Here is a 113,354-nt window from a genome sequence, read left to right as displayed (position 1 = left end):
GCGCACGTGGTCGAGGCCGCCGAGAGGAGCTGCCGATGAGGCTGGTTGGGTCTGTCAACGGGCGCGTGGGCGCCGAGGGGGAGTTACATGTCTGACGATCACGCACGCGCGACGAACGCCCAGGGGTTCCGCCCGATCGACCGGCCGCGCGTCGAGGCGGCGGTGCGCGAGCTGCTGCTCGCGGTGGGGGAGGACCCCGACCGCGAGGGGCTTCTCGGCACGCCCGACCGGGTGGCGCGCGCCTGCGAGGAGATTCTCGGGGGCATGCAGGAGGACCCCGGCGCCCATCTGCGCAAGCAGTTCCACGAACCGGGCAACCAGGAGATGGTGATCGTCAAGGACATCCCGTTCTCGTCGCTGTGCGAGCACCACATCCTGCCCTTCACCGGCCGCGCGCATGTCTGCTACATCCCGCGCGATGGCCGCATCACGGGGCTCTCCAAGATCGCGCGCTGCGTCTCCGGCTACGCGCGGCGCCTGCAGGTCCAGGAGCGTCTCACCGGGCAGATCGCCGACGCCCTGGTCCGCGAGCTCGACCCGCTCGGCGTGCTCGTGGTCCTGGAGGCCGAGCACACGTGCATGACCATGCGCGGCATCCGCGCGGCCGGCGCGCTGACCACCACCTCGGCGGTGCGCGGCTGCCTGCGTGACCTCAAGACCCGCGAGGAGGCCCTGCGCCTGCTCGGGCTGTAGCGTCTGTCTGCGAGCGCCCGGACGGGGAACGTCCAGCGCTCGGACAGCTTGCCGAGAAGAACGCTCGGCAAGAACTCGCGGCGGACGTTCCCCGTCCGGGCGCTCGCCGCGCGTCATACGTTCCCGGTTTTCCTCGCAGCGGGTTCGCGGGCATATCCCGCCGCGAGTTCTTGCCGCGCCCTCTGCGGCAAGCTGTCCGAGCGCCGGGGTATGCCCGCGAACCCCACCATACGAGAAGAAATGGAGATGGCTGTGTACAAGGTGCCGTTTGAGGTTCCGGAGACGACGTATGCGGAGGCGCTCGCGCATGTGCGCGGGGCGCTGCGCTTTGGCATCGAGCCGCTGCTGGAGACCGTGGAGGACATGCTCGCCGAGCTGGGCGACCCGGACCTGGCCTTCGAGTGCGTGCAGATAGCAGGCACCAACGGCAAGACGTCGACCGCGCGCTACACGGCCGCGATCCTGGCGGGCGAGGGCCGGCGCGTCGCCCTCTACACGTCACCCGAGCTCGTGAGCTACACGGAGCGCATGGAGGTCGGCGGCGCTCCGGTCTCCGAGGAGGCCTTCGCGCACGGGGTCGCGGCGGCGCGGCTCGCCGGCGAGCGCGTGAACGCGCGGCGCGCGGCGGCCGGCGAGCGCCCCTACGACGTCACCGAGTTCGACCTGCTCACGGTCGCCGCGATGGTCGTCTTCGCCGAGGCGGACGTGGACGTGACGGTGCTGGAGTGCGGCCTCGGCGGCCGCTGGGACGCCACCTCGGCGGCCAAGTCCATCCGCGCCGTCGCCGTGACGGGCATCGGGCTCGACCACATGAGGATCCTCGGGAACACGCTCGAGGAGATCGCGGGCGAGAAGGCCGCGATCATCAAGCCCGGCCGCGCGTGCGTCCTGGGGGCCGGCACCGCCGAGCCGGCGAGCGTGAACGAGGTGTTTCTCGCCCGGTCGCGCGAGGCCGGCGTCACGCCCGTCCGCCCCGGCTTCGAGATCACCAAGCGCCCGCACCGCCTCGGCGCGCCGCTCGAGCTCACCGTCACGACGCCGCGTGCGACCTATGCCGAGCTCGCGGCGCTCAAGCCCGCCTACCAGGCCGCCAACATCGCCTGCGCCGTCGCGCTCGCCGAGGCCTACCTGGGCCGCGCGCTCGACGCGGAGGCGCTCTTCACCTCGGTCGTCCGCTGCCCGACGCCGGGGCGCTTCCAGCTGCTGCGCCCCGAGCCGCCCGTGCTCATCGACGCCTGCCACAACCCGCAGTCGGTCGAGGCGTTCCTCACGGCGGTGGCCGACGTCGCGCCGGAGCGCGACGAGCGCCCCGTCCTTCTCGCCGCCGTGCTCGCGGACAAGGACGTGGCGGGCATCGTGCGCCTCCTGGCCGAGGCGTTCCCGCGTGTGGCCGTCACGCAGACCGCGAGCCCGCGCGCGCTGCCGGCCGCCGAGCTCGCCGAGCGCTTCGCCGCCGCCGCCGCGGAGGTCGTGGGGACGTATCCGACGGTTGAGGCCGCCGCGTCGGCATTGTGTGAAGAATCGTACGTCGCATGCGGGTCGATCACCCTCGCGGGGGAGCTTGCGGGCCTCTTCCGGTAGCTTTTGCTACAATCCCGTTTGAATGTGGCGGCGCGACGCCGCGCCCAAAGTCCGAAGGAGTCCCCGACATGCAAGAACTTCTCGACCAGCTCATCACGCCCGAGGTCCGCATGGTCCTCTACCTGATGGTCGTGTGCGTCGTCATGCTCTACATCCTCTCCATCGTCTACGTCATCCGCGACGCCCAGCGCCGCGGCGCGGAGCCCTGGTGGATGTGGGCCATCATCTCCGTGATCCCCATCGTGGGCCTGCTCGCCTACGTCATCCTGCGCCCGAGCTCCTACCTCATCGACCGCGAGGAGCAGGACCTGGACATCGCCCTGCGCGAGCACCAGCTCTCCCACTACGGCATCTGCCCCAAGTGCGGCGCCCCCATCGACCGCGACTTCGTGGTCTGCCCGATTTGCAACACGCAGGTCCGCAACGTCTGCCCCACCTGTCACCGGCCGCTGAACGCCGACTGGAAGGTCTGCCCCTACTGCCGCACCCGCATTCAGCAGTAGCGGCGCACGTCCTGCACCCTGCCTGAGAGGGCCCGTTCGCGCGGGCCCTCTTCTTGTGCTCGGCGACCCGCCCGGACAATCGTGCCTCCTCGCGCATATCGCGCGCCCACTTGTGGTAAACCTAGGGGTGCAACCAAGACGAAGGGTCCAGATGCAGCGCATCGCCGCACATATCGCTCGAACGCAGACTATCTAGGCGTCTGTCCATCCCGGCCGGCAGGCCCCGGGCAGGCGCCGCATATCGCTCGACGTCGCACAGGCGGCGTGCGGGCGTTTTTCATGTTCACGCCCCCTGCAGAAAGGTGCATCCCATGAAGGTCCTGTACAACGACGGCCACATCGACGAGTGCCCGGCCGACGAGGTCACCCACGTCGTCCGCCACAGCGCTGCCCACATCATGGCCCAGGCCATCAAGCGCCTCTACCCCGAGGCCGACTTCGCCTACGGCCCGGCCACCGACAACGGCTTCTACTACGACGTCGACCTGCCCGAGGGCACCAAGGTCTCCGAGGAGGACTTCCCCGCGATCGAGGCCGAGATGAAGAAGATCGTGAAGGAGAACCTCAAGTTCACCGTCTTCGAGCTCCCGCGCGAGGAGGCCGTGGCGCTCATGGAGGAGCGCGGCGAGAAGTACAAGGTCGAGCACATCGGCGACCTGCCCGAGGACGCGCGCATCACCTTCTACCAGCAGGGCGAGTACGTCGACATGTGCGTGGGCCCGCACCTCACCTACACCAAGGCGCTCAAGGCCTTCAAGCTCACGGGCGTCTCCGGCGCCTACTGGAAGGGCGACAAGAACAACAAGATGCTCACCCGCATCAACGGCACCGCCTTCGCCACCAAGGAGGAGCTCGACGAGCACCTGCGCCTGCTCGAGGAGGCCAAGAAGCGCGACCACCGCAAGATCGGCCGCGAGATGGACATTTTCATGATGCGCGACGAGGCCCCGGGCTTCCCGTTCTTCCTGCCCAACGGCATGACCCTCAAGAACGAGCTGCTCCAGTACTGGCGCGAGATCCATCGCGCCGCCGGCTATGTGGAGATCTCCACGCCGATGATCATGAGCAAGGAGCTCTGGAAGACCTCCGGCCACTGGGACCACTACAAGGACAACATGTACTCCACGATCATCGACGACGAGGAGTACTGCATCAAGCCGATGAACTGCCCGGGCGGCGTGCTCGTGTACAAGAGCCACCCGCACAGCTACCGTGAGCTGCCCATCCGCGCCGGCGAGATCGGCCTGGTGCACCGTCACGAGATGCGCGGCGCGCTGCACGGCCTCTTCCGCGTGCGCTGCTTCAACCAGGACGACGCTCACCTCTTCGTGCGCCCGGACCAGCTCACCGACGAGATCGTGGGCGTGGTGAACCTCATCGACTCGGTCTACGAGAAGTTCGGCTTCACCTACCACCTGGAGCTCTCCACGCGCCCGGAGGACTCGATGGGCTCCGACGAGGACTGGGAGCGCGCCGAGGCCGCCCTGCGCCTGGCGCTGGAGAAGCTCGGCAAGGACTACGTGGTCAACGAGGGCGACGGCGCCTTCTACGGTCCCAAGATCGACTTCCACCTGGAGGACTCGCTCGGGCGCACCTGGCAGTGCGGCACCGTGCAGCTGGACTTCCAGATGCCGCTCAACTTTGACCTGGAGTACACGGACGCCGACGGCTCCAAGAAGCGCCCGATCATGCTGCACCGCGTGTGCTTCGGCTCCATCGAGCGCTTCATCGGCATCCTGATCGAGCACTTCGCCGGCAAGTTCCCCACGTGGCTCGCGCCCTGCCAGGTGAAGGTCCTTCCCGTCTCCGAGAAGAGCCGCGACTACGCGCGCGCCGTCACCGAGCGCCTGGAGGCGGCCGGCATCCGCGCGGTGCTCGACGAGCGCGACGAGAAGATCGGCTACAAGATCCGCGAGGCGCGCTCCATCGACCGCCCGCCCTACATGCTCATCCTCGGCGAGAAGGAGGTCGAGGCCGGCACCATCTCCGTGCGCGACCGCTCCAACGAGACCGTCACCCGCGACCTCGACGAGTTCATCGCCGACGTCACGGCCGAGATCGCCGAGCGCCGCTAGGCCCGGCCGAACGCGGTGGGCGAGAAGAACCTCGATCTTGCGGCCCTCCAGACGCTCTCGTCCCAGCTGGGGCGGGAGCGCTGGAGGGCCCTCTCTGACGCGGCGCAGGTGGTAGCCAACTACCTCGCGTGCCATCCGCGCGTGGAGGCCGTGCGCTACCCCGGCCTCAAGTCCGACCCCGACTTCCCGCGCGCCGCGAACACCCTCGTGGGCGGCTTCGGCCCGCGCGTGGCCTATCGGGCGACGGGGGAGTGGCACCTCTGGGAGGCCGACGGGCGCGACGCCCGCGACCAGGTCATGGACCTCGAGGCCGCGCTCGGGCGGAGGTGAGCCCGTTCCCCGCCCGGCGGTGGCGCTCGCTTGGCAAAAACGCCGCGCTCGCCGTCGGTGGGCGAGCGGCCGCGGGGTCATGCTATACTCAACCATGTATGCGCCCCGTGTGCATGCTGGTCCGAACCACCACGCTTTACCTTGTCCTTTGTACGACCGTGCTGCGATGCGTCGTCACACGGTCCGAGAAATAGGAGGAACGCATGGCAGAGATCGTCAGGACCCCGATCGACAGCGTCGAGGCGCTGCAGGAGCGCATCAAGGAGATGCGCGTCGCGCAGGCCGAGTTCGCCAAGTTCACCCAGGAGCAGGTGGACAAGATCTTCTATGAGGCCGCCATGGCCGCCAACAAGGCCCGCATCCCGCTGGCCAAGATGGCCGTCGAGGAGACCGGCTACGGTGTCATGGAGGACAAGGTCATCAAGAACCACTATGCCTCCGAGTACATCTACAACAAGTACAAGGACATGAAGACGTGCGACGTCATCTCCGACGACCCCGCCTTCGGCTACAAGCAGATCGCCGAGCCGCTCGGCCTCGTGGCCGCCGTCATCCCGACGACCAACCCCACGTCCACGGCCATCTTCAAGACGCTCATCTGCCTGAAGACCCGCAACGCCATCCTCATCTCGCCGCACCCGCGCGCCGGCAAGTGCACCGCCGAGGCCGCCCGCATCGTGCGCGAGGCCGCCGAGGCCGCCGGCGCCCCCAAGGGCATCATCGACTGGGTCGACGTGCCCTCCCTCGACATGACCTCCGAGCTCATGCGCTCGGCCGACATCATCCTGGCCACCGGCGGCCCGGGCATGGTCAACGCCGCCTACTCCTCCGGCAAGCCGGCCCTCGGCGTCGGCCCGGGCAACAACCCCGCCATCATCGACGACACCGCCGACATCGAGCTCTCCGTCAACTCGATCATCCACTCCAAGACCTTCGACTACGGCATGATCTGCGCCACCGAGCAGAACGTCATCGTCCTCGACAAGGTCTACAACAAGGTCAAGGCCGAGTTCCAGAAGCGTGGCTGCTACTTCCTCCAGGGCGACGAGATCGCCAAGGTCGGCAACACCGTCATTGTCAACGGCGGCGTGAACGCCAAGATGGTCGGCCAGCCCGCCCCCAAGATCGCCGAGGCCGCGGGCGTCTCCGTCCCCGCCAGCACCAAGGTGCTGATCGGCGAGGTCGAGTCCGTCGAGCCCTCCGAGCCGTGGGCGCACGAGAAGCTCACCACCATCCTCGGCATGTATCGCGCCAAGAACTGGGAGGACGCCCTCTCCAAGGCCGAGCGCCTCATCGCCGACGGCGGCTACGGCCACACGAGCTCTCTGTTCATCGACACGCGCGAGACCGAGAAGATGGCCGAGCACGCCAAGCGCATGAAGACCTGCCGCATCCTCATCAACACCCCGGCTGCCCAGGGAGGCATCGGTGACATCTACAACTTCAAGATGCCGCCGTCGCTGACCCTCGGCTGCGGCTCCTGGGGCGGCAACTCCGTCTCGGGCAACGTCGGCCCGCAGCACCTGCTCAACATCAAGTCCGTCGCAGAGAGGCGTGAGAACATGCTGTGGTTCCGTGTCCCCGAGAAGGTCTTCTTCAAGAAGGGCTGCATGCCCGTGGCCCTGCGCGAGCTCTCCGAGGTCTACGGCAAGAAGCGCGCCTTCATCGTCACCGACTCCTTCCTCTACAAGAGCGGCTTCACCAAGAAGATCGAGGCCTCCCTTGACGAGCAGGGCATCGTCTACTCCAGCTTCTGGTCCATCTCGCCCGACCCCAAGCTCCAGGACTGCCTGCGCGGCCTCGAGCAGGTCAAGGCGTTCGAGCCCGACTGCATCATCGCCATCGGCGGCGGCTCCGCGATGGACGCCGGCAAGATCATGTGGATGATGTACGAGCACCCCGAGGCCAAGTTCGAGGACATGGCCATGGACTTCATGGACATCCGCAAGCGCGTCTACACCTTCCCCAAGATGGGCGAGAAGGCCTTCTTCGTGGCCATCCCCACCTCCTCGGGCACCGGCTCCGAGGTCACGCCCTTCTCGATCATCACCGACGCCGAGACCGGCACCAAGTGGCCCATCGCCGACTACCAGCTCCTGCCCAACATGGCCATCGTCGACACCGACAACATGATGACCCAGCCCAAGGGCCTGACCGCCGCCTCCGGCGTCGACGTGCTCACCCACGCCCTCGAGGCCTACGTCTCCGTCATGGCGTCCGACTACACCGACGGCCTGGCGCTGCGCGCGATGAAGCTCGTCCTCACCTACCTCGAGCGCGCCTATGACGACGGCACCGACGTCGAGGCCCGCGACCACATGGCCAACGCCTCCTGCCTCGCCGGCATGGCCTTCGCCAACGCCTTCCTGGGCGTCAACCACTCGATGGCCCACAAGCTCGGCGCCTACCACCACATCGCCCACGGCATGGCCAACGCCGTCATCCTGACGCGCGTCATGCGCTACAACGCCGCCGAGCGCCCGGTGAAGATGGGCACCTTCCCGCAGTACGACCACCCCAAGACCCTCGCGCGCTACGCCGAGGCCGGTCGCTTCTGCGGTATCAAGGGCCGCACCGACCAGGAGGTCTTCGAGAACTTTATCGCCCGCATCGAGGAGCTCAAGGCTCACGTGGGCGTGCCCGAGACGATCGCCGGCTTCGGCGTCACCGAGGAGGACTTCCTCGCCACGCTCGACGAGATGTCCGAGAACGCGTTCAACGACCAGTGCACCGGAGCCAACCCGCGCTACCCGCTGATCTCCGAGATCAAGGAGCTCTACCTCGACGCCTTCTACGGCCGCGAGCCCAGCTCCTACGAGGACTAGTCCGCACACGTTCTTCTCGTTGCCCAGAAGGAGGCAGCAATGGAACTTTCCGACAGCAAGCAGGTCATCGTCGAGCGCCACAACAAGGTCGTCTACGCTGACGGCGATCGCATCGTCAAGGTGTTCAAGGCCACCAAGCCCGCGTCCGACGTCTTCAACGAGGCGCTGAACATCGCCCGCGTCGCCGAGGCCGGCGTCCGCGTGCCCAAGGTCCTCGAGGTCTCTCAGGTCGCCGACGGCTCCTGGGCCCTCTCCACGGAGTACGTCAAGGGCGTCACCATGCGCTCGCTGATGGACGCCGCCGAGGGCACGCCCGAGTACGACAAGCTGCTCGAGCAGTTCGTGGACTTCCAGATCGAGATTCAGGGCATCCGTGCCACCGACCTCATGAAGGACCAGAAGACCAAGATCGCCGGCATGGTCGGCAAGACGCCGAACCTCGACCCGTCCGTGCGCTACGACCTGCAGATGAGGACTGACCGCATGGCGCCGGGCCACAGCATCTGCCACTGCGACTTCAACCCGTCTAACGTGATCGTGGCCGAGGATGGCACGCTCTACGCCTGCGACTGGACCCACGTCACCCGTGGCCTTCCCGAAGCCGACGCCGCGATGACCTACATCCTCTTCAAGATGTATCACCCCGGCCACGCCGAGGCCTACCTCGACCTCTTCTCCAAGAAGGCCGACGTTGCCAAGCAGAAGGTGCACTACTGGGTGCCCGTCATGGCCGCCGCCGAGCTCTCCCGCGGCCGCAAGGACGCCGAGGAGTTCCTCCGCAGCCAGGTCGACGCCGCGGTCGACACCGACTAGCGCTTGTCGCATCGAGTGGCTTCGGGCCCGTCAGCCTTGCGGCTGGCGGGCCCTTCTCGTGAGGATGGGTCTTCGAGCCGCGCGTTCTTCTCGCCTTGCCGCCCCTCCGTTATTTGTCCTCGGCTTATCTGGGCAAACTATTCGAACCAGATTGACCCACATAGCGACGCCGAGAGACAAAAGCCAAGCTCAGACGTGCCCAGATAGGAACGAGGGTAGCTGTTGGTTGAGAAACTTTGCCCAGACAAGCAGGGGGCGAGAGGGGAGGGGGAAATGTAGCGAGAAGGACGGGCGAGAAGGACGTCGGCTAGCGGCGCTCGTAGGTCACGAAGTCAAAGGCCACGCCCTCGTCGGTGACGCCGCCGGCGCGCGTCTCGCCGACGTGCCAGGAGGGGTCGGCGTCGAGGTCGGGGAAGTACGCGTCGCAGGGGCGCACGCAGTGGTTGCGCGTCACTACGGCGCGCTCGCAGCGGGGGAGGAGCTGCTTGTAGACCTGGCCGCCGCCGATGACCCACGCCTCGTCCTCGTCGGCCACGGCCGCGAGCGCCTCGTCGACCGAGCGGACCACCTCGACGCCCTCGGGAGAGAAGGACGCGTCGCGCGTAAGGACCACGTTGCGGCGGTTCCTGAGCGGCCGGCCACCGGGGAAGCTCTCCAGCGTGCGGCGCCCCATGATGACGGGATGTCCCGTCGTGCACGCCACGAAGTGCCGCATGTCCTCGCGGTTCTCGACGACCATCCCGCCGTCGAGCCCGATGCCCCAGTCGTCACACACCGCCACGATCGCACTCAGCTTGCAGCTCATATCTCATACCTTTCTGCACGGGTAGGCTCGGCGCATTGCCCCGGCGCTCGAACAGCTTGCCGCAAAGAACGCGGCAAGAACTCGCGGCGGGACAAAGCGCCGAGCCCGTCGAGCCGAAACGAGTAGGCGAGAAGGACGTGTCGTCCCGCGCGGAGTTCCGCATGAGCCGGAGGCGACTTAATGTCGCCTCCGTGCGAAGAGGACCTGTTTGAGCACGGGGCGACACGTCCTTCTCGCCGGGCGCTCAGACCGCGATCGGGATGTTCTTTACCTGCGGGCCGTGCTCGTAGTTCTCGACGATCAGGTCGTCGGTCGTGAAGTCGTAGAAGTTCGTGACCTCGGGGTTGAGGCGCACGGTGGGGGCGGGAAACGTCGGCCGGGAGATGAGCTCGCGGACCACCTCAACGTGGCGGTCGTAGATGTGCGCGTCGGCGATCATGTGGACGAGCTCGCCGGCTACCATGCCCGAGACCTGCGCCACCATCATGAGCAGGATCGCGTACTGGCAGACGTTCCAGTTGTTGGCCGCGAGCACGTCCTGGCTGCGCTGGACGAGCACCATGTTGAGCGTGGGCCGGTCCTCGCCAGGCTCCTGCGTCACGTTGTAGATCGCGTTGTAGGCGCAGGGGTAGAGGTGCATCTCGGAGAGGTCGGCAAAGGTGTAGAGGTTGGTCATGATGCGGCGCGAGTAGGGGTTCTCGCGCAGGTCCTTGAGGACGCGGTCCATCTGGTCGTAGTCGCCGTCGGGGTAGTGCGAGACCTGGCCCACCTGGTAGCCGTAGGCCTTGCCGATCGAGCCCGTCTCGTCGGCCCATTCGTCCCAGATGTGGGGCTTCAGGTCGTGGACGTTGTTGGACTTGCGTTGGTAGATCCACAGGACCTCGTCCATCGCGGACTTGAGGGCCGTGCGGCGCAGCGTGAGCGCCGGGAACTCCTCGCGCAGGTCGTAGCGGTTGCACACGCCAAAGCGCTTGATCGTGTAGGCGGGCGTGCCGTCCTCCCAGTGGGGGCGGACCTTCTGGCCCTCGGTGGTGGTGCCGTGCTCGATGATGTCCGAGCACATGGAGATGAAGATGTCGTCGGCTTTGCTCACGCTGGTCTCCTCACGTGTGGGAGAGGGGCTCGCCGCCGGGGAAGCCGTCCTCGTGGAAGTCGCGGTCGGTGAGCTCGTCAAGCGTCTCGAGGTCGTCGGAGTCGAGGGTCGTCTCGTCCTTCTCGGCTATGTCGTTCGCCACGAAGGTCCCGACGGCGCTCACGCAGCTCGACAGGCTCAGGAGCGTCACGGCGAGAAGGGCGATCGCGATCGCAAAGATCACGTACGCGCTGACCCCGGAGTTGCTGTTGTCGGGGTCGGTCGTCCCGCTCGGGCTCTCTATGATCGGCGTCTGCGGGCGCGACGCGGGGATGTTCTCCTCGGGCATGGCCGCTCCTTTCGTCCTGCCCATCATAGCAAGTCGGGGAGGCTAGAGCAGCTGGTCGGCGAAGGCCTCGTCCCAGTAGAAGGCGAGCGTCCGCATGAGGGAGACGTCAGCCGGCAGCCACTCGACGTCGAGGAGCTCGTCGCGCGCGAGCCAGCGGAGCTCGGAGTGGACGCCCGCGCGCGGGGCGGGATCTGCGCCCTCCGGGAGGGTGCAGACGAAGCAGTCCATCGTGAGGTGGAAGTCGGGGTAGTCGTGCTCGACGGTGTCGTAGGGCCACAGCGTGCGCAGCTCGCAGCCGAGCTCCTCGCGTATCTCGCGCCGGAGCGCCTCGGCGGGGCTCTCCCCGTCCTCCACCTTGCCCCCGGGCAGCTCCCAGAGCCCGGCCTGGTCGCCGGAGGCCCTCCTCGCCGCGAGCAGGCGCCCCTCGCGGCCGATGAGCGCGGCCGAAACGTGCACGGTCATCGCGTCTCCTCCCGTCGCATCTCAAAGCGGACGAGCGCATAGGTCGAGCCGGCGTCGTCCGCGAGGTCGACGTCCCACCCGCGCTCCCAGGCGCTGACGCGCGGGACGACCACGTCCCCGAGCAGCGCCATCCTGCGGTACTGCACCGACACGCAGCTCACCGCGCCCGCGTGCCCCAGCTCCGCGAGCGCGTCGCTCGCGAACAGCACGTACTGGGCGTTGTTCACGTGCCGGTTGGTGTCGAGGTGGTGGGGGCGGATCGCGGTCCGCGTGGCGGCGCGCGCCTCGCCAGCGGGGCGCAGGGAGCGCTCGAGCGGCGCCATGCGGGCGCGCGGCTCGTCCGAGAGATAGATCCGCTGGTCGTCCGGGACGTGCGCGACGTGCCCGGCGGCGACGTCGTAGACGAACCACTTGGAGTCGGCCCGCACCAGGTCGCGCCCCGCCGCGTCGGTCATCGAGAAGCACCTCAGCGCGCGCGACCGGCTCATGTCGTAGCACCAGGTCGAGACGCGGACGCGCTCGCCCAGGCGCGGGAGCTCGTCGACCTCGATCCTCCAGGCGGCGAGGATCCAGGCGATGGCGCGCTCCCCGAGGCTCGCGAAGCCCCGGTCGAGCTCCTCCGACTGGAAGGTCGACGCGTCCTGGAGGTAGTTGACCATGGAGGCCAGGGAGAGGCGCCCCGTCTCGTCGCACTCGCTGTAGCGCACGCGGCTCTCGAACGCGTACATGCCCACCCGCCTTTCTCGACACACCCCTAGAACCTTACCAGTCCGCGAGCGCCCGCGCGAGAAAAGCACGATGGTAGAATCGACTGACCGACGAAAGGGGAGGACATGGGCACGGTCAGGTTTGCGACCATCGGTTCGAGCGGCATCTGCGAGCGGTTCCTCGAGGCGCTCGCCGAGGCGGAGGGCGTCGAGTACGTCGCCGCGTACTCGCGCGACGCCGGGCGCGCCCGGGCGTTCGGCGAGAAGTACGGCGCGCGGCTGTTCTTCGACGACCTCGACGCGCTCGCCGCGTGCGACGAGGTGGACGCCGTCTACGTCTCCAGCCCCAACGGGCCCCACGCCGCGCAGGCTCTCGCGATGATCGCCGGCGGCAAGCACGTGCTGGTCGAGAAGTCCCTCGCCTCCAACGAGCGCGAGGCGCGCGAGGTCTTCGACGCGGCCCGCGAGCGCGGGGTCGTCGCGATGGAGGCCATGCGCAACCTGCACGTGCCCACCTTCGCCGCCATCGAGCGCGTCGTCTCCTCCGAGCTCGGCACGGTTCGCCTCGCCACGCTGCGCTTCTCCAAGGTCACCTCGCGCATGGCGCGCCTGCGCGCTGGCGAGCGGCTCAACGTCTTCGACCCCGCGCTCGCGGGCGGCGCGCTCATGGACATCGGCGTCTACTGCGTGGAGCCGGCCGTGGCGCTCTTCGGGCGGCCGGACACGGTGCGCGCGCTCGCCGTCACGGCGCCCGTCCCGGGCTGCGCCGAGGGCGACCCGTGCGACACCGTGGACCTCGCTGGAGAGGCGATCCTCGGCTACGGCGACAAGCTCGTGAGCCTCTCCTACGGCAAGATGACCGACGACCTCCTGCCCTCCCAGGTCGAGGGTGAGGAGGGGACGCTGCTGTGGGACCAGACCTCCTGCCCGGTGAACCCGCGCGTGCACGTCCACGAGGACAAGGGCCTCATCTTCCGCATGGAGGGGATGACCACTCTCCCGGTGCCCGTCGAGGTGCCGGACAACGACATGGTCTGCGAGATTGACGACTTCGTCGCGGCCGTCGCCGGCGACGAGGCGGCGCTTCTCGCCCGCGACCGCTTCGAGCGCGTCACGGTCGACTCCTTGGCCGTCATGGACGAGATACGCCGTCAGGTCGGCGTGCGCTTCCCGGCGGATGCGGTCGCCTAGCGTGATCGCGCGCGCCGACGTCGCGCCCGCCCTGCGGGCGGCGCTGCCCGTCATGCTCGGCTACGTCACGATCGGCGTCCCCTGCGGCGTCATGGCCTCCGAGGTGGGGCTCGGTCCCGCCGTGGCGTTTCTCCTCTCGGCGACGTTCTACTCGGGGGCTGGCCAGTTCATGATGGCGTCGCTCGCGCTCGCCGGCGTGCCGCTCGCCTCCATGATCGCGAGCGTGGCGCTCGTGAGCACGCGCCAGCTCCTCTACTCGGCGGCGCTCTCGCCCTACCTGGCCCGCGCTCCGCGCCCGCTCGCGACGCTCTTCGCCGCGACGGTCACCGACGAGAGCTTCGGCGTCAACCTCGACCGCTTCGTGGCCGACGACGCCTGGACCCCGACGCGCGCGACCATCGTCAACCTCGCGAGCATGCTCTCGTGGGCGCTCGCCAACGCGCTCGGTGCCGCCGTGGGCCCGGCGCTCGCCATCCCGACGGCGATCATGTCGTTCGCGATGACCTCGATCTTCGTGTGCCTGCTCGTCGCGCGGGAGTGGACGGTCGTGACGGTCGTCGTGGTCGCGGTCGCGGCGGCGGTCGTCGCCCTCCTCAAGCTGCTCGGGCTCGGCTCGCTCTCCGTGCTGCTCGGCGCGCTCGCCGGCGTGGCGAGCGGGATGGCGGTCGGGGCCGGGAGGAGGGGATCCCGTGAGCGGGCGTGACTTCCTCGTCTTCTACGTCTGCGTGCTTGCCGTGATCGTGGCGTGCCGCTGCGTGCCCCTGCTCGCCCTCAAGGGCCGGGAGCTCTCCCCGCGCGTCAGCGAGGCGCTGGGCCTCATCCCGCCCGCCGCCTTCGCCGCGCTGGTGGCGAACGACCTCATCGACCCGGTGGCCGGCCTTCCCTGGAGGGCGCTTCTCGCCGCTGGGCTCGTCGTCGTGGTGGCGAGAAGGACCGGCTCGCTGATCTGGTGCGCCCTCACGGGCATGGCGGCGTACGCGCTGCTCTCGCTCGTGCCCTGAGGCGTCCGTTCTTCTCGGCTGGGCTGCGCCGGTCGCGCGGCTACTTGGGGTAGGCGATGACCTCGGAGCCGCCGAAGCGCGACGACCCGTCGTCGGCGGAGCCATAGGGGCTCATCGGGTCGACGACGAGGTTGGCGGCGCGGGGGAGGGCCCGGGCGACGTAGGAGGTCACGAGCCCCGGCGCCACCTCGCCGTCCACCTCGAGCGGGACGGGGACGGACGACTCGATGCGGATCTCGCGGCCCTTGAACGACTCGATGTGGGGCCGGCCGATCGCGTGGCCGGTGCGGTCCACGAGCCCGAAGGCGAGCGGCTTGAGGAGCTGCGCCGCGTCGGCGGTCTCCACGACGATCACGTCGAGCAGGCCGTCGTCCATACGGCAGTCGGGGACGATCTCGATGTCCCCCTGGATCGTGGCGGTGTTGGCCACGAGGCACGTGATGCCGTCGCGCTCGTGGGTGCGCCCGTCCACGGTGATCGTGAAGTGGGATACCGTCGGGCGGGGGTTGGCGAGCGCCGCCGCGAAGTAGGCGGCCTGCCCCATGATCGCCTTGTTGGGGAGCGCCGCCTGCATGAGCTGCGCGTCGAAGCCCGTGCCGGACATGATCGCAAAGCCCCGCGTGCGGGCCTCGCCGCCCTCCGCCTGCCACGAGATCTCGCCCAGGTCGAGACGGGCGGTCTTGCCGACGCGGCAGGCGCGGGCGAGCGCGGAGGGCTCGGGGGCGTTGCCGACGTTGGCGCAGAGGAGGTTGGCGGTCCCCGAGGGGAAGACGCAGACGGGGACCGGGGACTCGCGCAGCTCGTAGAGGAACGAGGAGACGGTGCCGTCCCCGCCCGAGAGCACGACCAGGTCGAAGTCAGCCGCGTCCGCGCACGCCTCGCGCGCGACGAAGTCGTCGTCGAGGACCCTCATGAGGCACTCGTCGCCGGCGTGCACGAGCGAGCGCTGGAACTGGAAGACGGCGTCGGACCCAAAGCCCGACAGGGGGTTGTGGACGATGAGGGTGCGCACGCGAATCTCCTCCCGGGACGCGGCGGGCGTTGGCTATCATAGGGTGGCGGCCCGCAGCGGGCCGCGCCTCCTAGTGTAGCCAAACCCCCGTCGGGGGAGAATCGAGCGACTTGTACCTCTCCACCAAGAACGAGCTCGAGCAGTTCTGCGAGCTCGCCTCCGCGGCGAAGGTGATCGCCGTCGACACCGAGTTCCTCCGCGAGCGGACCTACTTCCCCAAGCTCTGCCTCGTCCAGGTCGCCGCCGGCGAGCACATCGCGGCGATCGACCCCATCCTGATTGAGGACCTCTCGCCGCTCGCGGCGCTTCTCGAGGACCCCTCCGTCACCAAGGTGTTCCACGCCTGCGGCCAGGACCTCGAGGTCCTGCTCGACGGCATGGGGGTCGTCTGCGCGCCCGTCTTTGACACCCAGCTCGCCGCCGCCTTCCTCGGGCTGCGCCAGCAGGTGAGCTACGCCTCGCTCGTCGAGGCGTACTGCGGGGTGCGGCTCCCCAAGGCCGAGTCGCTCACCGACTGGTCGCGCCGCCCGCTCGACCCCGAGCAGCTCACCTACGCCGAGGACGACGTGCGCTACCTCCCCGGCATCTACGAGCGCATGATGGGGGAGCTCGTCGAGCGGGACCGCCTGTCGTGGGTCGCGCCCGAGATGGAGGCGCTCTGCGACCCCGCGCGCATCCGCCGCGACCCGCGCGAGGCCTACCAGCGCCTCCGGCGCGCCGGCTCGCTCACGAGGCGGCAGCTCGCCGTCGCTCGCGAGGCATGTGCGTGGCGGGAGGAGACGGCCGCCCGCCGCGACCTCCCGAGGAAGTGGGTCGCCTCCGACGAGGTGATCGTCGAGGTCTGCAAGCGCACGCCCACCACGCTCGACCGCCTGCGCCGCATCCGCGGGACCGACCAGATCTCCGAGCGCGACGCCCGGTCGCTTCTGGAGGCGGTGGCCCGCGGGACGGCGTGCCCCGCCGAGGACTGCCCCAAGATGGCGCGGCGCGCGCGTCCCTCGGCCGACGTCGAGGGCGTGATCGACCTCATGTACGCCGTCCTGCGCCTCGCCTCGGAGCGCAGCGGGGTCGCGACGCAGCTCATCGCCACCCGCGACGACCTGCTCGACTTCGTCCAGAGCCGCGAGGCGTCGCCGCTCGCGTCGGGCTGGCGCTACGAGCTCGCCGGCTCCACGCTCGAGCGGCTGCTCGCCGGCGAGGTCGGGCTCACCGTCCGCGACGGGAGGATCGAGCTGCTCTGACGGGCGTCGGACTTCTTGTCCGGTCGCATGGGTAGAATGAGCCTCGTACCGGACGATTGGAGATCGACATGCCCCTCTACTACGGGTTCTACGGCGTCGACGTGGGCTACTACCTCGTGGCCCTCGTCGCGCTCGTCATCGGCGGCCTCGCGCAGGCCTACATCCGCAGCACCTACAACAAGTGGTCCAAGGTCCCCGCCAACGTCCCCGGGACCGGGGCGGACGTCGCTCGCCGCATGCTCGAGGAGGGCGGGGCGGCCGGCGTCGGCATCACGCGGGTCGGGGGCACGCTAACCGACCACTACGACCCGCGCGACAACCGCCTCCACCTCTCGGACGACAACTATCGCGGCGCGTCGGTGGCGTCGGTCGCCGTGGCGTGCCACGAGGCGGGCCACGCCATCCAGGCGGCGCGGGGCTTCGGCTTCTACCGGCTGCGCACGGCCCTCGTTCCCGTCGTGAACGTCGCGCAGCAGGGGTGGGTCATCGTGCTACTCGTCGGCGTCCTGATGAACGCGTTCGGGCTCGTGCGGCTCGCGATCGCGCTCTTTGCCGTCTCGGTCGTGTTCCAGCTCGTGACGCTTCCCGTCGAGATCGACGCCTCGCGCCGCGCCGTGGCCTACCTCGGCGAGAACGGCTTCGGCCTCGACGAGCAGGGCGCCCGCAAGGTGCTCACCGCGGCCGCCCTCACGTATGTGGCCGCCGCCCTCACGTCCATCATCCAGCTCGTGTACCTGCTGGGTCGCTACGGCGGCAGGGACGGCGAGTGATGGGCGAGCGTCCCCAGCCCCTGTCGGTGACCGACGCGGTCGCGCTCGCCAAGGGCGCGGTCTCCGCCTGGCCCACGCTCGTGGTGAACGGCGAGGTCTCCGGGTTCAGGGGCCCCAACGCGCGCTCCGGCCACTGCTACTTCGAGGTCAAGGACGACGGCGCGTCGATGAGCGTCATCGTGTGGCGCGGCACGGCGGCGAAGATGGGCTTTGCGCTGCGCGACGGCCTCGCCGTCCAGCTCACGGGCAAGTTCGACGTCTACAAGGCCTCCGGCAAGCTCTCCTTCGTGGCGAGCCGGGTCGAGGCCGCCGGCGAGGGGCTGCTGCGCCAGCAGGTCGCCGAGCTCGCGCGCGCCCTCGAGCGCGAGGGGCTCATGGACCCCGCGCGCAAGCGCCACGTCCCGGCGTTCTGCTCGCGCGTCTGCGTCGTGACGTCGCTCTCGGGCAGCGTCATCGAGGACGTCAAGCGCACGCTCGCGCGGCGCAACCCGCTCGTGGAGATCGACGTGGTCGGCTGCTCGGTGCAGGGCGCGGACGCCCCCGTCACCATCGTGCGCGCGCTCGCCATGGCGGCGGCCTCCCGTCCCGACGCGATCCTGCTGGTCCGCGGCGGCGGCTCGTTCGAGGACCTCATGTGCTTCAACGACGAGGGGCTCGCGCGCGCGATCGCGGCGTGTCCGGTCCCGGTGGTGACCGGCATCGGCCACGAGCCCGACACCACGATCGCCGACATGGTCGCCGACCGGCGCGCCTCCACCCCGACGGCCGCCGCTGAGTCCGTGGCGCCGGCGATCGACGAGGTGGAGCGGCAGATGCTGCAGCGCCAGGTGCGCCTCGGCCGCGCGATGTCTGCCGCGCTCGAGTTCCGGCGCCAGCGCCTCGACGCGGCGGGCCGGCTCATGGCGGGCAGCGTCGAGGCCGAGCTCTCGCGCCGCCGCGTCGCGCTCGAGGCCATCGGCGCGCGCCGCTGCCTCGTCGACCCCGCGGCCCCGCTGCGCGACCGGCTTTCCGACCTCATGCAGACCGAGCAGCGCCTCCACGACGCGATCCCGCGCTCGCTCGCGCGCGACGAGGAGCGCTGCGAGCGGGCAGCGGCTCGGCTGCGGGACGCCGCTCCCCGGGTGCTGCGCCCCGCCGAGTCGACCCTCGCGCGTCTCGCCGCCTCGCTGGAGGCGCTCTCGCCGCTCTCCGTGCTCGCCCGCGGCTACGCCATCGCGCGCGACGCCTCGGGACGGGTCGTCAAGAGCGCCTCCGAGCTCGGGTGCGGCGACGAGGTCCGCGTCCTTCTCGGCAGCGGGTCCTTCGACGCCCGCGTGACCACCGTATACAACGAGCGGGCATAGCGCCCGGAAAGGGGAGACCATGGCAGAGGAACCGAGGAAGGTCGAGGACATGACGTTCAAGGAGGCGTCCGTCGAGCTCGAGCAGATCGTGCGCGCGCTCGAGTCGGGCGAGCTCGAGCTCGAGGAGTCGCTCGAGCGCTATGGGCGCGGCGTCGAGCTCCTGAAGAGCCTGCGCGAGCGCCTCGCGAACGCCGAGCAGAAGGTCCGCGTCCTTCTCGACGCCACCGACGAGGGCGCCGCGACGACGGACACCTCCTCGGCGCCGAGCACCGCCTTCATCAACGAATAGCTGCAGCGAGAGGAGAGACCCATGTCAGACTGCATCTTCTGCAAGATTGCCAACGGAGAGATTCCGAGCGAGTTCCTCTACGAGGACGACAACGTGGTCGCCTTCAACGACCTCAACCCCCAGGCGCCGGTGCACGTGCTCGTGGTGCCCAAGGCCCACCACGACAACTTCGTCGACGACGTGCCGGCCGAGACGCTCGCCTCGATGGAGCGCGCCGTGCGCGCGGTGGCCGAGAAGACCGGCGTCGCGGAGACGGGCTTCCGTTGCATCATGAACACGGGTGCGGCGGCCGGCCAGACCGTCATGCACCTCCACATGCACGTCCTCGGCGGCAAGCCCCTCGGCGAGGGCCTCATCCCCGCCTGAGATTCCGCAGCCCGCTCGGCGACGCGAGGGCGCTAGAGCCGCGCGGCGGGCGTATCATGTGAGTGCTGTGTTTCAACGCCGAGTGGGGGAGACCCCGCGGGAGGAGAGTCATGAACGTCCTTGTCATCAACGCCGGCAGCTCGTCGCTCAAGTACCAGCTCCTGGACGTGGACACGCGCGAGGTCTACGCCAAGGGCAACTGTGAGCGCATCGGCATCGACGGCTCGTTCGTCGGTCACGAGGAGATGGGCGGGGAGAAGCAGAAGCTCGAGGTGGCGCTTCCCGACCACAAGACCGCCATCAAGTACGTCTTCGACATCCTCAAGACCGTGGACAAGCCCATCGGCGGCATCGGCCACCGCGTGGTCCAGGGCGGCTGGTACTTCCCCGAGTCCGCCGTCGTGACCGACGAGACGCTCGGCTGGGTCCGCGAGGTCGCGCCGCTCGCGCCGCTGCACAACTACGCCGAGGCCGACGTCATCGAGATCTGCCGCGACATGTTCCCCGAGATCGGCAACGTCATCGTGCCGGACACCGCGTTCCACTACCACATGCCCGAGCGCGCCTGGCGCTACGCCCTCCCGCGCGACGTCGTTGACGCCTACCACGTGCGCAAGTACGGCGCCCACGGCACGAGCCACCGCTTCATCTGGCGCACCGTCCACGAGATGATGGGCGACAAGACCCACAAGCTCGTGAGCTGCCACCTGGGCTCGGGCGCGTCCCTGTGCGCCATCGAGGACGGCCGCTGCATGGACACCACGATGGGCCTCACCCCGCTCGACGGTCTCATCATGGGCACGCGCTGCGGCACGCTCGACCCGGCCACGGTCTTCTACCTCAACCGCGTCGCCGACATGAGCATCGACGACATCGACACGATGATGAACAAGAAGTCCGGTCTTCTCGCCGTCTCGGAGGTCTCCTCCGACTCCCGCGACATCGAGGCCGGCGCGGCGGACGGCGACGAGAAGTGCCAGATGGCGCTCGACATGTTCAACTACCGCGTCTCCCAGCTCTTCGCCGAGATGGCCGCCTCGATGCAGGGCGTCGACACGATGGCCTTCACCGCCGGCATCGGCGAGAACGCGCCCGAGATCCGCGCCGCGATCTGCGAGCTGCTCGGCTGGATGGGCGTCAAGATCGACGCCGAGAAGAACGCGCCGCGCTCCGACGAGCCGCGCGTGATCTCCACGCCGGACTCCGCGATCACCGTCATGGTGGTCCCGACCAACGAGGAGTACATGATCGCGCTCGACGTCGAGGAGCTGCTGGGGTAGGCTCCGGCGGCAGCTTCCTCCGCGCGTGCCTTTGAGAGGCCCGGCTCCCGGCGAGTCGGGCCTTTCTCTGTCAGGGAGCGCCAATACGCGACTTCCAACGTTTTTGGCCTTCAAAACGTAGGAAGTCGCGTATTCGTCGGGCCCAGTACGCGACTTCCAACGTTCTGGGGCCCAGAAACGTAGGAAGTCGCGTATTGGGCCGAGGTTACGGGGAAATGACGGAGGCGCCGCCGCCGGGGTTAATTCCTAGTGAGTTGGGTATAATTTGCGGGCGTGTACGGAGACTCTATCGAAAGGATGTCCCCATGTCGCTCAACGACCTCATGCTCAGCCGTCGCGCCGCCCTCGGGCTCGGCGCCGCCGCCCTCGCCACCTTCGGACTCGCCGCTTGTGACGACGCGGAGGCCCCCGCGCCCTCGACCGACGAGGAGGCGTCCGAGGAGACCAAGCTCGATACCGCCGCCTACGACGAGCTCATCGCTGCCGGCGCCGTCGCCACCGACGACGTCATCTCCGCGAGCGCGTGGGCGAGCGCCGTCAAGGAGGCGGGCACGCTGCGTGTCGGCGGCGTCCAGACGTCGCTGCTCTTCTCGTCCCTGAACGAGCAGGACGGCAAGACCCGCGGCTTTGACGCTGGTCTCTCCCAGCTGCTCACGCGCTACATCCTCGGCGACGAGTCCAAGCAGGAGATCACGCAGGTGACCTCGGATACGCGCGAGTCGGTCCTCCAGAACGACCAGGTGGACACCGTCTTTGCGACCTACTCGATCAACGACGACCGCAAGAAGGTCATCTCCTTTGCCGGCCCGTACTACACCACCCAGCAGTCCATCCTCGTGATGGCGGACAACACCGACATCAACTCGGTCGACGACCTGGCCGGCAAGAACGTGGCCGCCCAGTCCGGCTCCACCGGCCCGAGCATCCTCGAGGAGTACGCGCCCGACGCCAGCGTCCAGGAGTTCAAGACCGACGAGGAGGCCCGCCAGGCGCTCTCGCAGGGCCGCGTGGACGCCTACGTCATCGATACCGCGATGCAGATGGGCTCGATGACGCGCAACCCTGGTCGCTACCGCCTCGCCGGCGACGAGTTCGGCCCCGTCGACGCCTACGGCATCGGCCTGCCGCTCGACTCCGACGGCGTCGCCTTCGTCAACGCGTGGCTGCAGCAGATCGAGGACGAGGGCGTCTGGGAGGACCTGTGGCGCCTGTGCATCGGTGACCGCGCCGGCATCGACACGGTCCCTGAGCCGCCCGCGATCGGCGCGTAGGCGCCGGGTGAGGACGTCGCATGGGCCTCGCTGAGCTTCTCGGCACCTACGGGCAGAACTACCTGGACGGGCTTCTCGCCACCTGGTCGATGACCGCGGTCTCGTTCGTCTTCGTGATGGCGCTCGCCGTGCTCGTGACCGTGGCGCGCGTCTGCCCGGTCGCGCCGCTGCGCGGCCTCGGCGAGCTCTATGTCCAGGTGTTCCGCAACATCCCCGGCGTGGCGCTGCTGATTCTCGTCGCCTACGCCCTGCCGCAGCTGCGCGTCGTGCTCGACTGGCGCACCTGCGTCATCGTGACCGTGGTGCTGCTCGGCTCGGCCTTCGGCTCCGAGAACTTCATGAGCGGTATCAACACGATTGGCGTCGGGCAGATCGAGGCGGCGCGTTCGGTGGGCCTCACGTTCGCGCAGATTCTGCGGCACATCGTGATCCCGCAGGCCCTGCGCACGACGGTGCTGCCCATGACCAACCTCCTCATCGCCGTCATGCTCACGACGGCGCTCGGCTCCCAGGTGCCGCTCTCCCCGCAGGAGCTCACGGGCGTGGTCTCCTATGTCAACACGCGCGCCACGGGCGGCGTCCTCGCGTTTCTGGTCTCGGCGCTCGGCTACGTGCTCACCGCCTTCGTCATATCCTTCGCGGGCAACCGCCTTGACCGGAAGGTGAGGATCCTGCGATGAGCGCGCGCACCCAGACTACCCCGAGCGTCCGCGCCGCGCTCTACGAGGCGCCCGGCCCGCGCACGCGCCGCCGGATCGCGGTGGGCACGGCGATCTCCGCTGTCCTTCTCGCCCTGCTCGCGGCGCTCGTGGTCCGGCAGTTCTACGTGACGGGCCAGCTGGCGCCGCGCTACTGGTCGTTCCTCCTGGAGTGGCCTACGTGGCGGTTCCTGCTGCAGGGCTTCGTGGGCACGGTCGAGGTGGCGCTCACGGCCGGCGTCATCGCGCTCGTGCTGGGCCTTCTGCTCATGCTCGGCCGCACGAGCGGGGTCCGCCCGCTCGCCGCGCTCTGCCGCATGGTCACGGACTTCTTCCGGGGCGTCCCGAGCCTGCTTCTGATCTACTTCTTCTTCCTCGTGGTCCCGCAGTACGGCATCCAGATGCCCGCCTTCTGGATGCTCACCCTGCCGGTGGCGCTCGCCGCCTCGGGCGTGCTCGCCGAGGTCTTCCGCGCGGGCGTGAACGCCGTGCCCAAGGGCCAGGTGGAGGCCGCGCTCTCGATCGGGCTCAGCCCGGCCAAGACCATGCGCAAGATCGTGCTGCCGCAGGCCGTGCGCTACGTCATCCCCTCGCTCATCGCGCAGCTCGTCGTCGTGGTCAAGGACACGACGGTCGCCTACGTGGTGAGCTACCCCGATCTCATGCAGAACGCGCGCGTGCTCATCACCAACTACGACGCGCTGCTCTCCATGTACCTGGTCGTGGCCGTCATCTACGTCCTGATCAACTTTGCCATCAACAAGGCGTCCGTGTACGTCGCGCGCCGCACGGGCGTCAAGATCATTCGCTAGGAGCGGAGCAATGGCCCAGGAAAGCACAGACGAGAAGAACGTGCCGGTGATCGAGCTCCGCCACGTGGACAAGCACTACGGGGACCTCCACGTCTTGCGCGACGTGAGCCTGACCGTGAACAAGGGCGAGGTGCTCGTGGTGATCGGCCCGTCGGGCTCCGGCAAGTCCACGATGTGCCGCACGATCAACCGGCTCGAGACCATCGACTCCGGCGAGATCCTCATCGAGGGCGAGCCGCTGCCGCAGGAGGGGCGCGAGCTCGCCCGGATGCGCGCGGAACTGGGCATGGTGTTCCAGCAGTTCAACCTCTTCGCGCACATGACGATCCTCGACAACGTGACGCTCGGGCCGCGCGAGGTGCTCGGCCAGGGCAAGGAGGAGGCCGAGAAGTACGCGATGGAGCTCCTCGAGCGCGTGGGCGTGGCCTCGCAGGCCCACAAGGTGCCCGCGCAGCTCTCCGGCGGCCAGCAGCAGCGCGCCGCGATTGCGCGCTCGCTCGCGATGCGCCCCAAGGCCATGATGTTCGACGAGCCCACGAGCGCGCTCGACCCCGAGATGATCAACGAGGTCCTGGACGTCATGGTGGAGCTCGCGCGCGGCGGCATGACGATGGTCGTGGTGACGCACGAGATGGGCTTCGCGCGGCGCGTGGCCGACCGCGTGGTCTTCATGGCCGACGGCCAGATCGTGGAGGAGGGCGCGCCGGACGCGTTCTTCGACCACCCCCAGACGCAGCGCGCCCGTGACTTCCTCGACTCGATCAAGGGGCACTAGGCATGGCGAGAAGACCGGTCGTACTTGTCGCCCCCCGGTGGGAGGCGCCCGTCGTCGAGGGCTCCGAGACGATCGCGCCCCAGGAGGCCATCGCGGACTGCTTCGTGGACGCGATCATCGCCGCCGGCGGCCTGCCGCTCATGATGGCGCTCACCGAGGACGAGGACGTGATCGCGGACTACGTGGCGCAGGCCGACGGCGTCGCCGTGCCGGGCGGGCCTGACGTGAGCCCCGCGCTCTGGGGCGACGAGCGACCCTACGACCCGGCGCTGCTCTGCCCGCAGCGCGACGCCTTCGAGCTGCCGCTGCTGCGCGCTGTCATCGCGGCTGACAAGCCGCTACTCACGACCTGTCGCGGCACGCAGCTCCTGAACGTCGCGCTCGGCGGCACGCTCTGCATGGACGTCCCGAGCCTCGGCGCGCGCGAGGGCATGGTCCAGTGGCGTCACACGGGGGTCCTTACCGACGTCTGCCACCCGGTCGAGGTGGAGGAGGGGTCGCTGCTGTCCCGCGCGCTCGGCGGGGAGACGCTCGTGCAGGCCAACTCCGCGCACCACTGCTGCGTTGACCGGCTCGGCGAGGGCGTGCGGCTCGTGGCCCGCGCGACCGATGGCGTGCCCGAGGGCATCGAGGTCACGGGGCGGCGCTTCTGCGTGGGCGTGCAGTGGCACCCCGAGTACACCTGGCGCAAGGTGGGGACGGACCTCGCCCTCTGGAAGAGCTTCGTCGACGCCTGCCGATTTGCCTAAAAGGGGTCAGACCCCTTTTAGGCATGTCTCACGAAGTGGTAGGCGACGCGCGGGGTGCCGTCCTCGACCCAGATCGTGCCGCGCCGCACGAAGCCGCACTTCTCCAGCGTGCGCCGCATGGGAACGTTGTCCGCGTGCGTGTCCGCCCGGACGTTGTCGTGGCGCGCGCAGAGCCAGGAGAGCATGCGCGTGCCGGCGCCGCGGCCGCTCTCGGCCACCGCGAGCCGGTGCATCACCCAGTACGGGTCGTCGTTCAGCCAGGGCTCGCCCTCGATGACGCCGTAGGTGGGGTCCGGCCCAGGCAGCACGCTCATGACCGCAACGGGCCCCGAACCCTCGTCCAGCACCCAGAGCGCGCCGGCCGCGAGGTCCTTCTCGGCATCAACGAGCCCGGGGTAGTCCCCGGGCCACTGCGTGGGGTTGCCGTGCGTTTGCATGAACGTGCGCGCGGCCTCGTAGATGGCGCAGACGGCGCCGAGGTCGCCTGCGGTTGCCAGCCGAATCTCCGCCATCGCTAGAAGGGCCTGATCGAGAAAGACTGCTCGCAGGACGCGCCCGGCGCCAGCGCGATCGTGCCGCGCTTCTCCTCGAAGACGTCGGACTCGTCGTAGGCCGTGGCGCATCCCACCCAGGGCTCGATCGCCACGAACGGGGCGTCCGCGCTCGCGGTCCAGACGCCGAGGTAGCCAAAGCCCTCGAAGTCCAGCTCCACGCCGTGGCCAGCCGGCCCCACGAGCTTCACCGAGCGTCCGGGCACGTCGACGAAGACCACGGTCAGCAGGCGGTCGATGAGCTCGTGGGTGAGCCGGAGGCGGTCGCTGTCGCGGAAGAGCTCGTGCATGCGGGAGAAGTCGTGCAGGCCCCGCTCGTCGATCGTGGGGACGCGCGCGGTCCACGCCTCGGGGAAGACGAGCTCGTAGTCCGAGAAGGACGCGCCCTCGTCGCCCGGCACGGGAACGTTGAAGGCGGGGTGGCCGCCCAGCGTGAACGGCAGGTCCACGGAGCCGGTGTTGGTTACGGCGAAGGTCTGCGTGAGGCGACCGTCCGCGACGGCGTAGGTCATGTTGAGGCGGAAATCGAAGGGGTAGGCGGCGCGCGTCTTTTCGGTGGAGGCGAGCTGGTAGGTCACGCTCGCGGGCGTCTGCGCCACGACGGCGTGCTCGTAGAGGCGGGCGATGCCGTGGCGCTTGAGCGAGACCTCGCCCTGCGCGGAGACGGCATGGTCGTTTCTCAGGCAGCCGACGATGGGGAAGAGCACCGGCGCCCGACGCGCCCAGTAGCGCTCGTCGCCCTGCCAGAGGTACTCGCCGCCGTCGAGCATGAGGCTCATGAGCTGCGCGCCCTGCGCGTCGATCGTGGCCGAGAGCGCGCCGTCCGTGATGGTCGTGAGCGTTGCCATGTCCGTCCTTTCCTCGTCCCCATCTCTCAAAACTTTATTACCCCGACGTTCTTCTCGCCCGCTTGGTTAGCTGAATGGGGCGTATGAGACCGCAAGCGGGTAGTTGTGTCATAATATCCAACCGGTGCCCTCGGAATTCCGGGGACTTCGATGCGTCTAAAGTCGGCGGATACCCGCCTGCCATAAGGAGGCACGCATGATCATCGAGGAACTGCAGCGCTACGGCATCGCTCACACGGAGGAAAAGACCGTCATCGACGCCTCCCCGGCCGTGCTCATCGAGACCGCCGTCGAGCGCGGCGAGGGCGAGCTCACGAACACCGGCTCGCTCTCCGTCATCACCGGCCAGTACACCGGCCGCTCGCCCAAGGACCGCTTCATCGTTGACACCCCCGACGTCCACGACAAGATCGCCTGGGGCAACGTGAACGTGCCGTTCTCCGAGGAGAACTACCAGAAGGTCAAGAGCGAGGTCATCGGCCACCTCTCCGAGCGTCGCCTCTTCGTCGTGCACGGCCTCGCGGGCGCCGAGCGCCGCTACTCCCGCAAGATTTGCGCCATCTGCGAGCTGGCCAGCCAGGCGCTCTTCGTGCACCAGATGCTCGTGCGTCCGACCGACGAGGAGCTGCGCGACTTCGGCGAGGCGGACTTCGTCGTCATGGCGGCGCCGACCCTCAAGCTCGACCCGGAGGTCTACGGCACCCACTCCGAGGCCGCCGTCCTCATCAACTTCCAGGAGCGCATGATTCTCGTCGTGGGCACCCAGTACTCCGGCGAGATCAAGAAGTCGATCTTCTCGGTCATGAACTACCTGCTCCCGGTTGAGGACAACGTGCTCACCATGCACTGCTCCTGCAACATGAACCCGCGCTCCCACGGCACCACGGTCTTCTTTGGCCTCTCCGGCACCGGCAAGACCACGCTCTCGGCCGCCGAGGACCGCCTCCTCATCGGCGACGACGAGCACGGCTGGGCCGAGGACCGCGTCTTCAACATCGAGGGCGGCTGCTACGCCAAGACGATCGACATCACGCCCGAGACCGAGCCGCAGATCTGGAACGCCATCCGCTTTGGCTCCATGTGCGAGAACGTGGTGATCGACCCCGAGACCCGCGTGGCCGACTACTTTGACACCTCGCTCACCGAGAACGGCCGCGTGGCCTACCCGGTCGAGTTCGTGCCCGGTGCCGTGGCCAAGGGCCGCGCCAAGCGCACCCCGGACGTCGTGATCTTCCTCACGGCCGACGCCTTCGGCGTGCTGCCCCCGATCGCCAAGCTGGACCGCGATGCCGCCATGTACCACTTCATGACCGGCTTTACCTCCAAGGTCGCAGGCACCGAGCGCGGCATCAAGGAGCCCCAGCCCACGTTCTCCTCGCTCTTCGGCGAGCCGTTCATGCCGCTCGACCCCAACGTCTACGCTCAGATGCTGGGCGAGAAGATCGACAAGGGCGGCGTGCGCGTCTACCTCATCAACACCGGCTGGACCGGTGGCCCCTACGGCGTGGGCAAGCGCATGAAGCTCGCCTACACCCGCAAGATGGTCGAGGCCGCCCAGTCCGGCATCATCGACGACTCCGAGTACGTCCACGACGAGCGCTTCAACCTTGACGTGCCCACGTCCTGCCCCGGCGTGCCGAGCGAGCTGCTCAACGCCCGCAACACCTGGGAGGACCGTGCCGCTTACGACGAGATGGCCGAGAAGCTCGCCCAGATGTTCGTCGACAACGCCGACAAGCGCCTCACCACTATGTCGCCCGAGGTCCGCGCCGCCGGCCCCAAGCCCATCGGCCGCTAGGCTTCGAGCCTCTCCGAGGTTTGGGTTCGCATTTGGAACCCACCGCTCCTCTCGCTCCACAAAGCCCCAGGTCAGAAGCCTGGGGCTTTTTCTTGTACCGCGCGAATGCCAACAAAGTGAACCCAAACCTCGAGGAGGGGAGGCCCGAGCGCGCAAAGTGGTTTGCGAGCGCGTGAAAAAACGACCCGGCAGCCGCGCGTCCGGCCGCCGGGTCGAAAACTTGCCTAAAAGGGGTCTGACCCCTTTTAGGCGACTAGCGCATCTCGGCCATCTGGGCCTGGACGGCAGTGATGGCGACCACGCCCACGATGTCGTCGGCGACGCAGCCGCGCGAGAGGTCGTTCACCGGCTTGGCGATGCCCTGCAGAATGGGGCCGTAGGCCTCGGCGTTGCCAAAGCGCTGGACGAGCTTGTAGCCGATGTTGCCGGTCTCCAGGTTGGGGAAGACGAGCACGTTGGCGTGACCGGCCACGGCGCTCTCGGGGGCCTTGAGGGCGGCCACCTCGGGCACGATGGCGGCATCGAGCTGCAGGTCTCCATCGATGGCGAGCTCGGGGGCCTTCTCCTTGGCGAACTTCGTGGCCTCCTGGACCTTCTTGGCGGTGTCGCCGCCGGCCGAGCCCATCGTGGAGTAGGAGAGCATGGCCACCTTGGGCTCCACGTCGTCCATGAAGGTGGCGAAGGAGTTGGCGGAGGCGATGGCGATCTCGGAGAGCTCGTCGGACGTGGGGTCGATGTTGAGGCCGCAGTCCGCGAAGACCAGCGTGCCGTCGGCGCCGAACTGCGGCGTCTTGGTGCACATGACCATGAAGGCGGAGACGAGCTTGGTGCCCGGGGCGGTCTTCAGGATCTGCAGCGCCGGGCGCAGCGTGTTGGCCGTGGAGTGGCAGGCGCCGGAGACGAGGCCGTCGGCGTCGCCCATCTTGACCATCATGGTGCCGTAGTAGGTGGCGTCCATCATCTGGGCGCGTGCCTGCTCGATGGTCACGCCCTTCTTGGCGCGCAGCTCGGCGAACTTCTGGGCGTAGGCCTCGTGCTTGGGCGCGGTGGGGGAGGTCGGGTCGATCACGGTGACGCCCTCGACGTCGATCTGGGCCGGGTCGCCCAGGATGACGAGGTTGGCCAGGTCCTCCTCGACGATCGTGCGCGCCGCCTCGAGCGTGCGCGGGTCCTCGCCCTCGGGCAGGACGATCGTCTTCTTGTAGGCCTTGGCCGCGGCCTTCATGCGTGCGAGAAAATCGCTCATCGAAGCTCCTTCTTCAGACGTCTCCCGTTCTCGCGCACGGCCCCGATTGTGTGGTTGCGCCGGGCGTCCGCGCGCACGGGCCCATTATAGGGCCGAGGTGATAGAATCATGCGGACGAATGGGCGAGCGCGCGCCAGCCGCCGTCCCGCCGCGCCCACGCGCAGAGAGAGGATTTCCATGAGTATCGAGAAGGGCCTTCCCGCCGGATTCAACCCCGATGCCTACGACGCGATCATCGTCGGCGCGGGCTACGCCGGCGCCACCTGCGCGCGGCGCCTCGCCGAGTCGTGCGGCTTCAAGGTTTGCGTCCTTGAGCGCCGCGACCACATCGCCGGCAACGCCTACGACTTCGTCGACGAGGCGGGCATCCTCGTCCACAAGTACGGCCCGCACATCTACCACACCGTGAGCGACCGGGTCCACGAGTTCCTCTCCCGCTTTACCGAGTGGACCGACTACCAGCACCACGTGCTCGCCAACATCCACGGCACGCTCATGCCGGTGCCCTTCAACCACCGCTCCCTCAAGCTCGCCTTCGGCGACGAGAAGGGCGAGCGGCTCTACCGCAAGCTCGTGGACACCTTCGGCGAGAACAAGAAGGTGCCGATCATGGAGCTCCGCGAGAAGAACGACCCCGAGCTCGTCGAGGTCGCCGACTACGTCTACGAGAACGTCTTCCTGCACTACACGATGAAGCAGTGGGGGCAGACGCCCGACCAGATCGACCCCTCGGTCACCGGGCGCGTGCCGGTCTTTGTCGGCGACGACGAGCGCTACTTCCCGCAGGCGCCGCACCAGGGCATGCCCACCGAGGGCTACACGGCGCTCTTCGAGCACATGCTCGAGCACGACCTGATCTCCGTCTACCTGGACGTCGACGCGCGCGACGTGCTCGGCGTCTCCGAGACGAGCCTCGCGGTCTGCGGGCGTCCCTACGGCGGCGAGGTCGTCTACACCGGCCCGCTCGACGAGCTCTTTGGGCTCGACCTCGGGGCGCTTCCGTACCGCACCCTCGACATGGTCTTCGAGACGCTGCCGGTCGACCAGTTCCAGCCCGTGGGCACGGTCAACTACACCACGAGCGAGGACTTCACCCGCATCACCGAGTTCAAGAACATGACCGGCCAGGTGGTCCCGGGCAGGACGACCATCCTGAAGGAGTACTCCAAGGCCTACGAGCCTGGCAGCGGGCAGACCCCCTACTACGCGATCATCGAGGATGCTAACCTCGAGCTCTACCGCCGCTACCGTGCGCGCGTCGAGGACCTCGTGAACTTCCACTGCGTGGGCCGGCTCGCGGAGTATCGCTACTACGACATGGACGGCGTCGTGGCCTCCGCGCTCGACCTCTCCGACGAGATCATCTCGCAGCACAGCTAGCGAGCGCGGCCCGTCGCCCGACCCGACCAAGAAGGAACGCATGAAGAAGACCATCACCTTCGGCATCCCGTGCTACAACTCGGCTGCCTACATGGACCACTGCATCGAGTCTATCCTCGAGGGCACGGGCTACGCCGAGGACGTCGAGATCATCGTCGTGGACGACGGCTCGACCAAGGACGAGACGCCGGCCAAGGCCGACGCATGGGCGCGTCGTCACCCCTCGATCATCCGCGCGGTGCACCAGGAGAACGGCGGCCACGGCGCGGCGGTCATGCAGGCCGTGCGCAACGCGACCGGCACCTACTTCAAGAACGTCGACTCGGACGACTGGGTGGACGCCGACGCCGTGAGCGCGCTTCTCGCCCAGCTGCGGCGCTTCGAGGAGCTCGGCGAGCACGTGGACCTCGTCATCACCAACTACGTCTACGAGCACGTGGAGGACGACACGCAAAACGTCGTGGACTACCGCCACGTGCTGCCGGTGGGCCGCGTCTTCACCTGGAACGACATGGGCCACTTCATGATGTGGCAGTATCTGCTCATGCACGCGCTCACCTACCGCGTGGACGTGCTGCGCGAGGTGGGCCTCGAGATGCCGCCGCACACGTTCTACGTGGACAACGTCTACGCCTACGTGCCGTTCCCGGCGTGCCGCAGCATCTACTACCTGGACGAGGACGTCTACCGCTACTTCATCGGGCGCGAGGACCAGTCCGTGAACGACAAGGTCCTCACGAGCCGCGTGGACCACTACTGGCGCGTGGCGCGCGTCATGATGCACGCCTACCACCTCTACGACGACATCTCGTCCGCGAAGCTCCGCAGCTACATGATGAACTACTTCACGATCATCATGGCGATCTGCTCGGTCTTCTCCAAGAAGAGCGACCGGCCGGACGCGATGGACGAGCTCCAGAGGCTCTGGGACGAGCTCAGGGCCTACGACCGGCGGATGTATCGTCGCGCGCGCCACGGCATCGTGGGCATGGCGACCAACCTCCCCGGCACCGTCGGGCGCGCGCTCACGCTCGCCGGCTACCGCGCGGCGCAGAAGCTCGTCAAGTTCAACTAGCCCTGCGGCCGCGCGGGTTCGGCTGCGGTCTTACAGGTCGCGCGCGGCGGGGTAGCCGTAGGCGGTCTCGGCCTGGCGGGCGCCGTCCGCGATGGCGCGCCCGAGCGCGCGCGTGGCGAGCGCCCCGACGACGTCGACGGGTGCCTCGACCTCCCCGGTGGCCATGACGAAGACCGTGTCCCCGTCGTTGGTCGTGTGGGTGGGCGCGATCGCGTGCGCGTAGGCGTCGGCCGACATCTGCGCGACCTTGGTCGCCTGCGCCTTGGTGAGCCGCGCGTTGGTCACGACGCACGAGATCGTGGTGTTGGTCCGCGCGAGCGGCATCTGCGCATAGCCGCCGAGAAGAACCTCGGTGGTGTCGGCGAGCCCCCCCGTCTGCGGGTCGCGCACCCCGGCGATCTTCTCGCCCGTGTCCGGGTCGCGCACGTCGCCGCAGGCGTTGACGGCGGCGACCGCGGCGCAGACGAGCTCGCCCGCGCGCTCGACGTCCTCGCCGAGGCCCGACTTCATCGCGCGCTCGGGGCCGGCGAGCTTGCCGACGGTGCAGCCCGTGCCGGCACCGACGTTGCCCCGGGGGAGGGGCGAGCCGTCCCCGTCGAGGGCGCGCTCGCACGCCGCGCGGCCGTCTTCCGCCGTCGGGCGCACGTGGGCGTCGCCGCAGGCGAGGTCGAAGAGGCATGCGCCCGAGACGATCGGCACGCGCGCCACGCCCACGTCGAGGCCGCGGCCGCGCCGCTCGAGCTCCTCGGCCACGCCGCAGGCGACCGCGAGGCCGAAGGCGCTGCCGCCGGACAGCACGACGGCGTGGAGCACCTCGACGGTCTCCTCGGGTCGCAGCAGGTCCGTCTCGCGCGTCGCCGGCGCGCCGCCGCGCACGTCGACGCCGCCGGTCGCCCCGGCGGGGCAGACGATGACGGTGCAGCCGGTCCCGGCCCCCGCGTTGGTGGCGTGGGCGGCAAAGACGCCCGGCACCTGGGTGACGCTCGTGATGTCCTTCTCGCTAGGCATGTGCCCCTCCGATCCTGATGGCGTCGGCCACGAGGTCCGTCCCCTCGGCGACGAGCCTCCCGAGCTCGCGCACCAGTCGGGCCACGGGCAGGCCGACGACGTTCGAATAGTCCCCGTCGATGCCGCGCACGAGCAGGCGTCCCGCGCCCTGGATGCCGTAGGCGCCCGCCTTGTCGAGCGGCTCGCCGCAGGCGACGTATGCCTCGATCTGCGCGTCGGTGAGCTCCCAGAACGTCACGGCGGTTGTCTCGACGAAGCGCCTTGCCGCGCGCTCGCGCCCGTCCGGCTCGAGGGCCAGGGCGCACACACCGGTCGAGACGTGGTGCGTGCGCCCCGAGAGCGCGCGCAGCATGCGTGCGGCGTCGGCGGCGTCGGCGGGCTTGCCGAGCGCGGCGTCGCCGACCCACACGATCGTGTCGGCGGCCACGAGCAGGCCGTCTGCGGGCGCCCGGTCGAGCGCGGCGCGCACGGCCTCGGCCTTCTCGGCGGCGAGCCGGCCGACCAGCTCGACGGGCGTCTCGCCCGTGCGGGGCGACTCGTCGATGTGGGCGGGGACGACCTCCAGCTCAAAGCCGGCGTCCGCGAGCAGCTCGCGGCGGCGCGGGGATTGCGAGGCGAGAATCACGGGGCACCTCCATACAAAAAAGCGGGGACCGACGCGCGGTCCCCGCAGGACGTCATGCTGACGTGCGGCAAGCCGTTACTCGACGACGATGGCGGAGACGGGGCAGTTGTCAGCAGCCTCCTGAGCGGCGTCCTCGGCGTCCTCGGGGACATCCTCCTCGATGGCGACGGCGACGCCGTCGTCGGAGATGGAGAAGACGTCGGGGCAGGTGCCCTCGCAGAGCCCGCAGCCGATGCAATCCTCGTTGACCGTAGCCTTCATGTTAGGTTCCTCTCTCTTGCCTGGGCCCCCTGCCCAGGTTCTCTCTTTTTGTACACGTTTCCGTGCGGCCTTGCAACCGTTTCCCGCATATAGCCCAAATTGACGGCCAACGGTCGTGAGCTGCCGTTTATTCCTAGTTGGAGCTGGGAGTTTGCCGTGGGCGGCGGGTGCGTCCGGAAATCACGGGTCGTGGCGCGGGCACGTCCGGGAATCGCCGCCCTTGTTCCGGACGCTTCCGAAAATCCCGACCCTTGTCCCGGGTGGTTCTAGGAATCGCGACCTCTGTCACAGGTGCCTCTAAGAATCGCCGCCCTTGTTCCGGAGGACTCCGAAAAACGCCGCCCTTGTCGCGGCTGACTCTAGGAATCGCCGTTCTTGTCGCGCATGCTTCCAGGAATTGCCGCCCTTGTCGCGGCTGGGAAGCGCTTTGGTGGACAAGGGCGGCGATTATTAGAACGAGCCGTGACAAGGGCGGCAATTCCTAGAGTGGGTTGGGACAAGAACGCGGATTCCTAGAGTGGGTTGGGACAAGGTCCGTGATTCCCGGAACGATGGGCGACAAGGGCGGTGATTCCTGGAACGGTGGGCGACAAGAACGGCGATTCTCGGACCGCGTCAGCCCCGCTCGAGCAGGGTGACCGTCTCCACGTGATAGGTCTGCGGGAAGAGGTCCACGGGCGTCACGCGCGCGGGCCGGAAGGTGCCGGCGTCCGAGAAGCGCGCGAGGTCGCGGGCGAGGGTCGCCGGGTCGCAGGAGACGTAGGCGATCGCGCGGGCGGGCTGCTCGGAGAGACGGCTCACCACGTCCTCCGCGAGGCCGGCGCGCGGAGGGTCCACGACGATGACGTCGGCCTCGGTGTCCGGGAACTCGCGACCGACGTCGCCGCCGATGGGGTCCACGTTGTCGAGCCCGGCGGTCTCCAGGTTGCGACGCAGGTCGCGGACAGCCGGCCCGTAGGACTCCACGGCGGAGACGAAGCCCGCGCGCCGCGCGAGCGGCAGGGTGAAGGTCCCCGCGCCGCAGTAGAGGTCCATCGCCTCCTCGTCCGGCTGCGGGTCGAGCGCCTCCGTCACGAGTTCCACGAGCTTCTCGGCGCCACGGGTGTTCACCTGAAAGAACGAGGGGGCAGAGACGCGCATGCGCTCCTCGCCCACGAGCTCGCCCCACGAGCCGGCCCCGGAGAGGCACTCCACGCCGGCGATGCGCCGCGCCTTGGCGGGACCCTTCTGCATGACGCGGACGACCGAGGTGGGGCGCAGGGCGTCCGCGAGCACCTTGGCGGCCTGGGCGCGCGGGAAGGCGCCGGGGCGGTCCCAGAGGGCGACCTCGACGTCCCCGGTGCGCCGGGACACGCGGACGCCGACGCGCTCGAGGTCGAAGTCGTGGCGGCCGGCGAGGTAGGAGAGGGCGCCGGCGACGGACTTGACGGCGCCGGCGTGGGCGCGGTCGAGCAGTGGGCAGCGCTTGACGCGGACAACGTCGTCGCTTGCGGCCGCGTGCATGCCGAGCGCCGTGCGCGCGCCCCTGCGGGCGACGGCGAGCTCGACCTTGTTGCGGTAGCCCCAGGGCTCGCCGGGGGAGACGAGCGGGGCGACGAGCCCCTCGGCGCGCACCGTGCCGAGGCGGCCGATGCGCGCGAGGGCGTCGACGACGCCGGCGCGCTTCGCGGCGGCCTGGGCGTCGTAGGAGAGCGCGCCCCACGGGCAGCCGCCGCAGACGCCGACGTGCGGGCAGGCGGGCTGCACGCGGTCGGGGGACGCCTCGATGAGTTGGGTCAGGCGGGCGTGGGCCCAGCGGCCCTCGTCGCGGTCCACGACGGCGCGCACGCGGTCGCCGGCGACCGCGCCGGAGACGAAGACCGTCCGCCCGGCGTCGTCGTGGGCGACGGCGTCGGGACCGTAGGACATGCGCTCGCAGGTGAGCTCGAGCTCGTCCGCCCGGCTCACTCGTCGCCCCCGCCGAAGAGCGTGCCGAAGGCCTGGCCGAAGAGCGACAGGGCTCGCGAGACGCGGCCGCGCTTGGCCGTCGGCCGCGCCACCGTCTGCGGCGTCACCGGCGCCGCGACGGGACGCTCGGGCTCGGGCGCGCTCGCCTGCGCGCTCACCTCGACGTAGCCGGGCTCCTCGCGCTCGGCCCGCTCGACGGAGGCGAGCTGGGGCGCGGCGTCGGCCTCGGGCTCGATGCGCTCGGCCTTGGCGGCCGCCGCGCGCGCCTCGACGGCGGCGCGGGCGCGCTCGTAGGCCTCGCGCAGCAGCACCTCCTGGCAGACGACGCGCGGCGCGTCCGGCGCGACCTCGATGCGGGCCCAGGTGCCCTTGGAGGTGAGCTGGCGGGCCTTGACGTTGTCGGCGAGCTGGAGCTCGATGAAGTGGCGCACGATCTGGGAGCACGCCGGGTCGCGCACGGGGTAGGCGATCTCCACGCGGCGCTCCGTGTTTCTCGTCATCATGTCCGCGCTCGAGAGGTAGATCGTGTCCATGTCCTCGCCGAAGGCGTAGATGCGCGCGTGCTCGAGGAAGCGCCCGGCGATCTGGCGGATCACGAGGCCGTCGGTCTTGCCCGGCACGCCCGCCTTGATGCAGCAGATGCCGCGCACGATCATGACCACGCGCACGCCCGCCTCGCACGCCTCGGAGATCTTGTCGATGACGTCTCGGTCCGTAAGCGAGTTCATCTTGAGGAAGACCTTGGCCGGCTCCCCGGCGCGGGCGCGGGAGATCTCGCGGTCGAGCCCGCGCATGACGAGGGGCTTGAGGCCCACCGGCGCGACGCCGAGGTGCTTGTAGGAGCCGCGGAGGTTGCCGAGCGAGAGGTTGCGGAAGAAGGTGTTGCCGTCCGCGCCGATGCCCTCGTCGGCGGTGAGGTACATGAAGTCGGAGTAGAGCGTGGCGGTCTTCTCGTTGAAGTTGCCGGTGCCGAGGCAGGTGATGCGGCTGATGCCGTCGCGGTCGTGGTAGGTGATCTGGCAGATCTTGGAGTGGCACTTGAAGCCCTCGGAGCCGTAGATGACGGTGCAGCCGGCGTCCTCGAGCCGCTCGGCCCAGGCGATGTTGTTGGCCTCGTCGAAGCGGGCGCGCAGCTCCATCAGCACGGTCACGTCCTTGCCCGCCTCGGCGGCGCTGATCAGGCTCTCGCAGAGGTGCGAGCTCTTGGCCACGCGGTAGAGCGTGATCTTGATCGAGATGCAGGCGTCGTCGGCGGAGGCCTCGCGCACGAGGCGCAGCAGCGGCGTCATGGACTCGTAGGGGTAGGTGAGCAGGACGTCGTGGTCCTCCACCTGGCCGCGCATGGGCAGCGCGAGGTCGACCATCGGCGAGATCTGCGGCTCGAAGGGGCGATAGACGCAGGCGGTGTGCTCGTGGTCAGGGATGTGGGACTCCAGGCCGTAGACGTAGCCGAGGTCGATCGGGCGGCTCAGGTGGAAGACGCGCCTCGGCTCGAGGGAGAGCTCGTCGGCGATCAGGTCCTCGAGCTTCTTGCCGAGCTTGCCCCGGATCTCCAGGCGCACCGGCTGCAGGCGCTGGCGGAGCTTGAGGACCTTCTTCATGTGCTGGCGGTAGTCCTCCTCCTCCTCGACGCCCTCGCCGTCGGGGTCGATGTCGGCGTTGCGCGTGACGCGCAGGACGGCGGAGCGCTTGGGGGCGTAGTCGCCGAAGCACTGGTCGAGGCAGGTCTCGAGCACGTCCTCGAGCAGCGTGTAGCGGTAGGCCTTGGACGAGGAAGGCAGCGCCACCACGCGGCCCTCGGTGCGGGGCACCTCGATGATGCCGAGAAGCCCGCTCTCCTCCTCGCCGTCGAGCGAGCAGGCCACGAAGAGGCGGCCGTTGCGCAGGTTGGGGAAGGGGTGGCGCGGGTCCACGATGAGCGGGGAGATGATCGGGGCGAGCCGGCGCTCGAAGTGGCGCTGCACCGTGGCGCGGTCGGCGTCGGTGTAGTCGGCGGGGGAGACGCGCACGAGGCCCTTCTCGGCCAGGGCCGCCTCGACCTCGGCGAGGCCGCGCTCGTGACGTCCCACGAGGGCGGGCAGGGCCTCGAAGATGGCGTCGAGCTGCTCGCCGGGCGTCATGTTGGACTTGTTGTCCTTGGGCTGGTTCTTGAGGGAGGCGAGGTCGGAGAGGCCGCCGACGCGGATCATGAACCACTCGTCGAGGTTGGACTCCACGATCTCGCAGAACTTGAGGCGCTCGAAGACCGGGACGGTCTCGTCGTAGGCCTCGTCGAGGATGCGGTCGTCGAAGCGCAGCCAGCTGATCTCGCGGTTCTGCGTGTAGGAGAAGTCGCGCCCGGGGGCCTTCTCCGCCTTGGCGCCCTTCTCGGGCCTCTCGGTCCTCTCGACCTTCTCGTTCTTCTCGCCGGCAGCCTTTGCCATTGTATTTCCCTTTCCCGATGCCCCTGAGCGGGGCAGCATCCGACCGTGTACCATGATAGCTCAGGCGGGCTACGGCCACGGCGGCTCGGCGACGTTATCGTTTTGCAAGGGATCGTCCCTCCCGCCTGCGGACCCCTCTGAAAGGAGACCCCCATGACGCACGACCTCTCCGGACGCAGCTTCCTCAAGCTCCTCGACTTCACGCCCGAGGAGATCCGCTCCCTGCTGGACCTCTCCGCCGAGCTCAAGGCCAAGAAGCGCGCGGGCGAGCCGCACCGCTACCTCGAGGGCAAAAACGTCGCCCTCATCTTTGAGAAGACCTCCACGCGCACGCGCTGCGCCTTCGAGGTGGGCGCGGCCGACCTGGGCATGCACGCGGTCTACCTGGACCCGAGCGCGAGCCAGATCGGCAAGAAGGAGTCCATCGCGGACACCGCGCGCGTGCTCGGGCGCATGTTCGACGGCATCGAGTACCGGGGCTTCGGGCAGGAGCGCGTGGAGGAGCTCGCGGCGTACGCGGGCGTGCCAGTGTGGAACGGCCTCACCACGGAGTTCCACCCCACGCAGATGCTCGCCGACGTGCTCACAATGGAGGAGGAGTTCGGGCGCGGCGGCATGCGCGGCCGCAAGGTCACGTTCATGGGCGACGCGGGCAACAACGTGGGCAACTCGCTGATGGTGGTCTGCGCCAAGCTGGGGATCGACTTCTGTGCGTGCGGACCCGCCGAGCAGATGCCCTCGGCCGGGCTCGTGGAGACCTGCCGCGCGGTCGCGTCCGAGACCGGCTCCACGATCACGCTCACGGCCGACGTCGAGGAAGGCGCGCGCGACGCGAGCGTCATCTACACCGACATCTGGGTCTCCATGGGTGAGAGCTCCGAGCTCTGGGGCGAGCGCATCCGCCTGCTCTCCCCATACCAGGTCAATGCCGAGCTCATGGCCAAGGCGGCGCCCGACGCGATCTTCATGCACTGCCTGCCGAGCTTCCACGACCGCAAGACCACGATCGGCGAGGAGGTCTACCAGAAGTTCGGCCTGGCCGAGCTCGAGGTCACCGACGAGGTCTTTGAGGGCCCGCGCAGCCGCGTCTTTGACGAGGCCGAGAACCGCCTCCACAGCATCAAAGCCGTGATGCTCGCGACGCTCAGCTAAGGGGCGTGCCCGCCGGTAATCCCGGCTGGTGCGTTCACCAAAACCATGAATCCCGAGAAGCGCGCGCACGTGACGCTCCCGTCGCGTACGTAACCCGGGATTCGTCTCCGTGAGGACAGAAATCCCGAGAAGCGCGTTCTTGTCGCCGCGCGCTTCTCGGGATTCTTGGTCAGGGGTTAGACGTCACCGGTCCGTCGCGCCTAGTAGACCATGCCCATGGCCTCGCGCACCTCGTCGAGGGTCGCGGCAGCGATCTCGCGCGCGCGACGGTTGCCCTCGTGGAGGACGTCGGCCACGTAGCCCATGTCGCGGGCGATCTCCTCGCGGCGCGCGCGAATGGGCGCGAAGTAGCCGTTCACGGCCTCGGTGACCACGCGCTTGAGCTGCCCCGCGCCGCCCATGCCGATCTCCTCGGCGATCTCTCTCGGGTCGCGCCCGGTGCAGATGCCGGCCGTGGTGAGCAGGCCGGAGATCTCCGGGCGGCTCTCGGGGTCAAAGGTGATCATGCGCTCGGAGTCGCTCTTGGACTTCTTGATCAGCTTGGCCGTCTCCTCCGCCGTCATGGAGATGGAGATGGCGTTGCCGTAGGATTTGCTCATCTTGCGGCCGTCCAGGCCCGGGAGCAGCGGCGTGGAGGTGAGAAGGCCCGTCACGTCCGGGAAGACGCAGCCGTAGCGCTCGTTGAAGCGGCGCGCGATCTTGGACGTGATCTCGATGTGCGGGAGCTGGTCGCGGCCCACGGGCACGATGTTGCCCTTGCAGAAGAGGATGTCGCAGGCCTGGTGCACGGGGTAGGTGAGCAGGAGCCCCGTGAGCGCATGGCCGGACGCCTCCTGCTCGGCCTTGACCGTGGGGTTGCGCTCCATCTCGGCCTCGGTCACGAGGGAGAGGAACGGCAGCATGAGCTGGTTCAGCTCGGGCACCGCCGAGTGCGTGAAGATCATCGTCTTGGCCGGGTCGATCCCGCAGGCCAGGTAGTCGATGACCATGTTGTAGACGTTGTCTCTGATGTGCTCGGTGGTGTCGCGGTCGGTGATGACCTGGTAGTCCGCGATGATGATGTTGGTGCGCACGCCCAGGTCCTGCAGGCGCACGCGGTCCACGAGCGTCCCGAAGTAGTGGCCCAGGTGCAGCCTGCCCGTCGGGCGGTCGCCCGTGAGCATCGTGTAGTTCTCGGGGTGGACGAGCAGGTCAGCGTGGACCTCGTCGCTCCTGCGCTTGGCAGCCTCGTAGCTTCCCTCGTTGGGCATGGTTCCTCCACTTCTCGCGCGTGGGCACGGACGTCTCGACCGACCAACCATGGTACGGCAAACTGCCGCGCGTTGCGAACGGGCGACGCGCAAACACTGCTAGAATGAACCCGTTGCGACTAACGGGAGGGGGCGCTTTGGCAAGCTCGTACGGAACGGACGCCGACAAGAGCTCCCTCAGGAGCAACTACCTCCGCGTGCGGCGCTCCATCCCGGAGCGCACCCGTCTCGAGAGCGACTCCTCGATCGCGAGCGCCCTCACGGCGTTCCCGATTTTCTCCGAGGCCCCGCTCGTGCTCACCTACGTCTCCCGAGCCGACGAGGTCGGCACCCGCGCGCTGATCGAGCGGCTGCTCGCCGCCGGGCGTCGCGTGGGCGTGCCGCGCACCGACCTCGTCGCGCGACGCATGACGTTTCACGAGATCAGCTCGCTCGACGAGCTCGCCCCGCGCACGATGGACATCCTCGAGCCCCCGGCGGACGCCCCGGTCCTCACCGAGCCCGCGCAGCTCGTCGGGTCGGTCTGCCTCGTGCCGGGGCTCGTCTTCGACGGCGCCGGCCACCGTGTCGGGTACGGCGGGGGCTACTACGACCGCTTCCTGGCCTTCTATCCCGGCGACAAGATCGGCCTGGCGAGAACCACGATGCTCTCGTCAAATCCCCTGCCCGCCGACCCCCATGACGTGCCCGTGGACTTCATCGCCACGGAGGGCTCCGTCTGGAGCTGCCGGCCGCGCTGAGCGGGGGCGCGCGGGGCCTACAGGCCCACGTGGGCGGCGAGGTCGAGGATGGCCTTGCGGTAGCCCTCGATACCCATGCCGGTGACGGTCTCGAAGCAGGCGGCGCGGATGTAGGAGACGCGCCGGAACTCCTCGCGCTCGTCGACTTTGGAGATGTGCACCTCGACCATCGGGAGCCCCACCGCCTTGGCGGCGTCGAGGATCGCGATCGAGGTGTGCGTGTAGGCGCCGGGGTTGATGACGATGCCCGCGTAGCAGCCGTAGGCGTCCTGGATCGCGTCGATGAGGTCGCCCTCGTGGTTTGACTGGAAGCAGGTGCACTCCGAGAAGCCCGCCTCCTCGGCGGCGTCGTGGCAGAGCTGGAGCATCGCGCGATAGGTGTCGTGACCGTAGATGTCGGGCTCGCGGATGCCGAGCATGTTGATGTTGGGCCCGTTGATAACGAGGACGCGCGCCGGCGCGTCGGGCGCGGCGGGCGCCGGGGGCTCCGCCTCCGTCTCGGCCTCCTCGGCGTCCTCGCCCGCAGGCGCGGAGTCGATGGAGTCGAGCAGGCTGACCAGGTCCTCCACGCTCGAGGTCCCGGGCTCCCCCTCGGCGTCCCGGTCATGCTCCATCTGCGCGATGGAGGCGTCGCGGAGCGGGTTCTGGGAGATGTGGACGTGGAGCGGGGCGGGCGCGGGCACGGCGTCGGGCGCGAAGGCGTCCTCGCTGCCCTCGATGCCGGTGAGCCTGGCGAGCGCCTCGTGCACGGCCTCGGCCTTGCCAGGGCCAAAGACGACCTCGATGCCGCGCGTCCCGCGCCGGACGAAGCCGAGGACGCCGCGCGCGGCGGAGAGCTGGTCGGTGTCGACGAGGGAGGGGTCCTGGGTGAGAATCCTCAGGCGGGTCATGCAGATGTCGTTCGCAGCGACGTTCTCCTTGCCGCCCACGGCGGCGAGGACCTCCTCCGCAATCTGCTGTCTGTCCACGTCGCGACCCTTTCGTCGTCGAATCGCGAGCGGGAGCCCCGTCTCCTCACTCACCGCGTTCATCGTATGCGTCGGGTGGAAGTATACGGGGCGCCCGCGCGAAGTTGCCGCATTCCGCCGAGCGGTGTCGCAGACGGCGAGAAATGCGGTGGGTTTGTGTCGTCTTCGTGCCTAGAGGTCGAGAAGCTCCCTCAGCGCGGCGGCGTCCCCGGCCGGCGAGCCGGTGCAGGGGAGCGTGACGTCCGCCCAGGCACGGTAGGCCGGCATGCGCTCGGCGGCGAGCCGCTCCACCCCGCGCGAGCGCGACATGGGCCGGCCGTCCGAGCTGAGCTCGCCCAGCGGGCGGTCGAGGAGGACGACCCGGCCGTTCTGGCACAGCAGGTCGCGGTTCTCCGGGCGCGTGACCACGCCGCCGCCGCAGGCGACGACGAGGCCCGAGCGGGCGCCGTAGCGGCCGGCCGTCTCCGTCTCCACAGCGCGGAAGGCCGCCTCGCCGTCCTGCTCGATGATCTGGGCGGGGCTGCGGCCGCACGCGACCTCGACGGCGTCGTCGAGGTCGACGAAGGGGCGTCCGAGCAGGCGCGCGAGCTCGCGCCCGCAGCTCGTCTTGCCCGCCCCGGGCATCCCGATCAAGACGACGTTCTCCGCCTGACCGGCGATCTGTCGCTCGACCTCGGTGACGAGGGAGTCGTCGAGGTCGCGTCCCTGAAAGAGCTCGCTTGCGTAGAGCGCCTGGGCGACGAGCATCGCGAGGCCGCTCTCGGCGGGCAGGCCGAGGCGCTCGGCGGCGAGGACGAGGCCGGTCCGCGTGGGGTTGTAGACGACGTCGAGGACGCCCCTGAGGCTCCCGAGCGCGGCGAGGTCCCCCTCGGGGACGGGGGACGCCGGGCACTCGGGAAACATGCCGACCGGGGTCGTGTTGACGAGAAGGACCGCGTCGGCGTGACGCTCGACGAGCGTGTCGTAGGTCTCGGTTCCGGACCGGGAGATGACGACGGGTTCCGCCCCCACCGTGTTGGAGAGAGCGTCGACGACGGCCTGGCTCGCTCCGCCGCTTCCGAGGACGATGACCTTCTCGCCCTCGAGCAGCTCGCGCGGCGACGCCCCGAGACGCTCGCGACAGAAGCGGGAGAGCATCCATGCGAAGCCGAGCACGTCGGTGTTCTCGGCGACGATGGAGCCGTCCTCGGCGCGCACCAGGGTGTTTGCGGCACCGAGGCGCTCGACGGCGGCGGAGCGAACGTCGGCCAGGCGCGCCGCCTCGCGCTTGTAGGGGATGGTCACGTTGAGGCCGCGCCACGAGCCCTGCCGGACGAAGGGAGCCAGCTCGTCGGGCTCGAGCTCGACGAGCCGATAGGGGGCCGATCCCAGGCGCTCGTGGATCTGCGCCGACCAGCTGTGGCCGAGCCTGCGTCCGACGAGGCCGTACGGTGCGTCGCCGAGGCCCTTCTCGGCCGCGCCCACGCTAGAGCACCTCCGCGTAGCTGCCGAGGTAGCGGCACTCCTGGCAGAGCCCGCCGATCGTCGCCATGAGGGAGGAAAACTCCGGGGCGGCGACGGGGCAGTCGAGCTCGAAGTAGAACATGAACTCGAAGTCACGCTCGGGGATGGGGCGGCTCTCGAGCTTGAGGAGGTTGATGTCGAGCGCGTAGAACTTGGCGAGCAGCTTGTAGAGCGAGCCGGGCTCGTGGGGGAGCACGATCATGAGCGAGGTGCGGTCAGCCCCGGGATAGATCTCCAGGTCGCGGGAGATGCATGCGAAGCGCGTGTAGTTGTTGTCGCGGTCCTGGACGCTCGAGGAGAGCACGTCGAGGCCGTAGAGGTCCGCGCACGGCAAGGATGACAGCGCCGCCACGTCCGTCCGGCCCGACTCGGCGACGCGCTCGGCGGCGACGGCGGTGTTCTCGCAGACGTGCACCCGAACGTCCGGCAGGCCGGAGAGGAACTCCGCGCACTGGCCGATCGCCTGCTCGTGGCTGTAGATGTCCCGGATTTCGGAGAGGCGTGCTCCCGGGTTGGCGAGGAGGTTGTGGTCGACCTTCACGCGGGTGGTGCGGACGATGTGGAACGAGTTCTCCATCATGAGGTCGAACACCTGGCGGACGGAGCCGGCCGTGGAGTTCTCGAACGGGATGACGCCGTAGCGCGCGAGGCCCTGTCCCACGGCGCGGAAGACGCCGTCGAAGGTCGGTGCGTAGGAGATGGTGGGCCGGCGGAAGATCTTCTCGGCCGCGATCTGGGAGTAGGCGCCCTCCACACCCTGGCAGGAGACGCGAGCCGACGGCGGGAAGAGCTCGGGAGTCCGCTGGCGTGCGGCGGCGATGGCTCGCAGCGCGGCGTCGTCGGCGGTGTCGTCGAGAAGCTCGTGCTGCCGCGCCCGAGATGCCTCCATGAGGAGCTCCATCATGACCTGGGCGTAGGTGGCCAGGTCCTCGGGCACGTGCTCGGCGGCGTCGGCGACCTTGGCGCGCTCGCGAGCTGGGTCGAAGATCCGCATCCCGCTCTCGCGCTTGTAGGCCGCGACCTCCTCCGCGACCGTTGTACGCTCCGCGAAGAGCTCGAAGATCCGGGAGTCTATCTCGTCGATTCGCCGTCTGAGGTCAGAGAGCTCTGCCATGTGCTGCCTTTCGTACGTACCGGTAACGTGCCGCGTCGGACCGGCCGACCGGGTCCGGCGCTCAAACAGCTTGCCGAGAAGGACGCTCGGCAAGAACTCGCGGCGGACCCGGTCGGCCGGTCCGACGCGGCGTGCAAGCCTACTCAGCCGGCCAGCCGAGCAGGACGTCCGCGAGGCCGAGCGCGCAGACCGCCTCGACCACGGGGACCGCGCGCAGGACGGCCGTGGTGTCGTGGCGGCCGTGAACGCGCAGGGTGGCCGGCTCCATCGTGGTGAGGTCGACCGACTGCTGGTCCATCATGATGCTGGAGATGGGCTTGAACGCGCAGCGCACGAGGACGGGCGCGCCGGTGGTGATGCCGCCGAGGATGCCGCCGGCGTTGTTGGTGCGCGGCACGCAGGCGCCGTCGCGCACCTCGTAGGGGTCGTTGTTCTGGGTGCCGCGCATCCGCGCGACCGCGAACCCGCGCCCGAACTCCACGCCCTTGACCGAGGGGATGCCAAAGAGGTCGCGCGCGAGGACGTTCTCCACGCCGTCGAACATCGGCGAGCCCGCGCCGGCGGGAAGCCCGGTGGCGACGCACTCGACGATGCCGCCGAGCGTGTCCTTGTGCGAGCGGGCGTCGAGCACGGCCTCGACCATGCGCGCGCCGGCGTCGGCGTCGATGGTCGCCACGCGCCGGCCGTCGGCGAGGGCGGCCATCTGCGCCGCGAGCTCCTCGCGTGCGGCGGGGGAGTTGTCGAGGGCCGAGAAGGGCGTGTCCTCGATGCCCGCGAGCTCCGCCACGTGCGCGCGCACGGTGACGCCCTGCCGCTCGAGCCACTGCAGCGCGAGGCCGCCCGCCACGCAGAGCGCCGCCGTGAGGCGTCCCGAGAAGTGCCCGCCGCCGGGGACGTCCTGGGCGCCGTGCCACTTGGCCCAGGCGGTGAAGTCGGCGTGACCGGGCCGCGGGACCGCGAGCAGGTTGTTGTAGTCCTGCGAGCGCGTGTTGGTGTTCTCGATGATCGCGGCGAGCGGCGCGCCGCAGGTCTCGCCGCGCGGGTTGAGGCCGGAGACGACGCGGGGCTCGTCCGGCTCCTTGCGCGGGGTGCTCCAGGGGTCGGACCCCGGCGCCCGTCGGGCGACGAAGGCGGCGAGCGCATCGAGGTCGACGGGCATGCCGGCGGGCAGCCCCTCCACGACGCAGCCGACGGCGGGGGAGTGGGACTGTCCGAAGACGGTGACGCGGAGCGCGGTTCCGAGCGTGGACGGCATCATGCCTCCTTTTCGACGCGGCCCCCGAGGCGCTCGAGGTCCTCGAAGAAGCGCGGGTAGGACTTCTCGACGCACTCGGCGCCGAGGATGGTGGTCGGGTTCTGGCAGCGCGTGGCGAGCACCGCCGCCATCATCGCGATGCGGTGGTCGTTGGCGGCGTCGACGGTGCCGCCGCGCAGGGCGGGCGCCCCCGTGACGGAGAGACCGTCGTCGTCCGTCTCCACGACGGCGCCGAGCGCGCGCAGCGCGGCTGAGACGGTCTCGATGCGGTCGGACTCCTTGAGGCGCAGGCGCGCGGCGCCGGTGATGCGCGTCGTCCCCTCGGCGAACGCCGCCGCTGCGGCGAGCGGCGGGACGAGGTCGGGGCAGTCGCTGACGTCGAGCCGCGCGCCCCTGAGCTCGGCCGGGCGCACGGCGGCGCCGGAGGGGGTGCGCAGGACATGGGCCCCGAGCAGCGAGAGCGCGGCGAGGATGGTGCGGTCGCCCTGGGCGCTCCCGGCGTCGAGGCCGCGCACGGCGACGCCGCGCTCGCCGAGCGCGCCGGCGACGAGCCAGAACGCGGCGTTCGACCAGTCCCCGCCGACCGCGAACGAGCCGGGGGACGAGAGGCCGTCCGAGGCGGCGACGTCGTAGACGAGCGCCGGGTTGCCCGCAGCGTCGCACCCGCGCGAGCGGGAGACCTCGACGCCAAAGCGGCGCAGCACGGAGAGGGTGATCTCGATGTAGGGCCGGGACTCGACCGGCTCGCTGACGACCACCTCGACGGGCGCGCGCAACAGCGGCGCGGCGAGCAGCAGGCCGCTCACGTACTGGGACGAGACGTTGCCGGCGAGCTCAAAGCGGCCGGCGCGGACGCGGCCGCGCACGACGAGCGGGCTCGACCCCTGGGGCGAGAGCGCGGCGCCGTGCTCGACGAGCTGCTCGTAGAGGGGCGAGAGTGGGCGCTGCGGCAGCCGCCCGTGCCCGACGAGCGAGGCGCCACAGCCGAGCGCGCAGACGACGGGCAGCAGGAAGCGGAGCGTGGAGCCGGACTCGCCGCAGTCGAGCGTCGCGTCGCGGGCGGGCTCGGGCAGGTTGTCGGTCGCGGAGGAGCCGGGGACGGGCCGCACGCGGAACCCCGTCCGGGTGCGGGCGACGCGCGCGCCGAGGGACTCGAGGCACGAGACGGTGGCGTCGATGTCCGCCGAGGTGGTCGAGCAGGCGAGGTCCGTCGTGCCGGGGGCGAACGCGGCACAGATGAGCGCGCGGTGCGCCTCCGACTTCGAGGACGGCGCGTCGAGCTCGCCGCCGAGGGGGCCAGGATGTACGGTGATGTTCAAGCTGCCTGTCCTTCTCGTTGAACGATGAATCCCGTCTATGCTACCGCGGCGGCGCGACGAAGGCGCTCGGGGCGCTCCTCCCGTCACAGGCGAGAAACGCTTTCGATCTAGGTTATGCGCACGTGCCGAGGTTATGCGCACGTTCGAAGGGTGTGCGCACAGGTGCGTTTCCTATATTCGCAGCTAGATAGCCTGGCGAGAAAGACCGCCCGCCGGAACCGTGCGCATAACCTCCGCGCGTGCGCACGACCTGCGGGCAGGCGAGAAGAACCGCGCCCTAGCAGCGCAGCAGGCGGTGCACGAGGTCGTGCTGCAGCCGGTCGAAGGCCTCCGTGGCCAGAAGCGCCCGTCCGAAGCGCGCCGTCACCTTTGCGACGAGCTCGCGACGCATCGCATCGTTGGAGAGCATCCCCGCAGTCACGGAGCGCACCATCCAGCCCTCGTCGCGCAGCCCCTCGTTGCGGGTGCTGTCCGAGTCGACCGCGCGGGCGCTCGAGTGCCAGAGGTAGCTGTCGTACTCCAGGATGACGCGGCGGTCTGTCCAGCAGAGGTCGACCACCACGTAGGGCTTCCCGAGCGCGGCGCGCAGGCTGGTCGGAATCTCGATCCGGGCGTTGAGCTCAGGGGCGGGCAGACCGCAGCCGCCGAGCGAGACGGGAAGGGTGAAGAGCAGGACGACGACGGTCTCCATGGGGGAGCGCGACCCCGGGACCACGTGGGCCACGGCGACGCGCGCCCTTCTCGCCCCGTGGCTGTGGGTCGCCGCGAAGTGCTCCCGCAGATGTTCGACGGTCTCGAGGGGCGCCCGCTTGTAGAACCCGTCCGGGGCGCCGGCCGACCTGCCGTAGGAGCCGCAGATCTCCATCGCGGCTACGGCCGCGACGACCTCGTCGCTCCGGGCGGAGATGTTCTGCAGGCAGAAGCTCGGGGAGACGATGAGGACCTCCGGGGTCAGCCGCAGGAGCGCCCCATCGGGGAGCTCGGTCGACCACACGTGCGAGATCACGCCGGGGAGCCGGATGCGCCTGGCCGGGTCGGACACGAGGACGTGGAGGGGGTGCTCCGGCGTCGCCGCGAGCTGCGCCGCCCGGAGGACGGCCTCGTCGCGAACGCTGGCCCCGTCCGTCTGCCAGGGGACGGGCGGGCAGACGGGGCTCCCGAGCCGCTGTCCGAGCCCGGGCTCCGACCAGCGCGCCAGGGCGGATCTGTCATCGACGGTAATCATGGGACCCACTATAGGAATCGGTGCTCGCGCGACATTGCCGCCGACTTGCAGCTGGCATTCTGTCGCAGCTCAGGGGCTCATGAGGCGCGTGCGGGGCGGACGACGAGTTCGTGGGCGGCGCCGTTTCTGCCGCAGGCGGCCCGGTCCGGGCTCAGCGGGAAAACGTGCTGGCTTGGCCTTGTCCGACGTGGTCTGCCCTGGTCTCGCCCAAGCCGAGAAGGTTATGCGCACGCGCTGAGGTTATGCGCACGGTTGCGGCGGCAGGTTTTTCTCGACAGGTCATCTAGCTGCGGATATAGGAAACGCACCGGTGCGCATACCCTTCCAGCGTGCGCACAACCTCGGCGCGTGCGCACAACCTACGGGCGGGCGAGAAGAACGTCGGCTCGTCAGCGGCCGAGCTCGATCAGGTCGCGCAGGTCGTCGAGGCCGAGGCGGCGCACCTCGCAGCGGCCGACCTCGCGCGGCACCACGACGTTCACACCGTCCCCGTGGCGCTTCTTGTCGTGGGCGACGTAGCGCATGAGCGTGCCGGCGGGCAGGTCGGTGCCGGTCGGCAGGCCGTGCGCCTCGACGCAGCGCACGATGCGCGCCGCCGTCTCGGGCGAGCACCAGCCCCGCGCCGACGAGGCGCGCGCGATAAGGCAGAGGCCGGCCGCCACGCACGAGCCGTGCCCGAGCGCGAAGTCGCTCGCCGCCTCGATCGCGTGGCCGAGCGTGTGGCCAAGGTTGAGCGTCTGGCGCAGGCCCCGCTCGCGCTCGTCGGCGCTCACCACGTCGCGCTTGATCTCCACGTTGCGGGCGACGACGTCGGCGAGGCGCCCCTCGTTGACGCCCCCGGTGAGGGGCCGCTCGCTGAGCTCGTCGAGCAGCGCGGCGTCGGCGAGGACGGCGTGCTTGACCACCTCGCCGCAGGAGTCGCGGAAGAGATTGGCGGGGACGGTCGAGAGCGTCCGCACGTCGGCCACGACGAGGGAGGGCTGCCAGAACGCGCCGACGAGGTTCTTGCCCGAGGGCAGGTCCACGGCCGTCTTGCCGCCCACGGAGGAGTCGACCATGGCGAGCAGCGACGTGGGCACCTGCACGACGGCAATGCCGCGCAGGTAGAGGGCTGCGGCGAGCCCGGCCATGTCGCCGGTGACGCCGCCGCCGAGCGCGACCACGGCGTCGTCGCGGGTGAGCTCGCGCGCGGCCAGCCCCTCGAGGATGCCGCCGAGCGTGGCGAGCGTCTTGTGGGCCTCGCCGGCCGGGAACGTGACGCGCGGCGCGACCTCGAGGCCCGCTGCGGCGAGCGCCGCCTCGGCCCGCTCCGCGTAGAGCGGGCCCACGGTGGTCTCGGTCACCACGCAGCAGCGGGGACGTCCGAGCGTCTCGCACACGTGCCGGCCGAGCTCGTCGAGAAGCCCGGCGCCTACGAGCACGTCATAGGGGCGCGAGAGGGTGTCCACGTGAATCCGTCGCATGCTACCTGCCCTCGATCTCTCTCTTGATGCGGTCGCCCTCGGCGAGAAGGGCCTCGAGCCGCTCGGCGTTGCGCGCCGCGAGGGCGTCGCGGTAGGCCGTCAGGTTCTCTATGATGCAGTCCAGCTCCGCGCCGAGGTAGTCGGCGTTGTCCAGGAAGAGCTCGGTCCACATGGGCGCGTTCAGGCGCGCCACGCGGGTGAGGTCCTTGTAGCTTCCCGCCGAGAAGCCCCGGTGGTCGCGGGCCGTCGGGCTCTTCACGTAGGCGTTGGAGACCACGTGGGCGAGCTGCGAGGTGAAGGCGATGTTGCGGTCGTGCTCGTCCGCCGTGGCCAGCGTGAAGCTGCCGAACTGGCAGGGCTCGAGGAGCCGCTTCAGGCGCTCGAGCACCGTGGCGCGCTCGAGGTCGTCCATCGCGGGTGGCACCACGACCATCGGGGCGCCCTTGAACATCGTGGCCCGCGCGCGGGCGAAGCCCGAGTATTGCGTGCCGGCCATGGGGTGGCAGCCCACGAAGGTGAACGGGTATGGCGCGCAGATCTGCTCGCAGCGCTCGCAGATGACGCGCTTGACGCCCACGGTGTCGATCACGATGGCGCCCGGCGAGACGAGCGGCGCGTAGCGCTCCAGCCACTGAACCGTGGAGGCGGGGTAGCCCGCGAGCACGATGAGCTCGCAGGTGGGGATCGTCGTCTCGTCGAGCTCGCCGGTCACGGTCTCGATCATGGCGAGCTCGAGCGTGGAGCGCGTGCGGTTCCAGGCGAAGACCTCGACCCCGGCGGCGGCGAAGGCCTTGGCGAAGGAGCCGCCCATGAGCCCGAGGCTCACCACGCCGCAGCGCCCCGCGACGTAGGTCGGTGCGGGCGCCTGGTTCTTCTCGGCCGCCACCTAGGCCTCCTCTACGGACGCGGTCACGGCCTCGCGGATGAGGGCGATGCGGCGCATGGCGTCGGCGAACTGGTCGGGGGTGAGCGCCTGGGCGCCGTCCGACCACGCCTCGGCGGGGCAGGAGTGGACCTCGATCTCCAGCGCGTCGGCGCCGGCGGCCACGGCGGCGTAGGCGCCGGGGCGGACGTAGCGGGTGTAGCCCGTGGCGTGGCTTGGGTCGCCGACGACGGGCAGGTGGGTGAGGTGGTGCAGGACCGGGATCGCGTTGACGTCGAAGGTGTTTCTCGTGCGCGTCTCGAAGGTGCGGATGCCGCGCTCGCAGAGCATGACGTTGGCGTTGCCCTCGCTCATCACGTACTCTGCGCCCATGAGCAGCTCGTCGATGGTCTCGGACATGCCGCGCTTGAGCAGGACCGGCACGTCCGTCTTGCCCACCTCGCGCAGCAGCGGGAAGTTCTGCGCGTTGCGGGCGCCGATCTGCAGGACGTCAACGCCCTTGTCCAGGAAGAGCTGCACGTCGCGCGGGTCCATGACCTCGGAGACGACGGGCATGTCCAGCTCGGCGCCCGCCTCCATGAGCAGGTCGAGGCCGCGCGCGCCCATGCCCTGCGAGGTGTAGGGGCTGGTGCGGGGCTTGAAGGCCCCGCCGCGCAGCATCGTGGCGCCGGCGGCCTTGACCGCACGGGCGATCTGGATGAGGTTTTTGCCCTCCACCGAGCACGGTCCGGCGATGACCTGGAAGTTCCCGCCGCCCACGAGCACGCCGTGGCCGCAGTCGACGACCGTGTCCTCGGGGTGGAACTTGCGGTTGGCGAGCTTGTAGGGCTCGGAGACGCGCTGCACCCGCTCGACGATGTCCATGCTCTCGAGGATGAAGGGGTCGATGCGCGTGGTGTCGCCGATGATGCCGATGATGGTCTCGTTGTCTCCCTGGGAGACGTTGGTTCTGAAGCCGCGCCCCTCGATCCAGCCGACGAGCTGGTCGAGCTGTGCGGGGGTGGCGGTCTCCTTGACGACTGCGATCATGTGGGCTCCCGTGGTTGCTGACGATTCCGCGCGATGATACCACGGGGATGTGACCGGCGGGTTACGGTCGCGCGCCTCAGACGGTGAGGTCGCGCACGATCCCCGCCGGGTCGCGTCGCGCCGCCCTGCGTGCTGGGACGAGGCCGGCGAGCGCGGTGAGCGCGCCGCAGCACGCCGCTGCGGGCAGGCATGCCCAGGCGCCGATCGAGACGAGCGAGCCCATGTTGGTGAACATGGTCACGTAGGAGTTCACGAACGGCCCGAGCGCCCAGGCGAGAAGCCCGCCCGCGATTCCGGCCGCCACGCCTATGAGCAGGTTCTCCCCGAGGAAGAGCGCGGTGACGTCGCCGCGCGTGGCGCCGAGGGCGCGCAGCACTGCGATCTCTCCGGTGCGCTCGAGGGCGGAGATCGAGGTCGTCGAGGCGACGAGAAAAACCGAGAGCGTTCCCAGGACGAGCGAGAGGACCACGAGCACGAGGTCGATCGTCGCGACGGTGGCGTTGGCCTGGTCGACGAGCTGCTGCAGGTCGCTCGCGCAGGACAGACCGCCGTCGCCCAGGCCCCGGAGCCGCGCGTAGTCGGAGACGGCGGCGCGCACGAGGTCGGACTGCTCCGCGTCGCTCACGTAGATGCGCAGCTCGGTGGGCTCGTCGAGGTCGATGCCGCCGAGCCATGCCATGTTCTGGGCGTAGCTCGCGGAGAGGTCGGCCGTCGCGTAGCTCGCCACCAGGCGGGAGAACTCGTCGTCGGAGAGCGCGCGCAGCTCGTCGAGGACGCCATCGTCCAGCTGCGAGGGGTCCCCGTCGTAGCCGAGCCGCGTGGCGAGCGCGCCCGCCTGCTCGTCCGTAAGCGCGGCGAGGACCTCCGTCTTCCCCGTCGAGAGCCCGAGCTCGCCCGCGAGCGCCACCAGGTCGTCGGCGCCCACGTCGCCCCTCGCGAGGCCGTCCTCGAAGCTCCTGCCCGAGAAGACGTCGACGTCGGGGCGGGCCGCCTGCTCGCGAACGACGCCGCTCTCCCAGGCGTCGCCCACGAGGGCCTCGACCAGGCCGGCGTCATAGCCGATCGCCCCGGTGAAGGAGGCGTCCGCATAGCGCTCCTCGGGGCGCACGACCCCGACGACCGTGAGCCGCCGTGCCTCGTCAATGATCTGCGGCAGCCTCACGGAGCTCTCCTCGGTGCGCGCGTCCAGCCAGCGTGACCCGTCGGTGCTGCGGTAGTAGTAGTCCGCGGTCGGGACGATGCGATAGGTGGTGCCGAGAAGGTCCTCGTAGGGCAGCTCGAGGGGTTGCGCGTCCTCCTCGCCCGCGCGCTCGGCGAGCTCGTCGGTGCCCACGAGGCCGAGCTCGGCGGCGACGAGGTCGAGCATCGTGCCGTCCCGCCCGACGATGAGCACGACCTCGTCGGCGGACTCAGGGAGGCGGCCCGCGAGCACCTCGTAGGGCGCGGTGCCGGTCGCGTCGTTTCTCACGAGCTCCTGCATGAGGCCCGTCGACGGGATCCGCGCCTCGATCTCCGAGCGCATCTCGGGCTCCACGAGCCCCGCCTTCGCCAGGCGCTCGCCGAGCACCGGCGACCCGGCGCGCAGGAGCTGCTCGCCCTCGCTGTCGTAGAGGTTGAGCTCGAGGTCGTAGCCGCGCTGGATGTCAAGGACGTCGCCTGCGACCTCGGGATGGGAGAGGGTGAGGTAGCCGTAGAGGTCGCCGAGCGCGCCCTCCGCCGTCTGCGCCCCCTCGAGCGCGCCGAGGGCCCGCGCGCCGGCGTCGCTCACGGTCAGGGCGTCCCCGGCCGCGGCGTCGGCGCCCACGGAGAGGTCGAGCGAGGGGTCCGTGGAGACGACGAGGGGATGGGTGAGCGTGAGGCCGAGCGCGAGCCGCTCGAGGAAGTCGTGGCTCCCCAGTCCCAGCGCGACCATGAGGATCGACGAGAGCGCCGCGAGCGTCACGGCGACGCCCGTGACGAGGGAGCGTCCCTTGCGGCGCATGAGGTGGCGCAGCGCGAGCTGCGCAATCCCCCGGCGAGGAGCCGAGCGCGCGGCCGTCCTGCGCCCGCCGGTCGCCTCCCGCCGGCCCGCCGGCGCGGGCGCCTCGCGGACCGCGCGGCCGTGCTCGAGGCGGACGATCTGGGTGGCGTAGGTGCGGGCGAGCCGCTCGTTGTGGGTGACCACGATGACGAGGCGCTCGCGCGCGAGCTCGGCGAGAAGCTCCATCACGTCCCGCCCGCTCCCCTCGTCCAGGGAGCCCGTGGGCTCGTCCGCGAGCAGGATCGTCGGGTCCTTGGCGAGGGCGCGCGCGACGCTCGCGCGCAGCGCCTGGCCGCCGGAGAGGGTCGCGGGGCGCTTGTCGGCCAGTCCGGCGATGCCACAGCGCTCGAGGGCGCGCTCGCGCAGCCGGGCGGCCTCGAGCGTCGGGACGCCCGCGAGGCTCTGCGCGAGCCGGACGTTCTCCATGACGTTCAGGTGTCCGATGAGGTTGGGGGACTGGAAGACGAGGCCGACCTCGCGCGCACGGTAGCGGTCCCAGTCGCGCTCCGCGTAGTCGCGCGTGTCCCTCCCGTCGACGAGGAGGTCTCCCTGGAAGCTGTGGTCGAGCCCGCCGAGGATGTTGAGCAGGGTCGTCTTGCCACAGCCGCTCTCGCCGAGCACGGCCACGAGCGCGGGGGAGGAGAGCTCGAGCGTCAGGTCGTCGAGGACCACCTGACGCTCGGCTCCGTCACCGAAGGATCGGCTGATGTGCGATGCGACGAGGGTCGCCACGTGAGGTTCTTCTCGCTACTTGGGCAGGACGGTGAGGGTGAGGGTGCCAACGTAGTCACCGGAGAGGGTGTAGGAGCCGTTGGAGCCCGTGATCAGGCACTGCTGCAGGTAGTTGACGTTCGGCACGCAGATCTCGGCCTGCGTCGAGCCCTCGGGGACCTCGGCCCACCCGGTGAACTCCGCGGACCTGCGCTGCCCGCTGTACGGGTCGTCCATCGTCACGCGCGCGGTGAACGACCAGCGCCCGTCGACCCCGCCGCGCGAGGTCGAGTTGGGGATGAGGATCTGGGCCGTGACGTCGAGGTTGCCCGTCGACTGCTTCTGGCTCTCGAGGCCGGAGGACGCGTCGCCCGTGGCGCTGAAGTTGTTCCACGTGACGTTCTCGCAGGTGAAGAGGGTCCCGCCGTCCTGCGCCTCCCGGGAGGTGATGGGGGCCGTGACGGTGAGGGAGCCTCCGGGTCCCGTCATCGTGGCCGTCATCGTGTCCCCGCTCACGGTGAGGCCGTATGAGGCGCCGGGGTTGCTGGGGGAGGCGATGCCGAGGTCGCCCTGGAAGGCGTGCTCGGCAAAGAAGACGTTGTAGACGACGACCGCCGCCACGGCCACGACGGCGACCACGCCGACGACGATGCCCACGACACGCCCCTTGGAGTGCTTGGAGGACACGGGCCCGACCTGTGAGACGGCGCCGGTGGTCGCGGCGGACGCGGCCGCGCCGCCGAGCGTGGCGCCGCAGCCGGCACAGAACTTGGCGCCGTCGGGGTTGGTGGCGCCGCACTTGGGGCAGAACATGGGAGCTCCTCTCGCCGAGGGTGTTTCTCGGATTCTACGCCATTGAGGGTGCCGCGATGTTTCCGATTGGTTATACTGTCATGCGCACGCGCCCATAGCTCAGTGGATGAGAGCGTCTGCCTCCGGAGCAGAAGGTCGTGGGTTCGAATCCCCCTGGGCGCACCACGCACGTTTCGCCCGGGCCCCCAGGGGTCCGGGCCTTTTCTTGCGCGTGCGCCGGCATTCTCTCTTTTTCGTAAGGATTGCGTTTGTGTCGCGGCCGCATGGCACAATGGACGCCTTGAAGGAGAGGGGAGAGATGACGCTGGACGAGAAGAACCCCGAGCTGCGCGGCCTCACGGAGGCCGAGGTCGCCGAGCGCGTGGCCGACGGCCGCACGAACGCCAACACCGATGTCAAGACCAAGTCGGTCCGCCAGATCGTCGCCGAGCACGCGCTCACGCTCTTCAACGGCGTGAACCTCGCGCTCGCCGTGCTCGTGCTCCTCACCGGCGAGTACCGAAACATGCTCTTCATGGGCGTGGTGGGCGCCAACCTGCTGATCGGCGTGACGCAGGAGATCCGCGCCAAGCGCATGGTCGACAAGCTGACGATCCTCACCCAGAAGGAGGTCACGGTCATCCGCGCGGGGGGCGAGCGGGCGCTGCCCCCCTCCGAGCTCGTCGCCGACGACCTCATGCGGCTCGCCCACGGCGACCAGGTCCCGGCGGACGCCGTGATCGTGGAGGGCTTCGTTTCCATGAACGAGAGCCTGCTCACGGGCGAGTCCACGCCCGTCTCCAAGGGGCCCGGCGACGAGCTGCTCTCGGGCAGCTTCGTGGACGCGGGCAGCCTGGTCGCGCGCGTGACGCGCGTGGGCGCCGAGGGCTACGCCGCGCGCATCAACGCCGAGGCCAAGTACGTCAAGGCCGTCCGCTCGGAGATTCAGGCCACGCTCAGAGCGATCATCCGCCTGGGCACCGTCGTGCTCGTCCCGCTCGGCCTGGGGCTCTTCGCGCGGTCCTACCTCATGGACGGCGGGAGCCTCAACGACGCGATCCTCACGTCGGTCGCCGCGGTCATCGGCATGATTCCGCAGGGGCTCGTGCTGCTCACCTCGTCGGTCCTCGCCATCGCGACCTTCCGCCTGGGCCGGCGCATGGTCCTCGTGCAGCAGGCCTACTGCGTGGAGACGCTCGCGCGCGTGGACACGCTCTGCCTGGACAAGACCGGCACCATCACGACCGGGGAGATGGAGGTCGCGCGCGTGGTCGCCGCGCCCGGCGCCGACCCGGCCGCCGTGGCGGGCGACCTCGCCACGATCGTGGGCGCCAACGAGGCCGACGCCAACGAGACCGCCCGCGCGATCCTGCGTCACGCGGACGAGCGGGGCCTCGTCGCGGGGGGCGTCGCGCGCGCCGTGCCCTTCTCGTCCGCCCGCAAGTACTCGGGCTGCGTGACGGCTGACGGCCGCGCGCTCGTGATGGGCGCGGCCGCCTTCGTGCTCGGGGCGGGGCGCGCCGCCGAGGCCGACGCCCTTGCCTCGGGGTTCGACGCCACCGAGCGCGTGCTCGTGGTCGGGGAGTGCGCGTCCTTCTCGCCCGACGACGCCATCGAGGGCGACGTGCGCCTGCTCGGCTGCGTGGCCATCCGCGACGAGATCAGGCCCACCGCCGCCCAGACCATGCGCTTCTTTCTCGACCAGGGCGTCGAGCTGCGCGTCATCTCGGGGGACGACCCGCGCACCGTCTCGGCCATCGCGGCGCGCGCCGGCGTGCCGCTCGCCGATCGCTTCGTCGACGCCACGACGCTCGACACGCCCGAGAAGCTCGACGCGGCCGTCGACGAGGCGCGCGTCTTCGGTCGCGTGACGCCGCAGCAGAAGCGCGAGCTCGTGCAGGCCCTGCATCGTCGCGGCCGGACCGTCGCGATGACGGGCGACGGCGTGAACGACGTGCTCGCCCTGCGCGAGGCCGACTGCTCGGTCGCCATGGCGTCGGGGTCGGCCGCCGCGCGCAACGTCTCCGAGATCGTCCTCGCCGACAACGACTTCGCGCACATGCCGGAGGTCGTGGCCGAGGGCCGCCGCTCGATCAACAACCTGCAGCGCTCCGCCTCGCTCTTCCTCGTGAAGACCGTCTTCACGGCGGCGCTCGCCCTCGTGTGCATCGTGATGCCGCCGTACCCCTTCATCCCGATTCAGATGTCGCTGCTCTCCACGGCCGTGATCGGCATCCCGTCGTTCGTGCTCGCGCTCGAGCCCAACCACGAGCGCGTTCGCGGCGACTTCCTCGCCAACGTGCTTGCGCGCTCGCTGCCCGCCTCGGTCGCCATCGTGTGCGCGCTGTTCGCCGAGCTCGTCGCCGGGCGCGCCCTCGACCACTCCTTCGGGGAGATCTCGTCGGTGTGCACGGTGCTCGTCGCCTGCGTCGGCATCGCGCTGATCTGGCGCATCTCGCAGCCGATGACCCCGCTGCGCGCCGCCCTTCTCGCCGTCATCGTCGCCATTGTTGCGCTTGGGTGTACGGTTGCGGCCCCGTTCTTCGAGATCGTGTCGTTTACGGGTAGCATGGGGGTCGTGATCGTCGCCGCCGGCGTCGTCGCGGTGGCGTTCTTCAACTGGCTGTACGACCGTTCGCTCGCCGGCTTCGAGACGAGCGAGCGCTTCCTCAAGATCGTGAGAAAGGTGGAGGGTGGACATGACGCAGAGCAGTGACCTCGCCGGGGCGGTCCGTGAGGCGCGCCGTCCCGTGGACCTTTCGGCCGGGGGCGTCTCCCGCCTCGCGCACGTCGTCTCGGCCATCCCCGGCGCCGACCGCCTGCCCCGCGCGCTCGTCGTCCTGCTCGAGAACGTCGTGCGCCGCGCGCGCACGGACGAGGACGCCGTCCGCATGGCCGCGGCCGTCCTGGACGCCGGGCTCTCCGGCTCCGCGGGCGACGAGATAGAGTTCATGCCCGCGCGCGTGCTCTTCCAGGACTTCACCGGCGTCCCGGTCTTCGTGGACTTCGCCGCGATGCGCGACGCCATGGTCGAGCGCGGGGGCGACCCGATGCGCGTGAACCCGCAGATCCCCTGCACGCTGGTCGTCGACCACTCCGTGATCGCCGACGAGGCCGAGACGCCCTGCGCCTCCGAGAAGAACGAGGAGCTCGAGGCCGCGCGCAACCGCGAGCGCTTCTCCTTCCTCAAGTGGGCGAGCCGCTCCTTTGACAACGTCGAGATCGTGCCGCCCGGCGGCGGCATCTGCCACCAGCTCAACATCGAGCGCTTCTGCGACGTCGTCACGACCGACGCGCTCGCGACCGGCGACCGGGAGGTGGCCTGCTTCGACACGCTCGTGGGCACCGACTCCCACACCACGACCGCCAACGGCGTCGGCGTGCTCGGCTGGGGCGTCGGCGGCATCGAGGCGGAGGCGGCGGCGCTCGGCCAGCCGGTCTCCATGCTCGTGCCGCCGGTCGTGGAGCTGCGCCTCACGGGCGCGCTGCGCCCGGGCGTCTCGGGCATGGACGTGGCCCTCACGGTGGCCCAGCTCCTGCGCGCCGAGGGCGTGGTCGGGACCATCGTCGAGGTGACGGGCGAGGGGGCAGGCGCGCTCACCGCCACGCAGCGCGCCTGCGTGGCCAACATGACCCCCGAGTACGGCGCCACGGCCACGCTCTTCCCGGTGGACGAGAAGACCCTCGACTACCTGGCGCTCGCCGGGCGCGACGCCTCCGAGCTCGCCTTCGCCCGCAGCTACCTCGAGGCCCAGGGCGTGTTCGGGACCGGCTGCGGCCGCGTCTACGCGCGCACCCTCGAGCTCGACCTCGCCTCCGTCGAGCCCTCGCTCGCCGGTCCCTCCCGCCCGCACGACCGCGTGTCGGTCTCCGGCCTCAAGGAGCGCTTCGAGACCGCCGCGCGCGAGAACGGCCGTTCCCTCGACGAGCGCGTGGAGGTCGAGGGCGCGGGCGCGCTCGGCCACGGCGCCATCGCGATCGCGGCGATCACCAGCTGCACGACCGCCACGGACCCGGCCATGATGGTCGCCGCCGGCCTGCTCGCGCGCCACGCCGTGGAGCGCGGCCTCAGGCCGAAGCCCTGGGTCAAGAAGGTCCTCGCGCCGGGCAGCCACGCCACCGAGCTTCTGCTCGAGCGCTGCGGCCTCTCCGAGCCGCTGCGCGAGCTCGGCTTCTTCACCTGCGGCTTCGGCTGCATGAGCTGCATCGGCAACTCCGGCGAGATCAAGGCCTGCCTCAAGGCGCACGCCGAGGAGCTCGAGCTCACGAGCGTGCTCTCCGGCAACCGCAACTTCGAGGGGCGCATCTCGCCCGACGTGAGCCAGAACTACCTCTGCGCACCCGCCCTCGTCGTCGCCTACTCGCTCGCGGGCACGGTGGACGTGGACCTCACGTGCGAGCCCGTGGGCGTCGGCGCCGACGGGGCCCCGGTCATGCTCTCCGAGCTCATGCCCACCGACGACGAGGTCGCGGCCGCCCTGGCCGGCAGCCTCGACGCGAGCCTCTTTGCGGAGGGCGCGCGCGGCCTGCTCGAGGGCGGCGCGGCGTGGCGCGCGATCGAGTCCGGCGAGTCCGCCACCTTCCCGTGGGACGACGCGTCCACCTACGTGCGCCGCGCGCCCTACTTCGACATCGCGCGGCCCCAGGACGTCGTCGAGGTGCGCGGGGCCCGCGCCCTCGCACTGCTCGGCGACTTCGTGACGACCGACCACATCTCGCCCGCCGGCTCCATCGCGGCGGACTCCCCGGCGGCGCGCTACCTCGAGGCGCACGGCGTGGCGCGCGAGGACTTCAACACCTACGGCGCCCGGCGCGGCAACCACGAGGTCATGGCGCGCGGCACCTTCGCCAACGTGAAGCTTAAGAACGCCCTCGCGGGCGGCCGCGTGGGCGGCTGGACCACGAACCTGCTCACCGGCGAGGTCGAGCCCATCTTCGACGCCGCCGAGGCCTACCGCGCCGCCGGCGTGCCGCTCGTCGTGGTGGCCGGCAAGCTCTACGGCTCCGGCTCGAGCCGCGACTGGGCCGGCAAGGGGCCGCTGCTTCTGGGCGTGCGCGCCGTGATCGCGGAGAGCTTCGAGCGCATCCACCGCTCCAACCTGGTGCAGATGGGCGTGCTGCCGCTCCAGTTCGAGGAGGGGCAGAGCGCCGAGAAGCTCGGTCTTCTCGGCACGGAGGTCTTTGACGTGGACCCGGTTGACCTCTCCGAGGGGCTCCCGGAGCCGCGCACGGTGACCGTGCGGGCCACGCGCCCGGGCGGCGACGTGGTGAGCTTTAGCTGCGTGGTGCGCGTCGACACGCCCATGGAGGGCGCCTTCCTCGCCCGGGGCGGCATCCTCCCGTACGTGCTTGACTCGCTCGTCTGAGGGGGCGGAAGTTGTCCCAGGTCTGTCCGAGATGCGGCGCGACGATGCCCGACGGCGCGGCCTCCTGCCCGCGCTGCCACGCCTCGACCGAGGTCACGCAGAGGATTTCCCTCGACGAGCTGACGTGGTGCCCCGGCTGCGGGGCGCTGGTCCCCGCCGGGGAGCGGGTCTGTCCCAAGTGCGGCCGCGCCGTGGTCGAGGAGGAGCCCGAGCGCCCCGTGCGCCAGCTCGACCTGCCCGAGATCGCCGACGATGCCGACGACGAGGCCGCCTCGGCGAGGACCGGCGTCATGACGCGCATCGAGAGCGCCATCCCGCCCGCCGACGACGAGTCGTCCCCCGCGGCGGCGCGCGATCGCATGCCCCGGCCCCGCGCCTTCGCCTTCGCCGCGCTCTTCGCGGTGGCGATCGTGGGCGGCGCCGCGCTGCTCATCACCCATCCCTGGGACCCCTCCGCCTCGGTGACGCGCGCCTCCGAGCCCGCCGACACCTCGATGTCCGGGTTCCCGGGCATCGTCGAGTCGCTGACCGGGCAGGACCGCGACGAGCAGGGCGAGGGGGACGGCGAGAAGACCCAGACGAGCGACCCCTTCGAGCTGATCGACGACGCCTACGGGCGGCTCGGCGAGCTCGAGCAGGCGGTCGCCGAGAGCGAGGACGCGCTCCGCGACGCCTGCTCGGCGGCAGATACGGGCGCGATCGCGGACGGGCTCTCGCAGGCCCAGTCGATCTCCATCGACGTCTCCAACCTCATCTCCGACGCGAGCCTGCTCGACGACGCCGACGGGGCGTACGCGGAGGACCTCGAGCACCTGCAGACCCTCGGCAGCTGGCTGCGCAACCGCTGCGACATCCTCACCGACGCGTGGCAGCGCGCGGCGGACGCGGACGACCTCGCCGCCTCCGCCGATGCGATCGCGGGCTCGCTCGACGCCGCCTCCGACTACGTGAGCCTCTTCGACGAGAACTACGACGCCTGGCGTCCCCAGAAAGTTGCCTAAAAGGGGTCAGACCCCTTTTTAGCAAGTTTTGCAGAGTCGGTCTGTGGCATGCCTAAAAGGGGACTGACCCCTTTTAGGCATGCCGAATATGTGAAACCTATCGCATACTGCTAGAATCATGGAGTTGAAGAAAACCGCTCCGCCGTTCGAACCAGGAGGCGACATGGGATTCATTCAGGACCCGCTCCACATGCCGGACTACGTCGTCACGGGCGACGAGGTCGCGGTGTTCGACACCTCGAAGGGCGTCGTCCGGGTCGCCCTTGACGGCGCGGGCGCGCCCGTCCATGTGGCCAACTTCTGCGAGCTCGCCTCGAGCGGGTTCTATGACGGCCTCAAGTTCCATCGCTACGTCCCCGGCTTCGTGATCCAGGGCGGCTGCCCCAACACGCGTGACATGACGCCCGAACAGGTCGCGCGCGGCGAGGTCGGCCCCCACGGGCGCCCGGGCACGGGCGGCCCCGGCTATCGCATCCGCCAGGAGTTCACGACCAACCCGCGCAACTCCCACGTCGACCGCGCCCTCGCGATGGCGCGCTCGGCCGACCCGGACTCGGCGGGCTCGCAGTTCTACTTCTGCCTCGGGGCGCAGCACGGCCTCGACTCGGGATACACTGTCTTCGGTCGCACGCTTGAGGGGGCCGACGTCGTCGGCGAGCTCAGGGCGGGCGACGTCATCAACTCGATCCGCATCGAGCACGCCGGCGCCTAGGCGTCGAGAGCCACTCAGGAGGACATCGTGAATCAACAGGCATTTGAATCCGGCAAGCGCGCCTACCAGGAGGCCGACTGGCTCCGCGCGGTCACCCTCCTCGACGGCGCCAAGCAGCCCGGCGAGCTCGCTGGCGAGGTCGACCACCTGCGCGGCAACGCCTACATGAAGCTCGGCCAGTTCGACGCCGCCGCCCAGGCGTATGAGGCCGCGCTCGCCGACGCCTCCTACGGCAAGCGCGGGGCCCTCTCCTGCAACCGCGGCCGCGCCCTGCTGGCCGCCGGTCGCCCGCAGGAGGCCGTCTCCGCCCTGACCGACGCCGTCGCCGACTCCGGCTACGCCACCCCGTACAAGGCCTACATGGCGCTCGGCAGCGCCTACGAGCAGATCGGCGACGTCCGCAACGCCGGCATCGCCTACCGCAGCGCCGCCATCGACGAGTCCAACCCCGCCCCCGCGCTCGCCCTCAGCGACCTGGGGAGCTGCTTCATGCGGCTCGGCCGCGCCGTGGACGCGGTCGAGGCCTACCGCACGGCCCTCGACTTCACCACGCCGCTCGAGGACCAGAACAGGATCTGGTGCGACCTCGCGCTGGCCTACGTCGCCGCCAACCGCATGAACGAGGCCGTCGACGCCTTCGCCCACGCGACCGCCGACGGCACCTACGAGCTCTCGCCCGAGGCGCAGGCGTCCTACGACGCGGCGCGCAAGGCGGTGGCCTCCATCGGCGCCCGTCAGCCCTCCGAGACCGACGCCTTCCTCGCGGCGGCCGGCTACGGCGCCTCCTACGATCCGCTCGACCCGACCGGGGCCTCCGGCGAGCTCATGCCCTCGCCCGAGGACACCGGCTTCTTCTCCGTCAGCGAGGAGGACCTCGTCCAGCAGGATCGCATGGACCGCAAGGTCAAGCGCAAGCACCGCCACACCGGCCTCAAGGTCTTTCTCGTCATCTTCCTGCTGCTCGCGCTTCTCGCCGGCGGCGGGGCCTTCGCCTACATCAACGGCTACGGCTGGCCGACGCAGCAGGCCGTGGCCGAGCAGCTCTTCGACGCCAAGACGCAGGGCTCCGACCTGGCCGCCTACGTCGTGAGCGACCTCTCGACGGCCCAGATTCAGGAGATGTCCGACATCCTGCCCTCTGGCGCCGAGGTGAGCGTCACCGGCGTCGACCGCGCCATGATGGAGTCGACGGTCTACGTCACGGCGACGCTGTCCTCCGGCGGGCAACAGGACTACACGATCGACATGACGCGCGACGGCATCGGCTGGAAGGTGAGCGCCGTCACCCCGGTCTACCTCTCCCAGCCCGACGGCGCCCAGGACGACTCCAACGACAACGCTGACGCCCCGGCCGACACGACGACCGACGTCGTCGCCCACGATGACGCCGTCGACGGCGCCGAGGGCACCGACGCCACCAGCGGCACCGATTCCGATTCCGCCGACGCCACCATCTCCCCCGAGGAGCCCGCAGCCCCTGCCAACGCCGACGCGACGGGCTCCGACGCAGCGGCCGCGACCGAGTAGGACCTCGCCCATGTCGATCATTGACTCACTCTTTGGCGAATACGGCGGCGACCTGGCCATCGACCTCGGCACCGCCAACACGCTCGTCGCCGTGCGCGGGCAGGGCATCGTCATCAACGAGCCCTCCGTCGTCGCGATCGACAAGAGCGAGAGCCGCGTGCTCGCCGTCGGCGCCGACGCCAAGCGCATGATCGGCCGCACGCCTGGCTCGATCATCGCCGAGCGCCCGCTCAAGGACGGCGTCATCGCCGACTTCGACGTCACCGAGGTCATGCTGCGCTACTTCATCGAGAAGGCCCGCGAGCGCCGCTACCCCTGGTCGCCGCGCCCGCGCGTCGTCGTGTGCGTCCCCTCGGGCGTCACCTCGGTCGAGAAGCGCGCGGTCTTCGAGGCGACGATTCAGGCCGGCGCGCGCCAGGCCTACCTCATCGAGGAGCCGATGGCCGCCGCGATCGGCGCCGACCTGCCGATCGAGGACCCCACGGGCTCGATGGTCGTCGACATCGGCGGCGGCACCACCGAGGTCGCCGTCATCTCGATGGGCGGCATCGTCGTCTCGCAGTCCATCCGCACGGCCGGCGACGAGTTCGACCAGACGATCCTCCAGCACGTGCGCGACGCCTACAACCTCTCCATCGGCGAGCGCACCGCCGAGGACATCAAGATCAAGGTGGGCTCCGCGGCGCCGCTCGCCGAGGAGCTCGACGTCGAGGTCAACGGCCGCGACGTCATGAGCGGCCTGCCCAAGACCGTGCGCATCGAGAGCGAGGAGATCCGCCGCGCGCTCGACCGCCCGCTCGACGAGGTCACCAAGGCCGTCAAGGACGCGCTCGACGTCACCCCTCCCGACCTCGCCTCGGACCTCATGTACTATGGCATCCTCCTCACCGGCGGCGGCGGCCTTCTCCGCGGGCTCGACCAGCGCCTGCGCGAGGAGACCGGGGTCCCGGTGAACGTCAGCCCCACCGCCCTCGAGAACGTGGTCAACGGCTGCGCCAAGGTCCTCGAGGCCAACGCGCTCTCGGGCGGCTTCGTCCAGAGCACGGGCCAGTAAGGTGCCGCTCTCCTCGAAGGGTCGCGGCGCGGCCCCGACCCTTGGCACAGCGAAGAAGCGATCTGGCGGCGGGCGCGAGCTCGTCGTGTGCCTCGTCCTCTCCGTCGCGCTGTTCACCCTCAGCTGCCAGTCGGGCGGGACCGGCCCGCTCGAGGCGGTGCGCGGGGCGTTCCAGACCGTGACTGCGCCGGTCCGCACGCTCGGCGCTACCGTGACCGCCCCGATCCGCGGCCTCGGGAACGTCTTCGCCAACCTCACCGCCGACCAGGCGACGCTCTCCGAGCTCCAGGCCGAGGTGGACGAGCTGCGGGCGAGAAACGCCGAGCTCGAGGAGGACGCCGGCTCCGCCCAGCGGCTGCAGGACCTTCTCGACCTGCGCGACTCCAACAATCTCCAGTCCACCGCCGCGCGCATCATCTCCGGCTCGACCGACTCGTGGTCGTCCACGGTGACGCTCGACAAGGGCTCGTCCTCGGGCCTGACCCCGGGCATGCCGGTCACCACCTCGAGCGGCGTCATCGGGCAGATCATCTCCTGCAGCGCCTCCACCTCGACGGTGCGGCTCCTGTCCGACGAGAGCTCGTCGATCTCGGCCATGATACAGTCGAGCCGGGCGCAGGGCATGCTCTCCGGCTCGGCGGACGGCGAGGTCCACCTCGAGCTCGTCTCCACCGGCCAGGAGGTCAACGCCGGCGACGTCGTCGTGACGAGCGGCCTGGGCGGCGTGTTTCCCAAGGGGCTCCCCATCGGCGAGGTGGTGAGCGTCACCAGCAACCCGGGCGACCTCTACCTCGACATCGTGGTCGAGCTCTACGCGGACACGACCCGCTCGGAGGAGGTGCTCGTCATCACCTCGATCACGGAGGACCAGCGGGCGAGCGCCGAGGACATCGCCGAGGCGGACGCCCAGGAGCACACCACGGACGCCGACGCGTCCGGTCAGGACGACGGCTCCGATGACGAGGGCCAGGACCAGGGCGCCGATGACGGCGAGGGCGACGCCCCCGCCTCCGGCGACGCCTCGGCGAGCGAGTAGGGAGGGGGAGCCATGCGCGTTGCGGACCGGGGCCGCGAGTCCCGCACGACGGTCGTGATGGCCGTGCTCTGCCTCGTCTTCCAGCTCACGCTGGCGCCCAACGTGGCGCTCGGCAACGGGCGGGCCAACTTCGCGCTCGTCTTCACGGTCTGCTACGCGCTCTTCTCCGGGCGCGGGGGCGCGCCGGTGGCGGGCTTTCTCGCGGGCCTGCTCTTCGACCTCTCCTCCACGGGCCCGATCGGCCTCATGGCGTTCTGCCTCACGGTCGCCGGCGCCCTGCTCGGCATGAGCGCGCGCGAGCGGCTCGCGGGCGACCTCGCGTCCTCGGTCGTCCACGCGGCGGCCGTCTCGCTCGGCGTCTCCGTGGTCTACCACCTCGCGATGCTCCTCGTGGGCCAGGCGTCCTCCCTCGTTGACGTGCTCTTCCTGCGGGCCCTCCCCACGGCCCTGCTCACGGTCGTCTTCTTCCTGCCGTTCGCCTACTACTTCTCCCGCGTGCGCACGCACGGCTCCGGGCTCGGCGGAGGGCGCCCGCGCGGCGGCTCGCTCGGCCGCCACGGTCTGTAGGGACCCCCATGGACGTCTCCCTCGTCATCGTCATCGTCTGCGCGGTGCTCGCGGTTGCGCTCGTCGTGGTGTTTCTCATCTTCGGGCGCTCCGAGGCCAACTTCACCTTCGACATCGGCGGCGCTGCCCCGCGCGCCTCGGGCGGCGCGGACTCCTCGGGCGAGAAGACCGCCTCCTCGCGGCTCGTCGGACTCGCCGTCGGGGTGGGCGCCGTCTTCAGCGTCCTGCTCGCCCGTCTGTGGTCGATGCAGCTCGTCTCCTCGGAGGACTACGTCGAGCAGGCCGAGAAGAACCGGCGGGGCACGATCTACACGCAGGCCCCGCGCGGGCGCATTCTCGACCGCAACGGCGTCGAGATCGTCGGCAACCGCGCGAGCCTGACGGTGGTCGCCGAGGGCGACGTCATCGACGACGACGTGGAGGTCCAGCTGCTCGCCAACCTCATCGGCATGCCCGCGCAGGCGGTCCGCCGCAAGCTCCAGGACACGACGGACGGCTACCAGAGCCCGCGCACGGTCTCCGTGGACGTCTCGCGCCGCGTCGTCGCCTTCATCGGCGAGCACCCCGAGGCGTTTCCCGGCGTCTCCGTGCAGCAGCGCACGCAGCGCTCCTACCCGCAGGGGTCGCGCGCCGCGCACGTCGTGGGCTACGTCGGCACCGTGACCGAGGAGCAGCTCGAGAAGGGCGACGACGCCGCGGACGGCGCGGTCACCTACCGCTCGGGCGACGTCGTGGGCCAGTCCGGCGTCGAGCTCTCCTACGAGAACGTGCTCGCCGGGACGCGCGGCGAGCAGACGGTCTTCGTCGACGCCGAGGGCAACGTCCTCGGCTACTCGACCAACATCGAGCCCGAGAGCGGCTCGGACGTCGTGCTCACGATCGACTCCGAGGTGCAGCGCGCCGCCGAGGAGTCCCTCGACAAGGTCGTGACGACGCAGCGCGAGGCGGGGCAGAACTGCGTCGCCGGCTCGGTCGTCGCGCTCGACTGCACCAACGGCGAGGTGCTCGCGATGGCGAGCTACCCGACCTTCTCGCCCAACGTCTTCACCGGCGGCATCTCCCAGGCGGACTGGGACGTCCTGTCCGCCGAGGACTCCAACTACCCGCTCCTGAACCGCGCCATCTCCGGCCAGTACCCCTCCGGCTCCGTCATCAAGCCGCTCACGGCCTTCGCCGCGCTCAACTTTGGCGTGGCGACGGCCGACTCCTCGTGGTACTGCTCGGGCTGGTGGTCGTGGACGGGCAGCGCCGAGGACGGCACGGTGATGAAGTGCTGGCAGGAGTCGGGCCACGGCTCCGTCAACCTGGTCTCCGGCATCACCTACTCCTGCGACATCGTCTTCTACGAGATCGGCAAGGGGTTCTACTACGCCGACGACCCCGAGGGCATGCAGGAGACCTTCCGCGCCTACGGCCTGGGCGCCGTCTCCGGGATCGACCTTTCCGGCGAGGCGGCCGGGCGCGTGCCCGACGCCGCGTGGAAGCGCGAGTACTACAAGGAGCTCGGCTACTCGGACGAGGACAGCTCCTGGAAGGGCGGCGACAACTGCAACATCGCCATCGGCCAGGGCGACATGCTCGTCACCTGCCTGCAGATGGCCGACGCCTACGCGAGCATCGCCAACCGTGGCCCGGTCTGGAAGCCCCACGTGCTCAGGGGCGTCCGCGCCAAGGTGGGGGAGGGCTTCGTCTCGGAATACAAGCCCGAGCAGATCCTCGACGTCGAGGAGGACCAGAGCTACCGCGACCTCGTCGAGCGGGGCCTGTGGGGAGTTATCTACGAGGAGTCGCCGTCCCAGACGGAGCACTGGACCAACATGAGCGTGTCCGTGGCCGGCAAGACCGGCACGGCCGAGCAGATCGCCGCGGACCGCAACGTCTGCTGGTTCGCCTGCTACGCCCCCTCCGACGACCCCAAGTACGTCGTCGTCGCCAACGTGGACGGCGGCGACTGGGGCTCCTCGACGGCCATGCTCGTGGCGCGCGACACGCTCGGGGCGATCTACGGCGAACCGGACACCGCCACGTCCGTCTACGCGGCGGGGGACTAGGGAGGCAGGCATGGCATCGATCGTCAGCGAGGCTTCCTCCGCCGCGACCGCGGTTGGCGGGCGCCACGCGCGCGGAGCGGCGAAGATGGGGCGCCCGGCCGGGCCGCTCGACAACCTCTACCTCTCGCAGCTCATCCCGGCCCTGCTCATCGTCATCGCCGGGGTCATCACGATCTTCTCGGCCTCGCTCTCCATCCCCGAGGCGAGCTTCCCGAGCCACCTCGCCGGCATCGCGATCGGCCTCGTCGTGGCCGTCGCGATCTGGCGCTACGACTGCCGCGCGCTCGCCAACATGACCACGGCCCTCTTCGTCCTCGCCTGTGTGCTGATGGTGCTGCCCCGCGTGCCGGGCCTCGGCTACGAGGGCGGCCTCGGCATGGTCGGCTGGGTGAAGCTCGGTCCCATCCGCTTTCAGCCCTCCGAGCCCGGCAAGATCGTGACCATCTTCCTCATGGCCTCCGCCTGCGCCCAGTACAACGGCAAGATCGAGTCGTTCCGGGACTACGCGCGGCTCTGCGGGACGCTGCTCGTGCCGCTGCTGCTGATCCTGACGCTCGACCTGGGCACCGGCCTCATCATCTTCTTCATCGGCGCCACGGTGATCATCGTGAGCGGCGCGCCGCGCACCTGGGTGCTGCTCACCATCGCGCTGATCGTGGGCGTCGCCGCGCTCGTGGTCGTCACCTCGATGATCGACGGGCTGCCTCACATCCTCAAGGAGTACCAGCTCAAGCGCCTCATCGTCTTCGTGGACCCGAGCGTCGACCCCACCGGGGACGGCTACAACCTCCAGCAGGCCATGATCGCCGTCGGCTCGGGCGGCCTGTTCGGCAAGGGCTTCGGCAACGCCACCCAGGCGCTGAACGGCTTTGTCCCCGAGGCACAGACGGACTTCGTGTTCTCCCTGTTCGCCGAGCAGTTCGGCTTCGTCGGGTCCGTGCTGCTGCTCGGGCTCTACGCGTGGATGATCCTCTCGACGGTCCTGCTCGCCATGAGGACCGAGAACCACTTCACCAAGCTCGTGCTCGTGGGCTGCGTCGCCATGTGGACGTTCCAGGTGCTGGAGAACGTGGGCATGTGCCTCGGCATCATGCCGATCACGGGCATCCCGCTGCCCTTCGTCACCTATGGCTCGTCCTCCATGGTGGTCCAGCTCATGTCGGTGGGGATCGTGCAGTCCATCTGGAGGCACCGGCAGAAGGCGGCCTAGGCCGCAGGATTGGAGCGTGAACGTGGCACACAGGGTCTGGTCGGTCGGAAGGGTCGCGGAGGTCGCGGGCTTTGCGCGCGCCGCCTCGCGCGGGCGGGACGAGCGCGTGCTCGTGCGCGTGCTCGTGGACCCGGCGTGTCCGCGCGAGCTCACGTGCGCCGTGAGGGACGCCCTCGTCCCGGAGCGCCCGGGGGCCGTGGTGGAGGTGCTCCCGCTCGCCGGGGCCGCGCCGGGGCCGGAGGCGCCGGACGCCGTGCTGGCGCTCGTGGGGCCCGACTCGCCCCGGGAGCCCCTGCTCGCCCACGCCCGCGCGGGGGCGCCCGTCGCGCTCGTGGTCGAGGGCCTGCTCGAGGCGCCGCGCCTGGCCCCGGACGAGCTTGGCGCCGCGTCGGTCGACGTCGTGGCCGCCTCGAGCACGGAGGCGCTGGGCGACAAGCTCGCGGCGTGGCTCGCCTCCGTCACGGACAAGCCCCTCGCGCTCGCCGCCAACTTCCGCTTTTGCCGCCGCGCGGTCGTCGACGCGCTCGTCTCCCGCTGCGCGCTCGAGAACGCCGCCGTGGGCGCCGTGCGGCTCATCCCCGGCTCCGACCTGCCGGTGATGACCGCCAACCAGCTCCGGCTCGCCCTGGACGTTGCCGCCGCGTACGGCCGGCCGCTCGAGCCGGCCCGCGCCGCCGAGCTGCTCGGGGTGACCGGCGCCGCGCTCGGCTGGCGCTCCGTCGCACGGGCCCTGCTCGGCGCCCTGCCGGGGCTCGGGGTGCCGCTGCGCGCGGGCGTCGCCTACGCGGGCACCCTCGCGACCGGCACGGCCCTGCGCCTGAGGTTCGAGGCCGCCGACCGTCCCGGCGGCCCTGCGGGCGCGACGGAGGGGGACCTGCGGCCGCAGGTCCTTCTCGACACACGGGGCGACGAGGGGGACGGCTACGTCACGATCGGGGGCGATCCGGCATGAGGGCGCGGCGCGAGAACCTCTTCCATCTGATCGAGCCGCTGCTCGCGCACGTGGAGCACCCGGCCCGCTACCTCGACCACGAGTGGGGCGCCTGCGAGGAGCAGGACGGCCCCTTCCACCTCTGCATGGTCTACGCGGACGTCTACGAGGTCGGCCAGCCCAACCTCGGCATGGCGATCCTCTACAATCAGGTGAACGCCCAGGAGGGCATGAGCTGCGAGCGCTGCTACCTGCCGTGGAAGGACATGGCGGGCCTCATGCGCGAGAAGGGCGTGCCGCTGCTCTCGCTCGAGGGCGCGGCGCCGCTCGCCTCCTTCGACGCGATCGGCTTCACGCTCGCGCACGAGCTCATCGCCACGAACGTCCTCGAGACGCTCGACTTGGCCGGCGTCGCGCTCACCTCCGCCGAGCGCGACGAGGACGACCCGATCGTGCTCGCGGGCGGGCCCTCGGCCTGGAACTGCGAGCCGCTCGCGGAGGTCTTCGACGCGGTGCTGCTCGGTGACGGCGAGGAGTCGATCGTCGAGGCCTGCGCGTGCATCCGCGACGCGCGCGCCGAGGGCGTGCCGCGCGCGGAGCTGCTGCGCCGCCTCGCCAGGGTCCCCGGCACCTACGTCCCCTCGCTCTACGAGGTGCGCGTCGACGAGACCTCCACGCGCTGGGGCTACGCCGTGCCGCGCGCGGGGGAGGACGCCCCCGAGGTCGTGCTCAAGCGCTGCGTCCCTGACCTCGCCGCGACGGAGGCGATGGCCCAGCGCATCGTCCCGTACGCGGGGATCGTCCAGGACCGCCTCTCGCTCGAGGTGCTGCGTGGCTGCGCGCGCGGCTGCCGCTTCTGCCAGGCGGGCATGACGTACCGCCCGGTCCGCGAGCGCCCGGCCGAGCAGGTTGTGGACTGCGGGGCGGAGGGGCTTCTCGCGAGCGGGCACAACGAGATCTCGCTCTCCTCGCTCTCCACGACGGACCACTCCCAGTGCGCGGAGATCCTGGGCGGCCTGAACGGGCGGCTCGCGGGCAGGGGCGTGCGCGTCTCGATCCCCTCGCAGCGCCTCGACTCCTTCGGCGTAGAGATGGCCGCCGCCGTGGCCGGCGCGCGGCGGGGCGGCCTCACCTTCGCGCCCGAGGCCGGCAGCCAGCGGCTGCGCGACGTCATCAACAAGAACGTGACCGAGGACGACATCGAGCGCGCCGCGAGAAACGCCTACGAGGCCGGCTGGCGCCGGATGAAGCTCTACTTCATGATGGGACTTCCCGCCGAGACCGACGAGGACGTGGTGGGCATCGCGCGGCTCGCCGAGCGCGTGCTCGAGATCGGCCGCGAGGTCGTGGGGCGCGGGCGCAAGAGCGGCGTCTCGGTCTCCATCTCGGTGGCCGTCCTCGTGCCCAAGGCCTACACCGCCTTCCAGTGGGTCGGCCAGCTCGACCCGGACGAGGTTCGGCGCCGCCAGCAGCTGCTGCTCCACGAGGTGCGCGACCAGGCGATTCGCGTCTCCTACCACGACGCCGACGTCTCGCTCGTCGAGGGGGCGCTCTCCAAGATGGGGCGCGCCGGCTTCGCGCTCGTGCGGCGGGCCTGGGAGCTCGGCTGCCGCTTCGACGCCTGGACGAGCGAGTTTCGCTTCGACCTCTGGCAGGAGGCCGCCCACGCGTGCGGGCTCGACCTCGTCGACGTCGCCTGTGAGGGCTTCCCGCTCTCCGCGCGGCTGCCGTGGGACCACACCTCGCCGGGGGTCGACAAGGGCTACCTGCAGCGCGAGTGGCTGCGGGCGACCGAGGGCGTCACGACGCCCGACTGCACGCGTGAGAGCTGCACCGGGTGCGGGGTGTGCCCCGCGCTCGGCGTTCGCAACGTCATCCAGGGGGTGAGGTCGTGAGCCGCCCCCAGCCCCAGCCCTGCGGCGCGCGCCCGCAGGACCTTCCGGTGAAGGCCGACCTCGCGCGGCTGCGCGTGGAGTACGTCAAGGACAGCCGCCTGGCCTACCTCGGCCACCTCGACCTCATCGCCACCATCGAGCGCTGCGTGCGCCGCGCGGCGCTGCCTTTCTCGATCGGCAACGGCTTCGCCCGGCGCATGCGCGTGCAGTTCTCCGGCGCGCTGCCGGTCGGCGCGAGCTCGTCGTGCGAGTACTACGACCTGCGGCTCGACGAGCCCGTCGGGGAGGCCGAGGCCCTCGAGCGCCTGCGCGCGGCGACCCCGCCCGCCCTCGCCCCGACGCGCGCCGCCTACGTCGCCGGGCGCCTGCCGGCGCTCGAGGCGTGGCTCGACCGCGCGTCGTGGGAGGTCGTCTGCTCGGGCGCGTCCTTCTCGGCCGCCGATCTGGCCGACGCGCTGGGGCGCCTGCGCTCCAGGGGCGAGCTCACCTACCTGCGCGGGGAGCGGGAGAAGCGCGTCGACCTCTCCGCGACCCTCGTGGGGCTCTCCGTGGGGGAGGGCGCGGACGGCGTGCGCCTCACGCTCGAGACGCGCACGGCGGCGTCTGCGGCGCTGCGCCCGAGCGTTCTTCTCACCGCCGCGCTCCGGGAGGCGGGGCTTTCCGAGCCGGCATCGGTCAGCGTGCGGCGCACGGGCCAGTGGCACGAGGAAGATGGGCGTCTTGTGGAACCTTTCGACGCCTTGTGCCAGCCGGGCGCGACACCTTTATCCTGAGCAAGGTCGCATCGTCTGGGCGCGGCCCGCGCTGCCGTCTTTTCCCTTACGGTATCCGCAGGTCACGGCAACTTTTTGTTGACGAGCCGAGGCGCTGCTTGTAATATAAGCAACTGTTGCATTCAGCCAGCAATGAAGGGTTTCGCACATGTACGCAATCGTAGCAACTGGTGGCAAGCAGTATAAGGTTGCCGAGGGTGACGTCATCGACGTCGAGAAGCTCGACGCGCAGCCTGGCGACAAGGTCGAGCTGCCCGTCCTTCTCGTGAACGACGGCACCAAGACCGTCGTTGGCTCTGCTCCCCTCGAGGGCAAGACCGTCACCGCCGAGGTCGTCGAGCAGTTCAAGGGCGAGAAGGTCCTCGTCTTCAAGCTCAAGAAGCGCAAGCGCTATCACCGCGCCAACGGCCACCGTCAGAACCTGACGAAGATCAAGGTCGTTGAGATCCCCGCGTAGCTCTCGTTTTTCGCTCTAGAGAAGGCAGGTCATACCATGGCTCACAAGAAAGGCCTCGGCTCGTCCCGCAACGGCCGTGACTCCAACGCCCAGCGCCTCGGCACCAAGCGCTACGGCGGCCAGACCGTGAAGGCCGGCGAGATCCTCGTCCGTCAGCGCGGCACCCACATCCACCCCGGCGACAACGTCGGCATCGGCAAGGACGACACCCTGTTCGCCCTCACCGCCGGCACCGTCGAGTTCACCAAGGGCGTCAAGCACCGCGTGCACGTGCGCGAGGCGTAGGCGCGCCCCACACAGTTCGACTCGGGCCTCGGTCCTCGGACCGGGGCTCTTTTTGCCTAAAAGGGGTCTGACCCCTTTTAGGCACGTTCTGGTTCGATGTACCATGGGAGCCGGACAAAGGAGACCCACGTGGAGAACACGTTCACCGATCTTTCCCACATCAACGTGCGCGGCGGCGACGGCGGCGCGGGCTGCATGTCGTTCAGGCGCGAGGCGTTCGTCCCCAAGGGCGGCCCCGACGGCGGCGACGGCGGCAAGGGCGGCGACGTGGTGGTCGAGGCGGACCCCCAGCTCTCGTCGCTCATCGACTACCGCTACAAGCACCACTTCCGCGCCGAGCGCGGCACGCACGGCCAGGGCGCGCGCCGTCACGGCCGCGACGGGGCCGACCTCGTCCTGCGCGTCCCGGTGGGCACCGTCGTCCGGGAGCTCGACCCCGCGACGCAGGAGCCCCTCTACGCCATCGCCGACCTCACCAGCCCCGGCGAGCGCGTGGTCGTGGCCCCGGGCGGCGCGGGCGGGCGCGGCAACATCCACTTCGTCACCTCCGTGCGGCGCGCCCCGGCCTTCGCCGAGAAGGGCGAGCCGGCCCGCGAGCACTGGATCGAGCTCGAGATGAAGCTCATGGCCGACGCCGCCCTCGTGGGGATGCCGTCGGTGGGCAAGAGCTCCATCATCGCCCGCATCAGCGCGGCGCGCCCCAAGATCGCCGACTACCCGTTCACCACGCTGGTCCCCAACCTGGGCGTCGCGCGCGCCGCGAACGGCCAGTCGTTCGTCGCGGCCGACGTCCCCGGCCTCATCGAGGGCGCGAGCGAGGGGCGCGGGCTCGGCCACCAGTTCCTGCGCCACATCGAGCGCACGGCGCTCATCCTCCACGTCGTCGACGCCACGGGCGGCTACGAGGGCCGCGACGTCGTCGAGGACTACCGCACCATCAACGAGGAGCTCGCCGCCTACGCCGCCGAGCTCGCCGAGCGCCCCCAGGTCGTCGTCGCCAACAAGTGCGACCTGCCGGGGACCGAGGAGGCCGTGGAGCGGCTCTGCGCCGCCGCCGAGGCGGACGGGCGCGCGTTCTTCGCCGTGTCCGCCGCGACGGGCGCCGGGCTCGACGCGCTCGTCTCCAGCTGCGCCGCCGAGGTCGCCCGCCTGAGGTCCGAGGCCGCCGCGACCGGCCCGGTCGTCGACCTCTCGGAGCGCTGGGAGCGGGAGCGCCAGCGCCGCGACCGCAGCATGCGCGTCACGCGCGAGGAGCGCCACGCCTGGCGCGTCAGCGGCCCGCAGATCGAGCGCATGGTCATCCAGACCGACTGGGAGAACGACGAGGCCGTGGCCTACCTCCAGCACCGCTTCGACCGGTGCGGCCTCGACGACGCCCTCGCCAAGGCCGGCGCGGTCAACGGCGACGAGGTCCGCATCCTCGAGCTCGCCTTCACCTTCGAGGGCGCCGACGCCGCGCCCGACTTCGACGAGCTCGGCGAGGCCGAGGAGTCGCTCGTCGCCGAGGAGGGGGAGGAGTAGGTGGCCCGCCCGTCGCTCGCCGTCATCAAGGTCGGCTCGTCCACGCTCGTCGACGCGACGGGCGCGATCGACCGCGACTTCGTGCGGGACCTCTGCGAGCAGGTGTGCGAGCTCGTCGACGGCGGCACCCGCGTCGTGCTCGTCTCCTCCGGCGCCGTCGCCGCCGGCCGCGAGGTCCTCGGCTTCTCCGAGCGTCCGAGCGACATGGCGTCGCTGCAGGCCTGCGCCTCGGCGGGCCAGGCGCGCCTCACGCAGGCCTACGCGGACGTGCTCGCCGAGCGCGGCGTCCCCTGCGGCCAGGTCCTGCTCACCCGGCGCGACGTCATGGACCGCGACGCCTTCCTCAACGCGCGCACGACCCTCGCGCGCCTGCTCGAGCTCGGCGCGGTCCCCGTCGTGAACGAGAACGACACCCTCTCGACCGCCGAGTTCGCCTTCGGCGACAACGACATGCTCGGCGCCCTGGTCTCGGCCCTCGTCGGGGCCGAGCTCTACGTCATCTGCTCCGACGTCGAGGGCCTCTACACCGCGAATCCCCAGGAGGACCCCACGGCGACGCTCATCGAGCGCGTCGAGGAGGTCGACCACGAGCTGAGCGCGCGGGCGGGCGGCGCGGGGACGTCGTTCGGCACCGGCGGCATGTCCTCCAAGCTGAGGGCCGCCCGCGCGATGCTCGCCGCCGGCATCCCCACGGTCATCTGCCGGGGGCGGCGCGAGCGCGTCCTCGTCGACGTCGTGCGCGGCGCGAGCGTGGGCACGCGCTTCGAGCCCCCCGCCGGCCTGCCCCACGAGGGCGGGCGCAAGCTCTGGATCGGCCTCGCCGAGGTGCCCCGGGGCACGATCACGCTCGACGAGGGCGCGAGCCGCGCCGTGCTCGAGCGCGGGGCGTCCATCCTGCCCGTCGGCGTCGTCTCCTCGAGCGGCACCTACGAGGCGGGCGACGTCGTGAACGTGCGCGCGGCCTCCGGGGACGTGATCGGGCGCGGCATCGCCCGCTACTCCTCGGAGGACATGATGCGCGTCCGGGGGGTCAAGCTCGACGTCATCGCCCGCTTCCTCGGCGCGGACCGCGCGCGCCCCGCCGTGCACCGAGACGATCTTCTCGTCTTCTAGGAAGGCTTTCAGGAAGGAGAGCACCATGTCCGAGGCCAGAGACAAGGCAAGGCTCGCGCGAGGCAGCGCCCCGCTGCTCGCCCGCGCCCCCAGGTCCGCCCGCGAGCTCGCGCTCGAGTGCGCCGCGAGCCGCATCCGCGAGGGGGCCGGCGCGGTCGTCGAGGCCAACCGCCGCGACCTCGAGCGGGCCCGCGCGGCGGGCATGAGCGTCGCGCTCCAGGACCGCCTCATGCTCGACGAGGCGCGCGTGGGCGCGATCGCGGACTCCCTCGAGGAGATCGCCCGCCAGGCCGACCCGCTCGGCCGGGTGGTCGGGGGCTCCACGCTTGCCAGCGGCCTGCGCATCGAGCAGGTCACGGTGCCGCTCGGCGTGGTGGCGATGATCTACGAGGCGCGCCCCAACGTCACGGCGGACGCCTTCGGGCTGTGCGTGCGCTCCGGCAACGCCTGCGTCCTCAAGGGCGGCTCGGCGGCGCGCGAGTCGTGCCTGGCCATCGTGGCGCTCTGCCGCGCGGCGCTCGAGGACGCCGGCCTTCCCGCCGACGCCCTCCAGTACGTCGACGATGACGCGGCCCACACCCAGACCGCCGAGCTCCTCGAGGCGACCGGCCTCGTGGACGTGCTGATCCCGCGCGGCGGCGCGGCGCTGATCCGCGCGTGCGTCGAGGGCGCCAAGGTTCCCGTCATCGAGACGGGCACCGGCAACTGCCACGTCTACGTCCACGCCTCCGCCGACCTCGACCGTGCGCGGGCCATCGTCATGAACGCCAAGACCCAGCGCGTCGGCGTCTGCAACGCCGCCGAGTCGCTGCTCGTCGACCGGGCGGTCGCCGGGGCGTTCCTCCCCGCCATGCTCGTCGAGCTCGCGCGCGCGGGCGTGCTCGTCCACGGCGACGCCGAGACGCTCGCGGCCGCCTCCGGCGTGGGGGAGGGCGACGCCGGGCTGGTCGCCGCGCACCTCGCCCCCGCGACCGAGGACGACTGGGGCCGGGAGTACCTCGCGCTGGAGATCAGCTGCCACGTCGTGGACGGCGTCGAGGAGGCCGTCGCGCACGTCAACCGCTACGGGACGGGTCACTCCGAGGCCATCGTGGCCGACTCCTACGAGGCCTGCGAGGCGTTTCTCGCCGGCGTGGACGCCGCCGTGGTCTACGCCAACGCCTCGACGCGGTTCACGGACGGCGGGGTCTTCGGGCTCGGCGCCGAGATCGGCATCTCGACCCAGAAGCTCCACGCCCGCGGCCCCATGGGCGCCTCCGCCCTCACCACGACCAAGTGGCTCGCGCGCGGGGACGGGCAGGTGCGATGAGCGTCGATGTCGCCCGTCTCAGGGAGAGCGACCTGCCGGTCCTGGGGGCCGACGCGTCGCGCCGCTACCGCCTCGGCATCATGGGCGGCACCTTCGACCCCATCCACAACGGCCACCTCGTCGCCGCCGAGCAGGCCTTCGACGACCTCGGGCTCGACCTCGTGGTCTTCATGCCGGCGGGCCGCCCCGCGTTCAAGCAGAACAAGCGCGTCACCTCGGGCGAGGAGCGCTTCGCGATGACGCTGCTCGCGACCGCCGACAACCCCCACTTCGTCGCCTCGCGCTTCGAGATCGACCGCGCGGGGGTCACCTACACGGCCGACACGCTGCGGCTGCTCCGCGAGCTCTACCCAGACAACGTCGAGTTCTACTTCATCACCGGCGCCGACGCGATCACCGAGATCGTCTCCTGGCGCGACGCCGCCGACATCGCGCGCCTGGCGCACCTGGTGGCCGCGACGCGCCCCGGCTACGACCTTGACCGCGCCTGGGACGCGATCGCCGCCTCCGGGCTCGAGTTCGACGTGACGTACCTCTCGGTCCCCGCGCTCGCGATCTCCTCCAGCTACCTGCGCGAGCGCGTGGCCGCCGGGCAGAGCCTGCGCTACCTGACGCCCGACCAGGTGACGGGCTACCTCCACAAGCACGGCCTCTACGGGGCGCCGCGCAGCCGCTACGGCCAGACGCGCGAGGTGGTGGACTGATGGGGAAGAAGGGGAAGGCCAAGGAGAAGGGCGCCGAGAAGCCCAAGGCCAAGGCCGGCGGCAAGGCCAAGCTGCGCGAGAAGGACGGCCTCGTCGGGCGGCCGGAGGTCAGCTACACCCCCGAGCAGCAGGTCCTTCTCGCCCGGATCACGACGGACGTCTCCGAGCACCTGGCCGGCAAGCCCCGGCGTCTCGCGCACTCGCTCTCGGTGGCGGCCACCGCCGAGCGGCTCGCCGTCACCTACGGCGTGGACCCCTTCCTCGCCCGCGCGGCTGGCCTGCTGCACGACTGGGAGAAGGCCTCGTCCGTCTCCGACCAGCTCGCCCACGCCCGCGAGCTCGGGATCGACCTCGGCGTCGAGCTGGAGCTCGTGCACTCCGTGCTCCACGGCATGATCGCCGCGCGCGTCCTGCCCGAGCGCTACCCGGAGCTGCCGCCGTCGGTGTGGCACGCCGTCGCGGTCCACACCTCCGCCTCCGCCGACATGTGCCCGCTCGACGAGGTGCTCTTCGTCGCCGACGGCATCGAGCCCCTGCGCCCCGCGTCGCCCGGGATCAAGCGGTCCCGCTCGCTCGTCGGCAGGGTCCCGCTCGACGACATATTCTGGGAGTCGTTCGTCGGGGGCATCGTGTACGTCCTCGAGGGCGGCCGATACCTCTACCCGGGTACCATCGGCGTCTACAACGCCCTCGCCGCGCGCCGCGCCGGCCGCGCGCACGCCTGACCCACGCCTGCACAGAAGGAGAACCACATGTCCGTAACCCCGCTCGAGCTCGCCAAGGTCGCCGCCCTCGCGGCGGACTCGAAGAAGGCCGACGACGTCGTCCTTCTCGATCTCACCGAGAAGACCGACGTCTGCGACTACTTCCTGATCTGCTCCGCGGACAACCCCCGCAAGGTCGACGCCATCGTCGACGAGGTCCGGGAGAAGGTGAGCGCCAACTGCGGGCTGTCCCCGATCTCGAGCGAGGGCCGGGAGGGCCTCTCGTGGGTGCTCGTCGACTACGGCTCGGTGGTGGTGCACGTCTTCCGCCAGGAGGCGCGCGACTTCTACCGGCTCGAGACGCTCTGGGGCGACGCCCCCCGCGTCCCCCTTGACCTTGCCTAAAAGGGGTCTGACCCCTTTTAGGCAACCTATACTGGGGACATGGACGAGAAGAACGACAGCCTGACGCCTGCGCTCGACCTGCTCGCCTGGGAGGGCCCGGCGGTGGGCCTGCTCGACCTCGACGCGTTCTTCGCCTCGGTGGAGCAGCTCGACCATCCGGAGTGGCGCGGGAAGCCGGTGATCGTCGGCGGCTCAGCGGAGCGGCGCGGCGTGGTCTCGACGGCGTCCTACGAGGCGCGCCGCTACGGCGTGCACTCGGCCATGCCCGCAGCGACTGCGCGGCGGCTCTGCCCGCGGGCGATATGGACCCACGGGCACTTCGACCGCTACCGCGAGATGAGCGCCGCCGTGATGGCGATCCTCGTCGACGAGACGCCGCTCGTCGAGCAGGTCTCGATCGATGAGGCCTTCTTCGACGTGACGCCCGGGCGCTTCTCGCACGAGAGCCCCGTGGAGATCTGCCGCCGCGTGCAGCGGCGCGTCGCCGAGCTTGGCGTCACGTGCTCGATCGGCATCGGCGTCAACAAGACCGTCGCGAAGATTGCCTCGGAGCGCGAGAAGCCCCGCGGGCTCACTGTGGTGCCCCCGGGGACCGAGGCGGCGTTTCTCGCCCCGCTGCCCGTCGGGGCCATGAGCGGCGTCGGCCCCGCGACGGAGGCGCGCCTGCACGAGATGGGCGTGCGGACCCTGGGCGAGCTCGCGCGGGCCGACGTCCGCGAGCTGGAGGATACCTTCGGCGTGAACGGCCCCCGGATGGCGCTGCGCGCTGCGGGCGCCGAGCGCGGGCGCGTCGCGGAGGCGGCGGCCACGGAGCGCGCCAAGTCCGTCTCGAACGAGCGCACCTTCGCGCGCGACCTCGTCGACCGCGAGGAGCTCGAGGCGGCGGTCAGGCACGTCTCGGAGATGGTCGCGCACCGCCTGCGCCGCAAGGGGCTCAAGGGGCGGACCGTCACCCTCAAGCTCAAGTTCGACGTGAGCCACGCGCGGACCGCGCAGCGCGCCCTCGCGCGCGAGACCGACGACGGCCGCACGATCGGCGACCTCGCGGTGGCCCTGCTGGGCGAGGCGTGGCACGAGGGGCTCGCCGTGCGGCTGGTGGGGGTCGCCGTCTCCGGCTTCGACGCCGGGGAGGAGCAGCTCACGCTCTTCGACGAGGCCGGCGCCGGCGCCCCCGCGCGCCCGGGCCGCGACCTCGGCGCGATTGGCCGCGTGGCCGACGCCCTGCGCGAGCGCTACGGGGAGGGCGCGGTCCGCTACGGGCGCGACCTGCGATTCGTCGACGCGACCACGGACACGGCCCCCATGAACAAGGACGACTTCTAGAAAAGTTGCCTAAAAGGGGTCTGACCCCTTTTAGGCATCAGAGGAGGACGGTGAAGGTGGTGCCCTCGCGCTCGCCCGAGGTGGCCGAGATCGTGCCGCCGGCGCCCTCGACCAGCGCCTTCGCGATGGCAAGGCCAAGGCCGAAGCCGCCCTCGGCGGAGCGCTCGCGCGCCCGGTCGGTGCGGTAGAAGCGATCGAAGAGGTGCTCGAGCTCAGCGGGGGAGATGACGTCGCCGAGGTTGGCGACCACGAGCCTCGAGCGCCGGCCGTCGCGGTCCAGGCGCACGCTCACGGCGGTGCCCGCGCGGGCGTACTTGGTCGCGTTGTCCAGCAGCGTCCTGACCACGCGCCGGTAGTCGTCCGGGCGGACGCGTGCCGTGACGCCGGGGAGGAGCTCGGGGCGGATTGAGCAGCCCCGCTCGAACGCCACGGCGTCGAACTCGAGGCAGCACCCCGAGACGAGCGCGCTCAGGTCGACCGTCTCCTTCGGCGCGCCGTCGCCGGAGCCGCCCGAGCCGGCCCCCTCGTCGGCCCGGGCGAGGGTGAGCAGGTCCTCGACGAGGCTCTTCATGTGGGAGGCCTCCTCGCGCGTGCTCTTAACCCAGCGCAGGGACTCCTCGTCGACGCGGTGCTCCCGCTCCAAGATCTGCGTGTTGGCGAGAATGACCGCGAGCGGCGTCTTGAGCTCGTGCGAGGCGTCCGAGACGAAGCGGCGCTGCTGCTCCCAGGCGCGCTCGACGGGGCGCAGGGCCCAGCCTGAGAGCACGTAGGAGACCAGGAAGAGGACGCCCATCGAGACGAGAAACACGACGAGGCCGTTCAGCGCCTGCGAGCGCAGCGCGGCGTCGCGCGAGTAGGTGTCCACGAGGGCGAGCCGCCAGCCGTAGGGCGTCGCCGCGCGCCGCCAGGAGATGGGGTAGTCCGCGCACTCCCCGGCATCGGCGGGGGAGGCGAGCACCTCCGCCACCACGTCGTCGAGGGTGTCGGCGGGGATGGAGACCGGAGACCCGCTCACGGCGAGCGCGGTCCCGTCCGGGGCGATCTCCACCACCACGGCGAGCATGACCTCGGCGCTCTGCTCGCCCGTCGTGTCGCCGATCTGGGCCGAGGTGATGTCGCCCTCGATCGCCCGGTCGAGGATCCGCGCGGTCACCGCGTGCAGCGTGAGCGCGTTGCCCACGAAGACCGCGCCGAGGACCCCGAGCAGCACGAGGCCCACGAGCAGCATCGTGATCGCGATGAACTCCCTGCGCAGCCGGGCGAGCATGCGCGCGCCCTAGGCGTCGAAGGCCTCGAGGCGGTACCCGAGCATCCGGAGCGTGGTGATCTGGACCGACGAGCCGATGTGCGCGAGCTTCTTGCGCAGGAAGGACACGTAGGCCTCGACGGAGTTCTCGGAGGCGTCGGTGTCGCCCCAGACGCGCGCGAGCAGGTCCTGCTTGGAGACGACGCGCGGGCTCGAGCTCATCAGGATCCGCATGACCTCGAACTCCTTGCCGGACAGATGGACCGTCTCGTCGCCGCAGGACAGGTCGTGCGTGGCGAGGTCGAGCGTCACGTCGGCGAAGGTGACGTCGTCGAGCATGACGTCGCCGCGCCGGCGCGTGAGCGCGCGCAGGCGGGCGAGCAGCTCGTCGGCCTCGAACGGCTTGGTCATGTAGTCGTCGGCGCCGGCGTCGAGCCCCTCGACCTTGTCGGCCGTCGAGGTGCGCGCGGTGAGCAGGAGCACGGGGGTCGAGACGCCCTGGCGGCGCATCTCGTGGACGACCTCGCACCCGTCCATCCCCGGCAGCATGACGTCGAGCACGACCGCGTCGAAGGAGCCGGTGAGCGCGGCGCGCAGGCCCGAGCGGCCGTCGTAGGCGGCCTCGGCGTGGCAGGAGGCGTCAGAGACGATGCGCACGATCGCGTCCGCGAGGTTGCGTTCGTCTTCGACAACGAGGATGTTCATGGAGCGTTCCTTCCCTTATGTCGCACGACCGTCTCGTGCGGGCACGTGGGGTATCCTACCCAGCGGGGCTGAATTTCTCCTGAACGCGCCCGCCCATCCGGGCCTCTCCGGCCCCTTTCACAAAAACTGCACCTTGCGGCCGGCGCAAAGAGTCGTAAACTGATATGTCGTTTTGTGGCCACGCGGTGCGGCCAACCCAACCGACCACGCGCACCGCACGTATGGAGGAGTGTTCATTGGCAGTCAAGATTCGCCTGGCCCGTCACGGTGCCAAGAAGCGTCCGTACTACCGCGTCGTCGTCGCTGACGGCCGCATGCCGCGCGACGGCCGCTACATCGAGGAGGTCGGCCGCTACAACCCGCTGACCAACCCCAAGACCATCGACATCAACCTCGAGAAGGTCGACGAGTGGGTCGCCAAGGGCGCCCAGCCCACCAACGCCGTCTCCCACCTGATCGACGTCGCCCGCAACGGCCAGCCCATCGTCGAGAAGAAGACGAAGCTCTCCAAGAAGGCCGCCGCCAAGGCCGCTGCCGCCGCTGAGGCCGAGGCCGAGTCGGACGCCGAGTAGGTGCTCGCCATGGGGACCACCGATGGCTCCCTTGCCGAGGCCGCTGAGCAGGAGCTTCCCTCCGACCGCGTGGCCGACCTCGTCGAGTACATCGTCTGCGGCCTCGTCGACGACGAGACTGCGGTGTCCCTCGACGTCACGGACGGCGACGAGGGCGCGCTCATCGAGGTGAGTTGCTCGGAGGAGGACGCCGGGCGCGTGATCGGCCGCAAGGGCCGCACCATCAAGGCGATCCGCACCCTCGCCCGCGCGCTCGGGCAGCGCGTCGGCACGGCCGTCGAGGTCGAGGTCGTGGGCTAGGGGCGCATGCGAGACCGCTTCAGGAGCATAGCCCGTGTCGAGAAGACGCACGGGAGGCGGGGGGAGGTCGTGACGGTTCCCGTTCACGGCCTTCCCCCGCTCGTCCATGAGGGACTCGAGGTCGCCGTGGTGCCGCCCGAGCTGCGTGGGGACCGCTGGCACCGCGTCCTGTCGTGCGCCTCGGACGGCCGCGCGGGCTCGCTCGTCGCGCTGAGCGGCGTGGACGACCTCTCCGCCGCCGAGCGCCTCGTCGGCAGGACCCTGCTCGCGCGCGTGGCCGACCTCCCGGCGGACCTCGCCCGGCACGACCCCGACCGCCTTCTGGGCCGCGAGGTGCGCGACGAGAAGAGCGGCGAGCCCGCCCGGATCGCTGAGGTCATGACCGGCCCGGCCAATGACGTCTGGGTCCTGCGCGGCGCGCGCGGCGAGCTGCTCCTGCCCGTCGTGGACGAGGTCGTGCCCGACGTCCCCGAGGACGGCCCCATCCCCGTGCGCGTGCCCGCCGGGCTCGAGTGGGAGTGAGCCGCATGCTGTTCGAGACCCTCTCCGTCATCCCCGACGTCTTCGCGCCCTACCTCGACGCCTCGATCATGGGGCGCGCGCGGCGCGCGGGCGTCTTCGACTTCGTCGCCCACAACCTGCGCGACTGGACCCACGACCGCCACCGGACCGTGGACGACGCCCCGTTCGGCGGCGGGCAGGGCATGCTGATGAAGCCCGCGCCCGTCTTCGAGGCGGTCGACGACCTCGCCGCGCGCGGGGAGCGCCCGCACGTCGTGTTCTTCTCGCCCTGCGGGACGCCCTACGACCAGCGCGCCGCCGAGCGCCTGGCCCGCGAGGAGCGGGTCCTTCTCGTCTGCGGGCGCTACGAGGGCATGGACGAGCGCGTCTACGCCCTCGCCGACGACGTCTTCTCGCTGGGGGACTACGTGCTCACGGGCGGCGAGCTCGCGGCGCTCGTGGTGATCGACTCCGTCGTGCGCCTCCTTCCCGGCGCCCTCGGCGACGAGATGAGCGCCGTCGACGAGTCCTTCTCGCCGGACGCCGGCCTGCTCGAGTACGCCCAGTACACCCGCCCGGCCAGCTACCGGGGGATGGACGTGCCCGAGGTGCTGCTGTCCGGCGACCACGCCCGCGTCGCACGGTGGCGCCGGCTGAGCGCGCTCGAGCGCACCGCGCGCTGGCGGCCCGACCTGCTCGACGGCGCGCCGCTCTCCGAGGAGGAGCGCGCCTACGTCCGTTCCCTGACCGACGACGGGAGGAGCTAGCCCATGGCCGCCCACTTCAGGGGGGAGCCCCGAGCGCGCGGGCGCTTCTCCTGGCTTCTCGGGACGCTCGCGCTCACGGCCGCGCTCGCGGTCCTGCTCCGCCTGTTCGTGGTGGGCGCCTACTACGTCCCCTCGGGCTCCATGCTCGACACGATCGGCATCGGCGACCTGCTGCTCGGCGAGCGCGTCTCGCTGGCGTTCCGCGACCCCGAGCCCGGCGACATCGTCACGTTCGACAGCCCGCTCGACGAGGGCGAGACGCTCGTGAAGCGCGTGATCGCCACGGGCGGGCAGACGATCGACCTCGTGAACGGCTCGGTCGTGGTCGACGGGGAGACGCTGGAGGAGCCCTACGTGGACGGGGCGCCCACCGAGTCGCTCTCCGGCCTCTCCGGCTCCGCTGGGATAACCTATCCCTACGTCGTCCCCGAGGGGACCGTCTGGGTCATGGGGGACAACCGCACCAACTCGAAGGACTCGCGCTACTTTGGCCCCGTGAGCGTCGATGACGTAACATCGAGGGCCATTCTGATCTACTGGCCACTCTCCGACGCGCGCCTGCTCTAGGCGCGCCCGGGGGCGAGAGAAGGACGACGATGGGCAAGACGAAACTGACCTTCCAGGACATGATCCTCGAGCTCGAGCGGTACTGGGCCGCCCAGGGGTGCACGGTCATGCAGCCCTACGACTCCGAGGTCGGCGCCGGCACGTTCCACACGGCCACGACGCTGCGCTCGCTGGGGCCCGCGCCCTGGCGCACCTGCTACCCGCAGCCGTGCCGCCGGCCCGCGGACGGGCGCTACGGCGAGAATCCCAACCGCATGCAGCACTACTACCAGTTCCAGGTGATCCTCAAGCCCTGCCCGGTGGACTCCCAGGAGCTCTATCTGGGCTCGCTCGCCGCGATCGGGCTCGACCCGGCCGAGCATGACGTCCGCTTCGTCGAGGACGACTGGGAGAGCCCCACCCTCGGCGCCTGGGGACTTGGCTGGGAGGTCTGGATGGACGGCATGGAGGTCACCCAGTACACCTACTTCCAGCAGGTCGGCGGCATCGAGTGCGATCCGGTCCCGGTGGAGATCACCTACGGCCTGGAGCGCATCGCCATGTACGCCCAGGGCGTCGACTCCGTCTACGACGTCGTCTGGTCGTACCTGCCCGACGGCACGCCGATGACCTACGGCGACGTCTTCCAGGAGAACGAGCGCGAGTTCTCCACGTACAACTTCGAGGTCGCCAACGTCGAGATGATGCGCCAGAAGTTCGACGACTACGAGGCCGAGTGCCACTCCTGTCTGGACCGAAGGCTCCCGCTTCCGGCCTACGACTGCGTCATGAAGTGCTCGCACGCCTTCAACCTGCTGGACGCCCGCGGCGCCATCTCTGCCACCGAGCGCGCCAACTACATCCTGCGCGTCCGCACGATCGCCAAGCTCTGCTGCGAGTCCTATCTCGCGGAGGTGGCCGGCAGGACCGACGACACCGCCAAGAAGGGGGAGGTGGCCTAGATGGCCGAGACCCGTGACTTCCTGCTCGAGATCGGCACCGAGGAGATGCCCTCGGCGCCGCTCATGAACGCCGCCCAGCAGCTCGGCGGCCTCGTGGCCAAGGGGCTCGACGCCGCCGGCCTCGCCCACGGCGAGGTGCGCGTCATCTCCACGCCGCGCCGCCTCGCCGCGCTGGTCTCCGACGTGGCCACGGCCACCGACGAGGTCAACGAGGTCAAGCGCGGCCCCAAGGCCGGCATCGCCTTCGACGCGGACGGCGCGCCCACCAAGGCCGCGCTCGGCTTCGCCCGCAAGTGCGGCGTCGACGCCGCCGACCTCGTGCGCCGCGTGGACGCCGACGGCAGCGAGTACGTCTTCGCCGAGCGCAGCGTCCCCTCCGAGCCCGCCGCCCCCATCCTCTCCGCGCTCTCCGCCGACGTGATCGGCGGCCTGCAGTGGCCCAACTACCGCAGCCAGCGCTGGGGCTCCGAGCACGCCACCTTCGTGCGGCCGATCCGCTGGATCTGCGCGCTTCTCGGCACGGACGTGGTCCCCGTGACCTACGCCGACGTCACCTCCGGCAACACCACGCGCGGCCACCGCGTGCTGGCCCCCGGCGAGCACGTCGTGGCCTGCCCCGCCGACTACGAGGCCACCCTTGAGCGCGCCTTCGTGCTCTCGGCCGAGCGCCGCGCCGAGGTCATCCGCGCGGGCATCGAGAAGATCGAGGCGGAGCGCGACGGGGCGCACGTGGACACCCCCCGGCGCATCTTCGACGAGGTCGTGAACCTCTGCGAGTGGCCGACGGTCCTCGTGGGCACCTTCGACGCCTCCTTCCTCGAGGTCCCGCACGAGATCATCTGCGAGTCCATGCTCTCCAACCAGCGCTACTTCCCGGTCTACGACGCCCAGGGCAACCTGACGCGCGAGTTCGTGGTGGTCTCCAACGCCGACCCGCGCGTCTCGGCGACCGTGGTCTCCGGCAACGAGCGCGTGGTGCGCGCCCGCCTGGACGACGCCAAGTTCTTCTACGAGGAGGACCTCAAGCGCCCGATGGAGGAGTTCGTGGAGCGCCTGGGCTCGGTCACGTTCCAGGAGCGCCTCGGCACGATGCTCCAGAAGGTCGCGCGCATGGAGCGCCTGGCCGCCGCGGTCGCCGAGCAGGCGGGGGAGGACGAGGCTGGCGTCGCGGCCGCCGCGCGCGCCGCGCACCTGGCCAAGGCCGACCTCGTCTCCCAGGCCGTCGTCGAGTTCACCAACCAGCAGGGCGTGATGGGCGGCTACTACGCCCAGGCCGCCGGCGAGGCCCCCGAGGTCTGCTCCGCGATCCGCGAGCACTACCGCCCGCGCTTCGCGGGCGACGAGCTGCCGGGCGGCACCTGCGGGCGCTGCGTGGCCATCGCCGACAAGCTGGACACCGTCTGCGGCATCTTCGCGATCGACGAGCCGCCCACCGGCTCCTCCGACCCCTACGCCGTGCGCCGCGCCGCCATCGGCGTCATCGCGATGCTGCGCACGCTGCCGGGCTGCGACCTGCGGTCCCTGATCGACCTCGCGCTCGACGCCTACGCGGACCAGGGGCTCGAGTTCGACCGCGCGTCCGTCTCCGCCGCGATCGCGCGCTTCTTCCAGGGGCGCCTCGTGGCCATCGCGCGCGACGAGGGGCTGCGCCCGGACACGATCGAGGCCGTCTCGGCCGTGGGCGTCGTCAACCCGATCGAGTTCATGGCCCGCGCGCACGCCCTCGAGGATGCGCGCTCGCAGAGCCCGGAGCTCTTCGACGACCTCGCCACCGCCTACGCCCGCGCCGCCCACCTGACCGACGCCTCCCTGGGCTCCGCCGTGGACGAGGCCCTTCTCGGCGACGCCGAGCGGAGCCTGCTTGCGGCCTGCGAGCGGGGCTCGGCCGCCGTCTGCGCGGCGCTCGAGAAGGACGACTACGCCGCCGCGCTGACCGCCCTTGCCGAACTCAGAGCGCCCATCGACCGATTCTTCGACGACGTGCTTGTCATGGACGAGGATACTGCGGTAAGGGAGAACCGCCTGCGCCTCCTCAACCGCTTTGTTGAGGTCTTCGTGGGCGTCGCCGACATCGGCGCGCTCTCCCGCAAGAAATAGGGTACGCTTTCGGTGCGTTTCGACCGAAGTGCCACGTGAGACATGGGAGGATGCGAGATGAACAAGCTTGATCTGGACGACGACATCTTCGGACACGTCGTCCCCCTCATCTACGTGCTGTCAGACGCCCGAGGCGAGACGGCCAACACCGTCGTCATGGCCGCTGCGGCCCAGTTCGGCGACGCCTCGGTTGACATCGAGCGCCTCTCCAACGTCAAGGACGTGGACACGGTCCGCTCCTACTTCGACGAGCATTACGACCCCGAGCGCCCGTGCGCGGTCTTCCACACCTTCGCCAACGGGACGCTGCGCCGCGAGATCCGCCGCGAGCTCGACCGCCGCGGCATCCCCTCGATCGACCTGCTCGGCCCGGCGGTGACCGTCATCTCCACGCTCACCGGAGAGGAGCCGACCCGCGAGATCGGCGCGGTCTACGACAAGCCGATCGTGTCAGAGTAGCGCGCCCGTCTGGGGGCGGCCGGGTTTCCGGCCGCCCCCTTTGCGTCCGCCCCGCCGTCCGCGTCCGGTCGCCCAATTCGACCTTGCGCTTTCAGCGGGCGCTGACTAGGATTACCACGGATGCAATGAACGCGTCGTAAGTGCGCCCCTTCGGGGGCGTCGGGCATAGAGAAAGCAAGGGAGTACCATGGCAGAAAAGCACGTCTACCGCTTTGGCTTTGACGCCAACGGCAACAACGTGACCGAGGTCGCGGGCGACACCGTTGACAAGGCCAAGTGGATCACGGGTGGCAAGGGCGCCAACCTTGCCGAGATGGCCAACATCGGCCTTCCCGTCCCTCCCGGATTCACGATCACCTGCCAGACCTGCGTCGCCTACTCCAGCGCCGGCAACGTCTGGCCTGAGGGCGTCCTCGACGAGATCGACGAGTACCGCAAGGACCTCGAGGAGCGCATGGGCAAGAAGCTCGGCGACTCCGAGGACCCGCTGCTCGTCTCGGTGCGCTCCGGCGCCCCGTTCTCCATGCCGGGCATGATGGACACGGTCCTCAACCTCGGCCTCAACGACGACTCCGTCCAGGGCCTCGCCAAGCAGACCGAGAACCCGCGCTTCGCCTACGACTCCTACCGTCGCTTCATCCAGATGTTCTCCGACGTCGTCATGGGCGTCTCGGGGCAGCTGTTCGAGGACGCCATCTCCGCCAAGAAGGCCGAGAAGGGCGTGAAGCTCGACACCGAGCTCGACGCCGACGACCTCAAGGACCTCGTCGCCACCTTCAAGCAGATCTTCGTCGACAACGTCGACGCCGAGAAGTACCCCGAGGTCGTCGTCGACGGCAAGGTGGCCTTCCCGCACGACCCGCTGCTCCAGCTCCGTCTCGCCGAGCAGGCCGTCTTCGGCTCCTGGAACACCGACCGCGCCATCCTGTACCGCAAGCAGAACAAGATTCCCGACGACCTGGGCACCGCCGTCAACGTCCAGGTGATGGCCTTCGGCAACAAGGGCAACACCTCCGCCACCGGCGTCGCCTTCACGCGCAACCCCGCTGACGGCACCAACGAGCGCTACGGCGACTTCCTGGTCAACGCCCAGGGCGAGGACGTCGTGGCCGGCATCCGCAACACCGAGCCGATCGCCGACCTGCCCAAGGTCCCGGGCCTCGAGGAGGCTGGCAAGGAGCTCTTCCACGTCTTCGAGATCCTCGAGGACCACTACGCCGACATGATGGACCTCGAGTTCACCATCGAGCAGGGCAAGCTCTGGATGCTCCAGACCCGCGTGGGCAAGCGCACCGCCCTCTCCGCCCTCAAGGTCGCCATCCAGATGTACGAGGAGGGCCGCATCTCCAAGGAGGAGGCGGTCATGCGCGTTGCCCCCGAGCAGCTCGACCAGCTCCTCCACCCGCAGTTCGACCCCAAGGCCGACTACAAGGTCATCGCCAAGGGCCTGAACGCCTCCCCGGGCGCCGCAGTGGGCGCGGTCGTCTTCTCCTCCGCTGACGCCGAGGCCTACGCCGAGGCCGGCAAGCCCTGCATCCTCGTGCGCTGGGAGACCACGCCCGACGACCTGCACGGCATGGTCGCGGCCGAGGGCATCCTGACCTCGCACGGCGGCAAGACCTCCCACGCGGCCGTCATCGCCCGCGGCATGGGCGCGCCCTGCGTCTGCGGCGTCGACGCCCTCCAGATCGACGCGGTCAACAAGGTCTGCACCGTCGCCGGCACCGACATCACCCTCCACGAGGGCGACGTCATCTCCATCGACGGCACCACCGGTGACGTCATCCTCGGCGAGGTCGCGCTCGTCCGTCCGGAGCTCGGCGGCGACCTCCAGACCATCCTCGACTGGGCCGACGAGGTCCGTCTCGACGCCGACCGCGGCCGCGTGATCGGCGTCCGCGCCAACGCCGACAACCCGGCCGATGCCCAGCTCTCCAAGGACAACGGCGCCGCCGGCATCGGCCTGTGCCGCACCGAGCACATGTTCCTGGGCGAGCGCAAGCAGCTCATCCAGAACTTCATCCTCGCCGACGACGAGGCCGTCAAGGCCGACGCGGTCGAGAAGCTCGGCGCCGCCCAGAAGGGCGACTTCCTCGAGATGTTCAAGGCCATGGACGGCATGCCCGTCATCGTGCGCCTGCTCGACCCGCCCCTGCACGAGTTCCTCGAGGATCCGCGCGACCTCGACGTCGAGATCGCCAAGGAGGAGGCCGCCGGCAAGGACGTCTCCGAGAAGAAGGCCCTTCTCGCCAAGCTGGACTCCTTCCAGGAGGCCAACCCGATGCTGGGTCTCCGCGGCTGCCGTCTGGGCCTCGTCTACCCCGAGCTCAACGTCATGCAGGTGAAGGCCATCGCCTCCGCCACCGCCGAGCTCAAGAAGCAGGGCCTCGACCCCAAGCCCGAGATCATGATCCCGCTTGTGGCCTTCGAGGAGGAGCTCGCGCTCGTCCGTGAGATCGTCGAGGAGAACGTCAAGGCCACGGCCGAGGAGTACGGCGTCGAGCTCGACATCCCGGTCGGCACCATGATCGAGATCCCGCGCGCGGCGATCACCTCCGAGGATATCGCCAAGCACGCCGACTTCTTCTCCTTCGGCACCAACGACCTGACCCAGATGGGCCTGGGCTTCTCGCGTGACGACGTCGAGGCCGCGTTCATGCCGCTCTACCTCGACAAGAAGATCGTCAAGACGAACCCGTTCGCCACGCTCGACAAGGGCGTCGCCAAGCTCGTCCAGATGGGCGTCGAGGGCGGCCACAAGGGCAACCCGGACATCGTCTGCGGCGTCTGCGGCGAGACCGGCGGCGACCCCGAGTCCATCCACATGTACTACGACCTCAGCCTGGACTACGTGTCCTGCTCGCCGTACCGCGTGCCCATCGCGCGCCTCGCGGCCGCCCAGGCCAAGATCGCGTCCAACGGCGGCGCTGCCAAGGTCGCCAAGTAACCGAGTCCTGAGACACGGTCGCTGACGGGGGAGGGGGCCTTCGGGCTTCCTCCCCCTTTCGCCTAAAAGGGGTCTGACCCCTTTTAGGCACGTTCTGAGGAGGGTGCCATGAGGGTCACACGCCGCGTCGACCTGGAGCGGGCGGAGCACGAGCGGCTCTCCCCGGACGCCGCGTTCGCCGACGCCTCGGCCGGGCGGCGCACGCCGGAGGAGCCGGACGCCCTGAGGACCTGCTTCCAGTGCGACCGGGACCGCATCCTCCACAGCAAGAGCTTCCGGCGCCTGGCCCACAAGACGCAGGTGTTTCTCGCCCCCGAGGGGGACCACTACCGGACCCGGCTGATCCACACCCTCGAGGTCTCCCAGGTCGCGCGCTCCATAGCGCGCCCCCTCGGCCTCAACGAGGACCTGACCGAGGCGATCGCGCTCGCCCACGACCTCGGCCACACGCCCTTCGGGCACGTGGGGGAGCGCGCCCTCTCCAACGCCCTCGCGCGCTATCGCGGCACGGACGGGCGGGGGCGGCAGTTCGCCCACAACGAGCAGGGCGCCCGCATCGTGGAGCTGCTGGAGCGCGACGGGCGCGGCCTCAACCTCTCGCGCGAGGTCGTCGACGGGATACGCTGCCATACGGGGGCGCAGAGGGCCGCCACGCTGGAGGGCAGGGTCGTGGCCCTCTCGGACCGCATCGCCTACGTGTGCCACGACATCGACGACGCGGAGCGCGCGGGGCTTCTCGCCGAGAAGGACCTGCCCGAGGGTCCGCGCGCCGTCCTCGGCGGCAGCTCCTCGGAGCGCATCGAGACGATGGTGCACGACGTCGTCTCCAGCAGCGCCGAGACCGGCGACGTGCGCATGTCCGACGACGTGTGGCGCGCGATGATGTCCCTCAGGGCGTTCCTCTTCGAGAACCTCTACTCGCGCGGCGACGCCAAGTGGGAGGAGCCCAAGGCCTACGCCATGCTCGGAGAGCTCTTCGACCACTTCGTCACCCACCTCGACGAGGTGCCGGACGAGTACCGCGTGCATGACGGCGACAAGCCCGAGGTGCAGGTCGCGGACTTCGTCTCGGGCATGACGGACCGCTACGCCGTGTGCGTCTACGAGGACCTCAAGATCCCCCAGTCCTGGAAGCGACGCTAGCGCGTCGGCCCGTCCCTCGCGCCCCCGGCGGCGTGTTGTATGATGGGTGGCCGACGAACGGAGGTGTCGCATGGGCAGACGGGGCGGACGCGGCGGCGGGGTCCTGACGTTTCTTCTGATCCTGCTCTCGCTGTGCGTGTGCGCGGCCGGGGCCTTCGCGCTCCACTACGTCATGACGGCGACCCCGGGGGCGGCCGCCGCGCCCGAGGAGCGGGAGCTCGAGCCGAAGCGCTTCTCGGAGTACGACTGGGACGAGCTCGCCGAGGTCGCGCAGATGGTCGCCGACGCCCCCTCCGACGAGGAGGGCGAGGCCCTCGCGGCCGAGTGGGGCGTCGCGGTGGGGGACACGAGGCCGCTGCCGCTCTCTGACGGCCGCCAGGCGTCGCTCACCGTGGTCGGGATACGCTGCGACCAGCTCGCGGACGGCTCCGGTACGGCGGGGCTGACGCTCATGACCTCCCCGATCTCGCTCCAGCCGATGAACGACGCCGCCTCCAACGCCGGCGGCTGGGAGGGGAGCCAGATTCGCTCGTGGCTCGCCACGGAGGGGGCCGACCTCCTCCCCGAGGGGCTCGCCTCCCGGGTGAGAACGGTCACGAAGTCGACCAACAACGTCGGCGTCACGTCCGACTCCGCCTCCGTGACGCAGACCGACGACGCGCTGTGGCTCTTCTCGCTCTCCGAGGTCTGCGGGCCGATCGACCTCTTTGCGAACGAGTACGGCGACCAGGTCCGCGCGCGGACCTACTACATCGACTACACCGTCTACGACGCGCTCCTCTCCGGCGAGGGGGAGCAGTACCCGCTCTTCGCCCAGAAGGGCGTCAGTTGCCTCTCGGACTCGTCGGGCGCGCTCGCGCTCGAGTACGGCGGCGCCCCGACGAGCTGGTGGTACCGCACCTCGTATCCCTACACGTTCACCGGTGACGACGCCTACTACTTCTACCAGGCCATGGAGACGGGCTACCCGTCCGCGCTCGGCCAGGCGGACCAGCCGGCGGGCGTCGTCGTGGGGCTCTGCCTCTGATTTTGTGGCGTTCTTGTCGGCGGGCGACAAGTGCCCTATAATGCTCGCTTGTGTGTAAACCTATGTGTCGCTCGCATCGGCGTCGGCACCTCTAGAGACAGGAAAGAGAACATGGATTACATTCGTGCCATCGAGCGTCAGCAGATTCGCGAGGACATCCCCGCCGTCAAGGTCGGTGACCACGTCAAGGTCCACTACCGCATCGTCGAGGGCGACCGCACCCGCGAGCAGGTCTTCGAGGGCGACGTCATCCGCATGAGCGGCGCCGGTGCCCGTGAGACCTTCACCGTCCGCAAGATCAGCTTCGGCGTGGGCGTCGAGCGCACCTTCCCGCTCCACAGCCCCAAGATCGCCAAGCTCGACGTTGTCCGTCACGGCGACATCCGTCGCGCCAAGCTGTACTACCTCCGCGACCGCGTCGGCAAGGCCGCCCGCATTCGCGAGAAGCGCGACTAGCGCCGGTCCATCGCACGTCCGAGCCGCCCCGCACGGGGCGGCTTTCTTGTATGGGGAGGTCACGAATGGGGACGGAGGGGACGCGCCCGGCCACGGCGCGCGAGATCGCGGCGACCCTCGCGAGCGCGTCGTTCGAGGAGGCCCGCTCGCTCGCGGAGCGCTACGCCGAGGACCCGCGCAAGCAGGTCCGTCACGCCGTCGAGGTCGCCCGCCGCAGGCTGGGGCGCGAGGAGGCCGAGCGACGCCGCGTCGAGGGCATGTACGCGCTCCAGCGGGAGCTCGGCGGCGACGGGGTGGTCGTCGGGGTGGACGAGGTGGGCCGTGGCGCGCTCGCCGGCCCGCTCACCGTCGCCGCCGTCTGCCTGCCCGACGAGCCCCGCATCTGTGGGCTCAACGACTCCAAGCAGCTCACCGCGCGGGAGCGCGAGCGCGTCGCCTCGCTGGTCGCGGAGCACGCCGTCGCGGTCGGGATCGCGCACGTCGAGCCCGAGTCGATCGACGCGCTCGGCATCGTGGCCTGCCTGCGCCACGCGATGGCCGCCGCCGTGCGCGACACCGGGCTCGAGCCCGACCGCGTGCTCATCGACGGCAACCCCATCGGCGCGCATCCCGCCGAGCGCTGCATCGTCAAGGGTGACGCCCGCGTCGCCTGCATCGCGGCCGCCTCGATCGTGGCCAAGGTGACGAGGGACGCCCTCATGGTCTCCTACGAGCGCGAGTATCCCGGCTACCACCTTGCGGAGTGCAAGGGGTACGGCTCCGCCGACCACGTGGCGGCGATCCGCGCGCTCGGCCTGAGCCCCATCCATCGCGCCTCGTTCTGTGGAAACTTCGTGGAGCAGCCCCGTCTCTTCTGACGCGCCCGACATCGCTCGTCCGGGCTCGTCGCGACCTTCGCACGAGTTCCGTGCCGGCGCGCGCGGGGCGCGTCAGGCTCGTGAGCGTCCCGTGACGGGCCCGTGGACGGCATCGGGACGTTTCGTGCAAGTCCCCTCTGGGAGCCTCTTCTCATCGACGTGAGAGGAGGAGCCATGGAACTGGAACTCTCGGCGGCCCAGGTCGCACCGGCGCAGACGGAGGGGGACTGGAGGCGCGACCGGCGCGCGCTCGGCGCCCGGGGCGAGGAGGTCGCCGTCAGGAGCCTGGCCGAGCGGGGATGGACCATCCTCGGGAGAAACTGGCGGTCGGGCTACGGGGAGGTCGACATCATCGCGCTCGACCCGCGGGCCGAGTCCTCGGTCGTGTCGCTGATCGAGGTGAAGACCCGCCTCGCCACGGACCCGCAGGAGGTCATGCCGGAGGAGGCCGTCGACGAGCGGCGCCAGGAGCGCTACACCAACGCGGCGCGCATCTTCCTCCAGGCGAACGAGTGGGTGAGCCGCGTGCGCTTCGACGTCATCGCGATCACCGTGACCGACGACGACGTGGGGCACCTCCATCAGCTGAACGGCGCCTACGAGGTCAGGCCATGACGGGCGCGGGAACCGCCGTCGTGCGGGCGGCGTCGCTGCGCGGCGTCGAGGCGGAGCCCGTCACCGTGGAGGTGAGCCTGTCTGGCGGGCTGCCGGGGCTCGACATCGTCGGCATGCCCGACCCGGCGGTCCTCGAGGCGCGCTCCCGGGTGCGCTGCGCGATGCGCGCGAGCGGCTTCGCGCAGCCGCGCGAGCACGTCACGATCAACCTCGCCCCGAGCGACCTGCGCAAGACCGGGACGGCCTACGACCTGCCGATCGCGGTCGCGCTCCTGATCGCCACGGCGCAGCTCCCGCCCTCCGTCGCCGACGACCTGCTGTTCGCCGGCGAGCTCGCCCTCGACGGGTCGGTCTGCCCCGTCCGCGGCGAGATGGCCTACGCGCTGCTGGCCCGCGAGCTCGGCGTGGAGCTGGTCGTCTCCGCCGAGAGCCCGCTCGTCGGCAGCTGGACGGAGGGGGCCCGGGGCATCAGGGCGCTCGCCCAGCTCAAGGGCGGGGTCCGCTCCCTGCCCAGCCTCGCGAGCCGCCCTGCGGACGAGGCGGAGGCCCCCGAGGCGCCCGACTTCGGCGACGTGGCCGACCAGGAGCTCGCCAAGCGGGCGATGACGATTGCCGCCGTGGGCCGCCACGGCGTGCTCATGGTCGGGCCGCCCGGATCGGGCAAGACCATGCTCGCCCGCTGCCTGCCGTCCATCCTGCCGCCGCTCTCGGAGGACGAGGCGGCCTCGGCCATGCTCATCCACTCGGTCGCGGGCCAGCCGATCGACCGCCTGGCGGCCGGGCTCAGGCCCTTCCGCGCGCCGCACCACTCCATCTCGACGGGCGGGCTCGTCGGGGGAGGCAGGCCGGTCCTGCCCGGGGAGATCTCGCTCGCGCACGAGGGGGTGCTCTTCCTCGACGAGCTCCCCGAGTTTTCCCACGCGACGCTGCAGGCGCTGCGCCAGCCGCTCGAGGACCGCGTCGTGCGCATCGTCCGGGTGGACGGCTCCTACTCGTTCCCCTGTGACTTCCAGCTCGTCGCCGCGGCGAACCCCTGCCCCTGCGGGCACCTCGGGGACCCCGGGCACGAGTGCACGTGCTCGCAGTCGCGCATCGCCGCGTACCAGGCGCGCGTCGGCGGCCCGCTCATGGACCGCATCGACGTCGTCGTGGACGTGCCCCGCCCCGAGACGGCCAAGGTTATCGACGGGCGCGCGGGGACCACCTCCGCCGAGATGGCCCAGACCGTGGGCGCGGCGCGGGAGTTCCGCGCGTGGCGTACGCGTGCGGGGGAGCAGGAGTCGCTCCCGCCCGCCGCCTACCTGGACGTGCGGGCCAGAGGGGCGCTCGAGTCGCTCGCGCGGGGCCTCTCGCTCGGCGGCCGGGCGATCGTGCGCGTCTCGCGCGTCGCGCGCACGATCGCGGACATCGCCGAGCACGAGCTCGTGAGCGAGGACGACGTCGTCGAGGCGCTCGCGTTCAGGCCGAGGGCGAAGGGGTGAGAAACATGCGTGACGCCAGCGAACGGTGGGAGCTCGCGCGCGGGGACGCGGGGTATCCCGCCCGTCTCGAGGACCTCCCCGCGCCGCCCGACCGCATCTTCGGGATCGGGAGCCCGGAGGCGCTCGAGGGCCCCTGCCTCTCGGTCGTGGGGGCGAGAAGGGCGACGCCCTACGGCCTGGCGGTGGCCGAGATGGCCGCGCGGGTGGCCGCGGAGTGCGGCGTCACCGTCGTCTCGGGCGGCGCGCTGGGGTGCGACCACGCCGCAGGCATGGCGGCGCTCAGGGGCGGGGGACGGACCGTCGTCGTTTCGGGGTGCGGGGCCGACCTCGTGTACCCGCAGTCGTCGCGCGACCTCTTCGACGGGGCGGTCGCGCACGGGGGCGCGGTCGTGTCCCTGGAGCCGTGGGGGAGGGGGCCGAGACGCTGGAGCTTCCCGAGGAGAAACGCCGTCATCGCCGCGCTCTCCGAGGTCCTCGTCGTCACCGAGGCGGGCCTGCGCTCGGGGACGATGTCGACGGCGGACGCCGCGAGCGAGCTCGACCGGATCGTCTACGCGGTCCCGGGCTCGATCTTCTCGCCCACCTCGGCGGGGACGAACCGCCTCATCGCGGAGGGCGCGCGCGTCATCGCGGACGAGCAGGCGCTCGCCGTCTCCCTCGCGCTCGACTACGGGCTCGCGCGCATGGCGCCGGCAGGGGTCGCGCGCGAGTACGGCCCGGTCGTCTCGGCCCTCGTCGCCTCGCCCTCCCGCGCCGACGAGCTCGCCGAGCGCCTCAACGAGAGCGTGCTGACCGTCATCCGGACCCTGACGGACTACGAGGCGAGAGGTATCGTGGAGCGTCTCCCCGACGGCCGCTACGCGCCGACGCGGAGCTACTACTTGGGGCACAATGGAGCGAGCTGACGTTTCGAGCGAGGACGGGGGATTCGATGGAGCACGTGGTTAGCGTCGTGGGAGGCGGTCTCGCCGGCAGCGAGTGCGCACTGCAGCTCGCGCGGCGGGGGGTCCGCGTCCGGCTCTTCGAGCAGCGGCCCGCCCACGCCTCGCCCGCCCATCACGGGGCCGGCTTCGCCGAGCTGGTGTGCTCCAACTCGCTCAAGTCGACCAAGGAGGACACGGCCGCCGGCCAGCTCAAGTGGGAGCTGGACCGTCTGGGCAGCGCCCTTCTGCGCTGCGCCCGGGAGGCCCGGGTGCCCGCCGGGGGCGCCCTGGCCGTCGACCGGGACGAGTTCTCCGCGCGCGTCGGGGCGCTGATCGAGGGCGACGGACGCATCGAGGTCGTCAGGGAGCGCGTCGACGAGCTGCCCGAGGGCCCCGCCGTCGTCGCGGCGGGACCGCTCTGCTCGGGCGAGCTCTTCGAGGCGGTGGCGCGCGCCGTGGGCGGCGACCGGATGAGCTTCTACGACGCGGCGGCGCCCATCGTGGACGCGACCACGCTCGACCGCTCCGTCGTCTTCGAGCAGTCCCGCTACCAGGAGGCCGAGGCGACGGGGGACTACCTCAACTGCCCGCTCGACCGCGAGCGCTACGACCTCCTCGTCGACGAGCTGGTCGGCGCACGCCGTGTCATCGCGCACGACTTCGAGCAGCGCGACCTCTTCTGTGCGTGCCAGCCCGTCGAGGAGGTCGCCCGGACCGGGCACGACACGCTGCGCCACGGCGCCCTCAAGCCGGTCGGCATCGCCGACCCCCGGACCGGGAGAAGGCCGTGGGCGGTGGTCCAGCTCCGCGCCGAGAACGCCGCGCACACCGCCTACAATCTTGTCGGCTTCCAGACCAACCTGACCTGGGGCGAGCAGCGCCGCGTCCTGCGCCTGATCCCCGGCCTCGAGGCCGCGGAGTTCCTGCGCTACGGCGTCATGCACCGCAACTCGTTCGTCGACTCCCCGCACGCGCTCGACCGCACCTTCGCCGTGCCGGGCACCTCCGTGCGCCTCGCCGGGCAGATCACCGGGACCGAGGGCTACGTCGAGGCCATCGCCTCCGGCCTGCTCGCCGCCCTCAACGTCTACGCCGATCTCGTCGGCGCCGAGCCGGTGCTGCTCCCGCAGACCGGCTCGCTCGGCTCGCTCGCCGCCTACGCGACCGACCCCGCGACGGTCGACTACCAGCCCATGCACGTCAACTTCGGCCTCTACCCGCCGCTTCCGGACGCGCCGCGCAACAAGGCGGCGCGCCACGCCGCGCTCGTGGACCGGGCGCGGCGCGACCTCGACGCCTATCTCGCGGCCCGTCCCGAGCTGCTCATAAGCGACCCCGCATGACCGAGCGGACGGAGCAGGCGCTCCGGCGCGAGGAGGAGCGCGCCGCCTTCGCGCGCGACGTCGAGGACTACGCGGCGCACCTCGCGAGCGTCCGCCACCTCTCGGAGAACACCGTCCGCGCGTACCGCGAGGACCTTCTCGCGTTTCTCGCCTGGTGCGCGCGGGAGGGCGTCTCGCCGGGAGGGCTCACGCACCGCGACCTGCGCGCCTATCTCCTCGAGCTCTCCCGCGCGGGCTACTCCACGCGCACGGTGGCGCGCCATCTCTCCGCCCTGCGCGGCCTCTTCCGCTGGATGCTGCGCGAGGGGCGCTGCGACTCGGCCGCCGTGGCGGCGGTGGCGAGCCCCAAGCTCTCGCGGACCCTGCCCAAGACGATGTCCGCCGCCGAGGCGGACGCCCTGCTCGCCACCTGCGAGGGAGACGACCCCGTGAGTCTGAGGGACCGCGCCTTCCTCGAGCTCCTCTACGCGACGGGCGCGCGCGTCTCTGAGGTATCCGGGCTCTCCCTCCTCGACGTGGACTTCTCGCAGGGCCAGGTCAGGCTCTTCGGCAAGGGGTCGAAGGAGCGCGTCGTCCCCGTCTACCCCAGCGCCCTCGAGCGCGTCCGGGCCTACGTGGAGCGGGGGAGAGGCGCGCTCGTGCGGCCGGGCCGCCCCACCGAGGCGCTCCTCCTCTCGACGCGCGGCAACCGCATGTCCGCAGACGCGCTGCGGACCGTCTTCGAGCGCCGGGTGGCCGAGGCGCGCCTCGACCCCAGCCTCACCCCACACGCGATGCGCCACACCTTTGCGACGGAGCTTCTCGGCGGGGGAGCCGACCTCAGGAGCGTGCAGGAGCTTCTCGGCCACGAGAGCCTCGCCACGACCCAGGTCTACACGCACCTCTCGGTCGATCGCCTCAAGGAGGCGGCCCGGAGCGCCCACCCGCGCGCGTGAGCCCGACGCGTGCCCGCCGCGATGGTGAGGATGTGAACCCTCGACAGGCCCGGACGCAGCGTCTATACTTTCTACTCGCTGTGCGCCCGCACGGCATACGTCACACGCGTGGCTACTCGCGCATCGTGGTGCCCGTGGCTCAGGCCAGGTCACGGGTGGTGCGTCGGGGTCGACCCCACGCGGAGGATCAACCACAGGAGGTTACCATGGCTAAGATCACCATCCAGACCCTGCTCGACGCCGGCTGCCACTACGGTCACCAGACCCGCCGCTGGAACCCCAAGATGAAGCCGTACATCTTCGGCGAGCGCAACGGCATCTACATCCTCGACCTCAAGCAGACCATGCTCGGCGCCGACCGCGCCTACACCTTCCTCAAGGAGACGGCCGCCAAGGGTGGCTCGATCCTGTTCGTCGGCACCAAGAAGCAGGCCCAGGAGCCCATCGCGGCCCAGGCCGAGCGCTGCGGCATGCCCTACATCAACCAGCGCTGGCTCGGCGGCATGCTCACCAACTTCGTGACCATGCGCTCCCGCATCTCCCGCATGGAGGAGCTCGAGGCCATGGTCGAGGACGGCCGCATGGCCACCCTGCCCAAGAAGGAGCAGGCGCTGCTCACGAAGGAGCTCGAGAAGCTCCAGAAGAACCTCGGCGGCGTCCGCACCATGACCGCCCTGCCGCAGGCCATCTTCGTCGTGGACACCAAGCGCGAGGAGATCGCCATCCGTGAGGCCAACCGCCTCCACATCCCGGTCGTCGGCCTGCTCGACACCAACTCCGACCCTGACGTCGTCGACTACGGCGTGCCCGCCAACGACGACGCCATCCGCTCCGTCTCCCTGATGTGCGAGCTCGCGGCCGACGCCGTGCTCGCCGGCTCCGGCAAGGAGCAGATCAGCGCCGAGGAGATGGCCGGCGAGGCCGCGCCCGCGACCGATCAGGCCGCTCCCGCCGACGCCCCCGCCGCCGAGTAGTCGACCACACACGACCAGTTAGGAGATTCACCATGGCTCAGGTTACCGCAGCCCTCGTCAAGCAGCTCCGCGAGATGACCGACTCCCCGATGATGGAGTGCAAGAAGGCCCTCGTCGAGGCCGACGGCGACATCGACAAGGCCGTCGACATCCTCCGCACGATGGGCGTCGCCAAGGCCGTCAAGCGCGCCGGCCGCGACACCAACGAGGGCACCATCGCCGTCTACGTCTCCGAGGACGGCAAGACGGGCGCCCTGCTCGAGCTCACCTGCGAGACCGACTTCGTGGGCACCAACCCCAAGTTCACCGGCTTCGCCCTCGACCTCGCCAAGATCGTCGCCGAGAACGACCCCGCCGACGTCGACGCCCTCAAGGCCTGTGCCATGGGCGAGTCCACCGTCGAGGCCGAGCTCACCGAGATGATCCACGTCATCGGCGAGAACATGAAGGTCGCCCGCTTCCAGCGCGTCACCGCCGAGGACGGCGCGCTCGGCAGCTACGTCCACCTGGGCGGCAAGCTCGCCGACATCGTGACCTTCAAGTTCACCAAGCCCGAGACCGCCGAGAGCGAGCAGTTCAAGACCTTTGCCCACGACGTGGCCATGCAGGTCGCCGCCGCCGCCCCCGTCTCCGCGCGCCGCGACGACGTCCCCGCCGACGTCATCGAGCACGAGCTCTCCATCTACAAGGCCCAGGCGGCCGAGTCCGGCAAGCCCGAGGCCATCCAGGAGAAGATGGCCCAGGGTCGCCTCGAGAAGTACTTCAAGGAGAGTGTCCTCACCGAGCAGGAGTTCGTCAAGGACAGCTCCCTCACGATCGCCCAGCTCGCCAAGAACGTCTCCAAGGACGTCGACGACACGATCGAGGTCATGAGCTTCGTCCGCTACACCTTCGGCGACGCCGAGTAGCATCACAGCTCACACGAGCCCGCGGGGCCGGCGAGTGATCGTCGGCCCCGTTTTTCATGGACGCACCCCGGTCCTTCTCGGCCGGCCGCAGACGTGACGCCGCCGGCGCGCCCGGCCCGCGCTCTGCTAGAATCACGGGAGGACATTACCCGCCCCTTACGCGAGGGGCCGACGAAAGCGAGGTCCCAGTGTCAGACGTCAAGTACGGACGCGTCCTGCTCAAGCTCTCCGGCGAGGCGCTCATGGGCGAGCAGGCCTACGGGATCGACGCCGCCGTCCCGCAGCGGCTCGCCGAGGAGATCAAGCCCGTCTGGGAGGCGGGCGTGCAGGTCGCCATCGTGGTGGGCGGCGGCAACATCTTCCGCGGGCTCACCGGGGCCGCTGCGGGCATGGACCGCGCCCAGGGAGACAACATGGGCATGCTCGCGACGGTCATCAACTCGCTCGCGCTGCAGGACTGCTTCGAGCGCAACGGCATGGACTGCCGCGTCATGAGCGCGATCGAGATGCGCCAGATCGCCGAGCCCTACATTCGCCGTCGCGCGATCCGCCACCTCGAGAAGGGCCGCATCACGATCTACGCCGCCGGCACCGGCAACCCCTACTTCACCACGGACACCGCCGCTGCGCTGCGCGCCTGCGAGATCGGCGCCGAGGTCCTGATGAAGGCCACCAACGTCGACGGCATCTACGACGCCGACCCCCGGACCAACCCCGACGCCCGGCGCTTCGACTCCATCACCTACCGCGAGGTCCTGAACCGCGACCTCAAGGTCATGGACGCCACCGCCACGGCGCTCTGCCATGACAACCACATGCCCATCATGGTCTTTGACATCAAGCAGCCCGGCGTGTTCCTGAGCGCCGTGCGCGGAGAGAACGTTGGCACGACCGTCGTCGAGGAGGACTAGACATGAGCCAGTACACCGACCGCGCCGAGAAGAACATGGGCAAGTGCCTCGACACGCTCAAGGCCAACTTCGCCCGCGTGCGCACCGGCCGCGCCAACGCGCAGATCCTCGCGCCCATCATGGTCGACTACTACGGCCAGCCCACGCCCATCACGCAGCTCGCGGGCATCAAGGTCCCCGAGGCGTCCATGCTCGTCGTGGAGCCGTGGGACAAGAGCGCCCTGCGCGCGATCGAGAAGGCCATCGAGAGCTCCGACCTCGGCATCACCCCGTCCAACGACGGCGTCTCGATCCGCCTGCCGTTCCCCAAGCCCACCGAGGAGCGCCGCAAGGAGCTCGTCAAGGAGTGCAAGGAGATCGCCGAGGAGGCCCGCGTGGCCGTCCGCAACGTCCGCCGCGACGTGAACGGCAAGATCGAGCGCGACGAGGAGCTCTCCGACGACGAGCAGTCGCGCGAGAAGAAGGCCGTCCAGAAGGTCACCGACTCCTACGTCGCCAAGATCGACGAGCTGCTCAAGGCCAAGAGCGCCGAGGTCATGGAGATCTAGTGCAGCGCGACATCGAAAAGCTCGCCGCCTACTACGCCGACGCCCCCGACGACCTCTCGTTGGCGGACCTCGACCTCGAGCGGATCCCTCGCCACGTCTCCATCATCATGGACGGCAACGGCCGCTGGGCGACCGCGCGCGGGCTCGACCGCTCGAAGGGCCACGTCGCCGGCGTGGACGCGCTGCGCGAGGCCGTCACGACCAGCGTGCGGCTCGGGATCGACGTGTTCACCGTCTACGCGTTCTCCACGGAGAACTGGCGCCGGCCCAAGCGCGAGGTCGACCTGCTCATGCACCTCTTCGCGACGACGCTGGTGAAGGAGCTCCCGCTCTTCCACCAGGAGAACGTGCGCCTGCGCTTCCTCGGCGACCTCGACGCGCTCCCGGAGCGGACCCGCGTCGTCTTCCAGCGCGGCCTGGACGAGACCGCCGACCACACCGGGATGGTCTTCGCCCTCGCCGTGAACTACGGCTCGCGCGCGGAGATTGCCCGCGCGGCGCGCTCGCTCGCGCGCGACGTGGCGGCGGGGACGCTCGAGCCGGACCAGATCGACGAGGACGCCCTTGCGGGCCGCCTCTACACGGCCGGCCTGCCCGACCCGGACCTCCTCATCCGCACCTCCGGCGAGATGCGCCTCTCCAACTACCTGCTCTGGCAGCTCGCCTACACTGAGTTCTACGTCACCGACACGCTCTGGCCCGACTTCGACCGGTGGGACTACCTCCGCGCCGTCGTCGCCTACCAGGGGCGCTCCCGCAGGTTCGGGGGTGTGGTCCGCTCGTGAGCGACGTCACCGACAGGGACCGGGAGCAGGGGCGCGGCGTCGGGCTCGACCGACAGATCGACCGGCTCGAGGGGCGGCGCGCCTCCAAGGAGGAGGCCCGCGCGGCGGGCGACCTCAGGGGGCAGAAGGCGCGCAGCTCCGCCGAGAAGCTCCTCACGAGAACCACCTCGGGCGCCATCTACGCCATCGTGACGCTCGCCTGCGTCCTCGCCGGCCCCATCCCCACCGCGGTCCTCGTGACGGCGGAGGCCTGGCTGTGCTGCTCGGAGTTCTTCAGGATCTGCCGCATGGGCGGGCGCATGCCCAACGAGACGCTGGGCCTCGCCGCCGCGCTGCTCTTCCCGGCGGCCGCCTACGTCCATGGACTTGTCGCCTGCGCGCTGATCGTCCTGCTCCTGCTTGTGGCGTGCGCCTGCTGGTACGTGTTCGCGCCGCGCGCCAACATCGCCGACGTCTCCGTCACCGCTTTCGGGCCGCTCTACACCTCGCTCGCCTTCGCGAGCGTCATCCTGATCAGGAAGGCGGACCCGGGCCTTCCCGGGGCGATCCTCACCCTCGGCGTCATGTTCTCGATCTGGGCCAACGACGCGTTCGCCTACCTCGTCGGGTCCGCGATTGGCTCCCACAAGCTCGCGCCCCGCATCTCGCCCAACAAGAGCGTCGAGGGCTTCCTCGGTGGCCTCGTGGGCTCGGTGCTCATATGGGTCCTCCTCGCCCTCTTTGGCGTCGACGGGCTCGACCCCCTGACGGCCGCCCTCTTTGGCCTCGTGGTCGGCGCCGTCTCGGTCTTCGGCGACCTCTTCGAGTCGCGTCTCAAGCGCGGCGCGGGCGTCAAGGACTCCGGCAACGTCCTGCCCGGGCACGGCGGCCTGCTCGACCGCTCCGACTCGATGCTCTTCGGCGGCACGGCCGCGCTCTTCCTACTCTTTCTCGGAGGCATGCTATGACGCTCCCTGATCCCGCGCGCGCGGACGGCCCGCAGGGGCCCCTGCGCGTCGCGGTCCTCGGCTGCTCGGGCTCGATCGGGCGGCAGACGCTCGACGTGTGCCGCCGTCACCCCGACCGGCTCCGCGTCACCGCGCTCTCCGTGGACACCTCCACCTCCGCGCTCGTCGCCGCCGCGCGCGAGTTCGGCGCGAGCCACGTGGCGGTCGCCAACGCGGGGCACGGCGGAGACCCCGTCCTGCGGGAGCTCCCCGAGCGCTGCGAGCTGACCCTCGGCGCCGACGCCGTGACCGCGCTCGCGTCGCTTCCCGACGTCGACGTCGTCGTCAACGCGCTCGTCGGCTTCGCGGGGATGCACGCCGGCTACGCCGCCCTCGCGGCGGACAAGCTCCTGGCCTACGCCAACAAGGAGTCGATCGTCTGCGGCGGCGACCTGCTCATGCCGCTCGTGCGCCCCGGCCGGCTCATCCCCGTCGACTCCGAGCACAGCGCCATCTTCCAGTGCCTGGTGGGAGAGCGCGACGCCGACCTGCGGCGCATCTGGCTCACCTGCTCGGGCGGGCCGTTCTACGGCAGGTCCCGCGAGGAGCTCGCCTCGGTCACCGCGGCGGACGCGCTTGCGCACCCCACCTGGACGATGGGCGCCAAGATCACGATCGACTGCGCGACGCTCATGAACAAGGGCCTCGAGGTCATCGAGGCGCACCACCTCTTCGGCGTCCCGATCGACGCGATCAGCGTCCTCATCCACCGGCAGAGCAAGATCCACTCGATGGTCGAGTTCGCGGACGGCGTCGTCAAGGCGCAGCTGGGCGCCTCGGACATGCGCGCGCCCATCCAGTACGCCCTGAGCTACCCCGAGCGCTGGGAGGCCGTCGCCGAGACCGTCGACTGGCGCCTCGAGGGCCCGCTCACCTTCGACGCGCCCGACGTCAAGACTTTCGGCTGCCTGCGACTCGCCTGCGACGCCGGCAGGACGGGCGGCACGCTCCCCTGTGCGATGAACGCCGCCAACGAGGTCGCCAACGCCGCCTTCCGCACGGGGGCCTGCGGCTTCCTCGACATCGAGCGCGTCGTCTCGCGCGTCATGGACGAGACGGACGTCGAGCCCGTGGAGAGTCTCGCCCAGCTCGACGAGGTTGACGCCCGCGCCCGCGCCCGCGCCGCCGCCATGCTCGCGGAGGTTCGCGGATGAGCGGTCTTCTCGGCGTCATATGGACGGTCTTCTGGGGCGTGCTCGTCCTCTCCGTGCTCGTCTTCGTTCACGAGGGCGGGCACTACCTCGTCGCCCGCGCCCTGCGCGTGAGGGCGACCGAGTTCTTCCTGGGGCTGCCCTGCCGCCTCAAGCTCTCGCGCCGGAGTCGCAAGGTCGGCACCGAGTTCGGCGTGACCCCGCTGCTTCTGGGCGGCTACACCCGCATCTGCGGCATGGAGGGCGCGGGAGACGAGCTTCTCGCCCCGGCGCTCGACCTCGTCACGCGGCGGGGGAGGGTGCGGGCCCAGGAGGTCGCCGACGAGCTGCACGTGGACGTCGAGCGCGCCTACGACCTGCTCGCCACCCTGAGCGACTGGGCCTCCATCAGGCCCTACTACGACCCCGAGCTCGACGAGCATCCCGACCAGTCGACCTATCCCGCCGCCTTCGAGTCCGTCGCGCGCGACGCCGACCTCCTCACCGAGTTCGACCGTGGCCACGACTTTTCGCGCCCCGGGTCGAGCGAGGCGGGCAGCCCCCGCGAGACGGGGCTCACCCCGGAGGAGTTCCTCGCGCGGGAGCGCGCGCGGACGTACCAGGGCGTCGGCTTCCTCAAGCGCTGCGCGATCCTCGTCGCGGGGCCGCTGGTCAACGTCCTTCTCGCCTTTGTGGTCGTGACGGGCGTCTTCATGGTGCGCGGCGTCGACTACGTCTCCAACGTCAACACGCTGGGCGGCGTGGAGGCGGGCTCGCCGGCCTACGAGGCCGGCATCCGCGCCGGGGACACGCTCACGTCGGTCGACGGGACCCCGGTCGGGACTTGGGAGGAGATCGTCGCCGCGCTCGAGGGCCCGCTCGAGGAGGGACGTGACTTCGAGGTGACCTACGAGCGCGACGGCGCCGAGGCCACGACCACGGTCGACCTCCCCGACGGCGTGCCCACGGAGCGCGTGGGCGTCTCGGCCACCGTGGGCACCTACCACCTCACGCTGCCCGAGGCCTCGGCGGCCACGTTCGACTACGTCGGCCAGGTCGCCTCCTACGTGGCCCAGCTCATCCAGCCGAGCCACACGATGGAGGTCCTCGACCAGTCCTCCTCCGTCGTGGGCATCGCCGTCATGACGTCGGAGGCCGCCTCTGCGGGCGCCTACGAGCTCGCGGTCATCGTCGCCGCCGTCTCCCTCTCGATCGGCTTCATGAACCTGCTGCCCATCCCGCCCTTCGACGGCGGCAAGGTCCTCATAGAGGTCGTGCAGCTCGTCCTGCGCCGCCCGCTCTCCCCGAGGGTCGTGAACGCCCTGAGCTACGCCGGCATGGCGTTTCTGATCTTCGTCTTCGTCGTCGTGCTGAGAAACGACATCGTCAGGTTCGTTATCGGATAGGAGCGCCATGGGAGCCACAACCGAGCGTGCGCCGCGCGAGCTGACCAGACCCGTACGGGTGGGGGACGTGCAGGTGGGGGGCGGCGCGCCCGTCTCCGTGCAGTCCATGTGCACGACCGACACCGCCGACGCCGCCGCCACGCTCGCCCAGATCGGCCGGCTCGCCGAGGCCGGCTGCGAGATCGTGCGCGTGGCGATCCCGAGCGCCGCGGCGCTCGACGGCTTTGCGGAGGTCTGCGCGGCATCGCCCCTGCCCGTGGTGGCCGACATCCACTTCGACCATCGCCTCGCCATCGAGGCGTGCCGACGCGGCGCTGCGGCGCTGCGCGTGAACCCCGGCAACATCGGCAGCTGGGAGCGCGTCGACGCCGTGATCGACGAGGCCGGTGCGGCGGGCGTCCCGATCCGCATCGGCGTGAATGCGGGCTCGCTCGACCCCGCCTTCGCCGAGCGCGACGACCTCACGCACGTCGAGAAGCTCGTGGGCTCGGCCACCTCCTTCGTGGCACACTTCCGCGAGCGCGGCTTTGCCGACATCGTCCTCTCCGCCAAGGCGCACGGCGTCCCCACCACGGTGGAGGTCAACCGCGCCCTCTCGCGTGAGCTGCCGGACGTGCCACTGCACGTCGGCGTGACCGAGGCCGGCACGGCCCGCCAGGGGACCGTCAAGAACGCGGCGGCCGTGGGGGCGCTGCTCATGGAGGGCATCGGCGACACGATCCGCCTCTCGCTCACGGCCGACCCGGTCGAGGAGGTCAACGTGGCGTGGGACCTGCTCTCGGCCGTGGGGCTGCGCCGCCTGCGCCCCGAGCTCGTGAGCTGCCCCACCTGCGGCCGCTGCCAGTGGGACCTCATGGGCGTGGCCGCCGAGGTCGAGCGGCGCCTGGCCGGCGTGCGGGCGCCCATCACCGTGGCCGTCATGGGGTGCGTGGTGAACGGCCCCGGCGAGGCCAAGGGCGCCGACATCGGCCTCGCGGGCGGGCGCGGCAAGGCCGTGCTCTTCGCCTCGGGCGAGAAGATCCGCACCGTCGACGAGGCCGACGCCGTCGACGAGCTCTTTGCCGAGATCGACCGTCGCTTCTCCTAATCCGTCCGGCCCCGCACGGGCCGCATATGCTCCGGCGCTCGGACAGCTTGCCGAGAAGGACGCTCGGCAAGAACTCGCGGCGGGGCGTATCTCCGGCGCGAGTTCTTGGCGCGCCCTCTGCGCCAAGCTGTCTGAGCGCCGGAGATACGCCCCGCCGGGGAGGCGGAGGTTGGCTTGCGACCTCGCCCGTTCTTGTCGTCCGTATGGCGTAGAATCGTGGGCGTTGCAACGACCCACAGAAGGGAACGCACGTGAAGCGCTACCAGAAGATGTCCCAGCTCTATGCTCCCACGCTCAAGGAGGACCCGGCGGAGGCCGAGCTCGCGAGCCACCGGCTGCTCCTGCGCGCCGGCATGATCCGCAAGACGGCCGCCGGTCTCTACAGCTACCTGCCGCTCGCCTGGCGCTCGATCCACAAGATCGAGGCCGTCATCCGCGACGAGATGGAGGCGATCGGCGCCCAGGAGATGATGGTGCCGATCCTCACGCCCGCCGAGCTCTGGCACGAGTCCGGCCGCTGGAGCGCCTACGGCCCCGAGCTCATGCGCATCGCCGACCGCCACGGCCGCGAGTTCGCGCTCGGCCCCACGCACGAGGAGACGTTCACCGACCTCGTGAAGAACGAGCTGCGCTCCTACAAGCAGCTGCCCTGTACGCTCTACCAGATCCAGGACAAGTTCCGCGACGAGATGCGCCCGCGCTTCGGCCTCATGCGCGGCCGCGAGTTCATCATGAAGGACGCCTACAGCTTCTCCGCCGACCAGGAGTCGCTGCAGGAGTGCTACGAGCAGGAGAAGGCCGCCTACGCGCGCATCGCCGAGCGCTGCGGCCTCTACGCGCTGCCCGTCGTGGCGGACTCCGGCCAGATCGGCGGCGACACCTCGGTGGAGTTCATGGCGCTCGCTGACTCCGGCGAGGCCGAGCTCGTCTACTGCGACTGCGGGTTCGCCGCGGACGTCGAGGCGGCGTCCACGAAGGTGCCCGTGACCGAGGGCCCCGGCGACGGCACGCTCACGAAGGTCCACACGCCGGGCCTCGGCTCCATCGAGGCCGTGGCGGACTTCTTCGGCTTCCCGGAGAACGGCACGCGCAAGTCGCTCGCGCTCGTCGCCGAGGACGGCACGAACGTCGTGGCCATTGTCCCCGGCGACCACGAGCTGAACGAGATCAAGGCGAGCCACCTCTTCGGCGCCTACCACCTAATGACCGATGAGGAGCTCGAGCTCTGCGGCCTGCACAAGGGCTTCATCGGGCCCGTGGGGCTGCCCGAGGGCGTGCGCCTGGTCTGCGACGAGTCCCTGCGCGAGAGCGTCAGCTGGACCTGCGGTGCCAACGAGGTGGACTACCACTTCACGGGCGCCCGCCCCGGCCGCGACTTCACGGTCGACGAGTGGGCCGACCTCGTGAGCGTGAAGGCCGGCGACCCCTGCCCGCACTGCGGCGCTCCGCTCAAGAGCGCCCGCGGCATCGAGGTCTCCCAGGTCTTCCAGCTCGGCACCAAGTACTCCGAGGCGATGGGGGCCACCTTCGCGGACGAGGACGGCGTGGAGCGCCCGTTCCTCATGGGCTGCTACGGCATCGGCGTCTCCCGCACGCTCGCGGCGGTCGTGGAGCAGCACAACGACGAGCACGGCATCTCCTGGCCCGTCTGCGTGGCGCCCTACGAGGTCGAGGTCGTTCCGCTCGCGGTGAACGACGACGTGGTGGCCCCGGTTGCCGAGAAGGTCGTGGAGGAGCTCTCCGCCGCCGACCTCGAGGTCCTTCTCGACGACCGCAAGGAGCGCCCGGGCGTGAAGTTTGCCGACGCCGACCTCATCGGCATCCCGTACCAGGTGATCCTGGGCAAGCGCGGCGTCGCGAACGGCATGGCCGAGGTCAAGGTCCGCGAGACCGGGGAGCGCTTCGACGTGCCGATGGGCGATCTCTGCGCCTGGCTCCTCGAGCGCGTGGTTCCCGCCCGCGCCTAAGTCGAACCCGTGCGCCCCGGCCCTTCTCGCCGGGGCGCCCTTGTGTGGAAAGGACGACCATGAGCTATGCGGATCTCGCGGCCGCCGCGCGCGGCACCATCGGGCCCTTCTGCCGGGCGTGTCCCGTCTGCGACGGGCGCGCGTGCGCGGGCGTCATGCCCGGCCCGGGCGACAAGGGCGTGGGTCGCGTCGCGCACCGCAATTGGGAGGCCTGGCAGCGCCTCCGCGTGAACATGGACACCCTGCACGAGAGCTGGACGGCCGACACGCGCGCCGAGGTGCTCGGGCGCGAGCTCTCCCTGCCGGTCATGATCGGCCCGGTCGGCGACGTGCAGCGCCACTACGGCGAGAAGTACGACACCGTCTCCTACAACCGCTGCGTGCTCACCGCCGCGGCGGGGGAGGGCACGCTCGCATTCACGGGCGACGGCCTCGACGCCTCGATCATGAGCGAGGCCTGCGCGCTGATCGGCGAGCTCGGCGGCGCCGGCGTCCCCACGGTCAAGCCCTGGGACGAGAGGACCCTCGCCGCGAAGCTCGACGAGGCGTTCGCCGCGCGGCCCGTCGCCGTCGCGATGGACATCGACGCCGCCGGCCTGCCGTTCCTGCGCGGCCAGGAGCCGCCCGCCGGCGCCAAGTCCGCGGGCCAGGTCGCTGCGATCGCGGCCCGCTGCCACGAGGAGGGCGTCCCGTTCGTCCTCAAGGGCGTCATGACGGCCGCTGCGGCCGCGAGGGCCGTCGAGGCGGGCGTCGACGCGATCGTGGTCTCCAACCACGGCGGGCGCGTCCTCGACGGCACGCCGGCCACCGCCGAGGTCCTGCCCGAGATCGCGGACGCCGTGGGCGGCCGGGCGAGCGTTCTCGTGGACGGCGGCATCAGGAGCGGCCTCGATGTGTTCCGCGCGCTCGCGCTCGGGGCGGACGCGTGCCTCGTGTGCCGCCCGTTCGTCGTGGCGGCCTTCGGCGGGGGAGCCGACGGTGTGCGCGCCTACCTTGCTCAGCTGCGCGCCGAGCTCGCCGACGCGATGGAGATGTGCGGTGCGGAGAGCGTCGCCGACGTCACGCGCGCGATGCTGCGCGACTAGCGAACCTTTCGCAAATTGGGTGTTGACCCCACCGCCGAGTCTGGTATAGTTGCTTTCGCACCAACGCGGGGATATAGCTCAGTTGGGAGAGCGCGTGACTGGCAGTCACGAGGTCAGGGGTTCGAACCCCCTTATCTCCACC

At 70.5% G+C, this 113,354-nt stretch carries 105 protein-coding genes, 2 tRNA genes and 1 pseudogene (1 of these 108 running past the window's edge); 80 read left to right on the top strand and 28 right to left on the bottom strand.

Going from position 1 to position 113,354, the window contains the following annotated elements; genetic code table 11:
* The 8 genes from H6A07_RS00540 to H6A07_RS00505 all read left to right on the top strand — a co-directional run.
* Nucleotides 1-39, top strand: partial view of a tetrahydrofolate dehydrogenase/cyclohydrolase catalytic domain-containing protein gene (locus tag H6A07_RS00540; protein ID WP_204812326.1) — the 3' portion only. The gene continues 816 nt to the left of window position 1, outside the view; the window shows 39 of its 855 coding nt (coding positions 817-855); the start codon falls outside the window, past its left edge; the stop codon is at nt 37-39.
* Nucleotides 40-87: 48 nt separating this feature from the next.
* Nucleotides 88-693: a GTP cyclohydrolase I FolE gene (gene folE, locus H6A07_RS00535; RefSeq protein ID WP_204812324.1), complete on the top strand. Its 606-nt coding sequence runs from the start codon at nt 88-90 to the stop codon at nt 691-693.
* Nucleotides 694-939: 246 nt separating this feature from the next.
* Nucleotides 940-2,274: a bifunctional folylpolyglutamate synthase/dihydrofolate synthase gene (locus H6A07_RS00530; protein WP_204812322.1), complete on the top strand. Its 1,335-nt coding sequence runs from the start codon at nt 940-942 to the stop codon at nt 2,272-2,274.
* Between the two features lie 68 nt (nt 2,275-2,342).
* Entirely contained in the window at nt 2,343-2,777 is a 435-nt protein-coding gene (locus H6A07_RS00525; protein ID WP_075576701.1) for a double zinc ribbon domain-containing protein, read from the top strand.
* A gap of 311 nt (nt 2,778-3,088) precedes the next feature.
* Nucleotides 3,089-4,852 (top strand): threonine--tRNA ligase, encoded by a 1,764-nt coding sequence (gene thrS / locus H6A07_RS00520; RefSeq protein WP_204812320.1) that lies wholly within the window; start codon nt 3,089-3,091, stop codon nt 4,850-4,852.
* Between the two features lie 15 nt (nt 4,853-4,867).
* Nucleotides 4,868-5,182, top strand: a complete 315-nt coding sequence (locus H6A07_RS00515; RefSeq protein ID WP_204812318.1) for a PLP-dependent transferase — start codon at nt 4,868-4,870, stop codon at nt 5,180-5,182.
* A gap of 203 nt (nt 5,183-5,385) precedes the next feature.
* Nucleotides 5,386-8,007 carry a bifunctional acetaldehyde-CoA/alcohol dehydrogenase gene (gene adhE / locus H6A07_RS00510; protein WP_204812316.1) on the top strand — a complete coding sequence of 874 codons (2,622 nt, stop codon included), beginning with the start codon at nt 5,386-5,388 and terminating at the stop codon, nt 8,005-8,007.
* Between the two features lie 39 nt (nt 8,008-8,046).
* Nucleotides 8,047-8,820 (top strand): aminoglycoside phosphotransferase family protein, encoded by a 774-nt coding sequence (locus H6A07_RS00505; protein ID WP_204812314.1) that lies wholly within the window; start codon nt 8,047-8,049, stop codon nt 8,818-8,820.
* 307 nt (nt 8,821-9,127) lie between these two features.
* Here the strand turns inward: H6A07_RS00505 and H6A07_RS00500 are convergent, their stop codons facing one another.
* From H6A07_RS00500 to H6A07_RS00480, 5 genes are all read right to left on the bottom strand, one after another.
* Nucleotides 9,128-9,625 (bottom strand): dihydrofolate reductase, encoded by a 498-nt coding sequence (locus H6A07_RS00500; protein WP_204812312.1) that lies wholly within the window; start codon nt 9,623-9,625, stop codon nt 9,128-9,130.
* Nucleotides 9,626-9,869: 244 nt separating this feature from the next.
* Nucleotides 9,870-10,718: a thymidylate synthase gene (thyA, locus tag H6A07_RS00495; protein ID WP_204812311.1), complete on the bottom strand. Its 849-nt coding sequence runs from the start codon at nt 10,716-10,718 to the stop codon at nt 9,870-9,872.
* Nucleotides 10,719-10,728: 10 nt separating this feature from the next.
* Nucleotides 10,729-11,046, bottom strand: a complete 318-nt coding sequence (locus H6A07_RS00490; protein ID WP_204812310.1) for a hypothetical protein — start codon at nt 11,044-11,046, stop codon at nt 10,729-10,731.
* A gap of 42 nt (nt 11,047-11,088) precedes the next feature.
* On the bottom strand, nt 11,089-11,508 hold the full coding sequence (locus tag H6A07_RS00485) for a (deoxy)nucleoside triphosphate pyrophosphohydrolase (RefSeq protein ID WP_204812309.1): 420 nt from the start codon (nt 11,506-11,508) through the stop codon (nt 11,089-11,091).
* The gene (locus H6A07_RS00480; RefSeq protein ID WP_204812308.1) at nt 11,505-12,236 is read right to left on the bottom strand and encodes an acyl-[acyl-carrier-protein] thioesterase; all 732 of its coding nucleotides are present in this window, start codon (nt 12,234-12,236) and stop codon (nt 11,505-11,507) included. Before H6A07_RS00480 ends, H6A07_RS00485 begins: the two co-directional genes overlap by 4 nt.
* A gap of 105 nt (nt 12,237-12,341) precedes the next feature.
* Between H6A07_RS00480 and H6A07_RS00475 the strand changes: the two genes are divergently transcribed.
* Genes H6A07_RS00475 through H6A07_RS00465 form a run of 3 tightly spaced genes read left to right on the top strand, consistent with a single transcriptional unit; the run spans nt 12,342 to nt 14,407 of the window.
* A complete protein-coding gene (locus tag H6A07_RS00475; RefSeq protein WP_204812307.1) occupies nt 12,342-13,406 on the top strand; it encodes a Gfo/Idh/MocA family protein in 1,065 nt (354 codons plus the stop codon).
* Nucleotide 13,407: 1 nt separating this feature from the next.
* Nucleotides 13,408-14,109: an AzlC family ABC transporter permease gene (locus H6A07_RS00470; RefSeq protein WP_342636517.1), complete on the top strand. Its 702-nt coding sequence runs from the start codon at nt 13,408-13,410 to the stop codon at nt 14,107-14,109.
* Nucleotides 14,096-14,407 (top strand): AzlD domain-containing protein, encoded by a 312-nt coding sequence (locus H6A07_RS00465; RefSeq protein ID WP_204812304.1) that lies wholly within the window; start codon nt 14,096-14,098, stop codon nt 14,405-14,407. The genes H6A07_RS00470 and H6A07_RS00465 overlap by 14 nt, the downstream gene beginning before the upstream one ends.
* 40 nt (nt 14,408-14,447) lie before the next feature.
* Here the strand turns inward: H6A07_RS00465 and H6A07_RS00460 are convergent, their stop codons facing one another.
* Nucleotides 14,448-15,419, bottom strand: a complete 972-nt coding sequence (locus H6A07_RS00460; RefSeq protein ID WP_204812302.1) for a diacylglycerol kinase family protein — start codon at nt 15,417-15,419, stop codon at nt 14,448-14,450.
* A gap of 110 nt (nt 15,420-15,529) precedes the next feature.
* Between H6A07_RS00460 and rnd the strand changes: the two genes are divergently transcribed.
* The 11 genes from rnd to H6A07_RS00405 all read left to right on the top strand — a co-directional run bounded on the left by rnd (nt 15,530) and on the right by H6A07_RS00405 (nt 25,013).
* Nucleotides 15,530-16,660: a ribonuclease D gene (rnd, locus tag H6A07_RS00455; RefSeq protein WP_204812300.1), complete on the top strand. Its 1,131-nt coding sequence runs from the start codon at nt 15,530-15,532 to the stop codon at nt 16,658-16,660.
* Nucleotides 16,661-16,728: 68 nt separating this feature from the next.
* The gene (locus H6A07_RS00450) at nt 16,729-17,430 is read left to right on the top strand and encodes a zinc metallopeptidase (RefSeq protein WP_204812298.1); all 702 of its coding nucleotides are present in this window, start codon (nt 16,729-16,731) and stop codon (nt 17,428-17,430) included.
* A complete protein-coding gene (gene xseA, locus H6A07_RS00445; protein WP_204812297.1) occupies nt 17,430-18,773 on the top strand; it encodes an exodeoxyribonuclease VII large subunit in 1,344 nt (447 codons plus the stop codon). Before H6A07_RS00450 ends, xseA begins: the two co-directional genes overlap by 1 nt.
* Before the next feature lie 19 nt (nt 18,774-18,792).
* Nucleotides 18,793-19,062, top strand: a complete 270-nt coding sequence (gene xseB, locus H6A07_RS00440) for an exodeoxyribonuclease VII small subunit (protein WP_204812296.1) — start codon at nt 18,793-18,795, stop codon at nt 19,060-19,062.
* Nucleotides 19,063-19,083: 21 nt separating this feature from the next.
* Nucleotides 19,084-19,428 (top strand): histidine triad nucleotide-binding protein, encoded by a 345-nt coding sequence (locus tag H6A07_RS00435; protein WP_204812295.1) that lies wholly within the window; start codon nt 19,084-19,086, stop codon nt 19,426-19,428.
* 110 nt (nt 19,429-19,538) lie between these two features.
* Complete coding sequence (locus H6A07_RS00430; RefSeq protein ID WP_204812294.1) at nt 19,539-20,708, top strand: acetate/propionate family kinase; 1,170 nt, start codon at nt 19,539-19,541, stop codon at nt 20,706-20,708.
* A 305-nt stretch (nt 20,709-21,013) separates the two neighbouring features.
* Nucleotides 21,014-21,979 carry a glutamate ABC transporter substrate-binding protein gene (locus tag H6A07_RS00425; protein ID WP_204812293.1) on the top strand — a complete coding sequence of 322 codons (966 nt, stop codon included), beginning with the start codon at nt 21,014-21,016 and terminating at the stop codon, nt 21,977-21,979.
* A gap of 20 nt (nt 21,980-21,999) precedes the next feature.
* Nucleotides 22,000-22,659 (top strand): amino acid ABC transporter permease, encoded by a 660-nt coding sequence (locus tag H6A07_RS00420; RefSeq protein WP_204812292.1) that lies wholly within the window; start codon nt 22,000-22,002, stop codon nt 22,657-22,659.
* Nucleotides 22,656-23,489 carry an amino acid ABC transporter permease gene (locus H6A07_RS00415; protein ID WP_204812291.1) on the top strand — a complete coding sequence of 278 codons (834 nt, stop codon included), beginning with the start codon at nt 22,656-22,658 and terminating at the stop codon, nt 23,487-23,489. Before H6A07_RS00420 ends, H6A07_RS00415 begins: the two co-directional genes overlap by 4 nt.
* A gap of 10 nt (nt 23,490-23,499) precedes the next feature.
* Nucleotides 23,500-24,264, top strand: a complete 765-nt coding sequence (locus H6A07_RS00410; protein ID WP_204812290.1) for an amino acid ABC transporter ATP-binding protein — start codon at nt 23,500-23,502, stop codon at nt 24,262-24,264.
* Between the two features lie 2 nt (nt 24,265-24,266).
* The gene (locus tag H6A07_RS00405; RefSeq protein WP_204812289.1) at nt 24,267-25,013 is read left to right on the top strand and encodes a gamma-glutamyl-gamma-aminobutyrate hydrolase family protein; all 747 of its coding nucleotides are present in this window, start codon (nt 24,267-24,269) and stop codon (nt 25,011-25,013) included.
* 17 nt (nt 25,014-25,030) lie between these two features.
* Here the strand turns inward: H6A07_RS00405 and H6A07_RS00400 are convergent, their stop codons facing one another.
* Nucleotides 25,031-25,525, bottom strand: a complete 495-nt coding sequence (locus H6A07_RS00400) for a GNAT family N-acetyltransferase (protein WP_204812288.1) — start codon at nt 25,523-25,525, stop codon at nt 25,031-25,033.
* Between the two features lie 2 nt (nt 25,526-25,527).
* A complete protein-coding gene (locus H6A07_RS00395; RefSeq protein WP_204812287.1) occupies nt 25,528-26,412 on the bottom strand; it encodes an aldose 1-epimerase family protein in 885 nt (294 codons plus the stop codon).
* 196 nt (nt 26,413-26,608) lie between these two features.
* Between H6A07_RS00395 and pckA the strand changes: the two genes are divergently transcribed.
* Entirely contained in the window at nt 26,609-28,210 is a 1,602-nt protein-coding gene (gene pckA, locus H6A07_RS00390; protein ID WP_204812286.1) for a phosphoenolpyruvate carboxykinase (ATP), read from the top strand.
* Between the two features lie 253 nt (nt 28,211-28,463).
* Here pckA and pta read toward each other — a convergent pair.
* Nucleotides 28,464-29,459, bottom strand: a pseudogene (gene pta / locus H6A07_RS00385) (phosphate acetyltransferase); the annotation flags it as partial.
* Nucleotides 29,460-29,633: 174 nt separating this feature from the next.
* On the opposite strand from pta, the gene glf reads away from it, so the two are divergent.
* The gene (glf, locus tag H6A07_RS00380; protein ID WP_204812284.1) at nt 29,634-30,836 is read left to right on the top strand and encodes a UDP-galactopyranose mutase; all 1,203 of its coding nucleotides are present in this window, start codon (nt 29,634-29,636) and stop codon (nt 30,834-30,836) included.
* A gap of 40 nt (nt 30,837-30,876) precedes the next feature.
* A complete protein-coding gene (locus H6A07_RS00375; RefSeq protein ID WP_204812283.1) occupies nt 30,877-31,911 on the top strand; it encodes a glycosyltransferase family 2 protein in 1,035 nt (344 codons plus the stop codon).
* A gap of 30 nt (nt 31,912-31,941) precedes the next feature.
* Here H6A07_RS00375 and H6A07_RS00370 read toward each other — a convergent pair whose 3' ends face one another.
* The 5 genes from H6A07_RS00370 to ppk1 form a co-directional block, all read right to left on the bottom strand.
* Nucleotides 31,942-32,919: a P1 family peptidase gene (locus tag H6A07_RS00370; RefSeq protein WP_204812282.1), complete on the bottom strand. Its 978-nt coding sequence runs from the start codon at nt 32,917-32,919 to the stop codon at nt 31,942-31,944.
* On the bottom strand, nt 32,912-33,544 hold the full coding sequence (locus tag H6A07_RS00365; RefSeq protein ID WP_204812281.1) for a Maf family nucleotide pyrophosphatase: 633 nt from the start codon (nt 33,542-33,544) through the stop codon (nt 32,912-32,914). Before H6A07_RS00365 ends, H6A07_RS00370 begins: the two co-directional genes overlap by 8 nt.
* 75 nt (nt 33,545-33,619) lie before the next feature.
* On the bottom strand, nt 33,620-33,805 hold the full coding sequence (locus H6A07_RS00360) for a ferredoxin (RefSeq protein WP_075280240.1): 186 nt from the start codon (nt 33,803-33,805) through the stop codon (nt 33,620-33,622).
* Between the two features lie 615 nt (nt 33,806-34,420).
* Nucleotides 34,421-35,713 (bottom strand): 23S rRNA (uracil(1939)-C(5))-methyltransferase RlmD, encoded by a 1,293-nt coding sequence (rlmD, locus tag H6A07_RS00355; protein WP_204812746.1) that lies wholly within the window; start codon nt 35,711-35,713, stop codon nt 34,421-34,423.
* A gap of 35 nt (nt 35,714-35,748) precedes the next feature.
* Nucleotides 35,749-38,175 carry a polyphosphate kinase 1 gene (gene ppk1 / locus H6A07_RS00350; RefSeq protein ID WP_204812280.1) on the bottom strand — a complete coding sequence of 809 codons (2,427 nt, stop codon included), beginning with the start codon at nt 38,173-38,175 and terminating at the stop codon, nt 35,749-35,751.
* A 153-nt stretch (nt 38,176-38,328) separates the two neighbouring features.
* Here ppk1 and argF point away from each other — a divergent pair, with 153 nt between their 5' ends.
* Complete coding sequence (gene argF / locus H6A07_RS00345; RefSeq protein ID WP_204812278.1) at nt 38,329-39,327, top strand: ornithine carbamoyltransferase; 999 nt, start codon at nt 38,329-38,331, stop codon at nt 39,325-39,327.
* Nucleotides 39,328-39,527: 200 nt separating this feature from the next.
* On the opposite strand, the gene trpS is transcribed toward argF, so the two are convergent.
* The gene (gene trpS / locus H6A07_RS00340; protein ID WP_204812276.1) at nt 39,528-40,577 is read right to left on the bottom strand and encodes a tryptophan--tRNA ligase; all 1,050 of its coding nucleotides are present in this window, start codon (nt 40,575-40,577) and stop codon (nt 39,528-39,530) included.
* Between the two features lie 137 nt (nt 40,578-40,714).
* On the opposite strand from trpS, the gene H6A07_RS00335 reads away from it, so the two are divergent.
* Nucleotides 40,715-41,317 (top strand): 5-formyltetrahydrofolate cyclo-ligase, encoded by a 603-nt coding sequence (locus H6A07_RS00335; protein ID WP_204812274.1) that lies wholly within the window; start codon nt 40,715-40,717, stop codon nt 41,315-41,317.
* A gap of 17 nt (nt 41,318-41,334) precedes the next feature.
* On the opposite strand, the gene H6A07_RS00330 is transcribed toward H6A07_RS00335, so the two are convergent.
* From H6A07_RS00330 to H6A07_RS00280, 11 genes are all read right to left on the bottom strand, one after another.
* Nucleotides 41,335-42,285 carry a type II 3-dehydroquinate dehydratase gene (locus H6A07_RS00330; RefSeq protein ID WP_342636516.1) on the bottom strand — a complete coding sequence of 317 codons (951 nt, stop codon included), beginning with the start codon at nt 42,283-42,285 and terminating at the stop codon, nt 41,335-41,337.
* Between the two features lie 171 nt (nt 42,286-42,456).
* Nucleotides 42,457-43,749: a shikimate kinase gene (locus tag H6A07_RS10345; protein WP_204812270.1), complete on the bottom strand. Its 1,293-nt coding sequence runs from the start codon at nt 43,747-43,749 to the stop codon at nt 42,457-42,459.
* A gap of 1 nt (nt 43,750) precedes the next feature.
* Nucleotides 43,751-44,902, bottom strand: coding sequence for a bifunctional chorismate mutase/prephenate dehydratase (locus tag H6A07_RS00320; protein WP_204812268.1), 1,152 nt, complete (start codon nt 44,900-44,902; stop codon nt 43,751-43,753).
* A 139-nt stretch (nt 44,903-45,041) separates the two neighbouring features.
* A complete protein-coding gene (gene aroC, locus H6A07_RS00315; RefSeq protein WP_204812256.1) occupies nt 45,042-46,157 on the bottom strand; it encodes a chorismate synthase in 1,116 nt (371 codons plus the stop codon).
* Nucleotides 46,157-47,476, bottom strand: coding sequence for a 3-phosphoshikimate 1-carboxyvinyltransferase (aroA, locus tag H6A07_RS00310; RefSeq protein ID WP_204812247.1), 1,320 nt, complete (start codon nt 47,474-47,476; stop codon nt 46,157-46,159). The genes aroC and aroA overlap by 1 nt, the downstream gene beginning before the upstream one ends.
* Nucleotides 47,477-47,753: 277 nt before the next feature.
* The gene (locus H6A07_RS00305) at nt 47,754-48,701 is read right to left on the bottom strand and encodes a hypothetical protein (RefSeq protein ID WP_204812245.1); all 948 of its coding nucleotides are present in this window, start codon (nt 48,699-48,701) and stop codon (nt 47,754-47,756) included.
* 389 nt (nt 48,702-49,090) lie between these two features.
* Nucleotides 49,091-50,164, bottom strand: a complete 1,074-nt coding sequence (aroB, locus tag H6A07_RS00300) for a 3-dehydroquinate synthase (protein ID WP_204812243.1) — start codon at nt 50,162-50,164, stop codon at nt 49,091-49,093.
* Nucleotide 50,165: 1 nt separating this feature from the next.
* A complete protein-coding gene (locus H6A07_RS00295) occupies nt 50,166-51,050 on the bottom strand; it encodes a prephenate dehydrogenase (protein WP_342636515.1) in 885 nt (294 codons plus the stop codon).
* Nucleotides 51,051-52,076 carry a 3-deoxy-7-phosphoheptulonate synthase gene (gene aroF / locus H6A07_RS00290; protein ID WP_204812241.1) on the bottom strand — a complete coding sequence of 342 codons (1,026 nt, stop codon included), beginning with the start codon at nt 52,074-52,076 and terminating at the stop codon, nt 51,051-51,053.
* Nucleotides 52,077-52,152: 76 nt separating this feature from the next.
* Nucleotides 52,153-54,828: an ATP-binding cassette domain-containing protein gene (locus H6A07_RS00285; RefSeq protein WP_204812239.1), complete on the bottom strand. Its 2,676-nt coding sequence runs from the start codon at nt 54,826-54,828 to the stop codon at nt 52,153-52,155.
* A 15-nt stretch (nt 54,829-54,843) separates the two neighbouring features.
* Nucleotides 54,844-55,620, bottom strand: a complete 777-nt coding sequence (locus H6A07_RS00280; RefSeq protein WP_204812237.1) for a zinc ribbon domain-containing protein — start codon at nt 55,618-55,620, stop codon at nt 54,844-54,846.
* Nucleotides 55,621-55,708: 88 nt separating this feature from the next.
* On the opposite strand from H6A07_RS00280, the gene H6A07_RS00275 reads away from it, so the two are divergent.
* From H6A07_RS00275 to dinB, 23 genes are all read left to right on the top strand, one after another.
* Nucleotides 55,709-55,785: transfer RNA gene (locus H6A07_RS00275), tRNA-Arg, on the top strand.
* A 133-nt stretch (nt 55,786-55,918) separates the two neighbouring features.
* Nucleotides 55,919-58,315, top strand: coding sequence for an HAD-IC family P-type ATPase (locus tag H6A07_RS00270; RefSeq protein WP_204812235.1), 2,397 nt, complete (start codon nt 55,919-55,921; stop codon nt 58,313-58,315).
* Entirely contained in the window at nt 58,299-60,965 is a 2,667-nt protein-coding gene (acnA, locus tag H6A07_RS00265; RefSeq protein ID WP_204812233.1) for an aconitate hydratase AcnA, read from the top strand. Before H6A07_RS00270 ends, acnA begins: the two co-directional genes overlap by 17 nt.
* Nucleotides 60,966-60,976: 11 nt before the next feature.
* Entirely contained in the window at nt 60,977-61,966 is a 990-nt protein-coding gene (locus H6A07_RS00260) for a zinc ribbon domain-containing protein (RefSeq protein WP_204812231.1), read from the top strand.
* A 163-nt stretch (nt 61,967-62,129) separates the two neighbouring features.
* Nucleotides 62,130-62,678 (top strand): peptidylprolyl isomerase, encoded by a 549-nt coding sequence (locus H6A07_RS00255; RefSeq protein ID WP_204812229.1) that lies wholly within the window; start codon nt 62,130-62,132, stop codon nt 62,676-62,678.
* A gap of 27 nt (nt 62,679-62,705) precedes the next feature.
* Nucleotides 62,706-64,205 carry a tetratricopeptide repeat protein gene (locus H6A07_RS00250; protein ID WP_204812226.1) on the top strand — a complete coding sequence of 500 codons (1,500 nt, stop codon included), beginning with the start codon at nt 62,706-62,708 and terminating at the stop codon, nt 64,203-64,205.
* Between the two features lie 10 nt (nt 64,206-64,215).
* Nucleotides 64,216-65,259, top strand: coding sequence for a rod shape-determining protein (locus H6A07_RS00245; RefSeq protein ID WP_204812225.1), 1,044 nt, complete (start codon nt 64,216-64,218; stop codon nt 65,257-65,259).
* 1 nt (nt 65,260) lies between these two features.
* Complete coding sequence (gene mreC, locus H6A07_RS00240; protein ID WP_204812224.1) at nt 65,261-66,295, top strand: rod shape-determining protein MreC; 1,035 nt, start codon at nt 65,261-65,263, stop codon at nt 66,293-66,295.
* Between the two features lie 12 nt (nt 66,296-66,307).
* Nucleotides 66,308-66,862, top strand: coding sequence for a rod shape-determining protein MreD (gene mreD / locus H6A07_RS00235; RefSeq protein WP_204812223.1), 555 nt, complete (start codon nt 66,308-66,310; stop codon nt 66,860-66,862).
* An 8-nt stretch (nt 66,863-66,870) separates the two neighbouring features.
* Nucleotides 66,871-68,913, top strand: coding sequence for a penicillin-binding protein 2 (gene mrdA, locus H6A07_RS00230; protein ID WP_204812222.1), 2,043 nt, complete (start codon nt 66,871-66,873; stop codon nt 68,911-68,913).
* Nucleotides 68,914-68,923: 10 nt separating this feature from the next.
* The gene (locus tag H6A07_RS00225; RefSeq protein ID WP_204812221.1) at nt 68,924-70,123 is read left to right on the top strand and encodes an FtsW/RodA/SpoVE family cell cycle protein; all 1,200 of its coding nucleotides are present in this window, start codon (nt 68,924-68,926) and stop codon (nt 70,121-70,123) included.
* A gap of 22 nt (nt 70,124-70,145) precedes the next feature.
* Nucleotides 70,146-71,075, top strand: coding sequence for a hypothetical protein (locus H6A07_RS00220; RefSeq protein ID WP_204812219.1), 930 nt, complete (start codon nt 70,146-70,148; stop codon nt 71,073-71,075).
* Nucleotides 71,072-72,949: a TIGR03960 family B12-binding radical SAM protein gene (locus tag H6A07_RS00215; RefSeq protein WP_204812217.1), complete on the top strand. Its 1,878-nt coding sequence runs from the start codon at nt 71,072-71,074 to the stop codon at nt 72,947-72,949. Before H6A07_RS00220 ends, H6A07_RS00215 begins: the two co-directional genes overlap by 4 nt.
* A complete protein-coding gene (locus H6A07_RS00210; RefSeq protein ID WP_204812215.1) occupies nt 72,946-73,722 on the top strand; it encodes a TIGR03936 family radical SAM-associated protein in 777 nt (258 codons plus the stop codon). The genes H6A07_RS00215 and H6A07_RS00210 overlap by 4 nt, the downstream gene beginning before the upstream one ends.
* A gap of 148 nt (nt 73,723-73,870) precedes the next feature.
* On the top strand, nt 73,871-74,179 hold the full coding sequence (gene rplU / locus H6A07_RS00205; RefSeq protein ID WP_204812213.1) for a 50S ribosomal protein L21: 309 nt from the start codon (nt 73,871-73,873) through the stop codon (nt 74,177-74,179).
* Between the two features lie 36 nt (nt 74,180-74,215).
* Entirely contained in the window at nt 74,216-74,464 is a 249-nt protein-coding gene (gene rpmA, locus H6A07_RS00200) for a 50S ribosomal protein L27 (RefSeq protein WP_087315127.1), read from the top strand.
* A 195-nt stretch (nt 74,465-74,659) separates the two neighbouring features.
* Complete coding sequence (gene obgE / locus H6A07_RS00195; protein ID WP_239470964.1) at nt 74,660-75,985, top strand: GTPase ObgE; 1,326 nt, start codon at nt 74,660-74,662, stop codon at nt 75,983-75,985.
* Nucleotides 75,986-77,098: a glutamate 5-kinase gene (gene proB / locus H6A07_RS00190; protein WP_204812209.1), complete on the top strand. Its 1,113-nt coding sequence runs from the start codon at nt 75,986-75,988 to the stop codon at nt 77,096-77,098.
* A gap of 25 nt (nt 77,099-77,123) precedes the next feature.
* Nucleotides 77,124-78,407: a glutamate-5-semialdehyde dehydrogenase gene (locus H6A07_RS00185; protein WP_204812207.1), complete on the top strand. Its 1,284-nt coding sequence runs from the start codon at nt 77,124-77,126 to the stop codon at nt 78,405-78,407.
* A complete protein-coding gene (nadD, locus tag H6A07_RS00180; RefSeq protein WP_204812205.1) occupies nt 78,404-79,111 on the top strand; it encodes a nicotinate-nucleotide adenylyltransferase in 708 nt (235 codons plus the stop codon). The genes H6A07_RS00185 and nadD overlap by 4 nt, the downstream gene beginning before the upstream one ends.
* Nucleotides 79,111-79,836: an HD domain-containing protein gene (locus H6A07_RS00175; protein WP_204812203.1), complete on the top strand. Its 726-nt coding sequence runs from the start codon at nt 79,111-79,113 to the stop codon at nt 79,834-79,836. The genes nadD and H6A07_RS00175 overlap by 1 nt, the downstream gene beginning before the upstream one ends.
* Nucleotides 79,837-79,863: 27 nt before the next feature.
* Entirely contained in the window at nt 79,864-80,220 is a 357-nt protein-coding gene (gene rsfS / locus H6A07_RS00170; RefSeq protein ID WP_204812201.1) for a ribosome silencing factor, read from the top strand.
* 39 nt (nt 80,221-80,259) lie between these two features.
* Nucleotides 80,260-81,543 (top strand): DNA polymerase IV, encoded by a 1,284-nt coding sequence (gene dinB / locus H6A07_RS00165; RefSeq protein WP_204812188.1) that lies wholly within the window; start codon nt 80,260-80,262, stop codon nt 81,541-81,543.
* A 37-nt stretch (nt 81,544-81,580) separates the two neighbouring features.
* On the opposite strand, the gene H6A07_RS00160 is transcribed toward dinB, so the two are convergent.
* Together H6A07_RS00160 and H6A07_RS00155 are read right to left on the bottom strand one after the other, a co-directional pair.
* Nucleotides 81,581-82,810 carry a sensor histidine kinase gene (locus tag H6A07_RS00160; protein ID WP_204812181.1) on the bottom strand — a complete coding sequence of 410 codons (1,230 nt, stop codon included), beginning with the start codon at nt 82,808-82,810 and terminating at the stop codon, nt 81,581-81,583.
* A 9-nt stretch (nt 82,811-82,819) separates the two neighbouring features.
* A complete protein-coding gene (locus H6A07_RS00155) occupies nt 82,820-83,494 on the bottom strand; it encodes a response regulator transcription factor (protein WP_204812179.1) in 675 nt (224 codons plus the stop codon).
* Between the two features lie 236 nt (nt 83,495-83,730).
* Here H6A07_RS00155 and rpsP point away from each other — a divergent pair, with 236 nt between their 5' ends.
* The 30 genes from rpsP to H6A07_RS00005 all read left to right on the top strand — a co-directional run bounded on the left by rpsP (nt 83,731) and on the right by H6A07_RS00005 (nt 113,352).
* On the top strand, nt 83,731-84,066 hold the full coding sequence (rpsP, locus tag H6A07_RS00150; RefSeq protein ID WP_204812177.1) for a 30S ribosomal protein S16: 336 nt from the start codon (nt 83,731-83,733) through the stop codon (nt 84,064-84,066).
* Nucleotides 84,067-84,075: 9 nt separating this feature from the next.
* Nucleotides 84,076-84,366, top strand: a complete 291-nt coding sequence (locus tag H6A07_RS00145; protein WP_204812175.1) for a KH domain-containing protein — start codon at nt 84,076-84,078, stop codon at nt 84,364-84,366.
* A 6-nt stretch (nt 84,367-84,372) separates the two neighbouring features.
* Nucleotides 84,373-84,888, top strand: coding sequence for a 16S rRNA processing protein RimM (locus H6A07_RS00140; RefSeq protein ID WP_204812172.1), 516 nt, complete (start codon nt 84,373-84,375; stop codon nt 84,886-84,888).
* Between the two features lie 5 nt (nt 84,889-84,893).
* The gene (gene trmD / locus H6A07_RS00135) at nt 84,894-85,634 is read left to right on the top strand and encodes a tRNA (guanosine(37)-N1)-methyltransferase TrmD (protein WP_204812170.1); all 741 of its coding nucleotides are present in this window, start codon (nt 84,894-84,896) and stop codon (nt 85,632-85,634) included.
* 3 nt (nt 85,635-85,637) lie between these two features.
* Nucleotides 85,638-86,201, top strand: coding sequence for a signal peptidase I (gene lepB / locus H6A07_RS00130; RefSeq protein ID WP_204812168.1), 564 nt, complete (start codon nt 85,638-85,640; stop codon nt 86,199-86,201).
* A 29-nt stretch (nt 86,202-86,230) separates the two neighbouring features.
* Nucleotides 86,231-87,142: a glycine--tRNA ligase subunit alpha gene (locus H6A07_RS00125; protein ID WP_204812165.1), complete on the top strand. Its 912-nt coding sequence runs from the start codon at nt 86,231-86,233 to the stop codon at nt 87,140-87,142.
* Nucleotides 87,143-89,239 carry a glycine--tRNA ligase subunit beta gene (glyS, locus tag H6A07_RS00120; protein ID WP_204812163.1) on the top strand — a complete coding sequence of 699 codons (2,097 nt, stop codon included), beginning with the start codon at nt 87,143-87,145 and terminating at the stop codon, nt 89,237-89,239.
* A 57-nt stretch (nt 89,240-89,296) separates the two neighbouring features.
* The gene (locus H6A07_RS00115; RefSeq protein ID WP_204812161.1) at nt 89,297-89,698 is read left to right on the top strand and encodes a kinase/pyrophosphorylase; all 402 of its coding nucleotides are present in this window, start codon (nt 89,297-89,299) and stop codon (nt 89,696-89,698) included.
* A 187-nt stretch (nt 89,699-89,885) separates the two neighbouring features.
* Nucleotides 89,886-92,645: a pyruvate, phosphate dikinase gene (ppdK, locus tag H6A07_RS00110; protein WP_204812159.1), complete on the top strand. Its 2,760-nt coding sequence runs from the start codon at nt 89,886-89,888 to the stop codon at nt 92,643-92,645.
* A gap of 108 nt (nt 92,646-92,753) precedes the next feature.
* Nucleotides 92,754-93,788 (top strand): deoxyguanosinetriphosphate triphosphohydrolase, encoded by a 1,035-nt coding sequence (locus H6A07_RS00105; protein WP_204812157.1) that lies wholly within the window; start codon nt 92,754-92,756, stop codon nt 93,786-93,788.
* Nucleotides 93,789-93,858: 70 nt separating this feature from the next.
* Nucleotides 93,859-94,815 (top strand): DUF6273 domain-containing protein, encoded by a 957-nt coding sequence (locus tag H6A07_RS00100; RefSeq protein ID WP_204812155.1) that lies wholly within the window; start codon nt 93,859-93,861, stop codon nt 94,813-94,815.
* A 111-nt stretch (nt 94,816-94,926) separates the two neighbouring features.
* Complete coding sequence (gene rplS, locus H6A07_RS00095) at nt 94,927-95,271, top strand: 50S ribosomal protein L19 (protein WP_204812153.1); 345 nt, start codon at nt 94,927-94,929, stop codon at nt 95,269-95,271.
* 65 nt (nt 95,272-95,336) lie between these two features.
* Complete coding sequence (locus H6A07_RS00090) at nt 95,337-96,128, top strand: ribonuclease HII (protein ID WP_204812151.1); 792 nt, start codon at nt 95,337-95,339, stop codon at nt 96,126-96,128.
* A gap of 174 nt (nt 96,129-96,302) precedes the next feature.
* Entirely contained in the window at nt 96,303-96,743 is a 441-nt protein-coding gene (locus H6A07_RS00085) for a YraN family protein (protein WP_204812149.1), read from the top strand.
* Nucleotides 96,740-98,224: a YifB family Mg chelatase-like AAA ATPase gene (locus H6A07_RS00080; protein WP_204812147.1), complete on the top strand. Its 1,485-nt coding sequence runs from the start codon at nt 96,740-96,742 to the stop codon at nt 98,222-98,224. Before H6A07_RS00085 ends, H6A07_RS00080 begins: the two co-directional genes overlap by 4 nt.
* 5 nt (nt 98,225-98,229) lie before the next feature.
* The gene (locus H6A07_RS00075; RefSeq protein WP_204812145.1) at nt 98,230-99,129 is read left to right on the top strand and encodes a DNA-processing protein DprA; all 900 of its coding nucleotides are present in this window, start codon (nt 98,230-98,232) and stop codon (nt 99,127-99,129) included.
* 26 nt (nt 99,130-99,155) lie between these two features.
* On the top strand, nt 99,156-100,490 hold the full coding sequence (trmFO, locus tag H6A07_RS00070) for a methylenetetrahydrofolate--tRNA-(uracil(54)-C(5))-methyltransferase (FADH(2)-oxidizing) TrmFO (protein WP_204812143.1): 1,335 nt from the start codon (nt 99,156-99,158) through the stop codon (nt 100,488-100,490).
* Nucleotides 100,487-101,425: a tyrosine recombinase XerC gene (locus H6A07_RS00065; protein ID WP_204812141.1), complete on the top strand. Its 939-nt coding sequence runs from the start codon at nt 100,487-100,489 to the stop codon at nt 101,423-101,425. Before trmFO ends, H6A07_RS00065 begins: the two co-directional genes overlap by 4 nt.
* Before the next feature lie 206 nt (nt 101,426-101,631).
* Nucleotides 101,632-102,399 carry a 30S ribosomal protein S2 gene (gene rpsB, locus H6A07_RS00060; protein ID WP_204812139.1) on the top strand — a complete coding sequence of 256 codons (768 nt, stop codon included), beginning with the start codon at nt 101,632-101,634 and terminating at the stop codon, nt 102,397-102,399.
* A gap of 32 nt (nt 102,400-102,431) precedes the next feature.
* Nucleotides 102,432-103,307 carry a translation elongation factor Ts gene (tsf, locus tag H6A07_RS00055; RefSeq protein WP_204812136.1) on the top strand — a complete coding sequence of 292 codons (876 nt, stop codon included), beginning with the start codon at nt 102,432-102,434 and terminating at the stop codon, nt 103,305-103,307.
* 188 nt (nt 103,308-103,495) lie between these two features.
* Entirely contained in the window at nt 103,496-104,218 is a 723-nt protein-coding gene (gene pyrH / locus H6A07_RS00050; protein WP_204812134.1) for a UMP kinase, read from the top strand.
* Nucleotides 104,219-104,220: 2 nt separating this feature from the next.
* Complete coding sequence (gene frr / locus H6A07_RS00045; RefSeq protein ID WP_204812132.1) at nt 104,221-104,766, top strand: ribosome recycling factor; 546 nt, start codon at nt 104,221-104,223, stop codon at nt 104,764-104,766.
* Nucleotides 104,766-105,551, top strand: a complete 786-nt coding sequence (locus H6A07_RS00040; RefSeq protein WP_204812130.1) for an isoprenyl transferase — start codon at nt 104,766-104,768, stop codon at nt 105,549-105,551. The genes frr and H6A07_RS00040 overlap by 1 nt, the downstream gene beginning before the upstream one ends.
* Nucleotides 105,548-106,498: a phosphatidate cytidylyltransferase gene (locus H6A07_RS00035; RefSeq protein ID WP_204812128.1), complete on the top strand. Its 951-nt coding sequence runs from the start codon at nt 105,548-105,550 to the stop codon at nt 106,496-106,498. Before H6A07_RS00040 ends, H6A07_RS00035 begins: the two co-directional genes overlap by 4 nt.
* Complete coding sequence (gene dxr / locus H6A07_RS00030; protein WP_204812127.1) at nt 106,495-107,691, top strand: 1-deoxy-D-xylulose-5-phosphate reductoisomerase; 1,197 nt, start codon at nt 106,495-106,497, stop codon at nt 107,689-107,691. Before H6A07_RS00035 ends, dxr begins: the two co-directional genes overlap by 4 nt.
* The gene (locus tag H6A07_RS00025; protein WP_204812126.1) at nt 107,688-109,073 is read left to right on the top strand and encodes a M50 family metallopeptidase; all 1,386 of its coding nucleotides are present in this window, start codon (nt 107,688-107,690) and stop codon (nt 109,071-109,073) included. The genes dxr and H6A07_RS00025 overlap by 4 nt, the downstream gene beginning before the upstream one ends.
* A gap of 7 nt (nt 109,074-109,080) precedes the next feature.
* Nucleotides 109,081-110,160, top strand: a complete 1,080-nt coding sequence (gene ispG, locus H6A07_RS00020; RefSeq protein ID WP_204812122.1) for a flavodoxin-dependent (E)-4-hydroxy-3-methylbut-2-enyl-diphosphate synthase — start codon at nt 109,081-109,083, stop codon at nt 110,158-110,160.
* Nucleotides 110,161-110,411: 251 nt separating this feature from the next.
* Nucleotides 110,412-112,127 carry a proline--tRNA ligase gene (locus H6A07_RS00015; RefSeq protein ID WP_440589981.1) on the top strand — a complete coding sequence of 572 codons (1,716 nt, stop codon included), beginning with the start codon at nt 110,412-110,414 and terminating at the stop codon, nt 112,125-112,127.
* 59 nt (nt 112,128-112,186) lie between these two features.
* Entirely contained in the window at nt 112,187-113,212 is a 1,026-nt protein-coding gene (locus tag H6A07_RS00010; protein ID WP_204812120.1) for an alpha-hydroxy-acid oxidizing protein, read from the top strand.
* Nucleotides 113,213-113,279: 67 nt separating this feature from the next.
* Nucleotides 113,280-113,352: transfer RNA gene (locus H6A07_RS00005), tRNA-Ala, on the top strand.
* The last annotated feature ends 2 nt before the right edge of the window (nt 113,353-113,354 follow it).

Origin of the sequence: Olsenella uli (assembly GCF_016899935.1) — a bacterium.
GTDB classification, from domain to species: Bacteria; Actinomycetota; Coriobacteriia; order Coriobacteriales; family Atopobiaceae; genus Thermophilibacter; species Thermophilibacter uli_B.
The sequence above is the reverse complement of the archived record's forward strand: the minus strand, read 5'-3'. Positions and strand labels throughout refer to the sequence as shown.

What these genes read in the sequence shown, in the direction of transcription:
- aroB (WP_204812243.1), bottom strand. Translation starts at nt 50,164, where the DNA reads ATGCGACGGATTCACGTGGACACCCTCTCGCGCCCCTATGACGTGCTC.
- H6A07_RS00435 (WP_204812295.1), top strand. Translation starts at nt 19,084, where the DNA reads ATGTCAGACTGCATCTTCTGCAAGATTGCCAACGGAGAGATTCCGAGC.
- dxr (WP_204812127.1), top strand. Translation starts at nt 106,495, where the DNA reads ATGACGCTCCCTGATCCCGCGCGCGCGGACGGCCCGCAGGGGCCCCTG.
- H6A07_RS00360 (WP_075280240.1), bottom strand. Translation starts at nt 33,805, where the DNA reads ATGAAGGCTACGGTCAACGAGGATTGCATCGGCTGCGGGCTCTGCGAG.
- H6A07_RS00125 (WP_204812165.1), top strand. Translation starts at nt 86,231, where the DNA reads ATGGGCAAGACGAAACTGACCTTCCAGGACATGATCCTCGAGCTCGAG.
- H6A07_RS00375 (WP_204812283.1), top strand. Translation starts at nt 30,877, where the DNA reads ATGAAGAAGACCATCACCTTCGGCATCCCGTGCTACAACTCGGCTGCC.
- H6A07_RS00010 (WP_204812120.1), top strand. Translation starts at nt 112,187, where the DNA reads ATGAGCTATGCGGATCTCGCGGCCGCCGCGCGCGGCACCATCGGGCCC.
- H6A07_RS00215 (WP_204812217.1), top strand. Translation starts at nt 71,072, where the DNA reads ATGAGGGCGCGGCGCGAGAACCTCTTCCATCTGATCGAGCCGCTGCTC.
- H6A07_RS00320 (WP_204812268.1), bottom strand. Translation starts at nt 44,902, where the DNA reads ATGGCAGAGCTCTCTGACCTCAGACGGCGAATCGACGAGATAGACTCC.
- H6A07_RS00410 (WP_204812290.1), top strand. Translation starts at nt 23,500, where the DNA reads ATGGCCCAGGAAAGCACAGACGAGAAGAACGTGCCGGTGATCGAGCTC.
- H6A07_RS00405 (WP_204812289.1), top strand. Translation starts at nt 24,267, where the DNA reads ATGGCGAGAAGACCGGTCGTACTTGTCGCCCCCCGGTGGGAGGCGCCC.
- trmFO (WP_204812143.1), top strand. Translation starts at nt 99,156, where the DNA reads ATGGAGCACGTGGTTAGCGTCGTGGGAGGCGGTCTCGCCGGCAGCGAG.
- H6A07_RS00395 (WP_204812287.1), bottom strand. Translation starts at nt 26,412, where the DNA reads ATGGCAACGCTCACGACCATCACGGACGGCGCGCTCTCGGCCACGATC.
- ppk1 (WP_204812280.1), bottom strand. Translation starts at nt 38,175, where the DNA reads ATGGCAAAGGCTGCCGGCGAGAAGAACGAGAAGGTCGAGAGGACCGAG.
- H6A07_RS00450 (WP_204812298.1), top strand. Translation starts at nt 16,729, where the DNA reads ATGCCCCTCTACTACGGGTTCTACGGCGTCGACGTGGGCTACTACCTC.
- glyS (WP_204812163.1), top strand. Translation starts at nt 87,143, where the DNA reads ATGGCCGAGACCCGTGACTTCCTGCTCGAGATCGGCACCGAGGAGATG.
- rsfS (WP_204812201.1), top strand. Translation starts at nt 79,864, where the DNA reads ATGTCCGTAACCCCGCTCGAGCTCGCCAAGGTCGCCGCCCTCGCGGCG.
- H6A07_RS00075 (WP_204812145.1), top strand. Translation starts at nt 98,230, where the DNA reads ATGCGTGACGCCAGCGAACGGTGGGAGCTCGCGCGCGGGGACGCGGGG.
- adhE (WP_204812316.1), top strand. Translation starts at nt 5,386, where the DNA reads ATGGCAGAGATCGTCAGGACCCCGATCGACAGCGTCGAGGCGCTGCAG.
- H6A07_RS00420 (WP_204812292.1), top strand. Translation starts at nt 22,000, where the DNA reads ATGGGCCTCGCTGAGCTTCTCGGCACCTACGGGCAGAACTACCTGGAC.
- H6A07_RS00500 (WP_204812312.1), bottom strand. Translation starts at nt 9,625, where the DNA reads ATGAGCTGCAAGCTGAGTGCGATCGTGGCGGTGTGTGACGACTGGGGC.
- H6A07_RS00530 (WP_204812322.1), top strand. Translation starts at nt 940, where the DNA reads ATGGCTGTGTACAAGGTGCCGTTTGAGGTTCCGGAGACGACGTATGCG.
- aroC (WP_204812256.1), bottom strand. Translation starts at nt 46,157, where the DNA reads ATGCCGTCCACGCTCGGAACCGCGCTCCGCGTCACCGTCTTCGGACAG.
- dinB (WP_204812188.1), top strand. Translation starts at nt 80,260, where the DNA reads ATGGACGAGAAGAACGACAGCCTGACGCCTGCGCTCGACCTGCTCGCC.
- H6A07_RS00080 (WP_204812147.1), top strand. Translation starts at nt 96,740, where the DNA reads ATGACGGGCGCGGGAACCGCCGTCGTGCGGGCGGCGTCGCTGCGCGGC.
- H6A07_RS00485 (WP_204812309.1), bottom strand. Translation starts at nt 11,508, where the DNA reads ATGACCGTGCACGTTTCGGCCGCGCTCATCGGCCGCGAGGGGCGCCTG.
- mrdA (WP_204812222.1), top strand. Translation starts at nt 66,871, where the DNA reads ATGGACGTCTCCCTCGTCATCGTCATCGTCTGCGCGGTGCTCGCGGTT.
- H6A07_RS00105 (WP_204812157.1), top strand. Translation starts at nt 92,754, where the DNA reads ATGAGGGTCACACGCCGCGTCGACCTGGAGCGGGCGGAGCACGAGCGG.
- H6A07_RS00525 (WP_075576701.1), top strand. Translation starts at nt 2,343, where the DNA reads ATGCAAGAACTTCTCGACCAGCTCATCACGCCCGAGGTCCGCATGGTC.
- H6A07_RS00225 (WP_204812221.1), top strand. Translation starts at nt 68,924, where the DNA reads ATGGCATCGATCGTCAGCGAGGCTTCCTCCGCCGCGACCGCGGTTGGC.
- rplU (WP_204812213.1), top strand. Translation starts at nt 73,871, where the DNA reads ATGTACGCAATCGTAGCAACTGGTGGCAAGCAGTATAAGGTTGCCGAG.
- thrS (WP_204812320.1), top strand. Translation starts at nt 3,089, where the DNA reads ATGAAGGTCCTGTACAACGACGGCCACATCGACGAGTGCCCGGCCGAC.
- H6A07_RS00145 (WP_204812175.1), top strand. Translation starts at nt 84,076, where the DNA reads ATGGGGACCACCGATGGCTCCCTTGCCGAGGCCGCTGAGCAGGAGCTT.
- folE (WP_204812324.1), top strand. Translation starts at nt 88, where the DNA reads ATGTCTGACGATCACGCACGCGCGACGAACGCCCAGGGGTTCCGCCCG.
- rpmA (WP_087315127.1), top strand. Translation starts at nt 74,216, where the DNA reads ATGGCTCACAAGAAAGGCCTCGGCTCGTCCCGCAACGGCCGTGACTCC.
- H6A07_RS00400 (WP_204812288.1), bottom strand. Translation starts at nt 25,525, where the DNA reads ATGGCGGAGATTCGGCTGGCAACCGCAGGCGACCTCGGCGCCGTCTGC.
- H6A07_RS00115 (WP_204812161.1), top strand. Translation starts at nt 89,297, where the DNA reads ATGAACAAGCTTGATCTGGACGACGACATCTTCGGACACGTCGTCCCC.
- H6A07_RS00160 (WP_204812181.1), bottom strand. Translation starts at nt 82,810, where the DNA reads ATGCTCGCCCGGCTGCGCAGGGAGTTCATCGCGATCACGATGCTGCTC.
- obgE (WP_239470964.1), top strand. Translation starts at nt 74,660, where the DNA reads ATGTCGTTCAGGCGCGAGGCGTTCGTCCCCAAGGGCGGCCCCGACGGC.
- H6A07_RS00415 (WP_204812291.1), top strand. Translation starts at nt 22,656, where the DNA reads ATGAGCGCGCGCACCCAGACTACCCCGAGCGTCCGCGCCGCGCTCTAC.
- xseB (WP_204812296.1), top strand. Translation starts at nt 18,793, where the DNA reads ATGGCAGAGGAACCGAGGAAGGTCGAGGACATGACGTTCAAGGAGGCG.
- glf (WP_204812284.1), top strand. Translation starts at nt 29,634, where the DNA reads ATGAGTATCGAGAAGGGCCTTCCCGCCGGATTCAACCCCGATGCCTAC.
- nadD (WP_204812205.1), top strand. Translation starts at nt 78,404, where the DNA reads ATGAGCGTCGATGTCGCCCGTCTCAGGGAGAGCGACCTGCCGGTCCTG.
- ispG (WP_204812122.1), top strand. Translation starts at nt 109,081, where the DNA reads ATGGGAGCCACAACCGAGCGTGCGCCGCGCGAGCTGACCAGACCCGTA.
- H6A07_RS00085 (WP_204812149.1), top strand. Translation starts at nt 96,303, where the DNA reads ATGGAACTGGAACTCTCGGCGGCCCAGGTCGCACCGGCGCAGACGGAG.
- H6A07_RS00175 (WP_204812203.1), top strand. Translation starts at nt 79,111, where the DNA reads ATGGGGAAGAAGGGGAAGGCCAAGGAGAAGGGCGCCGAGAAGCCCAAG.
- H6A07_RS00305 (WP_204812245.1), bottom strand. Translation starts at nt 48,701, where the DNA reads ATGATTACCGTCGATGACAGATCCGCCCTGGCGCGCTGGTCGGAGCCC.
- H6A07_RS00430 (WP_204812294.1), top strand. Translation starts at nt 19,539, where the DNA reads ATGAACGTCCTTGTCATCAACGCCGGCAGCTCGTCGCTCAAGTACCAG.
- mreD (WP_204812223.1), top strand. Translation starts at nt 66,308, where the DNA reads ATGCGCGTTGCGGACCGGGGCCGCGAGTCCCGCACGACGGTCGTGATG.
- H6A07_RS00270 (WP_204812235.1), top strand. Translation starts at nt 55,919, where the DNA reads ATGACGCTGGACGAGAAGAACCCCGAGCTGCGCGGCCTCACGGAGGCC.
- xseA (WP_204812297.1), top strand. Translation starts at nt 17,430, where the DNA reads ATGGGCGAGCGTCCCCAGCCCCTGTCGGTGACCGACGCGGTCGCGCTC.
- H6A07_RS00185 (WP_204812207.1), top strand. Translation starts at nt 77,124, where the DNA reads ATGTCCGAGGCCAGAGACAAGGCAAGGCTCGCGCGAGGCAGCGCCCCG.
- lepB (WP_204812168.1), top strand. Translation starts at nt 85,638, where the DNA reads ATGGCCGCCCACTTCAGGGGGGAGCCCCGAGCGCGCGGGCGCTTCTCC.
- H6A07_RS00505 (WP_204812314.1), top strand. Translation starts at nt 8,047, where the DNA reads ATGGAACTTTCCGACAGCAAGCAGGTCATCGTCGAGCGCCACAACAAG.
- argF (WP_204812278.1), top strand. Translation starts at nt 38,329, where the DNA reads ATGACGCACGACCTCTCCGGACGCAGCTTCCTCAAGCTCCTCGACTTC.
- H6A07_RS00280 (WP_204812237.1), bottom strand. Translation starts at nt 55,620, where the DNA reads ATGTTCTGCCCCAAGTGCGGCGCCACCAACCCCGACGGCGCCAAGTTC.
- trmD (WP_204812170.1), top strand. Translation starts at nt 84,894, where the DNA reads ATGCTGTTCGAGACCCTCTCCGTCATCCCCGACGTCTTCGCGCCCTAC.
- aroF (WP_204812241.1), bottom strand. Translation starts at nt 52,076, where the DNA reads ATGATCGCAGTCGTCAAGGAGACCGCCACCCCCGCACAGCTCGACCAG.
- pckA (WP_204812286.1), top strand. Translation starts at nt 26,609, where the DNA reads ATGATCATCGAGGAACTGCAGCGCTACGGCATCGCTCACACGGAGGAA.
- H6A07_RS00090 (WP_204812151.1), top strand. Translation starts at nt 95,337, where the DNA reads ATGGGGACGGAGGGGACGCGCCCGGCCACGGCGCGCGAGATCGCGGCG.
- ppdK (WP_204812159.1), top strand. Translation starts at nt 89,886, where the DNA reads ATGGCAGAAAAGCACGTCTACCGCTTTGGCTTTGACGCCAACGGCAAC.
- H6A07_RS00025 (WP_204812126.1), top strand. Translation starts at nt 107,688, where the DNA reads ATGAGCGGTCTTCTCGGCGTCATATGGACGGTCTTCTGGGGCGTGCTC.
- rlmD (WP_204812746.1), bottom strand. Translation starts at nt 35,713, where the DNA reads ATGTCCTACGGTCCCGACGCCGTCGCCCACGACGACGCCGGGCGGACG.
- H6A07_RS00065 (WP_204812141.1), top strand. Translation starts at nt 100,487, where the DNA reads ATGACCGAGCGGACGGAGCAGGCGCTCCGGCGCGAGGAGGAGCGCGCC.
- H6A07_RS00425 (WP_204812293.1), top strand. Translation starts at nt 21,014, where the DNA reads ATGTCGCTCAACGACCTCATGCTCAGCCGTCGCGCCGCCCTCGGGCTC.
- H6A07_RS00475 (WP_204812307.1), top strand. Translation starts at nt 12,342, where the DNA reads ATGGGCACGGTCAGGTTTGCGACCATCGGTTCGAGCGGCATCTGCGAG.
- H6A07_RS00255 (WP_204812229.1), top strand. Translation starts at nt 62,130, where the DNA reads ATGGGATTCATTCAGGACCCGCTCCACATGCCGGACTACGTCGTCACG.
- H6A07_RS00140 (WP_204812172.1), top strand. Translation starts at nt 84,373, where the DNA reads ATGCGAGACCGCTTCAGGAGCATAGCCCGTGTCGAGAAGACGCACGGG.
- H6A07_RS00100 (WP_204812155.1), top strand. Translation starts at nt 93,859, where the DNA reads ATGGGCAGACGGGGCGGACGCGGCGGCGGGGTCCTGACGTTTCTTCTG.
- trpS (WP_204812276.1), bottom strand. Translation starts at nt 40,577, where the DNA reads ATGCCCAACGAGGGAAGCTACGAGGCTGCCAAGCGCAGGAGCGACGAG.
- rplS (WP_204812153.1), top strand. Translation starts at nt 94,927, where the DNA reads ATGGATTACATTCGTGCCATCGAGCGTCAGCAGATTCGCGAGGACATC.
- acnA (WP_204812233.1), top strand. Translation starts at nt 58,299, where the DNA reads ATGACGCAGAGCAGTGACCTCGCCGGGGCGGTCCGTGAGGCGCGCCGT.
- H6A07_RS00155 (WP_204812179.1), bottom strand. Translation starts at nt 83,494, where the DNA reads ATGAACATCCTCGTTGTCGAAGACGAACGCAACCTCGCGGACGCGATC.
- rpsB (WP_204812139.1), top strand. Translation starts at nt 101,632, where the DNA reads ATGGCTAAGATCACCATCCAGACCCTGCTCGACGCCGGCTGCCACTAC.
- frr (WP_204812132.1), top strand. Translation starts at nt 104,221, where the DNA reads ATGAGCCAGTACACCGACCGCGCCGAGAAGAACATGGGCAAGTGCCTC.
- tsf (WP_204812136.1), top strand. Translation starts at nt 102,432, where the DNA reads ATGGCTCAGGTTACCGCAGCCCTCGTCAAGCAGCTCCGCGAGATGACC.
- H6A07_RS00370 (WP_204812282.1), bottom strand. Translation starts at nt 32,919, where the DNA reads ATGCCTAGCGAGAAGGACATCACGAGCGTCACCCAGGTGCCGGGCGTC.
- H6A07_RS00245 (WP_204812225.1), top strand. Translation starts at nt 64,216, where the DNA reads ATGTCGATCATTGACTCACTCTTTGGCGAATACGGCGGCGACCTGGCC.
- H6A07_RS00490 (WP_204812310.1), bottom strand. Translation starts at nt 11,046, where the DNA reads ATGCCCGAGGAGAACATCCCCGCGTCGCGCCCGCAGACGCCGATCATA.
- H6A07_RS00480 (WP_204812308.1), bottom strand. Translation starts at nt 12,236, where the DNA reads ATGTACGCGTTCGAGAGCCGCGTGCGCTACAGCGAGTGCGACGAGACG.